This is a genomic window from Salipaludibacillus sp. CF4.18 (assembly GCF_051262595.1).
GTDB lineage: Bacteria > Bacillota > Bacilli > Bacillales > Salisediminibacteriaceae > Salipaludibacillus > Salipaludibacillus neizhouensis.
The window spans coordinates 1-86,482 of the sequence record NZ_JBIMEV010000016.1 but is presented as its reverse complement, the minus strand read 5'-3'; the positions used below and the strand labels follow the sequence as shown (position 1 = coordinate 86,482).

Annotated in this window: 79 protein-coding genes; 48 read left to right on the top strand and 31 right to left on the bottom strand. The window is 37.4% G+C overall.

The features are described from left to right. Window positions 1-28 precede the first annotated feature (28 nt). Window positions 29-256, bottom strand: coding sequence for a hypothetical protein (locus ACHABW_RS12160; protein ID WP_110936917.1), 228 nt, complete (start codon window positions 254-256; stop codon window positions 29-31). A 104-nt stretch (window positions 257-360) separates the two neighbouring features. Continuing rightward, entirely contained in the window at window positions 361-1,008 is a 648-nt protein-coding gene (locus ACHABW_RS12155; RefSeq protein ID WP_435755556.1) for an SDR family oxidoreductase, read from the bottom strand. A 128-nt stretch (window positions 1,009-1,136) separates the two neighbouring features. On the opposite strand from ACHABW_RS12155, the gene ACHABW_RS12150 reads away from it, so the two are divergent. From ACHABW_RS12150 to eutH, 4 genes are all read left to right on the top strand, one after another. Further along, window positions 1,137-1,709 (top strand): hypothetical protein, encoded by a 573-nt coding sequence (locus ACHABW_RS12150; RefSeq protein ID WP_435755555.1) that lies wholly within the window; start codon window positions 1,137-1,139, stop codon window positions 1,707-1,709. 308 nt (window positions 1,710-2,017) lie between these two features. Continuing rightward, entirely contained in the window at window positions 2,018-3,859 is a 1,842-nt protein-coding gene (locus tag ACHABW_RS12145) for a PAS domain S-box protein (protein WP_435755554.1), read from the top strand. Between the two features lie 259 nt (window positions 3,860-4,118). After that, on the top strand, window positions 4,119-4,550 hold the full coding sequence (locus ACHABW_RS12140) for a hypothetical protein (RefSeq protein ID WP_435755553.1): 432 nt from the start codon (window positions 4,119-4,121) through the stop codon (window positions 4,548-4,550). A 242-nt stretch (window positions 4,551-4,792) separates the two neighbouring features. Beyond that, window positions 4,793-5,893 (top strand): ethanolamine utilization protein EutH, encoded by a 1,101-nt coding sequence (gene eutH / locus ACHABW_RS12135; RefSeq protein WP_435755552.1) that lies wholly within the window; start codon window positions 4,793-4,795, stop codon window positions 5,891-5,893. On the opposite strand, the gene ACHABW_RS12130 is transcribed toward eutH, so the two are convergent. Beyond that, window positions 5,874-6,125 carry a hypothetical protein gene (locus tag ACHABW_RS12130; protein WP_435755551.1) on the bottom strand — a complete coding sequence of 84 codons (252 nt, stop codon included), beginning with the start codon at window positions 6,123-6,125 and terminating at the stop codon, window positions 5,874-5,876. The two genes, eutH and ACHABW_RS12130, sit on opposite strands and share 20 nt — an antisense overlap. Window positions 6,126-6,594: 469 nt before the next feature. On the opposite strand from ACHABW_RS12130, the gene ACHABW_RS12125 reads away from it, so the two are divergent. The 14 genes from ACHABW_RS12125 (at window position 6,595) to ACHABW_RS12060 (ending at window position 23,265) form a co-directional block, all read left to right on the top strand. After that, window positions 6,595-7,749: a BMP family lipoprotein gene (locus tag ACHABW_RS12125; RefSeq protein WP_435755550.1), complete on the top strand. Its 1,155-nt coding sequence runs from the start codon at window positions 6,595-6,597 to the stop codon at window positions 7,747-7,749. Between the two features lie 66 nt (window positions 7,750-7,815). Then, a complete protein-coding gene (locus tag ACHABW_RS12120) occupies window positions 7,816-9,342 on the top strand; it encodes an ABC transporter ATP-binding protein (RefSeq protein ID WP_435755549.1) in 1,527 nt (508 codons plus the stop codon). Further along, a complete protein-coding gene (locus ACHABW_RS12115) occupies window positions 9,339-10,403 on the top strand; it encodes an ABC transporter permease (RefSeq protein WP_435755548.1) in 1,065 nt (354 codons plus the stop codon). Before ACHABW_RS12120 ends, ACHABW_RS12115 begins: the two co-directional genes overlap by 4 nt. Next, window positions 10,404-11,366 carry an ABC transporter permease gene (locus ACHABW_RS12110; RefSeq protein WP_435755547.1) on the top strand — a complete coding sequence of 321 codons (963 nt, stop codon included), beginning with the start codon at window positions 10,404-10,406 and terminating at the stop codon, window positions 11,364-11,366. Between the two features lie 341 nt (window positions 11,367-11,707). Further along, window positions 11,708-12,382 carry a DUF2225 domain-containing protein gene (locus tag ACHABW_RS12105; RefSeq protein WP_435755546.1) on the top strand — a complete coding sequence of 225 codons (675 nt, stop codon included), beginning with the start codon at window positions 11,708-11,710 and terminating at the stop codon, window positions 12,380-12,382. Window positions 12,383-12,428: 46 nt separating this feature from the next. Beyond that, window positions 12,429-12,893, top strand: coding sequence for a chemotaxis protein CheX (locus ACHABW_RS12100; RefSeq protein ID WP_435755545.1), 465 nt, complete (start codon window positions 12,429-12,431; stop codon window positions 12,891-12,893). A 335-nt stretch (window positions 12,894-13,228) separates the two neighbouring features. Continuing rightward, window positions 13,229-14,767, top strand: a complete 1,539-nt coding sequence (locus tag ACHABW_RS12095) for a GNAT family N-acetyltransferase (protein ID WP_110936905.1) — start codon at window positions 13,229-13,231, stop codon at window positions 14,765-14,767. Between the two features lie 220 nt (window positions 14,768-14,987). Beyond that, on the top strand, window positions 14,988-15,998 hold the full coding sequence (locus ACHABW_RS12090; protein WP_435755544.1) for an aldose epimerase family protein: 1,011 nt from the start codon (window positions 14,988-14,990) through the stop codon (window positions 15,996-15,998). Window positions 15,999-16,014: 16 nt separating this feature from the next. Next, the gene (locus tag ACHABW_RS12085) at window positions 16,015-16,572 is read left to right on the top strand and encodes a glycerol-3-phosphate responsive antiterminator (RefSeq protein ID WP_435755543.1); all 558 of its coding nucleotides are present in this window, start codon (window positions 16,015-16,017) and stop codon (window positions 16,570-16,572) included. Between the two features lie 203 nt (window positions 16,573-16,775). Next, a complete protein-coding gene (locus ACHABW_RS12080) occupies window positions 16,776-17,624 on the top strand; it encodes an MIP/aquaporin family protein (protein ID WP_435755542.1) in 849 nt (282 codons plus the stop codon). 15 nt (window positions 17,625-17,639) lie between these two features. Beyond that, window positions 17,640-19,136, top strand: coding sequence for a glycerol kinase GlpK (gene glpK, locus ACHABW_RS12075; protein ID WP_435755559.1), 1,497 nt, complete (start codon window positions 17,640-17,642; stop codon window positions 19,134-19,136). Window positions 19,137-19,331: 195 nt separating this feature from the next. Continuing rightward, entirely contained in the window at window positions 19,332-20,987 is a 1,656-nt protein-coding gene (locus ACHABW_RS12070; RefSeq protein WP_435755541.1) for a glycerol-3-phosphate dehydrogenase/oxidase, read from the top strand. Between the two features lie 86 nt (window positions 20,988-21,073). Continuing rightward, complete coding sequence (locus ACHABW_RS12065; protein ID WP_435755540.1) at window positions 21,074-22,807, top strand: phospho-sugar mutase; 1,734 nt, start codon at window positions 21,074-21,076, stop codon at window positions 22,805-22,807. Between the two features lie 257 nt (window positions 22,808-23,064). Further along, window positions 23,065-23,265 (top strand): aspartyl-phosphate phosphatase Spo0E family protein, encoded by a 201-nt coding sequence (locus ACHABW_RS12060; protein ID WP_223292299.1) that lies wholly within the window; start codon window positions 23,065-23,067, stop codon window positions 23,263-23,265. 473 nt (window positions 23,266-23,738) lie between these two features. Here ACHABW_RS12060 and ACHABW_RS12055 read toward each other — a convergent pair whose 3' ends face one another. The 8 genes from ACHABW_RS12055 to ilvE all read right to left on the bottom strand — a co-directional run bounded on the left by ACHABW_RS12055 (window position 23,739) and on the right by ilvE (window position 33,943). Beyond that, complete coding sequence (locus ACHABW_RS12055) at window positions 23,739-25,283, bottom strand: peptide chain release factor 3 (protein WP_435755539.1); 1,545 nt, start codon at window positions 25,281-25,283, stop codon at window positions 23,739-23,741. A gap of 409 nt (window positions 25,284-25,692) precedes the next feature. Continuing rightward, window positions 25,693-26,280, bottom strand: coding sequence for a 3-isopropylmalate dehydratase small subunit (leuD, locus tag ACHABW_RS12050; RefSeq protein WP_110936898.1), 588 nt, complete (start codon window positions 26,278-26,280; stop codon window positions 25,693-25,695). Window positions 26,281-26,338: 58 nt separating this feature from the next. Further along, window positions 26,339-27,754: a 3-isopropylmalate dehydratase large subunit gene (leuC, locus tag ACHABW_RS12045; protein ID WP_435755538.1), complete on the bottom strand. Its 1,416-nt coding sequence runs from the start codon at window positions 27,752-27,754 to the stop codon at window positions 26,339-26,341. 64 nt (window positions 27,755-27,818) lie between these two features. Beyond that, window positions 27,819-28,895, bottom strand: coding sequence for a 3-isopropylmalate dehydrogenase (gene leuB, locus ACHABW_RS12040; RefSeq protein ID WP_435755537.1), 1,077 nt, complete (start codon window positions 28,893-28,895; stop codon window positions 27,819-27,821). A gap of 414 nt (window positions 28,896-29,309) precedes the next feature. Beyond that, window positions 29,310-30,335 (bottom strand): ketol-acid reductoisomerase, encoded by a 1,026-nt coding sequence (ilvC, locus tag ACHABW_RS12035; protein WP_110936894.1) that lies wholly within the window; start codon window positions 30,333-30,335, stop codon window positions 29,310-29,312. 64 nt (window positions 30,336-30,399) lie between these two features. Next, complete coding sequence (gene ilvN, locus ACHABW_RS12030; RefSeq protein WP_110936893.1) at window positions 30,400-30,921, bottom strand: acetolactate synthase small subunit; 522 nt, start codon at window positions 30,919-30,921, stop codon at window positions 30,400-30,402. Next, window positions 30,918-32,642: a biosynthetic-type acetolactate synthase large subunit gene (gene ilvB / locus ACHABW_RS12025; RefSeq protein WP_435755536.1), complete on the bottom strand. Its 1,725-nt coding sequence runs from the start codon at window positions 32,640-32,642 to the stop codon at window positions 30,918-30,920. Before ilvB ends, ilvN begins: the two co-directional genes overlap by 4 nt. Window positions 32,643-33,034: 392 nt before the next feature. Next, window positions 33,035-33,943, bottom strand: a complete 909-nt coding sequence (gene ilvE, locus ACHABW_RS12020) for a branched-chain-amino-acid transaminase (protein ID WP_435755535.1) — start codon at window positions 33,941-33,943, stop codon at window positions 33,035-33,037. Between the two features lie 326 nt (window positions 33,944-34,269). On the opposite strand from ilvE, the gene ACHABW_RS12015 reads away from it, so the two are divergent. Further along, window positions 34,270-35,688 carry a SpoVR family protein gene (locus ACHABW_RS12015; protein ID WP_435755534.1) on the top strand — a complete coding sequence of 473 codons (1,419 nt, stop codon included), beginning with the start codon at window positions 34,270-34,272 and terminating at the stop codon, window positions 35,686-35,688. Between the two features lie 91 nt (window positions 35,689-35,779). On the opposite strand, the gene pgeF is transcribed toward ACHABW_RS12015, so the two are convergent. From pgeF to ACHABW_RS12000, 3 genes are all read right to left on the bottom strand, one after another. Next, on the bottom strand, window positions 35,780-36,604 hold the full coding sequence (gene pgeF, locus ACHABW_RS12010; protein ID WP_435755533.1) for a peptidoglycan editing factor PgeF: 825 nt from the start codon (window positions 36,602-36,604) through the stop codon (window positions 35,780-35,782). A gap of 56 nt (window positions 36,605-36,660) precedes the next feature. Then, on the bottom strand, window positions 36,661-36,852 hold the full coding sequence (locus ACHABW_RS12005; RefSeq protein ID WP_110936888.1) for a hypothetical protein: 192 nt from the start codon (window positions 36,850-36,852) through the stop codon (window positions 36,661-36,663). A 127-nt stretch (window positions 36,853-36,979) separates the two neighbouring features. Beyond that, a complete protein-coding gene (locus ACHABW_RS12000) occupies window positions 36,980-38,245 on the bottom strand; it encodes an MFS transporter (RefSeq protein WP_435755532.1) in 1,266 nt (421 codons plus the stop codon). A 434-nt stretch (window positions 38,246-38,679) separates the two neighbouring features. Here ACHABW_RS12000 and ACHABW_RS11995 point away from each other — a divergent pair, with 434 nt between their 5' ends. Both ACHABW_RS11995 and ACHABW_RS11990 read left to right on the top strand, forming a co-directional pair. Further along, window positions 38,680-38,988: a hypothetical protein gene (locus ACHABW_RS11995; protein ID WP_110936887.1), complete on the top strand. Its 309-nt coding sequence runs from the start codon at window positions 38,680-38,682 to the stop codon at window positions 38,986-38,988. A 59-nt stretch (window positions 38,989-39,047) separates the two neighbouring features. Beyond that, on the top strand, window positions 39,048-40,031 hold the full coding sequence (locus ACHABW_RS11990) for an aldo/keto reductase (RefSeq protein ID WP_435755531.1): 984 nt from the start codon (window positions 39,048-39,050) through the stop codon (window positions 40,029-40,031). A gap of 76 nt (window positions 40,032-40,107) precedes the next feature. Here ACHABW_RS11990 and ACHABW_RS11985 read toward each other — a convergent pair whose 3' ends face one another. Together ACHABW_RS11985 and ACHABW_RS11980 are read right to left on the bottom strand one after the other, a co-directional pair. Further along, on the bottom strand, window positions 40,108-41,802 hold the full coding sequence (locus ACHABW_RS11985; RefSeq protein WP_435755530.1) for a M3 family oligoendopeptidase: 1,695 nt from the start codon (window positions 41,800-41,802) through the stop codon (window positions 40,108-40,110). Window positions 41,803-42,248: 446 nt separating this feature from the next. Continuing rightward, window positions 42,249-43,301: a peptidoglycan-binding protein gene (locus ACHABW_RS11980; protein ID WP_435755529.1), complete on the bottom strand. Its 1,053-nt coding sequence runs from the start codon at window positions 43,299-43,301 to the stop codon at window positions 42,249-42,251. Window positions 43,302-43,675: 374 nt separating this feature from the next. Here ACHABW_RS11980 and map point away from each other — a divergent pair, with 374 nt between their 5' ends. The 4 genes from map (at window position 43,676) to ACHABW_RS11960 (ending at window position 47,181) form a co-directional block, all read left to right on the top strand. Next, window positions 43,676-44,446, top strand: a complete 771-nt coding sequence (gene map / locus ACHABW_RS11975) for a type I methionyl aminopeptidase (protein ID WP_435755528.1) — start codon at window positions 43,676-43,678, stop codon at window positions 44,444-44,446. Between the two features lie 337 nt (window positions 44,447-44,783). Then, the gene (locus ACHABW_RS11970; RefSeq protein ID WP_435755558.1) at window positions 44,784-45,149 is read left to right on the top strand and encodes a transporter; all 366 of its coding nucleotides are present in this window, start codon (window positions 44,784-44,786) and stop codon (window positions 45,147-45,149) included. 207 nt (window positions 45,150-45,356) lie between these two features. Next, window positions 45,357-46,001 carry a CAP domain-containing protein gene (locus ACHABW_RS11965; protein ID WP_435755527.1) on the top strand — a complete coding sequence of 215 codons (645 nt, stop codon included), beginning with the start codon at window positions 45,357-45,359 and terminating at the stop codon, window positions 45,999-46,001. A gap of 313 nt (window positions 46,002-46,314) precedes the next feature. Next, window positions 46,315-47,181: a GNAT family N-acetyltransferase gene (locus tag ACHABW_RS11960; RefSeq protein ID WP_435755526.1), complete on the top strand. Its 867-nt coding sequence runs from the start codon at window positions 46,315-46,317 to the stop codon at window positions 47,179-47,181. Between the two features lie 229 nt (window positions 47,182-47,410). Here ACHABW_RS11960 and splB read toward each other — a convergent pair whose 3' ends face one another. The 4 genes from splB to ACHABW_RS11940 all read right to left on the bottom strand — a co-directional run bounded on the left by splB (window position 47,411) and on the right by ACHABW_RS11940 (window position 50,914). After that, complete coding sequence (splB, locus tag ACHABW_RS11955) at window positions 47,411-48,439, bottom strand: spore photoproduct lyase (RefSeq protein WP_435755525.1); 1,029 nt, start codon at window positions 48,437-48,439, stop codon at window positions 47,411-47,413. Beyond that, entirely contained in the window at window positions 48,439-48,714 is a 276-nt protein-coding gene (locus tag ACHABW_RS11950; RefSeq protein WP_110936873.1) for a transcriptional regulator SplA domain-containing protein, read from the bottom strand. Before ACHABW_RS11950 ends, splB begins: the two co-directional genes overlap by 1 nt. 202 nt (window positions 48,715-48,916) lie before the next feature. Beyond that, window positions 48,917-49,258, bottom strand: a complete 342-nt coding sequence (locus ACHABW_RS11945; RefSeq protein WP_435755524.1) for a phasin family protein — start codon at window positions 49,256-49,258, stop codon at window positions 48,917-48,919. A 12-nt stretch (window positions 49,259-49,270) separates the two neighbouring features. Then, on the bottom strand, window positions 49,271-50,914 hold the full coding sequence (locus ACHABW_RS11940) for an ABC1 kinase family protein (protein WP_435755523.1): 1,644 nt from the start codon (window positions 50,912-50,914) through the stop codon (window positions 49,271-49,273). Window positions 50,915-51,074: 160 nt separating this feature from the next. Here ACHABW_RS11940 and ACHABW_RS11935 point away from each other — a divergent pair, with 160 nt between their 5' ends. Both ACHABW_RS11935 and ACHABW_RS11930 read left to right on the top strand, forming a co-directional pair. Next, the gene (locus ACHABW_RS11935; protein WP_435755522.1) at window positions 51,075-52,160 is read left to right on the top strand and encodes a carbohydrate kinase; all 1,086 of its coding nucleotides are present in this window, start codon (window positions 51,075-51,077) and stop codon (window positions 52,158-52,160) included. Window positions 52,161-52,266: 106 nt separating this feature from the next. Continuing rightward, the gene (locus ACHABW_RS11930) at window positions 52,267-53,190 is read left to right on the top strand and encodes a pseudouridine-5'-phosphate glycosidase (RefSeq protein WP_435755521.1); all 924 of its coding nucleotides are present in this window, start codon (window positions 52,267-52,269) and stop codon (window positions 53,188-53,190) included. A gap of 231 nt (window positions 53,191-53,421) precedes the next feature. On the opposite strand, the gene ACHABW_RS11925 is transcribed toward ACHABW_RS11930, so the two are convergent. From ACHABW_RS11925 to ACHABW_RS11900, 6 genes are all read right to left on the bottom strand, one after another. Next, window positions 53,422-54,438, bottom strand: coding sequence for a hypothetical protein (locus tag ACHABW_RS11925; RefSeq protein ID WP_435755520.1), 1,017 nt, complete (start codon window positions 54,436-54,438; stop codon window positions 53,422-53,424). Beyond that, the gene (locus ACHABW_RS11920; RefSeq protein ID WP_435755519.1) at window positions 54,422-55,297 is read right to left on the bottom strand and encodes an ATP-binding cassette domain-containing protein; all 876 of its coding nucleotides are present in this window, start codon (window positions 55,295-55,297) and stop codon (window positions 54,422-54,424) included. The genes ACHABW_RS11925 and ACHABW_RS11920 overlap by 17 nt, the downstream gene beginning before the upstream one ends. Then, window positions 55,287-55,682: a GntR family transcriptional regulator gene (locus tag ACHABW_RS11915; RefSeq protein ID WP_435755518.1), complete on the bottom strand. Its 396-nt coding sequence runs from the start codon at window positions 55,680-55,682 to the stop codon at window positions 55,287-55,289. The genes ACHABW_RS11920 and ACHABW_RS11915 overlap by 11 nt, the downstream gene beginning before the upstream one ends. A gap of 285 nt (window positions 55,683-55,967) precedes the next feature. Then, window positions 55,968-56,120, bottom strand: a complete 153-nt coding sequence (cydS, locus tag ACHABW_RS11910) for a cytochrome bd oxidase small subunit CydS (protein ID WP_435755517.1) — start codon at window positions 56,118-56,120, stop codon at window positions 55,968-55,970. A gap of 22 nt (window positions 56,121-56,142) precedes the next feature. Next, complete coding sequence (locus tag ACHABW_RS11905; RefSeq protein WP_435755557.1) at window positions 56,143-57,159, bottom strand: cytochrome d ubiquinol oxidase subunit II; 1,017 nt, start codon at window positions 57,157-57,159, stop codon at window positions 56,143-56,145. After that, a complete protein-coding gene (locus tag ACHABW_RS11900; RefSeq protein WP_435755516.1) occupies window positions 57,159-58,529 on the bottom strand; it encodes a cytochrome ubiquinol oxidase subunit I in 1,371 nt (456 codons plus the stop codon). Before ACHABW_RS11900 ends, ACHABW_RS11905 begins: the two co-directional genes overlap by 1 nt. Before the next feature lie 350 nt (window positions 58,530-58,879). On the opposite strand from ACHABW_RS11900, the gene ACHABW_RS11895 reads away from it, so the two are divergent. From ACHABW_RS11895 to ACHABW_RS11875, 5 genes are all read left to right on the top strand, one after another. Continuing rightward, window positions 58,880-59,494, top strand: coding sequence for a response regulator transcription factor (locus ACHABW_RS11895; protein WP_435755515.1), 615 nt, complete (start codon window positions 58,880-58,882; stop codon window positions 59,492-59,494). A 440-nt stretch (window positions 59,495-59,934) separates the two neighbouring features. Next, window positions 59,935-61,692, top strand: a complete 1,758-nt coding sequence (locus ACHABW_RS11890) for an ABC transporter ATP-binding protein (protein ID WP_435755514.1) — start codon at window positions 59,935-59,937, stop codon at window positions 61,690-61,692. Further along, window positions 61,689-63,701: an ABC transporter ATP-binding protein gene (locus tag ACHABW_RS11885; RefSeq protein ID WP_435755513.1), complete on the top strand. Its 2,013-nt coding sequence runs from the start codon at window positions 61,689-61,691 to the stop codon at window positions 63,699-63,701. The genes ACHABW_RS11890 and ACHABW_RS11885 overlap by 4 nt, the downstream gene beginning before the upstream one ends. A gap of 921 nt (window positions 63,702-64,622) precedes the next feature. After that, window positions 64,623-65,384, top strand: coding sequence for a YheC/YheD family protein (locus ACHABW_RS11880; RefSeq protein WP_435755512.1), 762 nt, complete (start codon window positions 64,623-64,625; stop codon window positions 65,382-65,384). 443 nt (window positions 65,385-65,827) lie between these two features. Then, window positions 65,828-66,559 (top strand): urease accessory protein UreH domain-containing protein, encoded by a 732-nt coding sequence (locus tag ACHABW_RS11875; protein WP_435755511.1) that lies wholly within the window; start codon window positions 65,828-65,830, stop codon window positions 66,557-66,559. 3 nt (window positions 66,560-66,562) lie between these two features. On the opposite strand, the gene ACHABW_RS11870 is transcribed toward ACHABW_RS11875, so the two are convergent. Further along, window positions 66,563-67,114 carry a transcription repressor NadR gene (locus ACHABW_RS11870; RefSeq protein WP_435755510.1) on the bottom strand — a complete coding sequence of 184 codons (552 nt, stop codon included), beginning with the start codon at window positions 67,112-67,114 and terminating at the stop codon, window positions 66,563-66,565. 22 nt (window positions 67,115-67,136) lie between these two features. Continuing rightward, complete coding sequence (locus ACHABW_RS11865; protein WP_435755509.1) at window positions 67,137-68,267, bottom strand: IscS subfamily cysteine desulfurase; 1,131 nt, start codon at window positions 68,265-68,267, stop codon at window positions 67,137-67,139. Window positions 68,268-68,361: 94 nt separating this feature from the next. On the opposite strand from ACHABW_RS11865, the gene nadB reads away from it, so the two are divergent. From nadB to ACHABW_RS11805, 12 genes are all read left to right on the top strand, one after another. Further along, window positions 68,362-69,885: an L-aspartate oxidase gene (gene nadB, locus ACHABW_RS11860; protein WP_435755508.1), complete on the top strand. Its 1,524-nt coding sequence runs from the start codon at window positions 68,362-68,364 to the stop codon at window positions 69,883-69,885. Beyond that, window positions 69,851-70,705, top strand: coding sequence for a carboxylating nicotinate-nucleotide diphosphorylase (nadC, locus tag ACHABW_RS11855; protein ID WP_435755507.1), 855 nt, complete (start codon window positions 69,851-69,853; stop codon window positions 70,703-70,705). Before nadB ends, nadC begins: the two co-directional genes overlap by 35 nt. After that, window positions 70,695-71,795 (top strand): quinolinate synthase NadA, encoded by a 1,101-nt coding sequence (gene nadA / locus ACHABW_RS11850; RefSeq protein WP_435755506.1) that lies wholly within the window; start codon window positions 70,695-70,697, stop codon window positions 71,793-71,795. The genes nadC and nadA overlap by 11 nt, the downstream gene beginning before the upstream one ends. A gap of 178 nt (window positions 71,796-71,973) precedes the next feature. Beyond that, a complete protein-coding gene (locus ACHABW_RS11845) occupies window positions 71,974-73,125 on the top strand; it encodes an acyl-CoA dehydrogenase family protein (protein WP_435755505.1) in 1,152 nt (383 codons plus the stop codon). A gap of 12 nt (window positions 73,126-73,137) precedes the next feature. Further along, window positions 73,138-74,466: an acetyl-CoA carboxylase biotin carboxylase subunit gene (locus tag ACHABW_RS11840; protein ID WP_435755504.1), complete on the top strand. Its 1,329-nt coding sequence runs from the start codon at window positions 73,138-73,140 to the stop codon at window positions 74,464-74,466. A gap of 25 nt (window positions 74,467-74,491) precedes the next feature. Then, on the top strand, window positions 74,492-74,707 hold the full coding sequence (locus ACHABW_RS11835; protein ID WP_435755503.1) for an acetyl-CoA carboxylase biotin carboxyl carrier protein subunit: 216 nt from the start codon (window positions 74,492-74,494) through the stop codon (window positions 74,705-74,707). A gap of 9 nt (window positions 74,708-74,716) precedes the next feature. Then, a complete protein-coding gene (locus ACHABW_RS11830) occupies window positions 74,717-75,649 on the top strand; it encodes a hydroxymethylglutaryl-CoA lyase (RefSeq protein WP_435755502.1) in 933 nt (310 codons plus the stop codon). After that, the gene (locus tag ACHABW_RS11825) at window positions 75,625-76,401 is read left to right on the top strand and encodes an enoyl-CoA hydratase-related protein (protein WP_435755501.1); all 777 of its coding nucleotides are present in this window, start codon (window positions 75,625-75,627) and stop codon (window positions 76,399-76,401) included. Before ACHABW_RS11830 ends, ACHABW_RS11825 begins: the two co-directional genes overlap by 25 nt. Before the next feature lie 30 nt (window positions 76,402-76,431). After that, entirely contained in the window at window positions 76,432-77,961 is a 1,530-nt protein-coding gene (locus tag ACHABW_RS11820) for an acyl-CoA carboxylase subunit beta (protein ID WP_435755500.1), read from the top strand. Window positions 77,962-77,983: 22 nt separating this feature from the next. Further along, the gene (locus ACHABW_RS11815; RefSeq protein ID WP_110936849.1) at window positions 77,984-78,676 is read left to right on the top strand and encodes a CoA transferase subunit A; all 693 of its coding nucleotides are present in this window, start codon (window positions 77,984-77,986) and stop codon (window positions 78,674-78,676) included. Window positions 78,677-78,692: 16 nt separating this feature from the next. After that, on the top strand, window positions 78,693-79,343 hold the full coding sequence (locus tag ACHABW_RS11810; RefSeq protein WP_435755499.1) for a 3-oxoacid CoA-transferase subunit B: 651 nt from the start codon (window positions 78,693-78,695) through the stop codon (window positions 79,341-79,343). 146 nt (window positions 79,344-79,489) lie between these two features. Further along, window positions 79,490-79,702: a small, acid-soluble spore protein, alpha/beta type gene (locus ACHABW_RS11805; protein WP_435755498.1), complete on the top strand. Its 213-nt coding sequence runs from the start codon at window positions 79,490-79,492 to the stop codon at window positions 79,700-79,702. A gap of 112 nt (window positions 79,703-79,814) precedes the next feature. Here the strand turns inward: ACHABW_RS11805 and ACHABW_RS11800 are convergent, their stop codons facing one another. The 3 genes from ACHABW_RS11800 to ACHABW_RS11790 form a co-directional block, all read right to left on the bottom strand. Beyond that, window positions 79,815-80,909 (bottom strand): ABC transporter ATP-binding protein, encoded by a 1,095-nt coding sequence (locus ACHABW_RS11800; protein WP_435755497.1) that lies wholly within the window; start codon window positions 80,907-80,909, stop codon window positions 79,815-79,817. A gap of 245 nt (window positions 80,910-81,154) precedes the next feature. After that, on the bottom strand, window positions 81,155-82,057 hold the full coding sequence (locus ACHABW_RS11795; RefSeq protein WP_435755496.1) for a PucR family transcriptional regulator: 903 nt from the start codon (window positions 82,055-82,057) through the stop codon (window positions 81,155-81,157). Between the two features lie 16 nt (window positions 82,058-82,073). Continuing rightward, a complete protein-coding gene (locus tag ACHABW_RS11790) occupies window positions 82,074-82,295 on the bottom strand; it encodes a DUF5342 family protein (RefSeq protein WP_435755495.1) in 222 nt (73 codons plus the stop codon). A gap of 159 nt (window positions 82,296-82,454) precedes the next feature. Between ACHABW_RS11790 and ACHABW_RS11785 the strand changes: the two genes are divergently transcribed. The 4 genes from ACHABW_RS11785 to ACHABW_RS11770 all read left to right on the top strand — a co-directional run bounded on the left by ACHABW_RS11785 (window position 82,455) and on the right by ACHABW_RS11770 (window position 86,143). Then, window positions 82,455-83,597 carry a DUF445 domain-containing protein gene (locus tag ACHABW_RS11785; RefSeq protein WP_435755494.1) on the top strand — a complete coding sequence of 381 codons (1,143 nt, stop codon included), beginning with the start codon at window positions 82,455-82,457 and terminating at the stop codon, window positions 83,595-83,597. 133 nt (window positions 83,598-83,730) lie between these two features. After that, window positions 83,731-84,093 (top strand): YlbF family regulator, encoded by a 363-nt coding sequence (locus ACHABW_RS11780; protein WP_110936842.1) that lies wholly within the window; start codon window positions 83,731-83,733, stop codon window positions 84,091-84,093. 646 nt (window positions 84,094-84,739) lie between these two features. Beyond that, window positions 84,740-85,588 (top strand): HAD family hydrolase, encoded by an 849-nt coding sequence (locus ACHABW_RS11775; protein WP_110936841.1) that lies wholly within the window; start codon window positions 84,740-84,742, stop codon window positions 85,586-85,588. Window positions 85,589-85,711: 123 nt separating this feature from the next. Further along, on the top strand, window positions 85,712-86,143 hold the full coding sequence (locus ACHABW_RS11770) for a PaaI family thioesterase (RefSeq protein ID WP_435755493.1): 432 nt from the start codon (window positions 85,712-85,714) through the stop codon (window positions 86,141-86,143). The last annotated feature ends 339 nt before the right edge of the window (window positions 86,144-86,482 follow it).

The window sequence follows — 86,482 nt, the reverse complement described above, 5'->3', positions numbered from 1 at the left end:
GTTAATATCAATTTTAAAAACAAAACACTCATTTTTTTGTTAAATTCACGAAGAAAACTATTGTCCTATAAAGAGCAAATAATAATAAAGCTGCTAAAAGAGAACCAGCCATATAGCCTGCAGTAAAATTCCTTGCTAAAAACCATTCTTCATTCATACCAACAATAACACCGATCAGGATTGCTAGCCCTATAATAGCCAGGTTCATTCCAAAATCAAATTTTTGCTCTTTTGAAAATTGCTTTAAAGCAATCATCAGAACTCTCCTCCCCATCTTCCTTGTAAATTAATTATAATAGTTATGATCTAACCGTGCAATAAATTATACAAAGAAGAGAAGAATTTGTTTTATGTTTGAAATTATTTGAATGTTTTAAGGGCTTCACCTAAAGAGGTATTGCCAGATAGAATCTCGATCGTACTATAAAATGTTTCTGAAATTGTGAGTGCATTTACAGCAGCGCTTGCTACGTCCTCACGAGATATTGTCGAGTTTAGATCATCTAACTTTAATTTAGCAGTAATTGTGCCTGTTGCAGGATCATTTGATAAACCGCCTGGACGCAGAATTGTATAATTTAAGGAACTATATTGTAAAGCTTCATCTGCAGCACCTTTAGATTTTAAATAATGTTGTAATTCTTTGGGACCATCCTCTGGTCGATCAGCTAAAATTGTACTAATCAACACAAAACGTTGAACCCCAATTTTTCCTGCTTCCTCAATTGAAGTGACGGCTCCTTTAAGATCAACTGCTTCCGTTTTGTCTTTTCCCGTGTTTCCACCTGAGCCTGCAGCAAAAATAACCGCATCTACCCCATCATAGGCGTGGGAGAAATCCTTTTCTAAATCACCTATTACTACTTCATCTGCTCCAAGCTCATTCATCGTAGCTTGCTGTTCTTCCTTTCGAACCATTGCTTTAACTGTATGTTCAGAGCTTAAACCTAACATTTTCACCATATGTTTTCCTATTTGTCCATTAGCTCCAATTATTAAAACTTTCATTTGTATCTCTCCTTCCATTAATAGTAATTCCCTTCCAAAATTCCATTAAACATTCTTTTGATCATATCAAGGTTCATTATTAGTCAGGAGTAATATTTGATAAAAGCGGTAAGATAAAAGAATGATGTATGAAAGGAGGATTTGATGAAAATTTTGCTTATTTTGCTAGTATTTATTTTAATTTTTCTCTTATAGGGTGCACACAAAAGGAAAAAAATGTTGAAGCAATGACAGAGGAAGACTTGGTTGTTTCCGAAACAGATGCTGGTGACTTTATACTTAGGTTAGTTTCCAAGAATGCAGTGTATGAAGCTGGAGAACCGATAACAATTGTCGGGAAGTTAAAATATAGAGGAAATAAGGAAGAATTAGTGATTACTCACGCCAACAGTCCATTTACATTTGATATTGTAGAATCAACCAGAGGGGTAGAGATCCCGTTTGCTGTAACAAACACTTTCAGAAATACTATTCTTGAATATGATCAATGGTATGAAGAGGAATATGATAAGCAGGCATTACCCAATGATAATAATGATAAGACTGCCGCATTTATGAATTCATATATAAAAGAAGAAGGCTTCCCACCAGGAGAATACGAGGTCGAAGTAAGATCTGAGTTCATGATTAATACTGGTCAAACGAAAGAAGATCATTCCTACACAACATCTATACTGTTAGAAGTAAAAGAATTGAATTAAATTGTTTAAAAACGAATTATAGAATTAATATTAATCTTTGTGATTTGCTATTTATTATATAAATAGTCGAGGGATAAATAATGAAATCCATAAAAGAAGTCTTCAATGACATGTTAAAACTCTTTACCGTTTAAATAAAAAAATTACAGGAATAGACACAACATTCTAAGAAGGTTATTTTTTTTGACGAAAAATGAAGAATAACATTGAGAAACATAGTTTTTAAGGGATAAAAAAATATGTGATTGTATGAGTTATTTGGTAAAATAGGGATAGTATAAAAATGGGACAAGATGGGGGGTGTAAATATGAAAAATATCGATAAAATAAGTGGAGAGAAAAATAATATATTCTCTCTTGTCGATTTTAGCGATGATTTATCTGATGTGATGACCTCATTTACGGCGATATTTGATAATCTTTCAGATGCAGTTATTTGTTTGAATAATAAATGGGATTTCACTTACATAAACTCTGCTGCTGAATCTATTCTCCAAAAGAATCGAGAATCCTTAATTTATAAAGATATTTGGATGGAGTTCCCAAGTTTTGTTCGAACACTACTCTATGAGGGATACCATGATGCACTTATGAAAAATAGACCGGTAGAATTCGATGAATATCTAGCAGAATATGATTCATGGTGGCATATACAGGCTTATCCCAAAAATGGAAGCCTAATAATCATATTCCAAGATATAACAGAAAAACATGTGGCAATGGAAGTAGTAGAAGAAAGTTATCGGACATTATTTCATAAACACCCTGATGCAGTATGTTCTGCTGACTTAGATGGGAACCTCCTGGCAATTAATTCTGCCTTTAAAAAATTATTTCCAATCGATGAAAAAATTTTATTAGGAAGTGATTTTCGTAAATTTTTGCCACGAGGTAAGAAGAGCGTTATGGAAGACTTATTTGATAAAGCAAAGACTGGAAAACCAAATGCCATAGAGTTAAATTTAACATTGGAAGCTGGTACTCCTTTTTATATTTTATTAACTGCCATTCCTATCATTGTACAATCAAATATTATAGGAGTTTACGGAATCGTCAAGGATATCACTAATCAGCGGTACAATATGGAGAAATATAATGAAGTGTCTCATATGAATAAGCTGATTCTTGATTCAGTTGATGAGGGGATTTTAGGTATCGATGAACAAAACAACGTTGTAATGTGGAATGACTCGGCTAAAAATATGACTGGCTATTCCAAGGAAGAGCTTAACATCACGCATCTGAATGCAATGTTTCACCAAAATAGAGATGATAAAACCATCTATCCATCTGAAGGAGAATTTCCCTCCGGTGAAAGCGTCATCAGAGAATCTGAAGTAACCTTCTTTAGAAAAGATGATAAACCAATCATTATGGATTACGTGATGACGCCAATGATTTCTTCAAATCGAACAGTAGGAAGAGTTTACACTTTTAGGGATATTACAGAAAAAAAGAAGTCAGAAGAATTGCTTTACCAATCGGAAAAATTATCAGCAGTGGGACAACTTGCGGCTGGGATTGCGCACGAGATTAGAAATCCATTAACTTCGTTAAAGGGCTTTCTTCAGTTGATAGAAAAAACTGGAGAAGGAAAAAAAGAATACTTTGACATTATGAAATCCGAATTCGGAAGAATTGAACAAATATTAAATGAACTGTTAATTCTGTCTAAACCTCAAACAACAAAAAGTGAAATATGTGATTTAGATGGATTATTGGGACATATTGTCACTCTTTTAAATACTCAAGCTATTATTAAAAATATTTATATTACGAAAGACATAATGAATACCCCACTTGAAATTGAAGGGGTAAGTAATCAAATCAAGCAGGTATTTATGAATTTTATCAAAAATGCCATTGAAGCAATGGACCACGGCGAAATTACTGTTAAAGCGAAAAAAGAAGATAATTTTGTGGTAATAGAAGTAATCGATGAAGGATGTGGAATCCCTGAATCCTTGCTCTCTAAAGTTGGCGAACCTTTTTTTACGACGAAGGAAAAAGGCACTGGTTTAGGTTTAATGGTTTCTTATCAAATAATTGAAGATCATGGTGGAGATATAAAGGTGAAAAGTGAAGAAGGGGAGGGAACTACCTTTACAATACGATTGCCTGCATATGAAAAAGTCTATATTAAACAATAGTTTTTGTTATCAATGAGCGCTTAATTATGTAAACTGCCTTTATTAAAAATTATTGTTTGGAAGAATCCGCGCTCCTCCCGTGGAAGAATGATCCAAGCGTTAAATACTACAATGCGTTTTTCTTAAATCGTTTTCCACAGAATTTTCGGAGATTTCCGAAAAAAATTGTAGTGACTTAGGCGGACTAAAAATACCTTGCTTTTCTACTTATGGATTTTATAATAGAGTTAACTGTTTGTAGGAGAGGGATAGGCAATATATGAAAAAGATATTTATTTTTGCTGTAATTATAATTGGGTTAACTTATGGTGGGTATCGCATCTTACTATCTTATGCATCGGACTATTTGGTGGATCAAGTTGCTAATGAAATATTGGCTGATGATGGAATTGAAAAACTTCTCGAAGATCCTCAAGTTGGTGAACTTCTAGATAAATATAATAGCGAGACTAGTAGTGGAAAAATACCGGAGAACATGGCTTTCTCTACTAAAGAAGAGGCGACAAAGGTTCTTGTCAGTAATTTTACAGTTAGTGAAATTAAAGATATTACTGCAAAAGCGTCGAGGGGGCTTACATCTGAAGAACAGGCAGAGTTGGAAGCCATGGTTTTGAACAGGTTAACACCTGAAGAAGTGGAAGCTTTATGGATGATAGGTATCTCTGAGTTTAGTGGAGAATTCACGAAATGAAAAGCTGTCACTGGTCCTTTGAGGCAAGTGACCTTTTTTAATAAAAGACGCTTTGCGTTTTTCTTATAATGCACGAAATTATAAGTTGACAGCTATCTTTACGCCACATGCATCAAGGGAAGTTCGCCTCCTTTCGAGTAGCACCTACACGCATTAAGTAGGTGCTACTCGGGGGGGCTTTAAAGATTAAGCTGTATTTAATAAAAGACGCTTTGCGTTTTTCTTATAAAGAAGGTGAAATCGTGATAATACATACTGTTGTGATTTATATTCTATTATTATTTTTAATAATTGGAGTTATAGATAAAGCTTTAGGGAATCGAAGAGGCTATGGAAAAGCATTTGATGAGGGTTTTCAGGCTATGGGGCCACTAGCCTTAGTAATGGTAGGGATGATTTCTATAGCACCGGTCTTGGCAGAGTCACTGAAACCTATTGTGACGCCGATTTTTTCATTTTTAGGTGCAGATCCGGCGATGTTTCCAGGTATGCTTTTGGCAATAGATATGGGTGGCTATTCTTTAGCGATAGAATTGGCAGAGGATGAAAGGGCAGGTTTGTTCTCCGGAATTATTATGTCGACCATGCTTGGACCAACATTTGTATTTACGGTACCTGTGGCATTAGGACTTATTTCAAAGAATGACTATCCAATTTTGGCGAAAGGCATAATGATTGGGCTCATTCCTATTCCGGCAGGGGCATTTATAGCTGGATTAGTTGCGGGTTACGCACCAACTTTTTTAATTTTACAACTGCTTCCGGTTCTAATATTTATAGTGGTAATTATTGCAGGATTATTCTGGCTTAAAAACTTTATGATTCAACTATTTGTTATTGCAGGAAGAGTAATAATGGTGCTAGTTTCTTCTATAATAGCTGTTGTTGCTGTACAGGAATTAAGTGATATAACTATCATCGCGGGTCTGACACCGTTTCAGGACTCGATGGAAATAGTCGGACTCATTGTATTAACCCTTGCTGGTGCATTTCCACTTGTACATTTTTTTAGAACAAAGGTTATTCCGCTTTGCAGCGAGTACATAAAAAAAATCGGGTTGACGGAATTAACAGTCGTGGGATTAATATCTTCATTAGCACACAGCATTCCAATGTTTAAAAAAATCCATGAAATGGAAGAACAAGGGAAACTGATTAACATTGCTTTTTCTGTTAGTGGTGCATTTGTATTAGGAGGACATCTAGGGTTTTCAGCCGCTGTAGAAGCCGAAATGGTTCTTCCTATGATGATTGGGAAAATCTCAGCTGGAGTAATGGCGGTCATAATAGCTTACATAATTACAAAAAAAAGTAACGGAAAAATCAGGACTCCGTTACTTTAGGATTAAGCTTGGCGCTGTGTTGTTTTACCGGGGCAGAATTTATTTCCTCTAAATTAGAAGTAGATGTTGAGCTTGAATTTAATAAGTCATTCTTTACGGTTGCTGCTTTAAAAGTATGTTTAATTTTCTTTTTTTGGTGTCTAGAGCTTCCATAATAATGTTCTTTTGTCTCATGCCAATCAAGCCAAAAACTATGCCACTTATATTTAAATGAATGAGTGCTTTTTTCCACTATTATCCAACCCCTTTCTTACAACTAATACTTCTATATAATGTATGCATTCCCCTTTTAAATCATTTAAAAACTTTAAAGAATTGCATAATATTGTAATAAGCTCGTAAATGGATTATGGTATAAAAGCTATCATTTTTAGCGTCTTTAGGAAGTAATGTTACATCATAATTGATGAATTTATGGTTAATGAGTATGGATAATAAAATAAATAATATATATTTAATATATTTGTAAAAAAGTATTTATTCTCTTTTCAAATAATGGTATATTATATGCAAATCTAGAAAACTATCGAAGGCAAATTCCGCTTTAAAAAGTCGTCAGACATCGTACAAGTAGAATTGTTTTTTGATACCGTTTTTATAGATTATAATTTTCAGCTATTTATGTCATAATAATGGCATTGCTGTCAGAGTGTTTCATAAGCACTTAACAGAAAAAACAAAAAACTAGGGGGATTTACAAGATGAAAAAACGTGTCATGATGTTAATGTCTTCAGTTTTAGCTGCAGGTACATTGCTTGCTGCTTGCGGGGAAGAAAACAATGAAAGTACTCCAATTAATGATGGAGGAAATAACGCTAACGAAGCTGCTGATAATAGCGCGGATGAGAATACTGGAAACAATGAAGCAGCTGGTGAAGGAGAAGCTTTTACAGCTCAAATGGTAACCGATATTGGTGGTGTTGATGATCGGTCATTTAATGAATCAGCATGGGCGGGACTTACACTGTTTGGCGAAGATTATCCAAATGCAGAAGTAGGATATGTTCAATCTAGTGATGCTTCTGATTATGCACCTAACTTAAACCGTATTGCTAGAGAAGGCACAGATATCTCATTTGCTATTGGATTCCTAATGGAAGATGATATTAAAACTGTTGCTGCTCAAAACGAAGATCAAAACTTCGCAATCGTAGATACTGTTGTAACAGATGATAATGGAGATCTTATTCCTAACATTGCAAATATCACTTTTGCAGAACATGAAGGTTCATTTTTAGTAGGTGCTGTTGCTGCTATGCAGTCTGAAACAGATCATATTGGGTTTATTGGTGGAGTCGAAGGAGAATTAATTAAAAAGTTTGAAAGTGGCTTTAAAGCTGGAGCTAAATTTGTAAATCCAGATATTGAAATTGCTACACAATATGCACAAAACTTTAACGATGCATCAAAAGGACAACAAATCGGTAACGCTATGTATGGCAACGGTGCGGATATTATTTTTCATGCAGCCGGAGCAACTGGTAATGGATTGATTACTGATGCAATTGAACGCGCACAAGATGGAGAGAATGTTTGGGTAATTGGTGTGGACCAAGACCAGGCGTTAACTCAAGGTGATTGGGATGATGGTAACGTCATTTTAACTTCTATGGTGAAACGTGTGGATGAGGCAGTTTACCAAGTAGCTGAATCAACAATGAACGGTGAATATCCAGGCGGTGAAGTCCTTGAGTTTACATTAGAGGATGCTGGTGTTGGTATTGCTGAATCTAGAGAGAATGTTTCTGAAGAAGCATTGACTGCTGTGGAAGAATATACGGATATGATTATCAGTGGAGAAATTGTAGTACCTAAAACAGATGAAGAGTATGAAGAGTTCGAAGGGTCACTATAATAAAGACATTAACCAAAGGCTAGTCTTGTACTAGCCTTTGTTAATGAGTCCGAAGGGGTGTTCACATTGGAATACGTAATCGAGATGAACAATATAAGGAAAGAATTTCCCGGTATCGTTGCCAATGACAATATTACGCTACAGGTCAAGCAAGGCGAAATTCATGCGTTGCTTGGTGAAAACGGAGCAGGGAAATCAACACTAATGAACGTCTTGTTCGGCCTGTATCAACCTGAAAAAGGCGAAATAAGGGTCCGCGGTGAAAAAGTAGCCATCACAGATCCTAATGTAGCGACTGAATGCGGGATAGGGATGGTTCACCAACATTTCATGCTCATTGAAAAATTTACTGTAACTGAAAACATCATTCTTGGCAAAGAGCCAAAGAAGGGAACAACGATAAACCTCCGTAAAGCAGAAAAAGATGTAGCTGAAATTTCAGAAAGATACGGTCTAAAAGTTGATCCGCGATCAAAGATTGAAGACATTTCAGTTGGAATGCAACAACGTGTCGAAATTTTAAAAACGCTGTATCGCGGTGCGAATATCTTGATATTCGATGAACCAACAGCTGCTCTGACACCTCAAGAAATTAAAGAGTTAATACAAATAATGAAGAACTTAATAAAAGAAGGTAAATCCATTATTTTAATTACACATAAATTGAAGGAAATCATGCAAGTCTGCGATCGGTGTACCGTAATCCGTCGAGGTGAAGGAATCGGAACTGTTAATGTTAGTGAAATGACTGAAAGCACACTTGCGGAAATGATGGTAGGGCGTGAGATTAGCTTTGAAGTTGAAAAAAAGGAAGCCAAGCCAACAAATCCGGTTTTAACAATAAAAGACCTTATCGTAGAAGATATACGTAGAGTCAATGTCGTCAACAAACTTAATCTCGAAGTAAAGGCTGGGGAAATCTTGGGCGTAGCTGGAGTTGATGGCAATGGTCAAACAGAGCTTATTGAAGCAATAACAGGTTTACGTTCTTTAAAGAGTGGTACAATTTCAGTTTCTGGGCAGGATATTAGTGGATATAAACCTCGTAGAGTAACAGAATCAGGTGTAGGGCATATCCCTCAAGATCGTCATAAACATGGATTAGTACTCGATTTTACAGTTGGGGAAAATATATTATTACAAACGTATTATCAGAAACCTTATACTTCGAAGGGAATCTTGAACTATACAAAAATGTATGATAAATCCCGGGGGCTTATTGAAGAGTACGATGTGAGAACACCAAATGAAAAAACATTTGCTCGTGCCTTGTCAGGCGGGAACCAGCAGAAGGCTATTATTGCTCGGGAAATTGATCGTTCCCCTGAACTACTCATAGCAGCTCAGCCAACTCGTGGTCTGGATGTAGGGGCAATAGAATTTATTCACCGTAAGTTGGTAGAAGAGAGAGATAAAGGTAGGGCTGTTCTTTTAGTTTCTTTAGAATTAGATGAAGTACTTAACCTTAGTGACCGAATAGCTGTTATATATAACGGTGAAATTGTCGATATTTTAGATACAAAAGATACAGATGAAAAAGAACTGGGTCTTCTTATGGCTGGTGGTAAAAGGGAAGTAGGTGATGTGCAGTGATAGGAAATGTGTTGAAAAGTAAACTATTCGGGATTACTATACCGCTAATTGCGATCGGTTTTGGTTTTTTGGCTGGTGCTGTGATAATGCTGGTAAGTGGTCACAATCCAATCACGGGATACGTTGCTTTATTTCAAGGAGTCTTTGGAGAAATATACTACTTTGGTGAAACCTTACAACGGATGACGCCACTAATTTTTTCGGGATTAGCTGTTGCATTTGCCCTTAGAACTGGATTATTAAATATAGGGGTGGAAGGTCAGTTGATCGTAGGTTGGTTTGCCTCTGTTTTTGTTGGAATAATTATTGAAGCACCTATGATTATTCATCTTCCGTTAGCTATCGCTGCCGGGGCAATTGCCGGAGCACTTTGGGGATTTGTGCCCGGATTACTAAAAGCGAGGTTTGAGGTTCATGAGGTTATCGTTACGATAATGATGAATTATATTGCTTTACATATCGTCAACCACTTCATTCGCAACAACTTACTGGCTTCTGGGCAAAGAACCGATTTTATTCATAGCAGTGCATCTCTATCTTCAGAGTATTTAGCTGCTTTAACTGATTTCTCCCGATTACATTGGGGATTTCTTATTGCGATTATAAGTTGTGTTATTATGTGGTTTATTTTATGGAAAACAACAAAAGGTTTTGAACTTCGAGCAGTTGGTTTCAATAAAAATGCCTCATCGTATGCTGGGATGAATGTTAATTTTAATATCAGTCTTTCCATGTCGGTCTCGGGAGCATTTGCTGGTGTCGGTGGTGCGATGCTTGGACTGGGAACTTATCAGTATGCTAATATTCTTCCGGCATTTACAAGCTATGGCTTTGATGGAATTGCGGTAGCACTTCTCGGTGGAAGTACTTCTATCGGTATATTCTTAGCGGCATTTCTTTTTGGTGGCTTAAAAGAAGGTGCCAATAATATGCAGGCAGCCGCGGGAGTTGCACCAGAACTTGTAGAGATAATCATTGCACTAATTATTTTCTTTGTGGCTTCTAGTTATTTAGTTCGATGGATTTACACGAAGTTGCAATTTAAGAAGGAGGGTAAATAGATGGATATATTATCAATTCTTTATACCATTATCCCAGCTGCTCTAATTGCTGCTACTCCCTTACTTCTTACTGCACTAGGTGGTTTATTCAGTGAACGATCCGGTATTGTTAACATAGGTCTGGAAGGGCTTATGGTCATGGGCGCTTTTGGAGGAATTGTTGGTACGCTAATTTTTGAGTCTCTAGGATTTGGGGACGCTGCACCGTGGATGGGGATTTTATTTGCAATCGTTATAGGTGCTATCTTCTCCCTTTTCCATGCTGTGGCATCGATAACGTTAAAAGCAGATCAAATAGTCAGTGGAGTGGCATTAAACTTTCTGGCAGTTGGTTTGTCGGTGTTTATTGTAAAGGAAGTTTTTGATCGTGGACAAACGGATGTTGTTGCATCTAGAATTCCAAGAGTTGAAATCCCTTTACTAAGCGATATACCGGTGATTGGACAGTTGATATTTCCACGTGTTTATGCAACAACCTACATTGCATTTGTTTTAGTGGCAATTGTTTGGTATGTAGTATTTAAAACGCCTTTCGGATTGCGTCTTCGATCTGTAGGTGAACATCCGATCGCTGCGGACACGATGGGTATCAATGTTAACCGAATGCGCTATATTGCTGTTATGCTAAGTGGTGCATTTGGTGGGGCAGGTGGAGCAATTTTTGCTATCACTACTGCAGGAAACTTTGCTGGAAATACAATTGTCGGTCAAGGTTTTATGGCGTTAGCAGCCTTAATTTTTGGGAAATGGCATCCAGTAGGTGCAATGGGGGCAGCAATCTTCTTTGGATTTGCTCAGGCTTTAAGTATTTCAGCTCAGCAAATTCCAGGATTAGATAATGTTCCTCAAGTTTACATGTTAATTCTGCCATACGTATTAACAATTCTTGCATTAGCAGGTTTTGTAGGTAAAGCTGAATCACCTAAAGCTTTAAATCAGCCTTTTGAAAAAGGCAGTAGATAAGAATTGTATGTTAATAAAGGGTGAGAAAAAAAGATCGAATTTGATCTTTTTTCTCACCTTTTTTTGCATGAATTTATTAAATAATTGGCTTTTTAGAGATTGTTTGATGCTGTCTAACAAAGATATTCGAATCAGCTCTAAGCGGACGATTTCTGTTAGACTCATCGGACAAATTATGAAGGCTCTGATAATTTAATAAAAGACGCTATGCGCTTTTCATATGGTTTACTAGGTATATCTAATTTATTATACTGAATCATACAAAAATACTTCCTTCTTAGGTTGAGGTCTTTTATACTATATAAAGACAGTAGTACTATTGAGGGGGGTTTAATGAGCATATGGATCTAGATCCGTTGTATGATAAAGAAGTTACGTGTCCAAATTGCAACCTTACCTTTTATTCAAAAAAGATCCGTTCTAGATTTATAAGAGTGAATGAGGTATATAATGATTACTCCAAAGATTATAAGGATGAGCAATTAAATCCGGTTTTATATGAGATAAGTGTATGTTCAGCTTGTGGTTATGGTTTTAATGAACAATTTGATTCTACACTTAAACCTAGTATAAAGAAGCAATTCAATCAGAAGGTATCTAAATATTGGACAAGCCAAGATTTCTCCGGTACTAGAAGTTATGAACATTCCGTAAAAACATATAAATTAGCTATACTTGCAGCTGAAATAACCAATCAACCGTATATCGTTCGAGGAAGCTTGTGTATGAAGTTAAGTTGGTTATTTCGAACTATGAACGAAAAACAAGAAGAAACCAGGTTTATTGTAATGGCGTTAGAACAATTCGAAGATTCCTATAAACATGGCGATTTTATACAAAAGGGTGTAAGCGAGTTAATGTTGTTATTTTTGCTCGGAGAATACTATCGAAAAGTTGGAAAGAAAGAGCAATCAATTAACTATTTCTCAAAAGTCATTCAACACAAAGATAAGCAAAAAGAAGCAGCTATCGTTGAAAAAGCAAGGGAACAATGGCAAGAGGCTAGAGCAATCTGATTTATTCAGCTTTAATTAAAATGTGATGTAAAGGTGTTGAGAAAATATGAATGCTAAACATATTAATGCTGTATGTAAAGCTACAAAAACAATGATGAGTAATCATTTTGGGATTGAAATATCACACCGATCTCCACAAGTCGTTAAAGAATTTCTAGCTTCGAATGAGGTATCTGCTGTCTTAGGGGCACATGGAGAGCTAAACGGTCAAATTATTTGTTCTTTTGACGCAGAAACAGCTAAAAAGATCGTTGGGAGCATGATGGGAGGAATAACAATTGAAACGTTAGATGACATGGGTTGGAGTGCAATCCAAGAGTTTGGTAATTGGGTAGCGGGAGCGACTGCAACAGAGCTTTCCTCGGAAAATATTATTGTTGATGTTACGCCGCCAGTTGTTAATGATGGAAAGTCTAATTTCCGCCCTCACAAAAGATTTATTACGATCCCGATGGATTCAATAATGGGAAAGATCGAAGTGCACATATCTCTAACCGAAAATAGTGACTGAAATGTAACTATAGATATACATAGAAGAAAATTGAGTTTGGAATTATTCCATCCTCAATTTTTTGCATAGAAACGTGTTATTGTTATCACAAGGATTTATAAAACTATTGGTTATTTAGAGATTGTTTTTTGCCGAACAGAGAGGCTTGAATTCGACTAACATCCCTGAATAATACCTGTTTAATATGTAAATCATAAATACCCAATCAATACCACTTCATAAACCTTGCTTTTTTCTAGGGATTCCTTTAGATTATATGGAGGATTATTGATATCTTTAAATACGAGATTTAGACCGTTTTTACTATATGATAGTAAATGGAAAAGGGTGATTTGATGAGTGAAGAACTAGATATATCGAAATTTGAAAAGAAAATTATCGTACGTAACATTCGTCATAGCGATATTGAAGATATAATAAAACTTTCTACAGCATGTTTTCCAAATATGGATCCTTGGAAAAGATCTCACATAATGAGTCATTTAGAAGTGTTTCCGGAAGGACAATTTTGCGTGGAGTTCGATGGAGAAATTATTGGATCCTGTTCCAGCTTGATTATAAATTTTGATGAATACGATGACCAGCATACTTGGGATGAAATTACGGATGAAGGTTATATTACAAATCACGATGATGAAGGTTACAACTTATATGGCATTGAAGTAGCTGTACATCCAGATTTCAGAAGAATGAAAATTGGACGAAGACTCTATGAGGCAAGAAAAGAGTTAGCAAGGGAAATGAATTTAAAAAGTATGATTATTGGTGGCAGAATACCGAATTATCGTAAATACGCAGCGGAACTTACACCGAGACAATATGTAGATGAAGTGATGAGTCATAATATATATGATCCTGTTTTAACATTTCAGGTAATGAACGCATTTACATTAAAACGGGTAAACAGAAATTATCTTACAGATGACCATGCTTCCATGAAATATGCAACTTTAATGGAGTGGAATAATGTTGATTATCGCCCAACAACAAAACGTCACTTTAAAACAGCACTTCCTGTAAGAATTTGTGCCATTCAATATATGATGAAGAAAATAAATTCCTTTGAAGAATTTGCCCAGCAGTGCGAGTACTATGCCGATGTAGGTGCAAGTTATACATCAGACTTTGTCGTTTTTCCAGAGATATTCACAACACAGTTGTTGTCGTTTATGGATGAGAAAAGTCCAAGCCGGGCGATTCGACGTTTGACGGAATACACGGAGGAATATATTAATCTATTTACTGATTTAGCGATTAAATATAATGTAAATATCATAGGCGGTTCTCATTTTGTGGAAGAAGAAGGTAAAATTTATAATATTGCCTATTTATTCAGAAGAGACGGCACGATTGAGAAACAGTATAAGATTCATATAACGCCAAATGAACGAAAGTTTTGGGGCATTCATGGTGGAGACAAAGTAGAAGTGTTTGATACAGATTGTGGCAAAATTGCCATTCAAATTTGTTATGACATAGAGTTCCCTGAGCTTGGCAGAATCGCAACAGAAAAAGGCGCTAATATAATTTTTACTCCATTTTGTACGGATGAGAGACAAGGGTATCTACGTGTACGGTATTGTGCTCAAGCTCGTGCCGTTGAAAATCAAATTTATACGATGATTGCGGGCACAGTTGGAAACCTTACTCACGTAGAAAATATGGATATTCAGTATGCTCAATCAGGAATATTTACTCCATCGGATTTTGCTTTCCCTCGTGACGGTATCGTGGGAGAATGTCATCCTAATATTGAAACAGTTGTTGTAGGTGATGTGGACTTAGAGTTATTAAGAAGACAAAGAAAATCAGGAAATGTTACGCAATGGCGTGATCGTAGGAAAGATTTGTACAAAGTGAATTATGACTGTTAAAGATTCTAGATGTAAATAAGATCCGATATTAATAGGTGTGACAAAAGATCTAGCGAGACTTTTGTCACACCTTTTGATGTTGATAGATTAGTTTATGTAAATTATAGGAACTTTTTTTAATCTGAAGGTAAGTTTTCTTTATTTGCTCTCATTATTCGGCTACAATAAATAGAGAGCGTTTACTAATAGTGAGATCATTATCAGAGAGGAAGATTATAACATGGCAAAAAAACACGTAGGTACTTTTCAGGGTAAATCGGTTTATGCTTATACGATATCAAATAGTAATGGAGTAGAACTAACGGCTTTAAATTACGGGGGTGCTATCACGGAACTGAATGTACCTGATAAAAATGGAGTTAACGAAAATGTAATTATTTCGTATGATGATTATGCTTTGTATGAAAAGAATCCTTATTACCTAGGTGTAATAGTTGGCAGAACAGCAGGAAGAACAGCAGATGGAAAGCTATACATAGATGGCGAGACTGTGTCATTGGCTTTAAATGATGGAGACAACCATTTACACGGAGGAGTAAAAGGATTATCTAAGAGCTTTTGGAATGTGACGGAAGAAAACTCAGCTTTACATTTCGAGTACACGAGTCCAGATGGAGAAGATGATTATCCCGGAAATGTAAAGTTCCAGGTGACGTATCAATTGACGGAGGATAATCAGTTTATTATTGATTATCATGCGGAAACGGATAAAACGACACCTATTAATTTAACAAACCACGCATATTTTAATCTATCAGGTGATATGAAACAAGATATACTGGACCATGACTTACAATTGGGAAGTAATGAGGTTTATGTATTGGATCAAGGATCAATACCAAAAGAAAAACTAAATGTAGAAGAAATAGATGCGTTTAATTTTAAAACGAAGAAAAAAATTAAGCGTGCAATAGAAAGTTCTGAAGAGCAAGTTGCTCTTGTTGGAGGAGGAATAGATCATCCGTTTTTACTCGATAAACAGGCGGAAGAAAAAATTGTGTTGACCGATGACCAGTCAGGGCGTTCGATCAGAGTCAAAACAGATGACCCAGCTGTAGTCATTTATTCAGCGAATCAAATTCAAGCGACTCCACTGTTAAATGGCGGCAAAGCAATAAAGTATGCAGGTATTTGTTTGGAAACTCAAGAGGTGCCAAATCAAAATGAATCATATTTATTAAATAAAGATGAGATTTATGAAAAAAGAACTGTATTCCATCTCAGATATTAAAGGATAGGGGAGTGTCATGTTTAACTCAAAGATATTACCTGCAATCCGTGATTTAAAAGATTTAGATAAAGTAGTAAAAACAGATTATGAGTATGTTGTTTTACTTAACACGCACATAGGCCAGTTAAAAAGTATTGTCAAAATGCTGCATGACAATGATAAAAAGGTACTACTGCATGCGGACCTGGTGCAAGGTCTTAAAAGTGATGAGTATGCGGCTCAATTTTTATGTCGTGATATACGGCCCGATGGACTTATTTCGACAAGAAAAGGGGTCTTAAGTACTGCTAAGAAAGCCAAATTAATTACGATACAACGGTTATTTTTACTAGATTCTATTGCACTTGAATCTAGTTATAATATGCTTGAACATATTGAACCGGATTGTATTGAAGTACTGCCGGGGGTAATTCCTCATATTATTCAGGAAATTTATCAGAAAACTAATATTCCGATTATAGCAGGCGGACTTATTAGAACCGATGAAGAGGTCGATTCAGCAATAAACGCCGGAGCGACAACTGTTACAACTTCGAACCGCGCTCTTTGGAATCAGGAAAAATATGAGAATTAAATCTCAAATTCTAAAAATCTATCCAATTTTTACTATTTTCACGTTGACAACGTTTACAAACCTGTGTTTCAATAGAACCTAAGTTAATAAATTTTTTCGGTGGAGACATGGAGACCAACGAAAATACACGGAGGCCATAATAGCCTTGGGTGTATTGTCGTTGGTTTTTTGTGTCTCTAACTACTTTTAAAGGGGGAAAGGATATGTCACCATTTGTAGGCGAAATTTTTGGTACAATGATCTTAATCATTTTTGGAGCCGGTGTTGTTGCAGGTGTGGTACTAAAAGGATCGAAAGCTGAAGCGAGTGGCTGGATAGTCATTACGGTTGCTTGGGGACTGGGAGTGGCTTTAGGAGTATATGCTGTCGGGGAAGTTAGCGGTGCGCACTTAAATCCAGCTGTTACTGTTGGTTTTGCTTTGATAGGCGAATTCCCTTGGTCACAAGTACCAAGCTATATTCTTGCTCAATTAATAGGAGCATTTATAGGCGCTACACTAGTATGGTTCCAATATTATGCCCACTTTAGAGATACAGATGATCCAGGCGCGAAACTAGCTGTATTTACAACAGATCCAGCAATTAAACACACGCCGTCAAATTATTTCAGTGAAGTACTCGGTACGTTTGTATTAGTAATTGGTTTATTGTTCATTGGTGCTAACGAATTTACTGAAGGTTTAAATCCATTGATTGTTGGCTGTTTAATCGTAGCGATTGGCCTTTCTTTAGGAGGTACGACAGGATATGCAATTAATCCTGCGCGTGATTTGGGACCGAGAATTGCCCATGCTGTTTTACCGATTGTAGGAAAAGGGAATTCAAATTGGGCATACTCATGGGTTCCCATTGCTGGACCAATTATTGGAGGAGGATTAGGTTCTCTAACATATGCGGCATTATTTGAAGGCATGGTCTATCATGCATTATGGATATTTATAGCTGCATTTTTCGCAGTACTATTTCTATCTATGCAGCTTCATAAGAAAGATCTGGAGTCGCTACCTAATAAGGAAGTATTTCATAATCCAACAACAACAAAAGCACAATAGGAGGAGATTATTATGATGGAAAAAAAGTATGTATTAGCATTAGACCAAGGGACAACGAGTTCACGAGCGATACTGTTTAATAAGGCGGGAAAAATTGTCGATGTCGCACAAAAAGAGTTTAGACAAATTTTTCCCAAGCCAGGTCAGGTTGAACATAATGCAAATGAAATATGGTCATCTATTTTAGGGGTAATTGCTGATGTATTAAGTAATCCAAATGTTTCTGCTAAAGAAATTGCCTCGATTGGCATTACGAACCAAAGAGAAACAACATTAATTTGGGATAAAGAAACAGGCAAACCAATCCATAATGCGTTAGTATGGCAGTCGCGATTAACAGATCCGATCTGTCATGAGTTGAAAGACAAAGGATATAATGATTTGTTTCGGGATAAAACCGGTTTGCTCATTGATGCTTATTTTTCCGGAACGAAAGTGAAATGGCTTTTGGATAATGTAGAGGGAGCACGTGAAAAAGCGGAACAAGGAAAACTATTATTTGGAACGATGGACACTTGGTTAATATGGAAATTATCAGGTGGAAAAGCACATGTAACAGATTATACGAATGCTTCTAGAACATTGATGTACAATATCCATGAACTCAAGTGGGATGAGGAACTATTAGATATTCTAGGTGTACCAAAGTCATTGCTTCCTGAAGTAAGACCGTCTTCAGAAGAGTATGCTAAAACCGTAGACTACCATTTCTTCGGGGAAGAGGTTCCGATTGCAGGTGCAGCTGGAGATCAGCAGGCAGCACTGTTCGGCCAAGCTTGTTTTGAAAAAGGAATGGCTAAAAATACGTATGGTACAGGTTGCTTTATGCTGATGAATACAGGCGAAGAAGCGGTTAAATCAGATCACGGATTGCTCACAACCATTGCGTGGGGCATTGATGGAAAAGTGGAATATGCTTTAGAAGGAAGTATTTTTGTGGCAGGTTCAGCTATTCAATGGTTACGAGACGGATTGAGAATGGTGAAATCAGCTTCAGAGACAGAAGGTTATGCCACCAAAATTGGATCTACTGATGGCGTGTATGTTGTCCCGGCCTTTGTAGGTCTTGGGACACCGTATTGGGATAGTGATGTACGGGGAGCTATCTTTGGAATTACACGTGGAACGGAAAAGGAACATTTTATCCGTGCAACACTAGAATCATTAGCTTATCAAACGAAAGATGTCCTAGATGCGATGAACGCTGATTCAGGAATTGATTTGAAAACCCTTCGAGTAGATGGAGGGGCTGTTGCAAACAATTTCTTAATGCAGTTTCAAAGTGATATGTTGGGAGTTTCTGTGGAACGTCCAGAAATTCAAGAAACGACGGCACTTGGTGCAGCCTATTTAGCAGGATTAGCTGTAGGTTTTTGGAAGGATAAAGAAGAGATTGCTAAGCAATGGCATATTGAAAAAACATTTGAACCGGACATGGATGAAGAAAAGCGGACAGAGCTATATGATGGTTGGAAAACTGCAGTGGAAGCAACGATGAAATTTAAAAGATAAATTAATGAGCATATCCAATATTTTAAAAGTTAATAAAACTGTGTTACAATGAAATTAATTTAATAAACGTATGAAATGGTCTGGAGATTATGGAGAGACTACATCACTTGCGCATGAGAGAAAACTCTTAATGCATAAGTTGTTGTAGTCTCTTTTTTTATTACATTTTTTTACAAATAGGAAGGGTGTTCTAATATGGTTAAACCATTTTCTGCATTACAGCGAAAAGTGTATTTAGATGAATTGCAAGCAAAAGAAGTGGATTTACTTGTTATAGGAGGGGGAATTACAGGTGCAGGAATTGCACTTGATGCGATAGATAGAGGATTAACAACTGGATTAGTTGAAATGCAAGATTTTGCGGCTGGAACGTCTAGTCGGTCAACGAAATTGGTGCATGGTGGATTAAGATATTTAAAACAATTTGAATTTAAAATCGTTTCTGAGGTAGGAAAAGAACGAGCGATTGTCTATGAGAATGCTCCGCATGTGACAAATCCAGAGTGGATGATGCTTCCGATCATACAAGGAGGAACTTTTGGTAAATTGGCAAGTTCCCTCGGTTTGAAAGTCTATGATTATTTAGCTGGTGTGAAACGAAAAGAACGAAGAAACATGCTTAGCAAAAAAGAAGCAATGAAACGTGAACCTTTGCTTAGAACGGATAAGCTTAAAGGTGCAGGCGTTTATGTGGAATATAAAACAGATGATGCGAGACTGACGCTCGAAATTATGAAAGAAGCGGTTCACAGAGGGACCAAGGCCGTTAACTATACAAAGGCTCAGTCGTTACTTTATAAAAATGGAAAAGTAACAGGTGCAAAAGTAGAAGATCTAATTTCCGGAAAAACCTATGAGATTCATGCAAAGAAAGTAGTTAACGCATCTGGGCCATGGGTAGATGAACTGAGAGAAAAAGACAATTCTAAGCAGGGTAAATACTTATATTTAACAAAAGGTGTTCACCTAGTCATTGATCAGTCTCGCTTTCCGTTAAAGCAAGCCGTCTATTTTGATACAAAAGATGATGGTCGAATGCTTTTCGCAATTCCTAGGGGCGGTAAAACCTATGTTGGAACAACAGATACACATTATGCGAAAGACATTGCCTCTCCTCGGATGACAGAAGAGGATTTAAACTATATCATTGATGCTGCTAATGATATGTTCCCCTCAATCAAACTAGTACGAGAAGATGTAGAATCGAGCTGGGCGGGACTTCGACCACTCATACATGAAGAAGGAAAAAGTGCTTCCGAGATTTCTAGAAAAGATGAAATCTTCCAATCAGATTCAGGTCTTTTATCGATAGCAGGTGGAAAATTAACCGGATATCGAAAAATGGCCGAGCGGATTGTTGATATCGTTTCGAAAGAATTAAAACGAAAAAATTCATGTCAAACGGCGTCCATCGTATTGTCAGGAGGAGAAACAGGGGGATCTCAGAACTTCGAAGCATTTAAAAAGGCATGGATTAGTAATGGTAAAAAAATCGGATTATCTGCAGAAGAAGCAGAAAGATTAACTTCTTTATATGGATCAAACGTAAAGCGAGTTTTTGAAATTATTGAAACTCATGGCAATGAAGGGGAACACTATCAATTATCGGCAGGGGTCTTTGCTTCTTTAGTATATGGAATCGAGGAAGAAATGGTGGTATCACCGATAGATTTCTTTAATCGCAGAACGAGTGCATTGTTTTTCAATATTGCCTTTGTCCGTGAAAAAAAGCTTGGTGTTCTGGACTATATGGCTGATCGTTTTCATTGGACGGAAGAAGAGAAAAAGAGACATGAGAAGATTTTGGACGATGAAATCTTCTATTCGACAAATCCGGTAAAAATAAGCTAAAAACACTTTAAATCTACCCTTTACTCCGAGTGGAAAAATGCGTATAAATAAGATAGGTACGTAAGCCCATAAGGAGGAAATTACAAATGGATTGGAAAATGAAGTATGAAAAATGGAAATCAAAGCTAGGATTGGACGAGAACACAAAAAAGGAACTTGAAAGCTATCAAAATGATGAGAAGTATTTAGAAGATAGTTTCTATAAAAACCTGGAATTTGGGACAGGCGGGATGCGTGGGGAAATTGGTCCCGGAACGAATCGGATGAACATATATACGATACGAAAAGCTGCACAAGGCATGGCCGATTTTATTAAGCAAGCAGGAGAAACAGCTTGTGAAAATGGGGTTGTTATCGCTCATGATAACCGACGGATGTCTAAGGAATTCGCCTTAGAAACGGCTTGCACATTCGGGGCTAATGGCATTCATGCTTATTTATTTAAAGAGCTTCGACCTACACCTGAATTATCGTTTGCAGTCAGAAAACTTCAGACCCATTCAGGTGTCATGATTACTGCAAGTCATAATCCACCGGAATACAATGGGTTTAAAGTATACGGTGATGATGGTGGACAGCTTGTTCCAGAAGATGCCGATCGACTTATATTTATGGTAGACGCAGTAGAAGACGAGTTAGAAGTGAAAACAGCAGATCCTGCTACATTAGAAGAGCAAGGTTTACTGACATGGGTGTTAGAAGATTTAGATGATGCCTATGACGAAGAGTTGGCTTCTGTCATAGTAGATAGAAATATTGTTCGCGAAATCGGTAAAGATATTTCCATTGTTTTTACCCCATTGCATGGAGCCGCTCAAGTACCAATGATGAGAGCATTCGATAGTAATGGTTTTAAAAATATTCATGTAGTAGAGGAACAAGCGAAGCCGGATACAGAATTTTCAACAGTACGTTCTCCAAATCCTGAAGAAAAAGATGCATTTGAACTAGCTATTAATTTAGGCGAAAAGGTTAACGCGGATATACTTATTGCAACAGATCCTGATGGAGACAGAGTAGGACTCGCATGCAAAGATCATGATGGAAACTATCAAGTCTTGTCTGGTAACCAAACGGGAGCGTTGATGCTTGATTACTTATTAATGAAAAAACAAGAAAAAAATGAATTGCCTGAGAATGGGGCTGTTATAAAAACAATTGTAACCTCTGAATTAGGGAGAACGATTGCCTCTTCTTACGGAGTAGAAACTCTGGATGTCTTGACAGGATTTAAATTTATTGGTGAAAAAATTCGCCAATTTGAAACATCGGGAGAATTCACCTTCTTATTTGGTTACGAAGAGAGTTTTGGTTACCTCATAAAGCCATTTGTCAGAGATAAAGATGCCATTCAAGCAGCATTGGTTTCTGCAGAGTTAGCTGCATATTATAAAAAACAGAACTTGACTGTTTATGATGGTTTGCAAAATATGTATGAAAAATACGGCTATTATTTTGAAGACTTATCTTCCTTTGTTTTCAAAGGAAAAGAAGGCGCTGAAAAGATTCAGCGTATTATGGAAGAGTTTCGGAATGATAGTAAGCAAGGAAACCTATCAGACAATGTGGAAAACGTAGAGGATTATCAGACGAACAAGAAGTATTATTTGAAGAATGATAGAATAGAAGATATCCATCTTCCCTCGTCGAACGTCCTGAAAATGAGATTGACAGATGGATCATGGTATTGTTTAAGACCATCTGGTACAGAACCAAAAATTAAATGTTACTTTGGGGTTACAGGTTCTTCTCAAAAAGATGCTATGAACAAATTGGAAAGTTTAAAAGAAGCAGTACTGGTGAAAATAGAAGCTATTTAAAATATGTAAAAAACTAGGGATTCTTAATAGAATGTCTAGTTTTTTTTACAAAAAAACGTATAGATTAGGACTCCGTTTTCTAAAGGGGGAATATGGTGGTATTTGTCTAATTTTCATCTGTTATTTGAATAATTGTAAATAAATGTACAAATTATTAAAGATTAAGGTTGGAAATCCTAAAACTGGGTATGGTATAATTAGTAAGTAACTTCCAAGTATTAAGTTGTAGATTGCGATTTTAAGGTGAGGCGATTAAAATGATGTGCTTTAAAACTTCTTTAAAAACACAAATGGAATTAAAACGTGAGTTAATGATGCTTTCAGCAAACAAGCATGGTTTTACATCGTCTGAAACGATTCGTTATAGTCAGGAATTAGACCACTTAATGAATGTATATCGAAGAGTCATTCAGTCTGGTAAAAAGTGTTCCTGTCCAAAGGTTTCTTCTGTAAACTAAGATTTGCTAGTGGGCTTTCTGTTGTAGTCTATGAGCGATAGAAATAAAAGAAATTAGTGACTATAAATACTCCCTCTAAAAAGACTTTACTTTCAAGAGAGAGAAAACACCTTAATAGGTGTTTTTTTATTTGCTATAACTAATTTAATTACCAGTACTGTAACATATACTGAAAATTCTGTTAATATAGATTATTAATGTATCAATACTGTGGCAGGGGGTATATAATAAAATAAACAAAAGAAAGCGGTGGATTCGCATGGCCATAGTTTATATTTGTAAAAAATGTAGAGGTACTGGACGTGTTGAGAAAAAGCTTTTGTTTAGTATGAAAGTTATTTCATGCCGTGATTGTAATGGACTTGGGAAAAGAAAGTATATAAAAAAAAGTAAAGCCATTTAACCGAAACAACAAGGAGAGGAGTCTCCTTGTTGCACTAAAAACAAACGTAAATCGGGTTAATGGCTCATAATTATTCGAGGATTTCCCAACCAGTTGAGAGGGAGATATCAGGATTTTTATCCTGGAACCAGCGAAGAGCAAATTCATTTTCGAATAGTAAGACGGATCTTCCTTGTTGATCATGCACAAGCATTTTTCTGCTATCGGTCATTTGATCTGTGATCTTCCCTTTGGTGACCCATCTGGCCAGTTCGTGAGTCATATGAATGAATTCAATGTCCACTTTGTACTCGTGTTTCATACGGTACTCAAAAACTTGGAATTGAAGTTCACCAACAGCCCCGATAATGTAATCTTCGAAATAAGGTGTTTTATAAAGCTGAATCGTTCCTTCTTGAACCAGTTGTTCCATTCCTTTATGGTATTGCTTATGCTTCATAGCATTTTTCGCAGTAACTTTTGCGAATTTTTCTGGAGGGAATTGAGGCATTTCTTCGTATTGGATTTTCGGACCTCCACCAACGATTGTATCTCCCACTTCAAAATTACCTGAATCATATAAACCAACAATATCTCCAGGTAAGGCCTTTTCTACCGTTTCACGATCTGAAGCGAAAAAAGAATGAGATTGATTTAATTTCATTTTTTTGCCTGAACGTGATAGGGTTACTTCCATCCCTCGTTCAAAGGAGCCAGAACACACTCTTAAAAATGCAATGCGATCCCTGTGATTAGGGTTCATATTTGCTTGGATTTTAAAAACAAAACCGGAGAAATGAGGGCTGGATGGTGGTATAAAATCACCAGATGCTTTTCTAGCCTGAGGTTCTGCTGCTAGCTTTACAAATTGATCTAGAAAAGATTGAACACCAAAATTAGATAATGCACTTCCGAAAAAAACGGGTGTTAATGAACCATTTCGGACTTTTTCTATCGTAAATTCATTTCCAGCTTCCTCAAGTAATGAAATCTCACCTTCAAGGTTTTCTCTCTCATAATCTTCTAATGTAGTTACGTCCTTATAAGGTTTAATAATACGGTCATGGTCTTCATTGTACATTTCCACTGTTTCATCCGGAATACTGTATATTCCTTTCAATCGTTTCCCAGTGCCAATTGGCCAGTTCATCGGGAAAGTCTCCATCTCTAATACTTCCTCAATCTCCGCTAGTAAGTCTAATGGCTCTTTTCCTTCTCGGTCTAACTTATTAATAAATGTAAGGATTGGAATGCCTCTCATACGGCACACCTTGAATAATTTGAGTGTCTGGGCTTCTATCCCTTTAACGCTGTCGATAACCATCACTGCAGTATCTACAGCTGTTAGCGTTCGATAAGTATCCTCACTGAAGTCTTGGTGACCAGGTGTATCCAGAATGTTAATTTGCTTATTGTCATACAAAAGCTGCATAACGCTGGAGGTAACGGAAATACCTCGTTGTTTTTCAATATCCATCCAGTCGGATGTCGCAAACTTTCCTGATTTTTTTCCTTTTACAGTACCGGCGCTTCTAATTCCGCCACCTAGTAGAAGTACCTTTTCAGTTAGAGTTGTTTTCCCAGCATCCGGGTGGGAGATAATGGCAAATGTTCGTCTTGGTGTTTCAGTAGACATATATACATAATCCTCTCTATTTAAAACTCATTTTGTATTAGCAAATAGGAAATATAAGTGTATGGTTCACGCGAAAACAATAATTAAACTGCTATGAATATTCACCGTAGAAACTTTTAGCGATTATGTCGCTGCTCAAGTAGTCTTATACGAAACACCACTATTAAGTTTGAATGCGAATGTTTCTAGCAAAAATGTATAATTTATTAACTCTCCAATCTTTAATTATAACTAAAATTGTGTCTAAAGCCAAGAGGAGAAGCAGAACAGCTTAATTAATGTTATGCGAAAAAAGCATTTTTGACATACTGAAGGTGGGGGAGAAGTGTATACTTCTATAGCCATTATATTTCCACATATAAATAGCGTGTTGAAAGTCCAAAAGACTTTTCAACACGCCACTATAAAATTAAGAATGTGATTGTTCTTCAAAGGACGTAATTTTATCGGAATGACTAAGAGTTACAGCAATCTCATCCCAACCTTTTAATAACATTTCCCGTAAATAATTTACAAGTTCAAAAGTGGCTTTAAATCCTTCACTATCACTGACGACTTGATTTTCCAAATCTACGGTAAGATAATAATTTGTAGACTCCGCATTAGAGACTATGTTAGAGATTTCTTGTTCGGATAATTGGATAGGAAGAATGCCATTTTTAGAACAGTTACTGTAAAAAATGTCTGCAAAACTAGAAGCAATGACCACCTTGAATCCATAATCCTGGATAGCCCAGGGAGCATGCTCACGAGAAGATCCGCAGCCAAAATTCTCACCTGAGACAAGGATGGAAGCTCCATCATACTTGGGATCGTTTAGTGAGAAATCCTCGCGAGGGTTTCCATCATCGTCAAATCTCCAATTATAAAATAGAAATTGACCGAATCCTTGGCGCTCAATACGTTTTAAAAATTGTTTTGGGATAATTTGATCCGTGTCAATATTTGATCGATTCAAAGGATAAACTAATCCTTTATGTTCTTTAAAGGGTTCCATACTCACTAACTCCTTTTTCTTAGGTTGGCTCTATTATATTCTAAGGTTAGTACTTATTTTAAACAGATGTAGCTAATAAATTTCGAACATCTACAAAATGACCTTCTATTGCAGCAGCAGCAGCCATTTCAGGGCCTACTAAATGTGTTCTCGCACCATTTCCTTGACGTCCTTCAAAATTACGATTAGAAGTAGAAGCACAACGTTCACCTGGAGGTACGATGTCATCATTCATAGCTAAACACATACTGCAACCTGCTTCTCTCCATTCGAATCCTGCTTCCAAAAAGATTTTATCTAAGCCTTCTTCTTCCGCTTTAATTTTTACTGTTTGAGAACCAGGAACAACCATCGCGTGAACCTTAGGATGTACTTTCTTTCCTTCGATTATTTTGGCAGCTTTACGAAGATCGCTGATTCTGGAATTTGTACAGGAGCCAATAAAAACATGATCAATATGGACGGAAGCAATTGGCTGATCTGCCTCAAGACCCATATAGTCCAAAGCACGTTCAATTTCCTCTTTAGACGCATCTGTTTTTGCTGAATTAGGATTAGGAATTAGTCCACTAACGGGAATACACATAGCAGGATTTGTTCCCCATGTAACTTGAGGTTCCACTTCGTCTGCATCAATTTCTACTTGTGCATCATAACTAGCACCCTCATCGGTAGCTAGTGCCTTCCAAGACTGCACAGCAGCATCGAATTCCTCATTCTTAGGAACATGTCGACGGCCCTTTAAATAATTAAAGGTTGTTTCATCTGGACTAATTAGACCTGCTCTTGCACCGGCTTCAATAGACATATTACAAATCGTCATACGTTCTTCCATAGAAAGATTTCGAATCGCTTCGCCAGTGTATTCTAAAACGTACCCAGTACCGAAGCGAACACCAAATTTCGCTATGATTGCTAGAATTAAGTCTTTTGCTGTAACTGCAGGACTTAATCTACCATTTACTTTTACTTTCATGGACTTTGGTGGGGCTTGCCATAAAGTTTGTGTAGCTAGAACATGTTCAACTTCACTGGTACCTATACCGAAGGCAAGTGCTCCAAACGCTCCATGAGTAGAGGTATGACTGTCTCCACAAACAATTGTTTTTCCAGGCTGTGTAAGACCTAATTCAGGTCCAATAACATGGACTATTCCTTGATCAGGATGATTAATGTCTGCTAACGGAACACCAAATTCCTTACAGTTTTTTTCCAGAGTTTCCATTTGAATTTTTGATACAGGATCGTTGATTATGTGCCTCGCGATTGTTGGTACATTATGGTCCATTGTAGCAAAAGTACGATCGGGGCGGCGTACTTTTCTCCCCTTCATGCGGAGACCTTCGAAAGCCTGAGGCGAAGTTACCTCATGTACAAGCTGCAAATCAATATAAATTAGGTCTGGTTTATTATCTTCTTGATGAACGAGATGTTTATCCCAAATTTTATCGATAATTGTTTTTGGATTCTCCACTTTTTTCACTCCTCGCAAGTAAATTACACGTATTAATTCTTGATACTATTCGTTGCACTTATCGCTATGCATTTTTCTTAATATAGTCAACAACAAGGTTCGTCATTTTTTCGGTTCCAACTTTTTGTCCGTTTATGACAGACAAGTCAGCTGTGTGGAACTTTCTGTCAAGGACATCTTCGACAGCTTTTTCTACTAAAACAGCTTCCTTTTCCAAATGGAAGGAGTGTCTTAGCATTAGGGCAGTGGATAATATCATTGCTAACGGATTAGCGATTCCAAGACCCGCTATATCCGGTGCAGAGCCATGTACAGGTTCATACAGGCCAAAATCATCACTTCGCATACTGGCAGAAGGTAACATCCCTAGAGAGCCTGTTAAAACAGATGCTTCATCACTTAAAATATCTCCGAACATATTTTCAGTGACAATGACATCAAAATGCTTAGGATCTGTAATTAATTTCATGGCTGCATTATCGACTAGCATGTGTTCAACCGTGACTTCAGGATAGTTTGCTTTTTTCTCTTCCACTACTTCACGCCATAATTTGCTAGATTCCAAGACGTTTGCTTTATCAACCGATGTAAGATGTTTTCGGCGAATTTGTGCTGATTCAAAAGCTTTTTCGACGATTCTTTCAATTTCAGAACGGTCATAAGCAAGTGTATCTACAACAGACTGTCCATTATTTCGACGTTCACTAGGAGTTCCAAAATAGAGACCTCCAGTCAGTTCACGAACGATCAGCAGGTCACTGCCCTTCACAACTTCTTCTTTCAAAGGAGAAGCATGAAGCAAGTTGTCAAATCCTTGAATAGGTCTAAGGTTTGCGAAAAGGTCTAAGGCTTTACGAATACCAAGCAATCCTTTTTCCGGACGCAGGTGGGAAGGATTTTGATCCCATTTTGGGCCTCCGACAGCTCCCAAAAGAACAGCATCTGCTTGATGACAGGCTTTTGTTGTTTCATCCGGGAGGGGAGTATCATGCTCATCGATGGCATTACCACCAATAGAATGTGTTTCGAATGTAAATGTATGTTTAAATTCTTCTGAGATGGCTTCTAAAACTGCTTGGGCAGACTGAATGACTTCCGGACCAATGCCGTCTCCAGGAAGAAGAACAATTTTTTTGTTCACAATAGATCCCTCCTTAATTAGTAGTTAAGCTATGTTTCTATAATAGAATTATATCATCTAGTGTATTATTAAATAGCTTTTAGACTTCCTTGCTCTGTGTAGGTTGTTTCAATGTTGGTGGATACATCAACTAGAACAATCGTAGCAGAGAGGAGGTTTGAAGTTGTTGTACTGTATTGGGATGAATTTTTTTGAGAAGTGGCAAGAAAAATGTGGAGTCTTGGAATTGCTTCGTTGCAAGTGTTTCCAAGCGATATCAAATAGGGGATTGGCTCGAGCCAATCCCAAAACGGATAAACCTCTCACTTTTTCTTGCAATTTCTCTAAGATAATTAATAGTATTTAGAATCATGGAGGCAGGATCTCCCTGCCTCCACGATTCTAAATTTTGTTTAGTACTTTTAAAATGACAAATTAGCTATTTGGTACTCCATCTTTTTTCTTGTTTGCAGCCTTTTTAACAAATGGCATTAACTCACGAAGCTCACGACCAACTGTTTCAATTTGATGATTATTTTCTCGTGCATTGATTGCATTAAATTGTGGACGATTTGCTTGGTTTTCTAAAATCCAGCCTTTAGCAAAAGTACCATCTTGAATATCAGTTAATACATCTTTCATTCTTGCTTTCGTATCAGCATTTACTACACGTGGACCTGAAACGAAATCTCCCCATTTAGCCGTGTCAGAGATAGAGTCTCTCATTGTCTCTAATCCTCCTTCATAAAGCAGGTCTACAATTAACTTCGTCTCGTGTAAACACTCAAAATAGGCAACTTCAGGTTGGTAGCCAGCTTCCGTTAATGTCTCAAATCCAGCTTTGATAAGACTAGTGATCCCTCCACACAATACAGCTTGCTCTCCAAAAAGATCTGTTTCTGTTTCTTCTTGGAATGTAGTTTCAAGAATTCCAGCACGACCAGCGCCGACACCTTTAGCGTATGCAAGAGCAAGCTCAGTTGCTTGACCTGAATAATCTTGGTAAATACCGTAAAGAGCAGGTACACCAGCACCTTCTTCAAATGTTCTGCGAACGAGATGTCCTGGTCCTTTTGGAGCAACTAGAAATACATCTACATTAGCAGGAGGAACAATTTGACTGAAGTGAATGTTAAATCCATGAGCAAAAGCTAGAATGTTTCCAGCTTCAAGATTTGGCTTAATGCTCTCCTCATAAATTTTAGGTTGAAGCTCATCAGGTAGAAGAACCATAACAAGATCCGCCTGCTTTGTTGCTTCAGCAACTGTCTCTACTTGAACACCATCTTCCACAGCCTTATCCCAAGACTTACCTTTTCGAAGACCAACTACTACATCAAAGCCACTTTCTTTTAAATTTAGTGCGTGAGCGTGGCCTTGTGAACCATAACCGATGATACCGATCTTCTTATTTTTTAATACCTCATCTTGAATATTGTTGTTGTAAAGTACTTTTGTCATTTGAATACATCCTTCCGATTTCGAGTTTTATATTTGGTTGAAAAAGTATTGCTTAGCACATTGTTTAATTTAATACTGAAAATGACGTCAGGTCCGTCACTTGTGGTTGATGCCCTCGAGGGAAAGCTGTAATCCCGGTCCGGGCGATCTCTTTTATACCATAGGGGCGAAGAAGATCAATAAATGCTTCGATCTTTTCCGTTTTCCCGGTAACTTGAAGAGAAAGACTATCTTTACTTACATCAATAACAGAAGCCCGGAATGGCTCTATTATACCTTGAATTTCACTTCTGACCTGAGGATTACTTACCACTTTAACGAGAGCAAGCTCTCTGGCGACGATCGCCTTATCTGAAAGGTCTGTTACTTTAATTACATCAATTTGTTTGTTTAATTGCTTTGTTAATTGCTCGAGTTTTTGATAGTCGGGTACGTCAACGACAAACGTCATTTTTGACATTCCTTCCGTTTCAGTTCTGCCGACAGAAATGCTTTCAATATTGAACTGACGTTTGTGCATCAAGCCAGTTACCCGATTTAAAACTCCACTTCTGTTTTGAACGACTGCAGTTATAATTCTTTTCACCTTGGTTTCACCCCTATCATTTCATGGATCCCTTTTCCTGGAGCAATCATTGGGAAAACATTTTCTTCCTGAAGAACACGACAGTCCATGAGAACTGGACCATCATAAGCCATGACTTCCGGAAATACCTTCATGAATTCTGCTTGTGTTTCAATTTTCATTCCACGAACGCTGTAACTATTTGCGAGCATCACGAAATCTGGTTGAACACTCATTAGCGATTCAGAATATCGCTTATCATAGAAAGATTCTTGCCATTGTCTAACCATTCCGAGAGCACCATTGTTAACAATAATGATTTTTACAGGTAAGTTTCTTTCCTGCAAAACGGATAGCTCTTGAAGAGTCATTTGGAAACCACCATCACCAACAATTGCGATAACCGGTTCATCAGGAAAAGCTAATTGTGCCCCAATAGCAGCAGGGAAACCGAAGCCCATTGTTCCAAGTCCACCTGAAGTTACCCATCGGTTTGGTTTTGAAAATGGATAGTACTGAGCTGCCCACATTTGATGCTGTCCAACGTCAGTCGTAACAATCGCATTACCGTCCGTTGTATCATGAATAGTTCTGATGAGCCATTGTGGGATCATCTTGCTATCCGGATTGTTGAACCAAAGAGGAAAGTCTTTTTTATTGTTTGCTAATTCATCCAACCAATCTTTATGATCCGGTCCCTCTTTAAGTTGACGTTTCAACTCTAGAAGGGCAGCATTTGAGTCTGCAACGATTGGAATATGAGTGGATACGTTTTTACCGATTTCCGCAGGATCTATATCAATGTGAGCAATGGTCGCCTTGGGAGCAAAGTGTTGTAAGTTCCCTGTAAGACGATCATCAAATCTGGCTCCTACATTGATAAGCAGATCACAGTCAGAGATTGCAATATTAGACGTATAGGTTCCGTGCATTCCTGCCATTCCTAGAAACAATTCATGATCACCAGGAAATGCGCCTAGTCCTAATAGAGTTGATGTTACCGGTATTGAAAATTCATTGACGATGTCCACAAGTGTTTCTGTTGCTTTTCCGTGAAGTACGCCTGCTCCTGATAAAATTAAAGGTTTCTTTGCTTTCTTCAATGCTTCTGTAAGCTTTTTGATTTGCAAAGGATTTGGTTTTATCGTTGGTTGATAGCCTGGAAGATAAAATTCAGATTGGTCCGTTTCAAAACATGGATTTGCTGAAATGTCTTTAGGGATATCTACAACAACAGGTCCTGGTCTTCCGGTAGAAGCAATATGAAAAGCTTCTTTCATTATTCTTGGAAGATCATAACTAGATAACACTTGATAGTTATGCTTCGTAATAGGTGTTGTAATTCCCATAATATCTGCTTCTTGAAAGGCATCTGTTCCTGTTACTGCTGTTGTAACCTGTCCTGTAATGACAACTAGCGGCAAAGAATCCATCATAGCATCTGCAATTCCTGTTACAACGTTTGTAGCCCCAGGTCCAGAAGTAACGAGTACTACTCCTGGTTTACCGGATACTCGAGCATACCCTTCTGCTGCGTGGATAGCTCCTTGTTCATGGCGAGTTAGAATGTGTTGAAAATCACCGTCTGAACGATACAATGCATCGTATATTGGAAGAACTGCTCCGCCTGGATAACCAAATATTGTGTCAACTCCTTGGTCAAGTAATGACTGTACTAAAACATCTGCACCTGTCTGTTGTGTTGTAACTGGCTTAGCTTCTGTCTTTGCGTCTACTTTCACCTTGTCATCCCTCCTAATTTAAATGTTGCAATTTCGTCTATATCATTAGAAAAAAGCCTATTCTTCCCACAATGGTCGTAGCTACATCAGTAGACTACTACAGTTGCGGGGAGAAAAGACCTTTACTTTTCACGGTACCACCCGAATTTACAATACCTTTACAGATATTGTCTCATAAAGCACTTCTTGAGAAAGAGAAGAAAGAGGTGCTTTTTTTGATAACAGGTGTGTTTAAGACACCTGATTACGCCTAATGGAGAATTCTCGTTCAGCATAACACTCAAGGATGATGTCGGATTAAGCTGTAATTCCGGGCTTCCAGCAACCCCGGCTCTCTGTAAATACAGACCCTTAAACCTTTTTTCCCTTCATCGCTTTTTAATAATGAAGTTTTAACTTACAATTGCTTTATTTTGAGTAGCGTTATAGCAAGCTACACCATCTATAGTAACAATTTTTCTGAATTCAGACAATAAGTGATTCGTAATATTGCCCGGCTCACCTGTATTAATTTTCCGGCCATCAACTTCGACTACCGCGATTACTTCTACTGCTGTACCTGTTAGAAAGACTTCATCAGCAACATAGACATCATGGCGAGTGAAGGGAGACTCTTTCATCACATACCCATTTGTTTTTGCGAGGTCTATGATGGCATTTCTTGTAATTCCCTCTAAAGCCCCTAAGTAAACCGGGGGAGTGAAGATCGTGTTGTTTTTGATGATAAATATATTGTCAGCAGAACCTTCTGTAACATAGCCTTGATCATTTAACATTAACGCTTCATCAACGCCAGCTTGATTCGCTTCTAGTTTTACGAGAATATTGTTTAAATAATTCAATGACTTCACTTGCGGACTTAAGACGTCTGGTCGATTACGTCGAGTTGACACAGAACCAAGCCTTAAACCTCTTTGATATAATTCCTTCGGGAAAAGAGTGAGTGCCTCAGCTATTACTATTACTTTAGGTTGCGAACAGGATGCAGGATCCAATCCTAAATTTCCCGGTCCGCGTGAGACAACAACTCGGATATAAGCAGTTTCTAATTCATTTTTCCTGATGGTATTTACAATAATTTGCTCTAACTCCTCCTTATCATATGGGATGTTTAACATGATTGATTGTGCGGATTCATAGAGTCGTTGTAAGTGTTCATCTAATTTAAAAACATTACCACTGTAAACACGAATACCTTCGAATACTCCATCGCCGTATAAAAAACCGTGATCATACACAGAAACGACGGCATCTTCTTTTTTCACGAATTCGCCTGCAAGAAAAATCCATTGGCTGCTCATACCGATTCACTCCTTTCCTTGAAAAATGTTTATAAATTCAGTTCATATAAATTAGGATGCACTTATCGCTAATAAATATGATATTGGAGCCAATCATACAACCATTTAGAAAGAAGGTCAACAGCTATTTGTTAAAAATTCTAACATTTCAAATTAATCAATTGCGAAGAAAGCGATAGCAGTCTCATTATTGGGACAACTGGATTAAAAAAGTGTTGGATTGTAAATTTTTATATAGCGCTTACATTATCAGTAGCTTAGAGTTTCTTTTCATCAAAGCTTAGGCTGTTTCATATGTTATTAGAAAGAGAGGAGGGGGAATCAGTATGAAACAGGATAAGGAATTATTAAAAGCAATTGATGAAATCACTGAAATTGCGGAAGGTTTTGGCTTGGACTTTTATCCAATGAGGTATGAAATTTGCCCTGCTGATATTATCTACACGTTTGGAGCATATGGAATGCCAACAAGGTTCGGGCATTGGAGTTTCGGAAAGCAATTCCACAAGATGAAGCTCCAATATGATTTAGGGTTAAGTAAAATATACGAGTTAGTAATTAACTCTAATCCATGTTACGCATTTTTACTTGATACGAATTCTCTCATTCAAAATAAACTTATTATTGCCCATGTATTAGCACACTGTGATTTCTTTAAAAATAATGTGAGATTCTCGAATACCAGAAAAGATATGGTGGAAAGTATGACTGCTACTGCGGAAAGAATTTCCGCATATGAAATGTTACATGGCCGTGAGGAAGTAGAAAAGTTTTTAGATGCTGTCATGGCTATTCAAGAACATATTGATCCGAGCTTGCAGCGTCCTAAACTCAGATGGTCAAAAGACGATATTTGGTTGGAAGAACAGGAAGAAGTAAAGAAAGCAACTGGTCCCTACGATGATTTATGGAAAATAACAGAAGAGGAACAGGATAAGAAAATTGATTTTAAGAAAAAGAAACAATTTCCACCAGAACCTGAAAAAGATATTTTGTTATTTATTGAGCATTATAGTAAAGAGTTGGAAGAATGGCAGCGAGATATTTTAACAATGATGAGAGAAGAAATGCTTTATTTTTGGCCACAACTTGAAACGAAAATCATGAATGAAGGTTGGGCTTCTTATTGGCATCAACGAATTATCCGAGAACTTGATTTAACATCAGGTGAGTCGATAGAATTTGCTAAACTGAATGCTGGTGTTGTACAGCCTTCAAAAACCCAAATAAATCCTTACTATCTTGGTCTTAAAATGTTTGAGGATATTGAAGAGAGATATAATAACCCCAGTCAAGAGATGCGAGAACTTCAAGGGATTATTCCAAATAGTGGAAGAGAGAAAATGTTTGAAGTAAGGGAGATTGAATCTGATATTTCTTTTGTAAGAAATTATTTAACGAAAGATTTAGTTGGGCGAGAAGATATGTATCTGTTTCAGAAACAAGGAAGAGAATATAAAATTACTGATAAATCCTGGACTGAAGTAAGGGATTCTCTCATAGAAAGTCGTGTTAATGGAGGATTTCCATTTATTAGTGTTAAGGATGGAGATTATTTAAAAGGTGGAGAGCTTTATTTAACTCATGAATACGAAGGGGTGGAACTGGATACGAAGTATTTAGAGAAAACTCTTCCGTATTTATATCAGCTTTGGGGAAGAAACGTTCATATAGAAACAGTGATTTCCGATCGGAATATTGCTTTTAGTTTTGATGGGAATAAGGTTCAAAAAAGGTATGTATAAATAGAAGAGTAATAAAGGGAAGTCTCAAAAGGTTTTGTTGACCTTTTGAGACTTCTATTTTTATAAACATTAATGTTTAAGGAAACTGACTTTATTTAAAACCAATATAACTTAACATTCTTCCAGTCTTTCCCTGGTCACGTCGGTGTGAGTAGAATAAGTCCTTTTCACAACTTGTGCAGTATGTTGATGTTTGAATGTTTTCTTCTAATACTCCAGCTTGAAGGAGGAGTTGTCTATTAATCCCTTTTAAATCTAATGAGAATTGTCCTGCGCTAATTTCTTCATAAAATTTATCTTTAAATGAACAAGGTTGTAAAGCCTCTTTCACTTGTTCAATAACTGGTTGGTCGACTCTGTAACAACATTCACCTATTGAGGGACCAATGGTAACTTTCACCTGAGCAGGTATGACATCTTCAGTGATCTCCCAAAGTTCGATCATTTTACCACCTATGTTCTTGACAGTTCCCTTCCATCCAGCATGTGCAATGCCAACCATGGCCTGTTCAGCAGAATAGAAATATAGCGGGACACAGTCAGCGTAGCATAGCGTAAGTAAGACGTTCGTTTCTTTTGTATAAAAAGCATCTGTCCCTTTTATGCTCTCTTTGTATTCCAAGGCACCGTAGCCAGTTAATTCAGGAGTGATTTTAACAATATGATCCTGGTGTGTTTGCTCAGCGCAAGCCCAAGAAGTCAAAGGAAATCCTAGCTTATCAGCTAGGATTTTTCGATTTAGAGCAACTGTGTCCGCTTTGTCATCTACATGTAGCCCTAAATTATTTGAATCAAAACTACCTTTACTTGTGCCGCCGGATTTTGTTGTGAATCCAGCAACCAAAGCTGGGTTTTTGTCCTGCCAATTGGATAATGGCATAATTGGACCAGTTGTCGTTTTAAAAACTTCAGTCATGAAGAACACCTCGATACTTTCAATGTATATTCCTTCTATACTATGGTCGCAGAGAACTAGCTGTTCTTATCTTTTTTATTAGATTCATACATATCATAAGCTTTAGGAGATTCGGCTTCTTGCTTTGTTTTATTAAACTTCTTTAGTTTATACACAGTGAAAGAAGCTGCAATTAATACAAAAATCATAAAGATATACGCGTATCCCATTCCACTATCTGAAGGGTCGGGAACAGTAAATAGGTCCATGTTTACCCCTGCCTTTCTCTATAATTTACTATAAAGACATTATAGCAGTGAATAGGAAAAAAAACCTCTTTTAACGGTGTTTCAAAAAAGTAAGTTATTACCTCACTAAAATATGATTAGCCAGGGGTTAGGCAGTAATATTTTTATCAGGTTTGGGTGAAAGCAGACTTGCCGTGAGGCCGAGAGCAGGAAAAATCAAGGTTAAAAGTAGAATTTCTTGATATCCGCTAAATAAATCATAAGCTATTCCGAATGGTAAAGGACCAAAAGCAGAAGCACATACTGTAACTGTTGTTGCTACTCCTTTGATGCTGCCTATGTATCTTCTGCCGAAATAATCTGGAAAAATAACCGAAATGACTATTCTCTCCATTCCGCCAACAAACCCCCATATTAATCCAAAAATTACTGCCATCATGAATGACTCTGTAAAGTACAGGGTAATAATAAATATAAATTGGCCAAAGAAAACAAAAGCAAACATATAATGGACTTTTACTTTTTCTAATACGAATCCAGCCATCATAGTGACTGGAAAACCGATCATTGCCATGAGACTTAAAATAAATGCAGCGGCAGTTGTACTAAGACCACTTCCACCCAATATCGATATGAGATGGAAAGTAAGACCGGTGTTAACCATCGAAGGAATACCTACACAGAGCAAAATCAGCCAAAATTGTTTTGTTCTCATTGCTTCTTTCAGTGTCCATGAAACATCTAAATCACGTTTTAATTTCTCTTCTTCTTCATCAGTAGATGGTTTTTTATTATCAGGTAATAACCCGATTTCTTCAGGTTTATTTTTCATGAAAAAATAAACGACAGGAACAAAAAGAAAAAGAATAAGCACACCTAAAATTCTCCAAGCAGTTTCCCAACCGAAACTAGTAATCAGCCAAGCATTAAACGGTGGAAAGAGAGTAGAGCTTAAAAATCCACCGAGCATCATAATACTGAATGCACGGCCTCTTTTTTCAATAAACCATTGTGGGATCAGAGTGTTTGGAACAAGTGTCATAGAACCTTGACCGAGTAACCGAATTAGGAAGAAACCAATGAATAACATCCACGGGTTAACTACGATACTATTCCAAAAGCAAGCTGCTGCAAGCAAGATACTAACAGTTAACGAGACCGTTCGTTGACCGAATCTGTCAATACTGGAACCGACAAGGAATAATAAAAATCCAGCTGCTAGTGTTGCCGAGGAGTAGATGCCGGATACTAACGAACGTTCCCAGCCAAAGTCAAGAATATAATAATCGATAAATACTGCATTAGAATATGTTTGGCCTGGTCCAGAAAAAAATAAACTCATGGCACCAATGATGACTATATACCAACCATAATAAAAATCGGGCTTAATAGGTTTTGATACAGATTTTTTCATAGGCGAATCCTTCCTCATGATGAGATTATTCATTGTCTGATATCTATTCTATCAAATATTTAGGAAATCTAAAGAGTTTCTTATGTATAGACAGGGTATATAGTTCTTATAGATTGTTGTTTTACTTCAGATGGGGAAAATCGAATTCATGACAGGTGGACGCTTTCGCGGACATCGCATCTTCAAATTTCTTTCCATGCAATGGTTACACATGCTACTCCCCTGTTCTGAAAAATCACTCAGACCAGGCTTAAGCAATGCAGCAGCTTGCTCATTGCTTTGAGGATGTTCAAAAAGGTAAAACAAACTTCCTTTTTGAACATCCTCTATAAGTCCTTTATATATAGCTTTAAGGCTCTTTTTGTTATGCTTGAAACATATAATAATTGATTTACGTATTGGAATAATAGGTATCAAAGGAAAGGAATGGAAATGTGGAAAATAATTTTGTAGCAAGCCACCCTTATATAAAAGTAATAAGGGAGATTAACAGTATTCAACAGAAGAATGTGGAGTATGAGCGGAGAATGTATCTATACGAAGATAAATTGGCAACAAAACATCATCAATTCCCGATAGAGAGGGTATTTGATATATCATTTAGAGAAATGAGCGGGGGAGATGCGATGTTGTATATCCATACTTCCCAGGGTGTATTTTCCTATAGTGTCAAAGAGGATCCAACAGAGTTTATACGAATCTTTAAAGAAAAAGAACAAGAGAGACAAGATAAATTAAAGTAGTGTTAACGCATTCAATCACGTTATAATGATTAACAAGGAAATTTTAAAGGGGGATACAAATGAATTATCGCAGACTTGGAAATACAGATTTAAAGATTAGTGAATTGAGCTTGGGAACATGGGCTATCGGTGGTTCATGGGGGGAGACCGATGATAAAGAAGCACTAAAGGGCTTGGAGTATGCCATTGATCAAGGAGTTAATTTCCTTGATACAGCAGATGTTTACGGTGACGGTCACAGTGAGCAGTTATTGGCTAAGGCAACAAAAGGAAAAGAAGACAGTATCCATATAGCGAGTAAGTTTTGCCGTGCTGGTGATATCCATGATCCTAAAACCTACTCGGAAGAATCTGTGCGCAATTATTTAGAAAATACATTGAGAAGATTAAAAAGGGAGCGGCTAGATTTATACCAAATTCACTGTCCGCCCATTGAAATTCTTAAGGATGGTAAAGTATTTGAAGTACTTGATAAATTACAGGCTGAAGGTAAAATTCGTCATTATGGTGTAAGTGTAGAGACGGTTGAAGAAGGACTTCTCAGTATGGAATATAAAAATGTCCGTGCACTTCAAGTCATCTTTAATATGTTTCGACAAAAACCTGTTACCGAGCTATTTCCTCAAGCTATCGAAAAGGGTGTTGGGATTTTAGCGCGGGTTCCACTAGCTAGCGGCCTTTTGACAGGAAAGTTTTCGAGTGATCATCAATTTGAAAAGGATGATCATCGAGATTTTAACCGTGATGGTCAGCAGTTCAATGTGGGAGAGACTTTTGCTGGACTTCCATTTGAAAAAGGTGTGAAATTAAGTGAACAGCTATCATGGATTGCAAAAGGAAGAGAAAGTATGTCTCAGGCTGCGCTGAAATGGGTATTGGAGCATCATGCTGTATCTTCTGTAATTCCAGGCTTCAAGAACGTCAAACAAGTTGAGAATAACTTGAAAGCAATCTCTACGAAAAAGTATTCGCCGAAAGAATTAACGGAAATCCAGTCATTTTATGAAAAAAATGTTCATGCGCATATTCGAGGTGCTTACTAGTAAATAGGTTGTCTCAAAAGGTGTATTTTGACCTTTTGAGACATCGCTATTTAACAAAAGACGTTATGCGTTTTTCTTAGTCATTCAACGCTTCCAATTCTTCTTCTACAAACTCCATTAAGTTTTTAATCATTTCTTCTGAAAAGTCAAAACGAATACCGGCAGCTTTATAAACTTCCGACAGAGATTTAGAAGCTCCCAATGATAATGCCTGCTTGTAGTTTTCTAACGTTTTCTCCGGATTAGTTCGATATTGTTTATACATTTGCAAAGCACCTAATTGCGCAATGACGTATTCTACAAAATAAAATGGGACTTCAAAAATATGAAGAATTCGGAGCCACGTTATTTCAGCCCATTCCTCGTATCCTTTCCAATCAACAATGCTTGAATCTATTTGGAAATGAAGTTCTTTAAACTTCATTTTTCTTTCTGCAGGAGTATGATTTGGATTCTCATACAACCAATGTTGAAATTGATCAACGACCATTCCAAATGGTAAAAATCCAACGATCCCAGTTAAATGGTCTTTTTTTGCTCGTCTAAGATCTTCCTGATCATCATAAAATAAATGCCATTGATCCATCGTTAGTAACTCCATGGTCATACTTGCAAGTTCAGCAGATTCCATTGGAGTATCACGGTATTTACTAAGAGGAAGATCTTTTGTTAAATCATTATGAATACAGTGGCCCATTTCATGCAACAACGTAGTCATATCATCGTGTGTTTTTGAAGCGTTCATAAAAATAAAAGAAAGCTCAGATACAGGAAGAGGTGCACAGAATCCTCCTGGTGATTTTCCCTTGCGAGTTGTTAAATCAAGCATCCCGTGTTTATCCATTGTAGTAATTAACTCCGCAAAGCGGGGTTCTAAATTTGAAAATATCTGTGTAGTTTTCTCTACAAGTTCATTACGATTATGAAATGGCTGAAGAGGTTTCTGTTCATTAGAAACGCCTTTTCGATCCCATGGTCTATATACGTCAACTCCCAATTCTTTTTGATGCTCTCGTTGAAGTTTTTTATTTAAGGGGGTTACATGCTTTTGGATAGCCACTGCGAGATTTGTGCAATCCTCAGGAGTATAATCAAAACGTTCATACTTTTTGAACATATAATCGCGATAATTAGGAAGGTCGGCATTTTCTGCTTTTCTGTGTCGAAGTTCGATTAGATCGCTCATTATGTTTTGCAATTCTGTTTCTTTAGAAATAAATGCCTTTACAGTCAACGTCATTGCTTTTTTTCGTATTTTCCGGTTAGAATCCTCTAAATAAGTTGAGATTTCACTAAGAGTTTTCTCCTCTCCATTCCAATCAACTGTGAGACTTCCTGTATGTTCGAAATAAAGAGTAGTAAGACGATCTTCTTCAATTTCTAATGCAATGTTACTTTCTCGAAATAATTCTTTTGCATTTATTTTACTTTTCAAAAACTCTCGGTAATACAGTGGATCAAGTTGGTTTTTAATTGGAGAAGATAGAAATTTCTCATCCAATAATGCTTCGTATTTTTTGACTAAGGGTTCAATTACTTGCTGGTCATATTCAAAAGCTTTTTTTGCTGTTTCTGAATCACTTTGACATTGAAAGTCTATGTAGTGTCCAGTGAGACCTTCTTCAATATAGTTTTGGATCTGTGAATGCTGTTTCAACCAGGCCTCCATTTCTTTCACTGTTTCAATATCTTCTTTAAGTAAATTTTTAAAAGATTGCTCAACAGAAGTTGGATCTTGAAAATTTAATTTTTCTTGGTAAAAAGTTGACATGGAGAAACCTCCTTCAAAGTATGTTCATCCTAATAAGCATAGTAGATTTTAGAAAATACGTCTACCAAAAAATAGAAATTATTGCGGTAAAATAATATGGAGAGGATTTTAAAGATAGCTATTAAATTATTTGGAAATCGTTATGAAAAATTAATCATTATAAAATTAGAATATTTGGTTGCTTCTTTTCTGCAGGTTAATCTTTCACGACTATCTTTTATACATGAGAGGTGAGCTTTTTAGGTGCATGTGGCATTATCATGGAAGGTTGTTAGAGAAGGTTACCGCTTGCTTTTTCCGTGGATATCATCCTAGGCTAAAGCATCTGTCTAGAGCAGATTCGAACCCTTATCGTTGGAAAGAGAAAACATACTCTTTAAATAGATAAAAAGTTTTATGAACTTATAAAAAAGAGTGCTCAAGTTTTGAGCACTCTTTAGATGTAGTTATGGAGTTTCAATGATAGTTACATTAACATCTTTGCGACCAAACGCAAATGCATCATCTTTTGAAGCGACATGAAGGTCAATTTTATTTCCTTTAATAGCACCGCCAGTGTCACCAGCTACTGCTCTGCCATATCCTTCAACTTCCACAATAGAACCGAGTGGAATGACACTAGGATCAACTGCTACTACTTTTTTGTTCGGTTGATCTCTTAGGTCGATTCCAGTTGCTGTAATACCGCTGCATCCTGTACAACCAGCTGTGTAAGCAGTTGCTTCCATAGTAATTGAACCTTCAGCATCATTACTAGAATCTGAGCTTTCTTCGGATGAAGAAGTGTTACTGCTGTTGGAAGCTTCCGCTGACTCTTGAGTTGATTCCTCGGGAACTTCTTCCGTAGATTCTTCTGTTGATTCCTCAGAAGGCTCACTGGAAACACTTTCCACAGGTTCTTTAGTAACCTCAGAAGATTCCTCTTCAGAAGAGCTTGGTGCCTTTTCTGCTGGAGCTGCAATCTCTGGATTATATCTACTTGTTAAAGGGTAAAGAGATTGATACGTATATGGACCTGCAATACCCTTTTCGCCTTGAACACCCTCTTCTTCTTGGAAGTTAATGAGAGCTTCTTCTGTTAAGGGGCCAAACTTACCGTCTAGTTGAGAAGTGAAATAGTCTAATTCAGCAAGATCTTCTTGAAGAGCAAGAACCAGATCTCCAGTATCTCCTTGTTCAAGACCAATAAGTGCACTGTATGTTTGAACACCAGTTAATCCATCTACTAGAAGATCGTAATTTTCTTGGAAATCAATAACTGCCTGTTCGGTTGCTGTATCGAAATAGTTATTCACTTCACCATCATAAAACTCAGTCTCTTCTAAAAGCTCCTTAAGTTCGATGACATGTTCATGAGTTTTTCCATTATATAGTAGCTTTTCGCCGAATTCTTTGTCACCTGCAGCACTAGCTTGGTCTGTAGTGAACAACAAAGCCCCTAATACTACTGCTGATACGCCTAACCGTTGGAAAGAACGGTTTTTTAGATTTCTTTTCAATCGAAACCCTCCTTCAAAGTGTTGTTGTTTCTTGTACAACGATGCCAATCATATCAGCCTGGATTTGGGCTAGCAACCCCTTTACTATCTATTTAATGTTTTGAAAAGAGATTGTCACCTATTGAAATGTTAATGTCATATATAAGAGGTTTTTTCACAATTCATTTTGCATATGTTCTAATATGTTGAAAGGACAACTTATTAATTGATATGATAATTACGCTTAGCAATAGTAATAATTAAAGATAAGACATGAATATTGAGGTTCTGTTATTAGTTGTTTTGTCGTAAGAACTATTGAACGAAGAGTCAAGACTCAAGACTCATAAGCATGAGAAAATAAAAGAACTGATAATAAAGGAGAAATGAAGAATATGATTCAACGTAAATCTGAACGGGAAATTGCACTTATGATAGAAGCAGGAAAGCTATTAGCATCTATTCACCGCAAGCTTGCAACAATGATTAAGCCGGGTATTACAACATTAGAAATAAATGATTTCGTAGAGAAGACGATGAATAAATATGGAGCTACCCCTGCACAAAAAGGATTTCGCGGGTATGAGTTTGCAACGTGTGCATCTATAAATGATGAAATTTGTCATGGTTTTCCCCGATCAGAAAAATTGATAGAAGGAGATATCGTTACAGTTGATTTCGTAGTCGATCTTAACGGTGGATTAGCGGATTCAGCTTGGACGTATCCTGTTGGAAATATTACTGATGATATAAAACAATTAAATAATGTTACTAGAGATTCACTTTATAAGGGGATAGAGGCTGCTGTAGCTGGGAATCGAGTAGGAGATATTGGTGCTGCAATCCAAGAATTCATTGATCCTTATGGTTATGGAATAGTCAGAGACTTTGCAGGACATGGTATTGGACCAACGATTCATGAGCAACCAAATATACCTCATTATGGTCAGAAAGGGAAAGGACTCCGGTTGAAAGAAGGAATGGTAATAACAATAGAACCGATGATTAATATCGGCGGGTGGCAGTCAAAAATGGATGATAACGGCTGGACCGCAAGAACACAAGACGGAACGCTGTCCACTCAGTATGAACATACGCTAGTAATAACAAATGGTAAACCGATTATCACAACGGATCAGGAACAAGAAGGGTTAATTGACCTTTAACTTTTTTCATAAAATTTATAAAATTGGCAGCTATCTTTACGCCACAAGTATCAAGGGAAACCCACCTCCTTTCGAGTAGCACCTACACTCAGTACGTAGATGCTACTCGGGGTGGCTAAAGATCACACTGTATTTAATAAAAGACGCTTTGCGTTTTTCTTATACAGTAATGAGCAAATGGAACTCTGTTTTCTCACATAGGCAAGCACCTTGGTTTCTAACTAATCATAGGCTGTAAGGAGTATGTGAGAAGGGAGAGAATATTGTGGATGACACAAGAGTTTTTAATTGGCTATTTCCGAACCAACCAGGTCAACCTTCCCAAGGATTAGGTGGTATCGGTCAGTACTTTGGATTTGGACCAGGGCAAGGTCAAGGACCACCGGGGCCACCACCAGGTTCACCGGGCTTCGGGGCTGGCGCACAACAAGGACCACCACCCGGGCCACCTCCTAGTACACCTCCGATACAGTCTTTTGGACAACAGGAAGATATTGGAGTTTTTGCCGTAGATCCAGGGGCATTTTATGGTTGTCTTTACCGATATACGTACGTTCGCTTGGAAAATGGTCGAAGGTTTTGGTTTTGGCCAACGTTTATTGGCAGGAGATCTGTTGCAGGTTACAGATGGAGACCTAGACAGTATCGATGGGTTTATATGGGGATAGATACAAATCAGATCCGTTCATTTCAATGTCGATAGCAATTGATTTTCGTATGTTAGAAGGTCTCTATGCAGTCCTTCTGACGTATCCTCTTTTACTAAACGCATTACAAATCCTTTTTAGTTTCACAGTAACTGTGTGAAATACTTTCCAAAATAACCAACATTTGAAGTCTGGTAATCTTTTCCCCACGCACATAAGGGGAATTTTTTATGCCATAATGTTGCTCATGGAGGTGTTCAAGGATGATTAAAAAAATAGTATCATCAGTTATTGCTTTATGTGTTGTATTTCCACTAGTTAATTCTGAAGTGGAGGCCAGCTCGACGTATCAGGTGAAAAATGGGGATACATTATGGTTTATCTCTGTAGAACAAGGAGTAAAATATTCTGATCTTTTAGCTTCGAATAAAAATATTTCTAACCCAAATATGATTTTAGTAGGGCAACAGTTGACGGTTCCAGCAAGTCAAAATGGAACTACTGTTGAACAGTCAAGTCAACTTTCACAATTCGAACAAGAAGTCGTTCGCCTTACAAATATTGAGCGTGAAAATCAGGGATTATCTCCTTTACAGATAGATAATCAAGTTTCAAAAGTTGCTAGAATTAAATCGCAGGATATGAGAGATCAAAACTATTTCTCTCACCAAAGTCCAACGCATGGCAGCCCATTTGATATGCTGAAAAACTATGGTGTTTCTTATCGAGGAGCAGGAGAAAATATTGCTGCAGGTCAAAGTACACCTCAACAAGTTGTCCAAGGTTGGATGAACTCTCAAGGTCATCGTGAAAATATTTTAAAGAGCAGTTTTACACATATAGGAGTAGGACATGTTGAAGGTGGATCTTACGGTCACTACTGGACACAAATGTTTACTACAAAATAATTTCTATTAGGAAATGTCTCAACAGGTAATATATACCTGCTGAGACATTTTTTTAATGTAGAAAGATAGCTAGTTTATGCTCTAAGAATTGGCGAATAGGCAAGCGGGTGATCTTACATAATGACTGTTTTCTTATAAATTATTGTATTAATTATAACCGGTCCGTAACATTTAAACTGATTCATTCCTTAATAAAATAGGCCAACAGGGGAAGTTTTTCTGCAAGGGTTGTGTATAATGAAGATAGAGGATTTAATTCGAGAATAAAAGACGCTTTGCGTTTTTCTTAAACTACTAGGAAGGTGGATGCCTTATGAAGTTTTTTCGCCAGCACTCAGCTGTAACCATGTTAAAGGAAGCAGAAAACTTTTTAGTGGACAATGAGGCAGAGCATAATCTTCCCCTTGGAATCCTAAAACAGTTAGCTAGGAGCGAAAGAAAATCAGGTCAAACTTCCCAACTAAAAGATGTCTTAATGGTTATTGGGAAAGAGGACGACAGTAAGCCAAAAATTGTCCTTGTTCGAACACCACAACGAAACCTCATTATATGTGGGCATAAATCTGCGGTGCATGATGCCGCAATATGGGCTTATAAGGCAGAAGGAATAGCTATCCCTGGAGTGATTGGTTGTTCTGATCTTGTAACTGATTTTTCTGAGAAGTGGAAGGAACTAACCTCTTGTAATGTTGTAAAAGTCATGCAACAAAAAATCTATCAGCTAGCCTCGCTCCGTGACTTTAAGCGAACAAAAGGAAAACTGTGCTATGCAAATGAAGATGATATTGCACTCATCATGTCATGGACAGAAGATTTTGAAAGAGATACTTTAGGAATGACAGATCATAAAGACTTAGAAAAAAATGTACTTGATGAAATAGAACATAACCGGGTGTTTCTCTGGAAAAATGAGAATTGTACGCCGGTATCAATGGCAAAACGTGCTCGGGAGTTGGAAAATGGAGTAGTCGTAAACTTTGTATATACTGCAGACGAATATCAAGGTCAAGGGTATGCCACATCTTGTGTAGCTGCGTTGAGTGAACGACTTCTCCAAGAAGGATTTCAATTCTGCAGCTTAAACACAGATGCTGAAAATCCAACCTCTAATTCTATTTACATGAAAATTGGATATGAATTTGTAGGAGATGCTATAGAGTATCGTTTTGATTACGTTTGAAGAAAACTGAGTCAAAGTAAAAAAACGGCAAATGCCGTTTTATGAGATAAGAAAGTAGTGATTCGGACCATGTTTCCTTAAGGGGAGTATGGTATTTTTTAGCTATCTTTACAACACACGCATCAAGCGACCGCCCTACTACTGAGTAGCACCTACACGTACTAAAGAGGTGCTACTCGGGGTGGCGAAAGATCACGCTGTATTTAATAAAAGACGCTTTGCGTTTTTATTACGTGAAGTATTCAATTTTTGATTCAGGAAAAAATTCATCTTTATACCGATGAAATGTTTCTTGGATCATCTCTTGTTCTTGTGTTTGATAGACGTATTTACCTATCCCGTACTTTCCCCATTTGTATTTTCTTTTTTCTTCATCTAACTCTAATTTCGTCATCGGATAATTTTTTTGAATCACTCGTTTTGCAGGTTTTGTAAATCTGTGCTGAATTAATTCGAATGTTACATTTTGTCTTAATGATTGAGGAAGTTTTTTGTTGAGCTTCTCGAACATCGTATAGTAACCCTTTTCCCAACCTTCGTGTAAATATATTGGAGCGATGATAAAACCTAACGGGTAGCCGGCCTTAGCGACTTTTACAGCCGCATTTATGCGCTCATTCAGAGGGGAAGTACCATGTTCAAAATGCTTAATAACATAATCGGCATTAATGCTGAATCTAAACCGGGTTTTGCCTCGGTGGTCAGCATCTAGTAGGTGATCTACATGATGGTATTTAGTGACAAAACGAAGTTTACCATGTTCCGATTTCCCAAAATGTTCAATAGCTTTTTTTAAAGAGTGAGTTAAGTGATCTATGCCAACAATATCAGATGTACAAGCTGCCTCGAACCGAGTTTCCTTAGGGGCACGTTCCTGCATGTATTCATCAGCTGCGTTAAATATTTCATCGGTATTTACGTAGGTACGAATATAAGGTTTACTGCCCATTGTGGTTTGCAAATAGCAATATTGGCAATGGCCCATGCAACCAGTAGCTAGTGGAATCGCATATTCTGCAGAAGGTTTTGATGTATCGAATTTCAATGTCTTTCTTACGCCTACTACAAGGGTAGATTTTGCTACGCGATATTGTTGAAAATGATTTTTCCCTGGTATATTCCGAACTTGATTGTGTGAAGTAGTCTGACGTATTTCAATTCCCATGTCGGTGAATTTCTTGTGAAGCTGCTCTCCCAATGGATATTCCAATGCTCGTGGCTCCATATAAACGAGTTGAGGTACAAAAGGAGGGATCATCAGTCGTAAGTCTCTTGGATAGGGGATTGGTCAAGATCCGATTCCATTGGACCAAATGTAGATGTGTAATCCCCTTTGGCTTCTGAGTAGCTGGAGTATATGGCTAAATCATCCGTTAGAGGATAATACTCTTCCATGAAAAACAAAGCTAAATGACCAGGGTGAAAAGGATTGGTAACAATGGATGCTTCTTGAATATGTGCGACTGATTGTGTATGAGGATTTCGTTGAATGACAAATACGGTGTCACCTGACTGTAATTGATTACTATCCATAAAAGTATTGCCTCCTTTTTTCTTTCCTATCATGTGAGAATACGGGAGAGATATACCTAGAAAAAAACAGCAGATAAACAGGACCATTGATAAAATTTAAAAATATACATGGCAATGGCTTCGTTCATAGCATCAAAAAGGCACTGGAAAAGTAAAAAAACAACTTTTTCAGTGCCTTCATATAAGTACTCGAATAAAATATTTACTGGTGGTCTTCGTCTATTTCAGAATCTTTGTCTTGTTTTTCAAGGTTGGATAACTTTTCCTCTAATAATTCAACTCTCGCTTGTAAAAGCTTATAATCATCTTTAGACACAAGATTCAGATCCTCTATAAAGTTGCCTACTTTTTCTTTTGAACGTGTATTCCATTTTTCTTCTGTTTCCTCACCCTTTTTTAGTAGGGAGTGATACATGTCGTCAGCTTCCTGGGGAGTAACCCGGCCTTTGGATACTAAATCATCAATATACTTTTCTACTTTTTCCTTACTAGATACTGCAGCTCCTAAGCCTAACAAAAACCCTGTTTTTAATAAATTACTCATAAGTAACTCCTCCTAAAATTTATTGTCTAATTTTTTCACCCACCGCTTATGAATGATAAAACTAAAAACAGTAGCGATTAAAAATACAAGTGTCACAAGAGCCATAAAGCTCTGCAACAATGGAAAAGAGAAAATAAGCGAGACAAATAACAATAGACTACTGAAGAAAAAACCACATACAGAACTGATTATTAATAGTATATATCTTTGGTGGTCAAATTGCCTCCACTGTCTTCGTTCTTCAGATTTTCTTTGTTCATGAGGTGCTTCAAGGTAACTATTTAAGTTACGAGGGAGCGACAATAAAGGTTTCACCGATTCTTTCAATACTTGCATCTTTATATTTCCGCGGTCGTCATCGGTATCTTCTAACCATTTCGCTACTACAGGTTTACCCAATTCTATAAAATCGATTTTGGGATCAATAATTGTTAGAACGCCAATACCGATAGATGCGGCGCGACCTAAAAACGCGAATTCTGCGGGTAATTGGATAGGCTGTTCCCGTACTATTTCTTGAAGATCATTAAATATTTCTTCTACCTTGTGCTGATCTAATTGAGTAATGTCTTCTTCCAAATACATATCTACATAAGTTTTAAGTAAGGTTTGGAGCTTTTTTTTATTTGCTTTGGGAAGAAGGAAACCTAAATCTTCAAGTTGGCTAATAACAAGCTGATAATCATCCAAGACAAATCCTTGAATCATCTTGCGAATTCTTTTGGCGTCATCGCGTGAGATTTCTCCAACCATTCCAAAATCAAGAATAACGATTTGACCGTCCTTTGTTATAAGAATGTTTCCTTGATGTGGGTCAGCATGAAACATTCCATAGTCGAGCAATTGATCAATAAAAAATTGAAAAAGTCTTCTTGCTGTGTCTTTGTGATCAATTTGATGTTTCTTTAGAAAAGATAATTCAGTTACCTTTCTTCCTTCAATCCACTCCATCACGAGAACTTTTTTTGTACAGAATTCTTCAAAGAATTGCGGGATATAATAATCCTGACTATGACTAAATCTCTTTTGAAAATTTTGAGCATTTTTTAGTTCTTTATAATAATTAAGCTCATCACCGATAATTGAAACGACTTCTTTGAATAAAGCTTTCGTATCGACTTCTTTACCGAATTTAGTGAAGGTCCTGGTAATCCATAGTACGATTCGTAATGCTTTAAAATCTGTGCGAATAATTTTATCGATATGATTCCGTTTAATTTTAATTGCGACTTCTTGTCCATTTTTTAATGTGCCTTTGTAGACTTCTCCAATCGAAGCGGAGGCAATCGGTTTATCACTAATTTGTGATAATCGATTGGAAATAGGTTGACCCCATTCATCTTCCAGTATTTTCTTGGAAATTTCGGCTGGAACAGGAGGGACCTGGTCAATTAAGTCTGCTAATTCTTTCAGGAAAACTTCAGGCATAATATCGGCCCGAGTGCTAAGGAATTGACCAACTTTAATCATTAAACCTTCAAGTTTAAGCGCTTTTTCGCGATACTCTATTGCTTGTTTTTTTAATAGCTGCTCCCATTTTTGATGAGAGGCTGAATCCCAATTTTTATGTGTTTTATTAAAGATATATAGTTGCAGAACAAATTTAAGAAACATAATAACAATGACCGTGATTCGATATAAAGAGAAATTTTTCACATTGTGCCTCCTGATAAACATACAAAATAATAGTGGATGATGTATGTTAATTAATTCTATACCCTTAAGTAATAAAAAGTAAGCGAAAACAAGGATAAACAAACATTTGATTTATAAACAAATGTTTGTTTTAATTAAGTAGAGGATAAGGAGGAAGGTAATGAACGAAAAAGAAGAGTACATTATAGGTCTCATTAAAAATAATCCTTATATTTCACAACAAGATTTAGCTAGCAGATTACAATTATCCCGATCTGCTGTAGCTGGTTATATTTCGTCATTGACAAAAAATGGCCATATTAAAGGAAGAGCCTATGTATTAAATAATGAACGGCAAGTTTTATGTGTCGGTGGAGCGAATATTGACCGTAAGGCAAAAATTCAATCAGAATTCCAATGGGAAGACTCAAATCCAGTAGTGGTCAGTGAAACAATTGGAGGAGTAGCCAGAAATATAGCAGACAATCTTGCCAGACTTCAAGTACCAACATTGCTTTATACTGCAGTAGGATCCGATTCTGAAGGAGACAAAATATGGTCTCACTCGTCACATTATGATATGTCGACATCGATTCAAAAACAGGATCAAAGGACTGGAAACTATACTGCGGTGCTTAATGAAAAAAATAATATGATGTTTGCACTAGCAGAGATGGATATATATGACGCAGTTTCGGTAGCTGATGTAAAAAAATCTCTTAGTCATTTCCGTTCAGCTGATATGATCATTCTTGACACGAATTTCCCGAAAGATGTTTTATCGTCTATATTTCATCAAAAGGATGCAGGCAAGCAAATTCTCGGAGTTGTGCCAGTATCCGCCAAAAAAATTAATCGATTACCGGACGATCTATCGAAAATCGATTATTTTATTTTAAATATTGAGGAGTTAAACGCAGTCATTGAAAGGTATGTTCCTCATGTGAAATCAAAGGACATTCCAATGAAAATGGATGAGATAGTGAAGCTTGGAGTGAAGAATATAATTGTTACTGCAGGGGAAAAAGGTGCACATTTTCAATCGGTGGAAGGATCAATAGGACAGACTGTTGCGTTAAAAACACATGTAGAGGATGTTACGGGTGCAGGGGATGCTTTTGCTGCTGGCGTCTTTTACAGCATTCATAAAGGACTGACGTTAAAGGTTGCTTGTGAAAATGGCACGAAGCTGGCACAGCGAACGTTAAGCACTACAGAAACCGTTGCCGAAGGATTAAATGAATCCATTTTTAACGAGGTACTTTAACAGGACAAGGGCAATAAAAAAAGGAATTTCGTTAAAAATTCGATCGACCAAGAATAAATTAAAACGAAATGAAACTAAGAACCATCAAACCAAGGAGGAACATAACATGAGCTACACACAATATATTGACTATTCAGCAGAGGTATTAAAAGCTAAAGAAGCAAACTTACCAATCGTTGCTCTTGAATCAACAATTATCTCTCACGGTATGCCATACCCTCAGAATGTAGACACAGCTAAGAAAGTTGAAAAAATTATTCGCAATAAAGGAGCAGTGCCAGCTACGATTGCTATTTTAGATGGGAAAATTAAAATAGGACTTTCAGAGGAAGAACTTATTTATTTAGCAAAAGCGACAGATGTAGAAAAAGTCAGCAGAAGAGATCTTGCCTCTGTTTTGGCTTCTAAAAAAGCAGGTGCTACGACGGTAGCCGCAACGATGATTTGTGCAGAATTGGCTGGAATAAAAGTCTTTGTAACCGGAGGAATCGGTGGCGTACATAGAGGCGCTGAAGAAACAATGGATGTATCTGCTGACTTACAGGAGTTAGCCAAAACAAATGTGGCCGTTGTTTGTGCAGGTGCGAAATCAATATTAGATATTGGTTTAACTCTTGAATATTTAGAAACACATGGCGTTCCCGTTGTTGGATTTGAAACAGACGAGTTCCCGGCTTTTTACACGCAAAAAAGTGGCTTTGGTGTTGATGTTAAGGGTGAGACTCCTCAGGATATTGCAGCTATGTTAAACGTAAAATGGGAATTAAACCTCCATGGCGGAGTTGTTATTGGAAATCCAGTCCCGAAAGATAAAGAAATGGATAAATCTTTGATAGATCAAATTATTGATAAAGCTCTTAAAGAAGCGAAGGATAAAGGCATAAGCGGGAAAGAAACAACACCCTTTTTACTGGATCGTTTAAAAGAACTAAGTGAAGGTGCAACGTTAACGACGAATATTGCTTTAGTAGAGAATAACGCTCATGTAGGGGCGGAAATTGCCGTTGCCCTTCATGATATTGAAAAATAAATAAAAGAAGTGAGGGGCACAGAAAAAGTTATTTACTTTTCCAGTGCCTCTTCCAACTTTTTAGAGTTTTCTTACAAGGTAATTTATAAGTTGACAGCTATCATTACGCCACACGCATCAAGGGAAGTTCGCTTCCTTTCGAGTAGCACCTACACGCACTAAGTAGGTGCTACTCGGGGGTGGCTTTAAAGATCACGCTGTATTTAATAAAAGACAGCTATGCCGTTTTTATTATGCTTTATTACTAATCATTAGATTCATCGCTAGCAGTCTCCTTGCAATTAACAATGAGAATAATAAGAATAACGTAAAGCCAATCCAATAAGAGACAATTCTTAGCGCATCTGCATTCCACGGTGCCAAAGAAGAAATAATCATTCCACCTAATAATGAAAAGCAAAGGCTAAACAGGATTAAAAATGGGAGATTAAGTTTCTTGAAAATAAGAAATTCTCCATTGTGTTCAATTTTATTCTTTTTATATAAGAAAGTACCAAGCAAAAGAAAAAAGACAGTAAAAACGATAGCTGTAATAATTGTAGCAATAGTTGATGTGTTCGAAAAGACATACATAAATGGTGTTACGTATTCTAACCAAACGGGCTGGTTTAGATAATATTTAAAATGAACGTCTATCAGCCCTTGAATTAATGTAAAGAGTCCGAGCGGGAAAATAGCAAAAACAATAGTTAGGGCTATCTGAGAAATTAATTCCCCGGCAATTGTTCCGATGAATAACGAAAAAGTAAAGAAAAATAAAAAGCCTAGAAGAGGTCCCCAGAATATCTCTGTCCACGAGACTAGGTATAAAGCGGAAGCAAACTCTGATTGATAGATAATAAAATATGCAATCCAAAAGTTTACGGAATGGAAAAGAGAAATAAGGATTGCCCCGTAAAACCACTTCGCCAAGAAAAGATCTTTACGATAAAATGGTAAAGAAAATGTAAAATCATTGCGTCGCGTATTTCTTTCGAGGCCAACGAGCATTCCTGCCAAAACGATAATGGATAATGTTACTAATATTGCTAATCCTCCCTCAGAAAATATTTGTAAAACATCCCATGGCTGCACTTCATAGATAGAATCATCTACTAATTGAGCTTGCTCTTGAAGTTCTTTCCAGGTTTCAAGTGCTAACGTTGATTGAAAGGGAAGGAAAACAACAAATAACGCTAGAGTCATCCAAATGATCATTCGAGTTTGTTTATAGTTTTGATACCATAATGCCTTATGAAACATCATCATCACCACCTAACCTTGCTACGAATAAGTCTTCTAAAGATAAAGGTAGATCTTCGAATAATAGTGGAGAAGCAAGCTTGATCTTTTTTATTATTTCATCGTGATTTTTATCTATTAAAATGATATAGACGCGCCCTGTTTGTTTTAAAATAGTGACTTGGTCCTTTAAGGCAACTGGCAGGTCACTTTCGAATGCGACTTGTGCTTTTATATAATTGGCTTTCATTTCATCCAATCCATATCGACTGTTTACCATACCATCTTTAATCATAATAATATCATTTGCAATAAATTCTAATTCATCTAAACGGTGCGATGAAATGATCACAGAAACATCATTGGTGGCTACTTCTTCAACAAGGATTTTTAATACTTGTTTTTTGACAATGACATCTAAGCCATCAGTTGGTTCGTCAAGCAGTATATATTTAGCCTTGGTTGAAAAAGCAACTACTAAGAAAAATAAAGCCTTCATTCCTTTGGAGTAATTGCCAATTTTCTTTATTTCTGGCAGAGCGAATCTTTCCATTAACTGAAGATAATAGTCTTCATCGAAACTAGGATATATTTGCTTATACAGGTGAATCATTTCTTTGGTACTATAGCTTTTAAGTGCTTCAGATGAATCGGGAACAAAAATAATTTGTTGTTTTAATTGAGGATTTCGAAAGATACTCTCGTTTTCTATTAAGACGTCACCGAAAGAAGGATCTAATATCCCAACCATGGTTCTTAGAAGAGTTGTTTTCCCGGCTCCGTTCCTGCCAACTATTCCAACGATACTTCCTGTTTTTATATCAAAATCTATATCAGTAAGAATTTTATGATGATGAATTTCCTTGGAAACATGTTTAACCCTCATCTCCGTTTCCTCCTAACTTTTTATAGATCTCTTCTGTCCAACGTTTCAATTCTATTTCAGAAACCCCGGCAAAGTGACTATCAATAATAACATCCTTTAACGCTTGCTGAATTCTCTCTGTTTTTTTTGGATCTATATATTCGGTTAATCCCTCTGATATAAACGTGCCGCGTCCTCGTATAGTGATAATAATACCCTGTCGTTCTAATTCCTGATAGGCCTTACTAACAGTGTTAGGATTTATCAGCATTTGAGATGATAAATCTCTCACAGAGGGAAGTTTTTCGTTAGGTTTTAATAACCCTCTTGCACATAACTCTTTTACTTGCTGAATGACTTGTTCATATAATGGGATACTCTTTTTGGGGTCTATTTCGAAATACATCGCTTCACCACCTGTATAGAAGTTTCAACTATTTATAGGACACAAAACAAAAGGCTCTCTTAAATTCATTTGTTGTTTTAGAACGAGGAGTTAATCGAAGCATTTTTATAAACGACGTTTACGAGACTGCCTTCTTTCCATGAAAAGATAGTCTGTACTAGGTGTGTTGTTTGATTTAGTACACTTGAATTATATAGTTTAATATATTATCGGTCAAGAAAAAATTCACATTAAAAAGGCTGTCCCAAAGGTTTTTTAAACCTTTTGGGACAGCTCTGAATGTGATTAATTAATTTTACTTTGATTGTTTTCTTGATAATCGGCCTCTTCGACAAAAGCAGGTGTTTTTCCTTTTGAAGCCCAAAAAAATACGACGAAGATTGCTGCGATTAGAACAAGGGGTGGAGCAATCATAATTAAAAATGTGTGTATATCCACTGTTTATTCCTCCTTTTAAAAGTTACTTCCTTTTTCCTTGCACATAATCGGCATCGAACAAGAAAAGTTTCATGATTAAAAGTAAGGATGGAATTAGCAAAAACAATCCGCCTATGAAAGCGATAATTAGTGCAATAGCCATCGGTTCGCTTGTGAAACCATCATAAATAGTCAGGTATGGATACAACAAATATGGAAAATGTGAAACGCCGTAGCCAAAGAAAGCAGTTAAATATTGAACCATGATTAATATAAACGCCGTACCATACTTTTTACCTTTCCAAATTAAAAACGTTGCAACTGCGAATAGTACAAAGGATATAGCAAAAACCCACCATATATCAAGGATGTTTTGATAATGCTCGATATTTTGGGCTCTTAATAACATAAGTACGATAACGCCCATAACAATGGAAGGCAGTGCCCATGTAAGCGCGTATTTTCTAAGCAATTTTAAAGCGTTTGTATCCTGTGCACGGGAAGCATAGAATGTTAGAAACGTAGCAGATATAAATAGAACACTTACAATTGCTAAAATTACCACACTCCATGAATAGGGACTTGTAAAAAGTTCTCTGTAAAGCAATTCAACAGTACCATTCTCATTGGAAATGTAGCCACCTTCTGAAATAGTTAAAACGGTAGTTAGAGAAGCGGGAATCAATAATCCCGTTGCACCGTAGAGAAAGGAGTAGAATTTGCTTTCTTTTGCACCATACGTTGCGAAAGCGTAATAGGACCCCCTGAGTGCTAATAAGATAATAGCTATGCTTCCCGGAACGAGTAAGGCTGTCCCGTAATAATAAGCAGTTGATGGGAAAAAACCGACGATACCGATAAAGAAAAATACTAGAAATACATTCGTAATCTCCCATACCGGTGATAAATATCGTTGTATGATGTTATGAATAACATGATTTTTTTTCGTAGCTTTAGAATAGTAACTAAAAAAACCTGCTCCGAAATCGACGGAGGCGACAATTAAATATCCGTAAAGGAAGGACCATAATACTGTAATACCAACTACTTCATAACTCATCATCGTCTCGCAACCTCCTTCTCATCCTCTTTCTTGTGAGCAAAACCTCGTTCTTCGAGTTCATGCTCTATTGGATTCGATTTAAACATTCTGCGAAGTACGACGACGACAGTAATACCAAGGACGGCATAAAGAATAATAAACATGTAAAGCATCAGATCAACATGCTGGGAAGTTGTTGCACCTTCTGCAGTTCTCATGACACCATTAATAATCCATGGCTGCCGACCTACCTCCGCAAAAATCCAGCCTGATTCAATAGCTAACATGGATAAAGGTCCACCCGCTACAACGGCCCATAATAATGGCCGATTAAAAGCATTCCAGTTTTTCTTCCAATTCATAGCAACAAATAAAGCCGAGACAGCTGCTAAAAACATTCCAATAAACACCATAGAATCAAACATATAATGAATCCAGAGAGGCGGGAGATCTTCTTCAGGAAATTCATTTAACCCTATCACTTCTGTATCTGGAGTTCCGCCTGCTAATATACTTAAAGCATAAGGGATTTCCAAGGCATAACTTATTTCATTTTCTTCATTTATAAAACCACCAAGTATAAGCGGTGCACCACTTTCAGTTTCCAAATGCCATTCCGCCGAGGCTAATTTCTCAGGTTGATACTCATGAAGATACTTTCCGGAAAGGTCACCGATAAGGGCTGTACCTATCGCAAAAATAATACCTGAAACCATCGTCAAATGAAGAGCCTTTTTATGATAAACGTGCTTGTTCCCTTTTAAGATATGGAAAGCTGCAATAGCACCTAATATAAATGCTGCTGTTAAATAACAAGTAATAATAACATGAGATATTTTTGTAGGTGTAGCGGCATTAAACATTGCAGCTAAAGGACTAACATCCGTTAGAATACCATCAACGATATTAAACCCTTGTGGTGCATTCATAAAAGAGTTAACTGTTGTGATAAAAAATGCACTGGCAGTTGCACCAATTACGATAGGGATGACTAAAAGAAAGTGTCTCATTTTAGTTTTGAATCGGTCCCACGTATATAAATAGATTCCTAGAAAAATAGCTTCAAAAAAGAAAGCAAATACTTCCATAAACATAGGTAATCCAATGGTATGACCAGCTGCCTGCATGAAGTTTGGCCATAGCAGACTGAGTTGCAGACCAATTGCAGTACCAGTAACAACACCAACTGCAACGGTTATCACAAATCCTCGTGCCCATCTTCTTGCCATAAGGGTATAATGAGGATCATTTCTCTTGATGCCCATCCACTCAGCGATGGCGATCATGAGTGGTACACCAACACCGATTGTAGCAAATATAACATGGAATCCAAGAGTAAGAGATGTTAAAAGTCGACTATATATGACGGGATCATAATCTATAAACATAGGCAATTCCAACCTTTCTTCATAATCTTTACTATCTATTATCATGACATATAGCGGTTTTCGATGAAACTATAACGTATTTTCCCTTTTTGATAAAAACTTAACACTGTATCTATAGTAATAAATATTGTAGACTTCGGTTATAGGGGTTTTCACTCATATTCTGTGAAATTGTGAGCGTTTGTTGAACAATGATTAATTGTTACAATTCGGTGAACGATAAAGAGGCAAACAAGACTTATCATAGCTGTGTTTATCTAGTAATAGGCTAAGTTTAAGCTGGGCTTTTCTCGAGAGAGTCTAAGTCTTTGCTTCTTAGGCAAAAAGTAATTTAATCAGGAGGTATATGCATGAGAATTCTTGTCGGTATGTCTCATGAATTAAAGCGGTATGGATGTATTCAATTGTTAAAAGATGTGACTTCGATCGAGTACATGGTTAGTGCCGCTAATACGGAAGACTTTATTGATTCCTTACAAAAATATACGTTTGATTTTATCGTGATTGATTCATCATTATATGAAGAAACAGGGATACAAGCAATTGTTTTGCAATTAGAAAAGCAGCCGGATGCTAAGTGTGTCTTTCTGTTAAAGGAACCTTTACAACTTGTGAATGACCTTTTTTTTAGTAAGGTGATAGATGGTATCGGTTATGAGAAAGCAGATTTAGGGGAACTGATGAGATTTTTTCAACAAGTACTAGAAGGAGAAAGAATATCACTGAATTGGAATCAAAAAGTACGTGTTTTTTCGGAGGATTGGAAGCCATCGAATGAGTTAACGAAACGGGAAGAAGAAGTATTTTACATGAAGATTCGGGGTTTTACCGTAAAAGAAGCAGCAGAAGTTTTGAAAATATCAGAAAAAACGGTTGAAAATCATCGTAGAAATATTCGAAAAAAATTAAATATCAAAAAAAACAGTGAGTGGGTTCAATGGGGGAAAAAATTGGAAATGATTTAAAAATGGTTGACGATGATGTTGCGCTAGTGCTAAGATTAATTTGGAAATAATAAACAGTTCAGAAAGGGGAGTTATCAGCATGATTAATAATAAGACATTATCTCATCCAATTTCATACATCGATCCCATCCATGCTGTTAAGTTTGAGACTCCAATTTAACTCTATAACGCGCATACTCAATCTAACGATTATACGCACGGTATACATGGATATGTGTATCGTGCGTTTTTTAATGGACATTACTGTAAAATAATGGATTTTAAAAAACGTATGAGCCTTGCTCTATACGTTTTTTTATATGTTATCTAGGGCAGCAGACTAATGAAAATGGAGGGAAAAGGATGGTTAATAGGAAAGTATTTAAACGTATCAAGGTGACACCAGAGGAAGCGACAGGGAGCGGCTAGTGTAGAAAAATAGAAACGGGAAGTGATCGGATATGTTTTCAGTATTAAAGAAATTAACATGGTTTTTCAAGCAGCACAAAAAGAGGTATATTCTTGCAATCAGTTTATTAATTTTTGCTAGTTTACTAGAGGTTATACCGCCAAGGCTTATCGGGATGGTTATTGATGACGTGCATCAAGGACAAATGACAGAATGGATGTTACGTAATTACATCATTTTATTTATTGGATTAATGCTAGTTATTTACCTGATCACCTACACATGGATGCGTCAGCTTTTTGGTGGAGCAATTATTATTGAAAGGACACTTCGAACGAATTATATGAATCATTTAATGAAGATGACACCAACATTCTACGAGAAAAATAAGACTGGTGACTTAATGGCCAAGGCCACGAACGATTTAAAAGCGATTTCCTTAACAACAGGGTTTGGAGTCTTAACGTTGATTGATGCGACCGTGTTTTTAGTCATTATCTTGTTTACGATGGGTTTTCTCGTGAGTTGGAAACTTACAATAGCCGCGTTTCTCCCACTGCCGATTATGGGTTGGTTAATGAAGAGGTACGGAAAAGTTATCCATGAACGCTTTATTAAAGCGCAAGATGCTTTCGGGGATTTAAATGATCAAGTATTAGAATCCATTTCTGGCGTAAGAGTAGTCCGAGCGTTTGTTAAAGAAAAGGATGATCGGCAGCAATTTGGACAGATTACGAATCAGGTCCTTGAGAAAAACATTCAAGTAGCAAAAATTGATGCACTTTTTGAACCAACGATCAAAATACTAGTTGCTTTCAGTTACGTGATCGGACTTGGCTATGGTGCATTGCTCGTGTTTCGAAGCGAAATTACTTTAGGACAGTTGATATCTTTTAACATTTACTTAGGTATGCTCATATGGCCGATGTTCGCTTTTGGAGAGTTAATGAATGTGATGCAGCGTGGGAATGCCTCGATGGATCGTTTAAAAGAGACATTTACGTATGAACCGGATGTTCAAAATGGTGAGGCTGCCCAATCAAGTGTTATGCCAACATCTATTGAGTTAAAGGATCTGTCCTTTTCTTATCCACTAGCGAAAACAGATGTTTTGAAGAATATTCATATTTATATTCCGCGTGGCTATAATGTGGGGATAGTTGGAAAAACCGGGAGTGGGAAGACAACATTTTTCAAGCAATTACTAAGAGAATACCCAATCGATAGTAATAAATTGTTTATTTCACAACTCTCAATTGAGCAGATTTCTTTAGACACATTGAAAAACTGGATCGGTTATGTACCGCAAGATCAATTTTTGTTTTCAAAGACGATAAGAGAAAACATATTATTTGGTTTTCCCGATGCTGATGAGATCGATTTAGCACGAGTAATGGAACATGCCTCAATTACAGCTGATATAGAGACATTTTCTGATGGTATCGAAACGTTGGTAGGGGAAAAAGGAGTGTCTTTATCTGGTGGACAGAAACAACGAATAGCCATTGCGAGAGCATTAATCAAAGATCCGCAAATACTTTTACTCGATGACGCTTTATCAGCAGTAGATGCAAAAACAGAGGCAACCATCGTTCAAAATATTCGCAAGGAACGTGCTGGCAAAACAACGTTTATTACCGCTCATCGTATGTCAGCGGTTCGGCATGCTGATTTGATTTTAGTAATGGAAGACGGCCAAGTAAAAGAAGCTGGAACTCACGATGAACTAATGCTTCAAAAAGGGTGGTATGAAAATCAGTTTACAAAACAACAAATGGAAAATAGTTCAACGGAGGTGCATGCAAGATGAACGTAGGGAAAAGGCTTTTTAACTATGCTCTCCAAGCGAAGCGAACAATTTTAGTTGCCCTTCTGTTTTTATCTATTGCAGCGGCTGCGGAATTAACAGGGCCTTTTATTGCAAAAACGATGATTGACAAACATATCATGGGAATTGAGCAACCTTGGGTGGAACAAGAGGATGGCGACGTAGTATATAACAACCGAGAATTTACTCGTAGTGACCGAATGGAAACGAAGTGGTCAGAGAGCGAGGAAGTAAATCTTCTCCAAATTGGTCTAACGTATTATTTTGTTGATGAGGCGATTGCCTTTGATGGGGAAAGAACATATGAAAATGGTGTACTGACCATTGAGAGGGGCGACGATCAAAACAGTTATGAGGCTACGCCAATGACTCAGCAAGAAATATATCTTTTTTTTCAACAGGAAGTAGCTTTCATTATGATGCTTCTGGGGGGATATTTAGTTTTAATCATAATCTCCGCTATATTTCATTATTATCAGAGTCTATGGTTACAAATATCAGCAAATCGCATTATTAAAAGAATGCGGGAAGATGTGTTTGCAAAAATCCATGAACTTCCTATCGAATACTTTGATAAGCAGCCTACTGGTAAAATTGTTGCAAGAGTGACAAATGATACAGAAGCAATTCGTGAGCTGTACGTCCGTGTTTTAGCTACTTTCTTTACTAGTATCATTTATATGACAGGAATTTTTATTGCGTTATTTTTATTAGACACTCGTTTAGCTTGGGCAACGCTTTTAATAGTCCCGATTTTGATACTTTGGATGATATTTTATCGGAAGTTTGCTGGAAAATACAATCGCGTCATTCGTGAAAAAATTAGTGAAATTAATGGGTCAATTAATGAAAACATTCAAGGAATGCCAATTGTGCAAGCCTTCGGAAGAGAGAAAGAAGTAGCCGTTGAATTTGAAAAACTTAATGAAGAACATTTCAAGTACAATAATAAACTGCTTTCTTTGAACGCAATGACTTCGTTTAATTTGCTGAATCTTGTTCGAAATATCGCTTTTGTTGCACTTATTTGGTATTTCGGAGGGGGATCATTAGGAGTTGGTATGGTCATCAGTCTTGGAGTCGTTTATGCTTTTGTTGATTACATTAATCGTCTGTTTGAACCGGTTAATGGTATTGTCAACCAATTGGCACAGCTAGAGGAAGCGAGAATTGCCGGCGAACGAGTATTTAAACTGATGGATGAACCAGGCACAGAATTATTAGAAAGTCATCGACCAAGGTTTCATGGAGATGTGCAATTTGAAGATGTTTCATTTGCTTACAAAAAAGATGAGTATGTATTGAAAAATATCTCATTCTCGGCTAAAAGAGGGGAAACCTTTGCCTTTGTAGGACATACAGGCTCAGGAAAAAGTTCAATTATGAATATTTTATTTCGCTTTTATGATCATCAAAAAGGTACCATAAAAGTTGATGGCATTGATATTCATTCCATGACTAAACAAGAATTAAGAGAGCATATGGCTATCGTTCTCCAAGACCCATTTTTATTTACCGGCACGATAGCAACGAACGTTAGTATGAATGATGCATCCATTTCCCGCGAACGAATTATGGATGCACTTGAAAAGGTTGGTGCCCGTGAGCTGTTAGATGGCTTACCGAATGGATTGGATGAAGAGGTGAAAGAAAAAGGAAGTACGCTATCGGCAGGCCAACGCCAACTGATTTCATTTGCAAGAGCACTAGTTTACGATCCACCTATATTAATACTCGATGAAGCAACTGCGAACATAGATACGGATACGGAAGAGTTAATCCAACAGGCTTTAGATGTCGTAAAAGAAGGAAGAACAACCTTTGTTATTGCTCACCGACTTTCCACTATCCGCAAGGCTGATAAAATATTCGTATTAAACAGAGGGGAAATCGTTGAACAAGGAGATCATGATGCGTTGATGCAGCAAGAAGGAAGATACTACCATATGTATCAACTGCAGAAAGGGACGAGGAAAGATTCTGCAAGTTAAACAGAGGGAATGAATTTTACTTTTTCAGCCAGGCAACATCAAAACAGGTAATATCATTCTGGATGAGTGGAATAAGCATACAGCTGGCCAAGGCAGCAATCCAGAAGGAACCACAGCGGATGAGACATGCCTGTTCTGGTTGGCGGTAGTATTGATGATACGATAGATAAGAATGTTTTGAAAATTAAAGAAGCGAAGTCATTCGATACAGGCATTAAGGTACTTACGAAACTGTGAATAAATAATAGATACGTATTGGATTGCAAATGGCATGGATTGTTTTTGAGATAGATTTCAGGAGGTGTTCTCTTGGATTCTATCTCATTTTGTTAGTAGGATTAATTGCCATATACAATCTATCACAATCGTATTCCATCAAAAGTCACAAGACCAGGATTTACTTTTATCTCCCCCATATCCCTACCCCACTAGAGATGTTATTTTCCTGCAACCGTGCAAGTACATTCTTTATATTCTTAGGCATCGGCAAAATCCACCAAACTTCGGGCGGTGACAGTATCCCCGCTAAATAACCAAAATCACTTAAAATAAGCACTTAGCCGGTTCGTATTCCACCCCAATCTCATTTACTACTTGTATAACAGAAGAAAGGCAGGTGAGGAATAATGGGTTTCAGAAAAGGGATGAAGACAAAGGGATTCAAAAAAGGAAAGAAGAAAATTTCTAGAAAGAAATATTATTGTAAGAAACTTTAACACGAGTAAGTGGGTAAAAAGGCTTTAAAATGGGGGGGGGTAACCTAAGGGTTAAATGACCCCCATCCCATTATATAAATAGACATAACCCCCTATTATACTAAGAAAAACATTCCTGTAAATCTAATAGTATTTCAAGAATCTACCTAGCTCAATGAATGACGGAGACAAACAACATAATAGATTAAAAAAGAGAGGATAAGCGATGAAAGTAAGAAAAAGTAAGTGGCGAATATACCAAATATTAAAAGAAAACACGGATTTAAATATAAACCTGCCAAAAACTAAACAATTTAATAAAAAGAATTTAGAGCAATTATTAAATAAATATAAAAAAGTAATGTTAAAACCTTGTCGTGGAAGCCAAGGTCGTGGAATTATAAAAATATCTATACTGCCCAATGGAACATTCAAGGTAGAATTTGAGAATTACTACTTTATAATTAAAAAGAAACAGCGCCTCATTCAACTTTTGACCAAAAAAATTGGCACTCGTAAATATATTGTTCAACAATATATTCCTTTAGCAACGATCAATAAGCGGGCTTTTGATATTCGAGTAATGTTGCAACGCAGTAGACATTCAAAATGGACGATATGGACAATAACTGGAAAGGCTGCAAAAGTTGCGTCTCCTGGCTATGTGGTTACTAATGTTGCAATAAAAGTATTAAAAGTAAGTCAAGCAATAAAAATGTCTTCTCTAAAAAATAAATCTCCTAAAAAGTTACTATCTAAAATAAATAGCGTATCTCTCCAAACCATTGAACAGTTCACCCTTAATTCAAACAAGGAATATTCGACTATTGGCCTAGATATCGGTATAGATAAAAAAGGGGATGTATGGGTTATAGAAGTGAATCAAAAAAATCCATCCATATCTCTTTTTCGTTCATTAAAAGATCAAACAATATACCGCAGAATAAAAACGTATAAAAAGAGATGGAAACGCAAAAGTAAACATTAGTACTTCACAAAGAATGTGTTTTATAAGTGTGAGCTGATAAGCTCTTCGGTTACTTCACAATTTAGATTGGTCATTGGTCTGCAACGGTGTTTGCAACTACATCATGATCACGTAATATGTGGTAACAAAGGAAAGATTTCCATGGGCTTTTAAAGTGGTGGATTATAATTTTAGGTTCTCGACAAGAGGCAGTTTTATGCTAAACTCACTCTAAGAGGATTTCAAAAAATATACTCTTTGTTTTTGAAAATATACTCTAGGAAAGGCTGCTTTTCTACAAGATTTATAAGTTTACAGCTATCTTTACGCCACGCGTGTCAAGGGAAACCCACCCTCCTTTCGGGTAGCACCTACACGGACTACGTAGGTGCTACCCGGGGTGGCGAAAGATAACGATGTATTTAAGAAAAGACGCTACGCGTTTTTCTCAGGGGGATATCTTTATGTATGATTACATTGATAGTATAAGTCAATTTTTGCGAGAACCATTTATGAACGCGGCAAATAGTGTGGAGTCTCTTCCATTGCTGTTTGCGTTATTATTAGGATTAGTAGGAGCTTTAGCCCCTTGTCAGTTTTCTGGGAATGTAAGTGCTATTACATTATATGGAACGAACTCTTTGAAAAAGGGAATCTCCTGGTCTGATACGCTTTTTTATGTCTTGGGAAAGATAGTTGCTTTCTCGGCATTGGGGTTAGTTGTAGTACTTTTAGGCCAGGAATTTCAACGGCAACTTCCTCTGTTTTTTGAACCAATGAGAAAGGTGCTTGGACCCGTTCTTATCCTTATAGGTTTATATATGATAGGTTTTTTTGCGATGAAATGGAATGTACAGTTATGGAAACCAAAACATGGAACAACCCGACAACGTGGGAAGTGGGGAGCTTTCATGCTTGGTTTTAGTTTTTCTCTAGGTTTTTGTCCAACCATGTTTATTCTCTTTTTTGTATTGCTTATGCCATTAACTTTGACAACTAGCTATGGGGTAGTCATGCCGAGTGTTTTTGCAATCGGCACCTCTATACCATTTCTATTTGTTATCTTTGTTATTTGGTACCTCGGTTTAGGGGGAGCGATATTGAAAAAAGGGCGTAAAATTGGTTTTTTCGTTCAACGTTTAGCAGGGTCATTTATGATCTTTATTGGCATTATTGATATTCTTACTTTTTGGTAATAATCAGTGTTTTGTGTTGTCTGTCAATAAAAACCCTGCTTGATCCATGGCTCTTTCAGCATCATCCAAATCTTGTTCTGATTTAGCCTCAAGTGTGTGAAGGTGGATTCCATCGGTTAGCTCGGACAAGTAACTAGCATTAGTTTTCTGAATATTTTTTATGAATTGATAAACTTCCTTTCTATTACTGACCATGACACTGGCCGTTAAATCTCCATAAATCGGATGTTCCACTTTCACATCTCTTACGAGCACCCCTTGATCTACAAGGATAAGAAGTTCCTGCTCTGTATCTTCCGGTCGATGATAACTAGGGACGATCCGAGTGATTGCATGTTCGTTGGCGTTATCCTCGGTTAATACGTACCCTTGGCTCGTTGCTAAAATGGGTATATTTTTCGCTTTTAATAGCGAAATATCCTGAACAATCACCTGGCGACTGACATTTAAATATTCTGCCAACTGTCCTCCGGTCAACGGAATATTGTCTTGCCTCAATAAAGAAATAATTTCTTCGCGGCGTTCGTCCCCAAGCCACTTTTTCTTTGATTTCATAGATTGTATGCCTCCCAAAAAATTATTCCTTTGATATTTCCAGTATTTTTGTTGCTGTAATGCTGAGATCCTGTTTTGTTGTATGTTTCCCGAATGAGATACGGAAAAAACGCAATCGGTCTTGTTCACTAAGATAAATGCTATTCATGGCTGATGATGCGTCAAATTCCTCTGATTGACAAGCACTTCCAGTAGAAATACAGATATTATGTCTGTCTAGCGATAACATCATATATTGTCCCTGAATCCCTTTGATAGAAATTCCAATAATCCATGGAAGTTGATTAGACTTTAAAGGATGTCCCTCAATCCGAAGCTTGTCACCTAACGGAGCTATCGCGCTTATGAATCCCTCGCGTAGACTCCAAGCTTGTATTCGTCTATCCTCCAATTGTTCATGAATATCAACGGAAGCTTGTGTAAAGCTGGCAATTCCCGGGATATTTAGCGTGCCAGGCCGAAAACCCTGTTGGTGAGAGGTTAAAGGACGTATTTTAGACCAATTCACTTTATTAGAGAGAAAAACGGCTCCAACACCTTTTGGTCCATAAATTTTATGACTTGATATAGAAATGGCGTCAACAGAAAAAGCGGGTGTATTGATAGGGATTTTTCCAAACGATTGCACACAATCACTATGAAAGATGATCGCACATTCTTTAAACCAATCTCCCAATTGTGCTAACGGTTGAATGGTACCAATTTCCGCATTGACATGTTGAATCGATGCCAGAAAAGTATCATTTCTTGTCGCTTTTTTTACTTCTTCGATGTCAATGAGTCCGTGGTGATCAACCGGCAAATAGGTAACCTCCACCCCTTTTTCCTCAAGCTGGTGAAAAAAAGAATGAACAGAAGGGTGTTCAATGGATGAAGTAATCACGTGATTTCCTTTATGTTTGTTTGCTAGATATAGACTCTCTAAAGCTAAATGGTTCGACTCTGTTCCTCCGCTTGTAAAATAAATTTCGTCAGATTGACAATCAAGAAGGGTCGCTAACTGACGTTGACAAGTAGTTAGTAGCTGGTTGGCAACCTCTCCTGGTTCATGGAGACTGCTCGTATTGGCAAAAAAGGAATCATTTGCTTTTATCCAAGTATTTACTGCGTTTTCTGAGATAGGAGTCGTTGCTGCATGGTCTAAATATATCATAAAAATCACCTTTTCTTAAAATGTCTTGTCATTAGTTTAATTTTATGTAAATATAGGTGTCAAGACACATGTAAAGATTAAGGTGATTTATTTGATGAAAACAGATGTTTTAATTATAGGTGGTGGATTAGCTGCGATGATGGCTGCTTCTAAACTTGTCGCAGATAAACAAGTAACGATGGTTTTAAAAGGGCGAAAAACAGAGGGGAACTCCTGGAGAGCACAAGGAGGTATCGCTGTTGCTCTTAGTGAAGAGGATTCACCAACTCTCCACATGGAGGATACGTTACATGCTGGCTGTTTTCAAAATAACCGCGCACTAGTAGATATATTAGTTAATGAAGGACCTAAGCGACTGAAATGTTGGATATACAACGGATTATTATTTGACAAAACATTAGGTGGCAGTTTTTCTCTTGGAAAAGAAGGGGCCCATAGTCAACGGAGAATCGTTCATGCGGGTGGAGACCGAACAGGAGATCGTACGATGACTTATTTTTCTGGACAATTACGTGATAAACTTCACATGAAAGAAAACTGTATTGTCATCGATCTTATTATTGAGAAAGACGCATGTATCGGAGCACTCATACAAGATGAACAGGGTGATACACAAGAACTCTATGCAGACCAAACTATTTTGGCAACTGGAGGCTTAGGAGGATTGTTTCAGGAATCCAGTAACGATGAAACGATTACAGGAGACGGTATCGCTTTAGCTTACCGGGCTGGTGCAAGATTACTAGACTTAGAATATATTCAGTTCCACCCAACGCTCATTGTATCTAATCATAAAGTGATCGGTTTAGCCTCAGAGGCACTGCGAGGTGAGGGAGCGAAGCTCGTAAACTCCGAAGGGGAACTAATCATGAAAGACAAACATCCTTTAGGAGATTTAGCTCCGAGAGATGTTGTGGCAAGAGTTCTTTATTCACACATTGAAAAAGGAAATGATGTTTATCTTGATATTACGGATGTCCAAAAAGTCGATGAACATTTTCCACAGATTAAAGACATGTGTGTGCGCAACGATGTCGATTGGGAAGGGAAAAGGATTCCTGTCCGTCCAGGGGCACATTTCCATATGGGAGGTGTGCAAACAGATGAGTACGGGAGAACGAGTGTACAAAATCTTTTTGCGGTAGGCGAAGTAGCTGGTAGTGGTGTTCATGGAGCGAATCGATTGGCTAGCAACTCTTTGCTAGAAGCAATTGTATTCGGGGAAAGGGTGGGAGAATGGATCAGCGGGTTACCGCAAACCTATGATCGATTGCCTTCTAAATCTGTTCAAACCTCTGAAAACTCTTTGAAGTGCCTTCTTCCTCCCAAAAGTGACATAAGAAAACAGGTGACAAATGCATTAGGTGTGGTGAGAACGGAGAAAAAATTACTGGAATTCCTTAGTTGGCTTGAATCTTATCAAATAGAAAAGTATCAATCTATTACTAGAAATGGCTGGAGTAAAAAAGAGTTGGAGCGAAGTAATATGATGCTTACGGCTTTTTTGATTGCCAAAGCTGCTTTAAATAGAAAAAAAAGTATAGGTGCTCACTTTATGCAGAGCGAAGAGGAGAGAGTAGAACATGAATCAGCTTTTATTAAAGCAACAGTTATCTAATTTTTTACAAGAAGATATTGGTTATGGCGATCAAACATCTCAAGCAATATTTGAAGATGAGTGGGGAGAGGCCGAATTTTTAGCGAAAGAGCCAGGAATTTTTTGTGGAGAGAAAGTTCTTCAATCGATCTATGAATTAGTTTCGGGAAAGATTGAACTTACACTTTTGAAAAGTGACGGTGATTTACTTGAATCCGGAGAAATTTTTGCGAAGGTATCCGGTCCAATCGTTGACCTCTTAAGTACAGAAAGGGTGGCTTTAAATCTGATACAACGATTATCTGGTATAGCTACAAAAACCGCGGTATCGGTTTCCAAAGTGAAGGAGACAGAAACAAAAATATGTGACACAAGAAAAACAACCCCCGGTCTGCGAATGTTGGAAAAGTATGCTGTAAGGTGTGGAGGAGGTTGGAACCACAGATTCGGTCTGGATGATGCTATCTTGATTAAAGATAATCATATTACCCAAGCAGGATCGGTTACAAGAGCTGTGACAAAAGTGAAGCAGTCTATTGGTCATATGAGAAAGATTGAAGTTGAGATAGAAAATTTGCTTCAACTAGACGAAGCAATTAAAGCAGGCGTTGACGTGATTATGTTGGATAATTGCTCTGTTGAAGAAGCAACGACTTGGTGCAAAATGATTCCTTCCCACATCACAACAGAAGTTTCCGGGGGAATGACGGAAGATCAATTAGAAGCTTATGCAAAAGCAGGGGTAGATTACATTTCTATGGGGGCGTTAACTCATTCTGCAACAGCATTAGATATTAGCTTTAATGTATCCGTAAAGGAGGGAGTTACAAATGCTTCTTAATGATATATTTCAAGAAGTTCAGCCACAACTACCTGATAAGTATAAGGAAGCGACCGATAAAGAGTTGATTGAAAAAGCATGGGAGCTAAAGAAGTACTTCGGTAAAGACTTATTCATACCTGGTCATCATTATCAGCGGGACGACGTTATTCAATTTGCTGATGCCACAGGTGATTCCTTGCAATTAGCCCAAGTTTCAGCGGACAATACGGAAGCATCTTACATTATTTTTTGTGGTGTTCACTTCATGGCGGAAACGGCAGATATACTAGCAAATGAAAATCAACGGGTAATATTACCGGATTTACGTGCTGGCTGTTCTATGGCAGACATGGCGAATAGAGCACAGACTGAAAAAGCGTGGGAAAAGCTGACAAGTATTTATGGGGACACCATCATACCTATAACCTACGTTAACTCTTCTGCAGAAATAAAAGCATTTGTTGGTCGACACGGTGGTGCTACGGTTACTTCGTCAAATGCAGAGAAAATGCTGCATTGGGCTTTTTCACAGAAAAAAAGAATTTTATTTTTACCTGATCAACATTTAGGCAGAAATACCGCTTATGATATGGGTATTTCATTGAACGAAATGGTCGTATGGAATCCGCACAAGGAAGCGATGGAAGAAGATGTATTAGATCCTAAAATGATTCTTTGGAAAGGCCATTGTTCCGTTCATGAAAATTTTAGAATCGATCATGTGTGGTCCTTACGGGAAAAAGATCCTGAGAGAAAAATTCTTGTGCATCCAGAGTGTTCATGGGAAGTCACGCAAGCGGCTGATCTAGCTGGATCTACCCGTTTCATTATCGAACAAGTAAAGCAAGCACCTAAAGGGACGAAATGGGCTATTGGAACAGAAATGAACCTTGTGAAACGTTTAATAAAACAATTTCCTGACCAGTCAATTGTCTCTTTAAATCCAGAAATGTGTCCTTGTTTAACGATGAATCGAATTGATTTACCGCATTTAGTGTGGGCCCTTGATGAGTTATATGAGGGAAGAATACCAAATCAAATACGTGTTGACCACCAAGTCGCACAAGAGGCTAAACTGGCGATAGATCGAATGCTAGTTAATGTTTAAAGAATATTTCGGTAGCACCTGACTATCCGTCATAGGTGCTACTAAATTAGTTTTACAATTCTGAATTTAATGATTATAATTATAGTAGGTATAGATCTAATCTGAACGATTACAAAGTCAGATTAGGTTTTTTCTGTATAGTAATGAAAGCCCTTACATTTATTGGAGGAGTGATGGATTGGATTTTTCATTTACTAAAGAGCAGGAAATGGTTCGGGAAATGGTGCGTGATTTTGCGCAAAAGGAAATAGCTCCAATTGCAGATGAAATTGATCGGACGGGAAGATTTCCAATTGAAGTTTTCGAGAAAATCGGTAAGCTAGGCCTTTTAGGAATTCCTTTTCCTGAAAAATATGGGGGAGCGGGAGGCGATACGACTTCCTATATTTTAGCTGTTGAAGAAATAGGGAAAATTTGCGGTTCTACCGGATTAAGTTTTGCAGCTGCGGTATCTCTGGGTGCTTCGCCTATTTATGCTTTTGGTACAGAGGAACAGAAACAACAGCATTTAATTCCCTTGGCTAAGGGGGAAAGTTTGGGTGCATTTGGATTAACGGAACCAAATGCAGGATCAGACGCGGGAGGAACGAAAACAAAAGCTGTATTTAGGAGAGATAGGTATGTAATAAATGGCGAAAAATGTTGGATTACTAATGCGAGTTTTGCAAGAACTGTCATTGTTACAGCAGTGAATGGAATCGATGAACAAGGTAAAAAGAAAATATCTGCATTTATTGTGCCTACCGGAACGAAAGGTTTAACAATAAAAAGTAATTATCAAAAAATGGGCGTAAAGGGATCAAATACGACTGAGTTGGTGCTTAAGGATGTCGAGGTTCCGACAGAAAATATTCTCGGTGACCCCGAAAAAGGGTTTCACCAATTTTTGTCTACATTAGATGGTGGCAGAATTTCGATTGCAGCATTGGCATTAGGAATAGGAAGAGCAGCATATGAAGCAGCTTTGAAATACAGTCAGGAACGAAAACAGTTTAATAAACCAATAGGCAGCTTTCAAGCGATTCAATTTAAATTAGCGGATATGGCGATGGAACTAGAAGTTGCGAGCAATATAATTTATAAAGCAGCGTGGTTAAAAGACAACAATAAACCATTTAAAAAAGAAGCAGCGATGGCAAAACTTTTCGCGTCGGAAGCCGCTACCAGAACATGCAACCAATCTTTGCAAATTCACGGAGGCTATGGCTACATGAGAGAATATCGGATTGAGCGGTATTTACGAGATGCAAAGTTAATGGAAATAGGGGAGGGAACTTCTGAAATCCAACGGTTAGTCATTGCCCGGGAAATAGGATGTCCAAGGTCGTAAGGGAGGTTAGAAATGATCACAAAAATATTGATTGCTAATCGAGGCGAAATTGCATGTAGGATTATTAAAACGTGTAAGAGGCTTGATATTCAAACAGTAGCTATATTTTCAGAAGCAGATCGAACTAGTCTTCATGCGTCACAAGCAGATGAGAGCTTCTTAGTCGGTGGATCCCGGGTAAGTGAAAGTTATTTAAATCAATTGAAAATTATTGAGATTGCGAAACAATGCAAAGCTGGTGCGATCCATCCCGGGTATGGACTTCTAGCGGAAAATGCCACGTTTGCAAAATTGGTTCGAGATGCAGGGATCATTTTTATTGGACCTTCGGAAGAAGCAATTGAAAAAATGGGTGATAAAATTCAAGCGAGGAAAATGATGGAAAATGCAGGATTATCTGTTATCCCGGGAATGAATTTGATTAATCTAGAAGAAAAAATGGTAAAAGTAGCAGCAGACAAAGTCGGCTATCCCTTGATGGTAAAAGCAGCAGCAGGTGGCGGCGGAATCGGGATGCAAAAAGTGGAGCGTGAGGATGACATCATGAAAGCAGTTTCTTCGGTTGTGAAACGAGCGGAGAGATTCTTTGCAGATTCTACCATTTATCTCGAAAAATATATTGAAAATCCCCGCCATATCGAGGCACAAATTGCCGGGGACATATTTGGGGAAATAGTTGCGTTAGGTAGTCGTGATTGCTCGATTCAACGACGGCACCAAAAAATCATGGAAGAAGCACCACCTCCAAATTTTTCAGAACAAGCTAATAGACGACTCTTAGCAGAAGCAACCAAAGCAGGATCAACATTAAACTACTCAAATGTGGGAACAATTGAGTTTTTAGTTGACGAGCATGAAAATAGTTATTTCTTAGAAATGAATACACGATTACAAGTAGAGCACCCAGTTACGGAAGAGACATTAGGAATAGATCTTGTCGAATGGCAAATTCGCTTAGCAGAAAGTAATCGAATAGAGAATTTGAAATATAATGAAAAGAAAGCAACTCACGCAATGGAAGTTCGAATATATGCGGAAGACCCTAAAACGTTTTTTCCGTCGCCTGGAACGATTAAAACGTGGTCGTTTCCAGAAATGGATGGCATACGCTATGACTTTGGTGTAGAGGCTGGTACGATCGTTACTCCTTATTACGATCCTATGATCGGCAAAGTAATCGCTTATGCTGCTTCAAGAAATAAGTGTATAGAACTACTGACTAGATGCTTAAAGGAATCTGTTGTTTCAGGGATTAAAACGAATGTACCAATGATTTTAGACGTGCTGGAGGATGAACGATTCAAAATTGGCAAAGTAACAACACATTTTGTAAACGAATAGAAAACCATGGAAGAAGGGGGTACTAATGAAAGTAATTAAATCAAATATGGCAGGGAGTGTTTGGAAAGTTTTAGTATCGGTTGGTGATGAAGTGATAATGGGACAAGAAGTGATTATATTAGAGTCCATGAAAATGGAGATTCCGATTGTTTCGGAAGAAAAAGGAGTTGTAGATGACATCGTTGTAAATGAAGGCGCTTTCGTAGATGAGGATGTCGTTCTAGTAAGGTTGAAAGGTTAGGAGCAGGGGATGAATTTTCCATCAAGAGTGATTCTTAAAGAAGTAGGTCCACGAGACGGGTTGCAACATGAAAGTAGAAATGTATCAACAGCCAATAAAGTGATGTGGATCAACATGTTGAGCGATAGTGGATTACGTTACATTGAGTGTAGCTCTTTTGTCTCGTCATCCTGGATACCGGCACTATCCGATGCAGAAGAAGTTTTCAAACAAATTAAGCGACACCCTGATGCCATCTATTGTGCGCTCGTACCAAATGTTAAGGGCATGGAACGTGCTTTAGCCAGCAATGTTGACGAACTCTCTGTATTTATATCTGCAAGTGCAACTCATAATCGAAAAAATATAAATAAATCAAAACAGGAAACGTATCCTGTATTGGATGAAGTAATTAAAGGGTCATTGGCTGAAAAGAAACGAGTTCGAGGATATATATCAATGGTATTTGGCTGCCCATATGAAGGAGAAATTGCTATTGAAGAAGTGAAAAAAGTTTGTGAGAAACTTTTTCATATGGGAGTGTACGAAATATCATTAGGAGATACGATTGGGATTGCTCATCCAAAGCAAGTAGAGAGATTATTAACTGAATTAAAGAATTATTTTGGCAACCTTGACAACTTTGCATTACATTTTCATGACACGAGAGGTCTTGGGATAGCAAACTCACTTGTTGGTCTCCAAGCTGGCATCCAAACCTTTGACGGTTCATTAGGAGGTTTAGGTGGGTGTCCTTATGCCAAGGGGGCAAGTGGTAATATCGCTACAGAAGATTTAGCTTTCATGTTAGAACAAATGGGTATCGCTACATTTATTCAACAGGAAGCATTAATGAATGCTGCAATGTTTATAGAAAAAGTTTTAAATCACAATCTCCCAAGTCACCAGTTAAATTTATATAAGAAGGGGGTGGATTCATGGAACTTATTCGCACAGAAGTAGTGGACCATATTGGAATAATTACATTGAATCGGCAAGAGGCGGCCAATGCTTTGTCCCACCAGTTACTACTTGAATTAAGGCAGCAACTAAACATTTGGAGTGAAGAAACGAAAATACGTGTTTTAATTATTACTGGGTCTGGAGAAAAGGTCTTCTCTGCAGGGGCTGATTTAAAAGAAAGGGCAGCAATGAATGAGAAACAAGTGCGCGACGCTGTATCAATGATTAGCAATACGATGTTTATCCTTCACGAATTCCCTAAACCAGTAATAGGCGCAATTAATGGGATTGCAATCGGAGGAGGATTTGAACTAGCTCTGGCATGTGATTTAAGAGTTGCCTCGGAAAATGCAAGCTTTGCTCTCACTGAAACAAGTTTAGGCATCATTCCTGGGGCAGGTGGAACGCAGCTTCTACCTAAAATTATCGGTATTCATAAGGCAAAGGAAATGGTATTTACGGGGAAACGCTTGTCTGCTCAAGAAGCTTTGCAAGAAGGTTTAGTGCTAAAGGTAACGTACCGTAAAGAATTAGTCGATGCAGCGATGGATTTAGCCTATGACATTGCTCAGAGGGCACCGTTAGCAAACTACCAAGCAAAAATAGCAATGAGTAAAGCTTTAGAGACATCTTTAGATAGAGGTATGGATATAGAAAGGGAGGCATATGAAGAAATTATTTCTACAAAAGACCGGTTAGAAGGGCTAGCAGCATTTCAAGAAAAACGTCCTGCGAAATTTACCGGTGAATAAATGAAGGGAATGAATGATAGGAGTGACTGTATGGAACTCAATCATGACTGGTTTAAACGAGTAAAAAGAATTGAAGCGGGTGGAGCAGATAAATATCATGAAGCTAATGAAGCGAAAGGAAAGTTATTCGTCAGGAAAAGATTAGCCCTTTTATTTGATAACGGCGACTGGATAGAAGACGGAAAATTTGCGAATGAAGATGTCGGTACATTACCGGCGGATGGGGTAGTAACAGCGACCGGAAAGGTACTAGGAAGAACTGTTTGCGTGATGGCAAACGATTCCACAGTGAAAGCTGGTTCATGGGGAGCGAAAACGGTAGAAAAAATCATTCGTATCCAAGAGACAGCTGAAAAATTAATGGTACCACTTTTCTACCTTGTAGATTCGGCAGGAGCGAGAATTACTGATCAAATCGAGATGTTTCCGAATAGAAGAGGGGCAGGGCGGATTTTTTATAATCAAGTAAAACTCTCTGGAGTGATTCCCCAGGTTTGTTTATTGTTTGGTCCTTCAGCAGCGGGTGGAGCTTATATCCCTGCATTTTGTGATGTTGTCATGATGGTAGAAGGCAATGCCTCTATGTATTTAGGTTCTCCACGGATGGCAGAAATGGTTATTGGAGAGAAGGTTTCTCTGGAAGAAATGGGTGGAGCAAAGATGCATTGTTCCATTTCAGGCTGTGGGGATGTTTTAGTTAAAACAGAAGAAGAGGCAATCCAGAGAGCTAAATCGTATATTTCTTATTTTCCACAGAATTTCAGACAATTTCCAGAAGCAATTCTTTCGCATGCAGCACGAAAGATGGATAAAAGTTTAGAAGAGCTAATACCAAACAACCAAAATGCTCCATTCGACATGAAGGATTTTATAAGTGGCTTGATTGATGAAGAAAGTTTCTTTGAAATGAAGGAACTGTTTGCAAAGGAAATAATTATTGGATTTGCAAGAATGGATGGTAAAGCTTTAGGAATCATTGCCAATCAGCCAAAACAAAAAGGTGGTGTATTATTTCAGGACTCTGCTGATAAAGCCGCTCGTTTTATTCAGTTGTGTGATGCTTTTCAAATCCCATTATTATTCTTAGCAGATGTACCTGGTTTTATGATAGGGACGAAAGTAGAGAAAGCTGGGATTATTCGGCATGGAGCGAAAATGATTGCAGCAATGGCGGAAGCATCTGTTCCGAAAATTTCTGTCATTGTACGGAAAGCTTATGGCGCAGGTTTATATGCCATGGCAGGACCGGCATTTGAACCCGATTGTTGCATTGCTCTTCCGTCAGCACAAATAGCGGTGATGGGTCCTGAAGCAGCTGTTAATGCTGTCTATGCAAATACAATTCAATCTTTGCCGGAAGCGGATAGGTCCTCTTTTATTCAAAAGAAAAGAAAAGAATACGAAGAAGACATTGATATTTACAGGCTAGCATCTGAATTGATTGTTGATGATGTGGTTTTAGCAAATGAATTGAGGACTAATTTAATTTCCCGTTTTGAGTTATACCAATCAAAAGAAAGCTCATTTTCTGTGAGAAAACATCCTGTGTACCCGGTGTAATAGGAAGAGGAGGAATTGAATAATGAAAGAAATTTATCATTCTTTTTCAGACGCTGTAGAAAGTATAAACAATGGTGCAACTCTTTTGGTTGGAGGATTCGGTTTGTGTGGAATTCCGGAAAACTTGATTAAAGCTTTGAGAGAAAAAGGAGTTAAAAATCTCACAGTTGTGTCAAATAACTGTGGAATAGATGATTGGGGTCTGGGACTTTTATTAGAAAACAAGCAAATTGATAAAATATTAGCTTCATATGTTGGCGAAAATAAAGAATTTGAAAGACAAGTGATTGCCGGAGAGTTAGAAGTTGAACTAGTTCCACAAGGAACGTTGGCTGAAAGGCTTCGTGCTGGAGGAGCAGGTATTCCGGCTTTTTATACACCAGCTGGAGTTGGAACAAAAATTGCAGAAGGTAAAGAGACTCGAATCTTCGAAGGGAAGGAATATTTATTAGAAAAAGCAATAAATGGTGATTTTAGCTTGGTTCGAGCTTATCAAGGAGATTCATTCGGTAATTTAGTTTACCGTAAAACCGCGCAAAACTTTAATCCAATTATTGCTGCTGCTGGCAGGGTAACAATTGCCGAGGTAGAACATTTAGTAAATCCTGGACAACTAAATCCCGCATTCATTCATACTCCTAGTATTTATGTAAATAAAATTATTCAAGGCACACAAGAAAAAAGAATTGAAAGAAAAACCTTGAAGGAAGTATAAGAATGGAGGTCGTTTGATGAGTAAAGAACGAAAAGCAATGAGAGAGATGATTGCGAGGCGGGCAGAAAAAGAAATTCAGGACGGGAATTATGTAAACCTTGGCATTGGCATGCCCACAATGGTGGCTAATTATATCTCAGAAAATAAACAAGTGATGTTACAATCTGAGAATGGTCTGTTAGGTATTGGACCATACCCTACAGAGGAAGAATTAGATGCTGACTTAATTAATGCAGGAAAAGAAACGGTGACTGCAATAAATGGATCAGCGTATTTTAACAGCGCAGAATCGTTTGCGATGATTCGTGGCGGCAATATCGATATTGCGATACTCGGAGCAATGGAAGTAGCCGAAAACGGAGATCTAGCTAATTGGATGATTCCCGGAAAAATGATTAAAGGTATGGGTGGCGCGATGGATTTAGTACATGGGGCACAAAGAGTTGTTATTATTATGGAGCACGTTAATCGTGATGGTGGATTTAAAATTTTAAAATCGTGTAAACTGCCTTTAACAGGAAAAGCTGTTGTTAACCGTATTATCACTGAACGAGCTGTAATAGATATAACGGAAAATGGACTTGCATTAATTGAAATACTTGATAAAAGCTCATTTGAGGATATTCAATCTGTGACGGAACCAGTTTTATTGAATCAAACTAAGTGAGCAGGATGCAATTTATGTTGGCCATACTCTGACAAGGAGTGTGGTTTTCTTTTATGGAATAATTTATTTCTAAATATTGTTAGGTTTTTTGGTACATAGCATCCTCGTATTGAAACACACTATGTTTACGATAGGAGGTGAGAAACATGGCAAGTAACAATAACAGCTCAAATCAACTTGTAGTACCAGGCGTACAACAAGCATTGGATCAAATGAAGTATGAAATTGCACAGGAGTTTGGGGTTAACTTAGGTGCAGATGCAACTTCTAGATCAAATGGTTCAGTTGGTGGAGAGATCACGAAACGTTTAGTGCAAATGGCTGAACAGCAATTCGGAGGTCAACAAGGTCAACAGTAATTAATTTAATAAAATGACTAACGGGGAATAGATGCGTCTATTCCCCGACTTTTACATACAAAGAGGGTGTCTCAAAAGATCTATTTATCTTTTGAGACACCCGCAATAATTATTATGGTTTAATACGTTGTTCTGTTTCAGGGTCAAAGAAATGGCACTTATTCATATCAAAAGCAAGCTTCATTTCGTTACCACTTGTAACATCTGTACGAGAATCAACTCGAGCAATAAAATCTTGATCCTCTACTTTAGAGTATAGGAATGATTCTGCCCCCATTAATTCGGCAACATCAATCGTAGCCGTAAATTGAGAATTCTCAGCTGCATCTAGGAATACCGGCTCATCATGAATATCTTCAGGACGGATTCCAAGGATTAGTTCTTTATTATTATATTTCTCAAGAGATTTCAGTTTTCCAACTGGTACTTTTACTGGGAATTCTCCTAGATAGAAATTTCCATCTTTTAATTTACCAGTTAAGAAGTTCATGGAAGGAGAACCAATAAATCCACCTACGAAAACATTGTCCGGATAATCATAAATTTGTTTAGGCACACCAACTTGTTGAATAAAACCGTCTTTCATAACAACCATTCTCGTTGCCATTGTCATGGCTTCTGTTTGGTCGTGTGTTACATAGATTGTTGTTGTTTGAAGACGTTTGTGCAACTTGGTAATTTCCGCACGCATTTGCACTCGAAGTTTTGCATCCAAGTTGGATAAAGGCTCATCCATCAAGAATACTTTTGGATTTCGAACGATTGCACGTCCAAGAGCAACACGTTGACGTTGACCACCAGACATTGCTTTTGGTTTACGATCAAGCATTTCTGTTAATCCAAGAATTTGAGCCGCGTCACGAACACGCTTATCAATGTCTTCTTTTTTGAACTTACGAAGTTTAAGGCCGAAAGCCATGTTCTCATAAACGTTCATATGAGGATAAAGGGCATAGTTTTGGAAAACCATCGCAATATTTCTGTCTTTAGGAGCTACATCGTTTACTTTGTCTTCCCCGATGTAAAGAGAACCACGTGAAATATCTTCCAATCCAGCTACCATTCTGAGTGTAGTTGATTTACCGCAACCAGATGGACCTACGAAAACGATAAATTCCTTGTCTTCTACATCAAGTTTAAAATCTGTAACCGCTTGTACATCACCATCATAAATTTTATAAATACTGTCAAATTTAATATCTGCCATGAAAAAACCCTCCAAAAAATTTAATATCACCTTTATAACTGTTTTTAGTTTACCGTGAAAAGGTTTTCAAGGCTATTGTAACCGTGCACAAAAATTGGACAAAGTTTTTGTGCACATTGCAAGCGATTTCAAATTGGTACTAATTTAGGAATGCATCTCCGCGCAAGCTATGTCGTGGGAGAGGCATCCTGATCTCATAAAAAAGCAGCAAACTTTTTTCCAAAGAGTTATTCAGCTAATTAAATCTATTCGTTTTTGAGAGAATTAAAAGACAAAAGCATAAAATAAACAGCTACCGCATTTGGGAATTGTTTAATGTCAATGGATGTTTTTTCAATAAATTTATCTACTCGATATTGCAAAGTATTGCGGTGCATGAACATTTTCTTGGCTGCAAGACTGGTATTCATATTACATTCCAAATAGGTTTTTACGGATTGTAATAGACTGCGGTCATCCCTAACAGGATCTAGCATAGACAAGATAAATTGAATGGTGTCAGGAGATGCATCATCTAACAAGAGGTAAGTGGTTACATCCTGCTCGATAAAATAAGATCTTGAGGGGTGTGTTCTTTTTACAAGAGAATATGCTTTATTTTCCCAATCATATTGCTGGATTAAACTAGAGGTGTCTGGCACAGAAGAACCAACATACAATGATACTTTGACATAGAAGTCACTTGCTATTGTGTCGACAATTGATTCTAAGGCGATGGAATCATCCATTTCAGAGTCTACTTGTTGAAGCAGGAAACCATCTGTAGCCGTTTTCCAAACTAGTGAAAGGCTGGCAGGGAACAAGCCCTTCATCGCCTCTGAGAAATCACTTCTATCGCCAACATCACCTAGTACAGAAAAATGAATGCATCGAATCGGAAAATAAAGATAACCTTCTGTATTCATTTCTTTTTTTTCAATTAAGAGTTCATAAAATCTTTGATCTTGCGAGTTATGTAAAGGAATATGTCCTTCGATAACCTGGAACAATGCTCTTAATAAAGATATTTCTTGATCGCTTAATAATGACTTGTCTAAAATAAGCTGGCCATTTTCCTTCTCAGGAAAACTGACAATGAATTGCCTTTCGACAGGAAGGTTAAAAGAAGAGATTGCATGAGAATAATGGTGTTTAAGTTGGTCAAACATGATAGTATGTTCCTTTCTATGAATGATCTTCGTAAACATGATACAACATTAAATCATGAACACACGATTCTAAAAATGTCTTATCATCTGTAGTGATACTGGAAGGGTGTATCCATGTTATCTCACCATTTTTAAAGTATTTACCCTTATATTTATTTTTTTTATAGAAGAATGTAAATTCCCATTCTTGATTAATCATGTTATTTTTAATTTCTTTTAGCTGGAAATGGGTGATCACTCGACATTCCTCCAATTAATTATGTAAGCTTAGGGAGTTGCAGCATGATAATAATAGTACCATGAAGAATGGCTCGTTGGAAGATGAATGGAACGTGGAGTTTTGAATTACTGAGTTAGGGAATGGGAAATATAAGGATAGGTAAAGAGAGGGATAGACATGACTAATGATTTATTACTTATTGGGGTTCTTATTATCATAGGAGCAATCATTGGTGGTGGAACGAACATTATTGCGATTCGTATGTTATTTCGTCCTTATGAGGCCAAATACATTGGATCATTTAAACTTCCATTCACACCTGGGTTAATACCCAAAAGAAGATCAGAAATAGCAATTAGCCTTGGGAAAACAGTCGAGGACCATTTAGTTACCCCTGAAGGCATCCAGGAAAAACTAAAGGACGGTCTTTTATTAAAGGAAGCAGAGGATCGACTCTCTTTGGCTGTAAAAGAATTACTAAAAGAAGAATTAACTCTTGATGAATGGTTGGAGTTGCATTTAGATAAAAAGGATCAACTGAAGAATATTCGTCAATCGATTGAATTAGGACTTGAAACAAAGCTACTGGGATGGATAGAAGAATATAAAAATATCCCACTGAAAGAATCAGTTCCTAAACAATGGCATGAAAAAATGAATGCAACGATTCCCTCAATCTCAGCCAGTATTCTTAAGAAGACAGAAGAATATTTACACACCGATGAAGGAAGAGTTCAAATGGAAGAAATGGTTTCCCGTTTTTTTAATTCCCGAGGTGGCATTTCAAATATGCTTGGAAAAATGGCAAATCGATTTTCGCTATCGAGTGCCTTAACTAATGAATTGGTTCGTTTCTTAAACGAAAAGCATACGGAACAGCTTCTTACCAACTTGCTGCAAAAGGAGTGGGAGCAAGTTATTTCTAATTCTCCTTCCAACTATATAAGTGATGAGAATGTATCTACTAGAGTGCAGTCTCTCTCGAAAGCTGTAGTTGATCAGCTGCCTTTAGTTGGTGAGTGGGATAAGCCATTGGAAGTTTGGAGCCATCAATATGAAAAAATACTTCAAAAGACGGTAGTTCCTTATATGATGACTTCTGCTGCCACTATACTATCAAGATATATCAAATCCATTATAAAAAGAATTGGAATCAGGGAAATTGTAACGACGGAAGTAAATGGCTTCCCATTACAAAAGTTAGAGGAAATGCTTCTCGATATAGCAAAGAGGGAATTGAAATTAATTGCAGTTTTAGGTGCATTAATTGGAGCTTTAGTTGGGTTGGTTCAAGGAATAGTTATCGTTTTTTTCGTTTAATTTGATGCCAACGGATGAATTCGTTATTTATTCATGTTATAGTCTAATATGATTCTACATATGTGCGCTTAGGAAAATGAGAAAAATAATTTTGATTAGCTCGTGCATATAAAAACCTAAGGAGGAAATACACATGGCAAATCCATATGACAAAGCAAACGAACTAGCGAAAGAATTAAAAGAAAGCAGTGAGTTTACGCAACTGCGAGAGCTTCATAACGAAGTTAACAAAGACGAAGTGGCTAAGCGTATGTTGGATAACTTCCGTCAAGTTCAAATGGAACTTCAACAAAAACAAATGCAAGGTGAGCAAATTACGGAAGATGAAATTCAAAATGCTCAGAAACAATTTGAGGTAGTGCAACAACATGAGATTATCTCGAAGTTGATGCAAGAAGAGCAAAAAATGAGCCAGCTTGTCAGTGAATTAAACAAAATTATTACAGAACCTTTAGAGGAACTGTATGGTGTTGATCCGCAAGAAGGACAACAGTAATAGTCATGAGGAAGACCTAAAGCAGTTGATGCTTTAGGTCTTTTTTTTAGTGTTAGAATATTTTGTCCTATTTTAACAGGTGTTTTTTAAATTCTTAATTCTTAAAGATTGTTGTATGGTTTTGGATAGATGTGTCCGAATCCGCTTTAGGTGGGGGAGACGCTTCAAGCCTTCGTTCGTTCATGATGACACTCAGGTGCTTCGTGTCAGGTTGATTTAATGACACTAGGAGCCCACTTCTTGTGATGTCTTTAGCTACACTCAAACCCGCATAGACCTGGCGAGTGGAGCTTTTTCGGTGTTTAGAGACATTCGAGGTCGGTCTACTATGCCCAGTGTCACAAATACTTTCTCTAGATCATTGAATTCAAGGAATCCGATTTCCAGGGAAAAATCTTATTTGATATTGTTGGTTCCCTTGCTTGAGGAGGCTCGCGGATTATTCCTCCAAACAACCTTCGATGATAACAAAAGCAACAAAAGAGAAAAAGACACCAAGTTTTTTAAAGATGGCAATGCAGTTTACCTAATTTGTGTTATTTGAAAAAATTAGACAGACACTATTATATAGAAGATCCTTTTGTTCTATATCCTTGTCCTCGCTCATATATAGTATCAATCACGGGTACAAAGGGGAGGAACAACTATGGCATTTCGCTTATTAGCGTTAGACATCGATGGAACCCTTTTAAAATCGAATCATCGATTAACGAAGGATACAAAAGAAGCGATGGATTATGTAAAAAGTAAAGGTGTTTACATTACACTAGCAACAGGTAGGTCTTTTTTCTCGGCAAAAAAAGTAGCAAAATCATTAAAGTTAGAAGACCCATTTTTAATTACTCACCATGGGGCTTTTATGGCTAACGATGTTACAGAACCAATTTTTGAACGAAGAATTTCAGCAGAACAAGTGTATCAGATGGTGGACATCTTAGAGAATTATCATTGTCAATTAAAGGTATTTCATGAAAAGTATGCGATCTCGAATAAAACAAGAGTAAAGCAACCACTCATGGCTAAAGTAGGAATGCAAATGACAGACTCTCTATTCTACCCGATTCATTATATGGAGTCTCCGAGTAACAGACTTATCGACCACCCTATTAGTGCACTTAATATTCAGGCGAGATTTTGGAATGAAAAAGAGCAATTTGACGCATTTGAAGAGTTACAGGATACGGTTACAGGAGTGAAGATTACTTATACCGGAGATGGTGAACTTAACATTACAAATGAATTAGCATCAAAAGAGAATGCTTTGTTGAATTTAGGGAAACGACTTGGAATTAGACCGAATGAAATGGTTGCAGTGAGCTCAGATCATCGAGATATTGGGATGATATCTCAAGCCGGTTTAGGAGTAGCGATGGGTCATGCTGATAGTAACTTGAAAGAAACAGCGGAATGGGTCACGCGTTCCAACGATCAAGATGGTGTTTCTTACATGGTAAAAGAAGTATTTCGAAAACAACATAAATTGGAATATAACTAACTTACTAACTCAAGGAGTTGGAGATAGTTAGTAAGATCAAAATAAAAAGTCCCTAATGGTTGACCATTGTATCGAGGATCGCTAAACTTATAGAAGCATATTTATGGAGGAGAGCTTCTTACAATGGATGAACTGAAAACACAGGAAAAAGCTAATCAGGCAATTAAAGACCACAATGATGCAAGTGGCAATCTTTTTCTCTATTCTTTATTCGATTTCTCGTTTGATTACGATGAAAAAAAAGAACAGCTTAGTCTTCACACTCCTATTTCTGAATTGATGTATAATCCGGTTAAGTTTATTCACGGAGGTATCATTAGTTATATAGCTGATACGGCAATGGGACATCTATGTGCTGCGTTTACTGATAGACCAAGTGTTTCTTTAGAGTTGAAAACACAGTTTTTTCGAACTGCAACATCTGGCTCATTGACAGCATTAGCCTATTTCCTAAAAAAAGGGAGTAATGTCCAATTTGTAGAATGTACGATTCATGATGATAAAGATCGCCTATTAAGCAAAGTAACTGGTACGTTTTACTCAATAGAAACATAAGTTAAGACCGCTTAAAAATGCGGTCTTTTTTTCTTGAAAGATAGGAAAAATATATAAACTGACAACTCTCTTTATACCACACGTATCAAGGGAACCCACCCCGGTTAGCATCTTCACTCATTACGAGGTGCTACTCGTGGTGGCGTAAGATCACGCTGTATTTAAGATACTAAGCATTTATCTTACATCAGAATTTATAAAATTATTTTTTTTTTAGAGATTGTTGTTTTCATCGAACAGAGAGGCTCGAATTCGCTCTAGGCGGACGCTTTCCGCGGGCAATGCTTCAGCCGCTTTCGGACAAAGACCGTCCTACGAGGTCTTCAGCTATTGCTAATC

Coding starts and splice junctions, on each gene's coding strand:
- ACHABW_RS12160 (WP_110936917.1), bottom strand. CDS start 256: ATGATTGCTTTAAAGCAATTTTCAAAAGAGCAAAAATTTGATTTTGGA.
- ACHABW_RS12155 (WP_435755556.1), bottom strand. CDS start 1,008: ATGAAAGTTTTAATAATTGGAGCTAATGGACAAATAGGAAAACATATG.
- ACHABW_RS12150 (WP_435755555.1), top strand. CDS start 1,137: ATGAAAGGAGGATTTGATGAAAATTTTGCTTATTTTGCTAGTATTTAT.
- ACHABW_RS12145 (WP_435755554.1), top strand. CDS start 2,018: ATGAAAAATATCGATAAAATAAGTGGAGAGAAAAATAATATATTCTCT.
- ACHABW_RS12140 (WP_435755553.1), top strand. CDS start 4,119: ATGAAAAAGATATTTATTTTTGCTGTAATTATAATTGGGTTAACTTAT.
- ACHABW_RS12125 (WP_435755550.1), top strand. CDS start 6,595: ATGAAAAAACGTGTCATGATGTTAATGTCTTCAGTTTTAGCTGCAGGT.
- ACHABW_RS12110 (WP_435755547.1), top strand. CDS start 10,404: ATGGATATATTATCAATTCTTTATACCATTATCCCAGCTGCTCTAATT.
- ACHABW_RS12105 (WP_435755546.1), top strand. CDS start 11,708: ATGGATCTAGATCCGTTGTATGATAAAGAAGTTACGTGTCCAAATTGC.
- ACHABW_RS12100 (WP_435755545.1), top strand. CDS start 12,429: ATGAATGCTAAACATATTAATGCTGTATGTAAAGCTACAAAAACAATG.
- ACHABW_RS12095 (WP_110936905.1), top strand. CDS start 13,229: ATGAGTGAAGAACTAGATATATCGAAATTTGAAAAGAAAATTATCGTA.
- ACHABW_RS12090 (WP_435755544.1), top strand. CDS start 14,988: ATGGCAAAAAAACACGTAGGTACTTTTCAGGGTAAATCGGTTTATGCT.
- ACHABW_RS12085 (WP_435755543.1), top strand. CDS start 16,015: ATGTTTAACTCAAAGATATTACCTGCAATCCGTGATTTAAAAGATTTA.
- ACHABW_RS12080 (WP_435755542.1), top strand. CDS start 16,776: ATGTCACCATTTGTAGGCGAAATTTTTGGTACAATGATCTTAATCATT.
- glpK (WP_435755559.1), top strand. CDS start 17,640: ATGGAAAAAAAGTATGTATTAGCATTAGACCAAGGGACAACGAGTTCA.
- ACHABW_RS12070 (WP_435755541.1), top strand. CDS start 19,332: ATGGTTAAACCATTTTCTGCATTACAGCGAAAAGTGTATTTAGATGAA.
- ACHABW_RS12065 (WP_435755540.1), top strand. CDS start 21,074: ATGGATTGGAAAATGAAGTATGAAAAATGGAAATCAAAGCTAGGATTG.
- ACHABW_RS12060 (WP_223292299.1), top strand. CDS start 23,065: ATGATGTGCTTTAAAACTTCTTTAAAAACACAAATGGAATTAAAACGT.
- ACHABW_RS12055 (WP_435755539.1), bottom strand. CDS start 25,283: ATGTCTACTGAAACACCAAGACGAACATTTGCCATTATCTCCCACCCG.
- leuD (WP_110936898.1), bottom strand. CDS start 26,280: ATGGAACCCTTTAAAGAACATAAAGGATTAGTTTATCCTTTGAATCGA.
- ilvC (WP_110936894.1), bottom strand. CDS start 30,335: ATGACAAAAGTACTTTACAACAACAATATTCAAGATGAGGTATTAAAA.
- ilvE (WP_435755535.1), bottom strand. CDS start 33,943: ATGAGCAGCCAATGGATTTTTCTTGCAGGCGAATTCGTGAAAAAAGAA.
- ACHABW_RS12015 (WP_435755534.1), top strand. CDS start 34,270: ATGAAACAGGATAAGGAATTATTAAAAGCAATTGATGAAATCACTGAA.
- pgeF (WP_435755533.1), bottom strand. CDS start 36,604: ATGACTGAAGTTTTTAAAACGACAACTGGTCCAATTATGCCATTATCC.
- ACHABW_RS12005 (WP_110936888.1), bottom strand. CDS start 36,852: ATGGACCTATTTACTGTTCCCGACCCTTCAGATAGTGGAATGGGATAC.
- ACHABW_RS12000 (WP_435755532.1), bottom strand. CDS start 38,245: ATGAAAAAATCTGTATCAAAACCTATTAAGCCCGATTTTTATTATGGT.
- ACHABW_RS11990 (WP_435755531.1), top strand. CDS start 39,048: ATGAATTATCGCAGACTTGGAAATACAGATTTAAAGATTAGTGAATTG.
- ACHABW_RS11985 (WP_435755530.1), bottom strand. CDS start 41,802: ATGTCAACTTTTTACCAAGAAAAATTAAATTTTCAAGATCCAACTTCT.
- map (WP_435755528.1), top strand. CDS start 43,676: ATGATTCAACGTAAATCTGAACGGGAAATTGCACTTATGATAGAAGCA.
- ACHABW_RS11965 (WP_435755527.1), top strand. CDS start 45,357: ATGATTAAAAAAATAGTATCATCAGTTATTGCTTTATGTGTTGTATTT.
- ACHABW_RS11960 (WP_435755526.1), top strand. CDS start 46,315: ATGAAGTTTTTTCGCCAGCACTCAGCTGTAACCATGTTAAAGGAAGCA.
- splB (WP_435755525.1), bottom strand. CDS start 48,439: ATGATCCCTCCTTTTGTACCTCAACTCGTTTATATGGAGCCACGAGCA.
- ACHABW_RS11950 (WP_110936873.1), bottom strand. CDS start 48,714: ATGGATAGTAATCAATTACAGTCAGGTGACACCGTATTTGTCATTCAA.
- ACHABW_RS11945 (WP_435755524.1), bottom strand. CDS start 49,258: ATGAGTAATTTATTAAAAACAGGGTTTTTGTTAGGCTTAGGAGCTGCA.
- ACHABW_RS11935 (WP_435755522.1), top strand. CDS start 51,075: ATGAACGAAAAAGAAGAGTACATTATAGGTCTCATTAAAAATAATCCT.
- ACHABW_RS11930 (WP_435755521.1), top strand. CDS start 52,267: ATGAGCTACACACAATATATTGACTATTCAGCAGAGGTATTAAAAGCT.
- ACHABW_RS11925 (WP_435755520.1), bottom strand. CDS start 54,438: ATGATGATGTTTCATAAGGCATTATGGTATCAAAACTATAAACAAACT.
- ACHABW_RS11920 (WP_435755519.1), bottom strand. CDS start 55,297: ATGAGGGTTAAACATGTTTCCAAGGAAATTCATCATCATAAAATTCTT.
- ACHABW_RS11915 (WP_435755518.1), bottom strand. CDS start 55,682: ATGTATTTCGAAATAGACCCCAAAAAGAGTATCCCATTATATGAACAA.
- ACHABW_RS11905 (WP_435755557.1), bottom strand. CDS start 57,159: ATGAGTTATGAAGTAGTTGGTATTACAGTATTATGGTCCTTCCTTTAC.
- ACHABW_RS11900 (WP_435755516.1), bottom strand. CDS start 58,529: ATGTTTATAGATTATGATCCCGTCATATATAGTCGACTTTTAACATCT.
- ACHABW_RS11895 (WP_435755515.1), top strand. CDS start 58,880: ATGAGAATTCTTGTCGGTATGTCTCATGAATTAAAGCGGTATGGATGT.
- ACHABW_RS11890 (WP_435755514.1), top strand. CDS start 59,935: ATGTTTTCAGTATTAAAGAAATTAACATGGTTTTTCAAGCAGCACAAA.
- ACHABW_RS11885 (WP_435755513.1), top strand. CDS start 61,689: ATGAACGTAGGGAAAAGGCTTTTTAACTATGCTCTCCAAGCGAAGCGA.
- ACHABW_RS11880 (WP_435755512.1), top strand. CDS start 64,623: ATGAAAGTAAGAAAAAGTAAGTGGCGAATATACCAAATATTAAAAGAA.
- ACHABW_RS11875 (WP_435755511.1), top strand. CDS start 65,828: ATGTATGATTACATTGATAGTATAAGTCAATTTTTGCGAGAACCATTT.
- ACHABW_RS11870 (WP_435755510.1), bottom strand. CDS start 67,114: ATGAAATCAAAGAAAAAGTGGCTTGGGGACGAACGCCGCGAAGAAATT.
- ACHABW_RS11865 (WP_435755509.1), bottom strand. CDS start 68,267: ATGATATATTTAGACCATGCAGCAACGACTCCTATCTCAGAAAACGCA.
- nadB (WP_435755508.1), top strand. CDS start 68,362: ATGAAAACAGATGTTTTAATTATAGGTGGTGGATTAGCTGCGATGATG.
- nadC (WP_435755507.1), top strand. CDS start 69,851: ATGAATCAGCTTTTATTAAAGCAACAGTTATCTAATTTTTTACAAGAA.
- nadA (WP_435755506.1), top strand. CDS start 70,695: ATGCTTCTTAATGATATATTTCAAGAAGTTCAGCCACAACTACCTGAT.
- ACHABW_RS11840 (WP_435755504.1), top strand. CDS start 73,138: ATGATCACAAAAATATTGATTGCTAATCGAGGCGAAATTGCATGTAGG.
- ACHABW_RS11835 (WP_435755503.1), top strand. CDS start 74,492: ATGAAAGTAATTAAATCAAATATGGCAGGGAGTGTTTGGAAAGTTTTA.
- ACHABW_RS11830 (WP_435755502.1), top strand. CDS start 74,717: ATGAATTTTCCATCAAGAGTGATTCTTAAAGAAGTAGGTCCACGAGAC.
- ACHABW_RS11825 (WP_435755501.1), top strand. CDS start 75,625: ATGGAACTTATTCGCACAGAAGTAGTGGACCATATTGGAATAATTACA.
- ACHABW_RS11820 (WP_435755500.1), top strand. CDS start 76,432: ATGGAACTCAATCATGACTGGTTTAAACGAGTAAAAAGAATTGAAGCG.
- ACHABW_RS11815 (WP_110936849.1), top strand. CDS start 77,984: ATGAAAGAAATTTATCATTCTTTTTCAGACGCTGTAGAAAGTATAAAC.
- ACHABW_RS11810 (WP_435755499.1), top strand. CDS start 78,693: ATGAGTAAAGAACGAAAAGCAATGAGAGAGATGATTGCGAGGCGGGCA.
- ACHABW_RS11805 (WP_435755498.1), top strand. CDS start 79,490: ATGGCAAGTAACAATAACAGCTCAAATCAACTTGTAGTACCAGGCGTA.
- ACHABW_RS11800 (WP_435755497.1), bottom strand. CDS start 80,909: ATGGCAGATATTAAATTTGACAGTATTTATAAAATTTATGATGGTGAT.
- ACHABW_RS11795 (WP_435755496.1), bottom strand. CDS start 82,057: ATGTTTGACCAACTTAAACACCATTATTCTCATGCAATCTCTTCTTTT.
- ACHABW_RS11785 (WP_435755494.1), top strand. CDS start 82,455: ATGACTAATGATTTATTACTTATTGGGGTTCTTATTATCATAGGAGCA.
- ACHABW_RS11780 (WP_110936842.1), top strand. CDS start 83,731: ATGGCAAATCCATATGACAAAGCAAACGAACTAGCGAAAGAATTAAAA.
- ACHABW_RS11775 (WP_110936841.1), top strand. CDS start 84,740: ATGGCATTTCGCTTATTAGCGTTAGACATCGATGGAACCCTTTTAAAA.
- ACHABW_RS11770 (WP_435755493.1), top strand. CDS start 85,712: ATGGATGAACTGAAAACACAGGAAAAAGCTAATCAGGCAATTAAAGAC.